We start from the raw sequence: 112,677 nt of genomic DNA on the forward strand, positions 1-112,677 counted from the left end.
CTTCGCCCACTTCTCGTAGACGCCGCGGGTGGCGTCGACGAAGGCCTGACGCTCGGCATCCGACAGACGGGTGATGGTCACGCCCAGGCCCTCGATCTCTTTCAGGGTCGAATCGTCCTGGGCGGTGATGCCCTTGCGGGCGACCTGAATGCCATAGGCGCCGGCATCCTGGGCGGCCTTGCGCAGCAGGTCCTGATCCTCAGGGGTGAAGGTGTCCCAGACCCGCTTGCTGACGCCGAAGATCAGCGGATCGGCGACATAGCCCCAGAGGGTGACGTGCTTCTGGCCGACATTCTGCAGCTTGGCGACGGTGAAGATGCTGAGCGGGTTCTCCTGGCCGTCGACCGCGCCGGTCGCCAGCGCCGGCTGGGCATCCGCCCAGCTCATCTGGGTGGGGTTGGCACCCAGGGCGGTGAAGGTATCCAGATAGAGCGGCGAACCGACCACGCGGATCTTCAGGCCGTTCAGATCCGCCGGGGTCTTGATGTCACGCTTGGAGTTGGTGAGCTCGCGGAAGCCGTTTTCGGCCCAGCCGAGCGGCACCACGCCCCGCTTTTCGATGATGTCGAACAGCTCCTTGCCGACCGGGCCCTGGGTCAGGGCGTCGATCGCGGCATGATCCGGCATCAGGAACGGCATCGAGAAGATGTTCAGTTCCTTGACCTGCGGCGACCAGTTGATGGTCGAGCCGACGGCCATGTCGATGATGCCCTGGCGCATCGCCGAGAATTCCTTGGTCTGGTCGCCCGAGACCAGCTGCGCGCCGGGATAGACCTTCATGTTGATCCGCCCGTCCGAGCGCTCGCGGACCAGCTCGACCCACTTCTCGGCGGCCAGGCCCCACGGGAACGGCGCCGGCACGACGGTCGAGACCTTGTATTCTTCCTTGTAGTCGGCCGCCTGGGCACCGCTCAGGGCCGTGGCCAGCAGCGCCGCGGCCGCGACCGCGCCGGCAGTCGCCTTGAAGACACGCATCATCATCGCTTCGTTTCCTCCCTAGGATCTTTTCGGTCGCGGGTGCGGATCCCGGCCGCACCCGCCACGGTCTCCATTCTCGGCGTTCTTTGCGCCTTTGGGAAAGCCGCAACGTGTGACGCGCGTCGCGTTTTCCGATCGGTGGTCCCTGTCGATCCCGGCCCGGGTTCAGCGCCCCAGGGCCACCTTGACCGCCTTGCAGACATCGCCGGCGGTAATCTTGAGTTCGGATTCCATCGGCGGCGCATAGGGCACCGGTGCGCGCGGCGCGCCCAGGCGCCGGACCGGCCCCTCCAGACGGTGATGCAGTTCCTCGGCGATGGTCGCCGCGATCTCGGCACCGAAGCCGCCGGCCTGCACCGCCTCGTGCACCACCAGGGCGCGGCGGGTGCGGGACACGCTTTCCAGCACCAGCTCCCGATCCCAGGGCCAGAGGGTGCGCAGGTCGATCACCTCGACATTGATCCCCTCCACCCCCAGCGCCGCGGCGGCATCCAGTGCCGTCCAGACCGTCGCCGACCAGGTCACCAGGGTGATGTCGGTGCCGGCCCGGCGCACGATCCCCCGGCCGAATTCGGCCGGCGCATCGCTTTCCGCCGCGGGGCCGCTCAACGCCCAGAGGTTCTTGTGCTCCATATGCACGACCGGATCGTCGGAGCGGATCGCCGCCTTGAGCAGGGCATAGTTGTCGGCCGGCGTCGCCGGCACGGTGACCACCAGGCCGGGGATATGGGCGTACCAGGCTTCCAGCGACTGCGAGTGCTGGGCGGCGGATGACCGCCACATGCCGATCGGCTCGCGCACCACCAGCGGCACGCGGGTCTGGCCGCCGAACATGTAGCGGGCCTTGGCCGCCTGATTGACCAGCTCGTCGACGGCGCAGAGCGCGAAATCGGAAAAGCGCATCTCGACCACCGGCCGGGTGCCGCTCATCGCAGCACCGACGGCAGCGCCCATGATGGTCGATTCCGAAATCGGGGTGTCGACGATGCGGTTCGCGCCGAAACGGGCCTGCAGACCGTCATACTGCTTGAACACGCCGCCGCGGCCCAGATCCTCGCCCAGCGCCCAGACCAGCGGGTCGCGGTCCATTTCCTCGGCAAGCGCCAGCCGGCCGGCTTCGAGATAGGTGATGTCGGCCATGGGTCTCAGCCTTCCCGGGTCCAGAAGCGCGCCGGCGCACCGGCATCCTGCACATCCTCGAGCGCCAGCGCCGCGGGTGCCCAGGGGGCCGCCTCGGCCGCATCCAGCGCTGCGGTCATCTCGTCGGTCGCCGCCTGTTCCAGCGCGTCGAGTTCGGCCGCGGGCACGCCTGCGGCTTCCAGCAGGGCGCGGTTGCGCCGCATCGGATCGCCGGACCAGCGGCCTTCGGCCTCGCCCGCCGGGCGATAACCCGCCGGATCGGAAGCGGTATGGCCCAGCAGCCGGTAGGTGCGGGCATGGATCAGGATCGGGCCCTCGCCGGCCCGCAGCCGGGCGACGGCATCGCGGGTCGCCTCGTCCACCGCCACCAGATCGTTGCCGTCGATCTCGATCGCGGTCACGTCCATGGAGCGGGCGCGGGCGGCGGCGCCTTCGCCGGCCGTCAGGGTCGAGGTGCGGGTGGTCGCCGACCAGCCATTGTCCTCGCACACGAACAGCACCGGCAGGTTGAAGACCTTGGCCCAGTTCAGACCTTCCATGAAGGGGCCGCGATTGATCGCGCCGTCGCCGAACAGGCAGACCACGACCTGATCACCGCCCTTCAGCCGGATCGCCTGGGCGGCGCCCACCGCGATCGGGATATTGGCGGAGACGACACCATTCGCCCCCAGCATGCCGACCGAGAAATCGGCGATGTGCATCGACCCGCCGCGGCCGTCGGAAGTGCCGCCGGCCTTGCCCAGCAGCTCCAGCATCATGGCGCGGGCATCGGCACCCTTGGCCAGGGTATGGCCATGGCCGCGATGGGTGGACAGCAGCAGGTCGTCGCGGCGCAGCTGCGCACAGACGCCCGCGGCCACCGCCTCCTGGCCGATCGACAGATGCACCGCCCCCAGCACCAGGCCGCGGTTCTGCCCGGTCTCGGCCGCGCGCTCGAAGGCGCGGATGCGGGCCATCAGCCCGTGGAGCGCCTTGAGGCGCGGAATGTCGTGATTGCTCGCGGTCGCCGCTGGGGCGCCGTGCTGCCCGCCGGTCATGAGCCGACCTTTCCTCCCTGTCCCGCCGTCGGTTGCGTCTTGCCCGGCCTCGGATGGCCCGGGCTCGCATTCTTGGATCGTGGCACCTTGTCCGGTACCTCGCCGACGCAACGACGATAACGGCGGTGATCGAGAGCTGTCAAATCCAGGTCCAATATTTGGACCCGGCCATGTCGTTTCTTTCAAGGCCGTCCGAAAGGCACGCCATACCGATTGCCCTGTTAGCACAAGAGGTCAGATCGCCTGTTCCATATAATGGATCTCCTGTCACATGGATGCCGGCTGCATCCGGCCGCGCCGGGTCCGTATCATGGTGCCGCGACCTCGACGGATGCACGACCGCCGGGCATGATGGCCGCAGCGAAGATCACGAAGCCGGGCGCGCCGCGACACCGGCCGGACGACAGGGAGAAACGTGCATGGCCGACACGACCACACCGCCTTCTGCCGCCACCAGGCCGATCGTGGCCGACAGCGTCACCCGCCTGGGGCCCGAGGCGGAAGGGGCGGTGCTGGTGGCCGCCAGCCATGGCGGCGTCTATGCCGCCTATCTGGCGGCGGTGTCGAAGGTCAGGGGGGTGATCCTGAACGATGCCGGGCTCGGCCTGGATCGCGCCGGAATCGGCGGGCTGGATCTGGCCCAGAAGATCGGCCTTGCCGCCGCCACCGTTTCCCACGACAGCGCCCGGATCGGCGACGGCCGCGACATGATGGCGCGCGGCCGCATCTCTTACGCCAATGTCGCCGCGATCGCAGCCGGGGTCGAGCCCGGCCAGAGCTGTGCCGAGGCGGCCGAACGCCTGGCCGCCGCCACCCCGCCCTTCGACCGGCCGGCCCCCTATGCCGAGGCACGCCGGGAACTGGCCCCGCGCGGGCCGCTGGGACCGCGGATCGTGCTGATCGACAGCGCCGCCCTGGTGAAGGCCGAAGACGCCGGCCAGGTGGTCATCACCGGCAGTCATGGCGGGCTGATCGGCGGCGACACCTGGAACGCGCTCAAGACCGACGCTTTCGCGGCCGGCTACAACGATGCCGGCATCGGCATCGACGAGGCCGGCACCACCCGTCTGCCCGCGCTCGACGCCCGGGCCATCGCCGGCTTCGTGGTCAGTTGCAACACCGCCCGGATCGGCGAGGCCGCCTCTACCTACGAAGACGGCCTCGTCAGCCGGGTCAACCGCCGCGCCCATGCGCTGGGCCTGCGCGAGGGCCAGTCGGCGCGGGAAGCGGTGGAGATCCTGATGGACGCCATGGAAGGCCGGATCGAAACGGCCTGATCACCCGGCCCGGATCTGTCGCAGGAATCCGGCCATCTCCCCCTTCAGCCGATTGGTCTGTCCGTCCACCTCGCGTGCACCGTCGAGCAACGCCGCGGCACTGGTGCCGGTTTCGGTGGCGTCGCGCCCCACACCGCGCGCATTGGTCGAGGCGTCGCCTGCCGCCCGGGCGGCTTCGACCACCGTGCGGGTGATGTCCGCCGTGGCCGCCGCCTGCTCTTCGGCCGCCGCGGCCACGGCCGCCGACATGCTCTGAATATCGCGGATGACACGGCCGATGCGATGCATCGCCTCGACCATCTCCGTCGCGGCCGACTGTATGGCGCCGATCTGCCCGCCGATTTCGCCGGTCGCCCTGGCGGTCTGATTGGCGAGCGACTTGACCTCGCCGGCCACCACCGCGAAGCCCTTGCCCGCCTCGCCGGCCCGCGCCGCTTCGATCGTCGCATTCAGGGCAAGCAGATTGGTCCGTGCCGCGATGTCCGAGATCAGGGCGATCACGTCGTCGATGCGTGCCGACGCCTCGACCAGGGCGCGGACACGCGCCTCGGTGGCATCGGCTTCGCTAACGGCCTGTGCGGCGGTCACCGCAGCCCGCCCGACCTGCCCTGCAACCTCGCGGATCGAGGCCGACAATTCCTCGGCCGCCGCCGCCGCCGTTTCCACATGGCTGGCCGCACGCTCTGCCCCCGCCGATGCGGCGCCGGCCTGGGCATCGGTGCGGCGGGCCGCATCGGCGACATTGCCTGCAACCACCGTCATGCGCGAGGCCGCGCCGGCCACGACCTCCATCGCCCCGCCGACACTCGTTTCGAACCGTGCGGCCAGCTCGGCCAGCTGGGCCCGCCGTTCCTGCTCGGCCTGATGGCGGCGGCTCTCCTGCTCGCCACGCAGCCGCGCGGCCTCGGCGCTGCCGTTGCGCAGCACCAGAACCGCCCGGGCCAGGGCACCGATTTCGTCATGGCGGGCCGTCGCCGGAACCTCGGCGTCCAGCGCGCCGCCGGCAATGGCGGCAACCGTGCCGGTCAGCCGGTTGAAGGGCCGGATCACCCGATAGGCCACCAGCAGCATGCCGGCAAGCGTCGAGACCAGCGCCAGAACGATCAGGGCCAGAGACGACACTTCGGCATCCGCCTGGGCATCATGCGCATGGCGGTAGACGGTGGCAGCCGAACTGACCTGAACGCCGATCAGACGATCGATCGAGGCCGTCACCGGATCGATCGCCGCATACAGGGTGTCGCGTACGAAACGATCGAGACCGTCGGTGTCGCTTGCGGCCACGATCGCCGCCAGACGGCCGACTTCCACATCGGCGGCGCGCATCAGCCGGTCGGCCGCACCGGCCAGCTCCGCCTCCTCTCCGCCGGACAACCCCGCACGGTATTCCGCCCAGCGGGCAGCGATCTGCCCACGCGCGGCATCGATCGACGCCGCGGTCGTCGCGCGATCGGCATTGCCGTTCCGGAGCTTGTGCGCTGCATCGACGATGGACACCGCATAGGCATCCGAAATCGCCTTCAGCGCCTGCAACGGTATCACCCTGTCGATATAGACCCGCTCGAGCGCGGCATCCGCCCGAACCAGGGCACGCTGCCCGTTCATCGCCACCAGGACCGCAACCACACCCAACAGGCCAAGCACGGCAAACAGCGTGCCCCTGACCGTCAACACCCTCCGCATGCACTCTCTCCATCCGAGTGGCGGCACCGTATCGCCCTCTCCCTCCCATCAAGAGCGATCGCCCGATGGCAGAATGATGACTCAGACGGCGCGTCCACCGGAACAACCGTTAAGGGAGAGGCGCATATTGCGGGAAAGGGGGCCGGGTCAGACGGCGGCGCGGGCCTCGAAGGCCTGTTTATAGGGCTCGCGCAGTTCGCGCTTCAGCACCTTGCCGATCGGGCTGCGCGGCAGCTCGTCGCGCAGTTCCACCGCCGACAGCCGCTGTGCCTTGCCCAGCCGCTCATTGGCCCAGGCGCGGATCTCCTCGGCGGTCGCCTGCTGCCCCGGCTTCAGAACCACCAGTCCGAGCGGGGTTTCGCCCCACTCCCGGCTGGGCACGCCGATCACCGCGGCATCGGCGACGGCCGGATGGGCGAAGAGCACCGCCTCCAGATCGACCGCATAGATGTTGAAGCCGCCCGAGATGATCATGTCCTTGCGCCGGTCGAGCAGGCGGACGAAGCCGTCCTCGTCGATCGCGCCCATATCGCCCGAGCGGAAGAACACCCGGCCCTCGGCGTCATGCCAGAGCATTTCCTCGGTCTTCTCGTCCAGGTTGTGGTAGCCGCTCATCATCGCGGGACCACGGCCGACCAGTTCGCCGATCTGCCCCGGGGGCAGTTGCCGCCCCTCTTCGTCGATCACCAGGATCTCGGCGCCGGCCGAGGGGCGGCCCACGGTATCGAGCTTGTCGGGATAGGCGATGACGTCGAGCAGGCACGAGATGCCACCCTCGGTCAGGCCGTAGATCTCGATCATGCCGCCGGGCCAGCGCCGGGCGATCTCGCGCTTCACCTCGGCCCTGAGCGGCGCGCTGGTCGACAGCTTCATCTGGAAGGACGACAGGTCGCGGCGGTCGAAATCCGGATGGTCGAGGATGCGGGTATACTGCACCGGCACCAGCATGGCATGGGTCGCCCGCTTCGCCTCGGCCAGTTCCAGGAAGCGGCCGGCATCGAATTTGGCCATCAGCACCGCAAGCCCGCCGAACAGCACCGTCGGCAGCAGGGCGGCCAGCGTGGTGTTGGAATAGATCGGGGTCGAGACGATCGACACGGTGTCGGGGCCGAAGCCCATGGTCTGGATGCGCCGGGTCTGCGCACCGCGCATCTGATGGCTGTGGACGATGCCCTTGGGCACCCCGGTGGTGCCCGAGCTGTAGATGATGTTGAAGAGGTCGAGCGCCTCGATCACCACCGGGGCAGGCGTGGCGGGGGCAGAGGCCAGCCAGTCGGCAAAGCCGGTCCACTCGCCGCCGGGCCACTCGCCGCCGGTCGCCATGTCGAAGCCGATCAGCCGGGCATCGCCCAGCCGATCCAGCGCCGGTTCGATCAGCGGCAGCGAATAGGCATCCACCGCCAGCAGGCGGGCGCCGGAATCCTGTACCATCGCCGCCAGCTGTTCGGCACTCGCCAGCGTCGAGAGCGGCACCGCGCAGGCGCCGGCCCGCAAGGTCGCCATATAGAGCGCCAGCACGTCGACCGCATTGCGGGCCAGCATCGCGACCTTGTCGCCGCGACCGATCCCGTCCTGCTGAAGGGCGGCGGCGATGGCATCGATCCGGGCATTGAAGCCCTGCCAGTCGAGGGAGGTGGTCTCGTCCTCGACGGCCGGTGCGCCGGGCCGTTCGGCGGCATGGGCGCGGATCGCGTCGCTGATGTTCTGGAAAGCGTCGGCGTTGTCGCGGATATGGTCGGTCAAAGTCTGGCGGCGCATGGTCTGGCGGTCCTCCGGTGCCGCGTTCTGCGCGGCGTCATGGTTGCGACCATCGAACGCCCCCGCATCGCAGCGGTCAAGACGGCGGCCCCGGCGTCCGCGCTGCGGAATTAATCGGGCCAGGAGGCGACCCGGTCGAACAGCCGATCCTCGTCCACCGTCTCTTCCGAGACCACCCGGCCATGGGCGCCGACCCCGGCGCGGCGGACGGATCCCGGATCGCCCGAGACCAGCGGATGCCACCAGGGCAGATCGCGGCCTTCCGCCACCAGCCGGTAGGCGCAGGTGGCCGGCATCCAGTCGAGCGCGCCCAGATTGTCGGGCGTCAGCACCACGCAATCGGGCACGATGGCCTTGCGGTTGGGATAGTCGCGGCAGCGGCAGCTGTCGCAGTCGAGCAGACGGCAGGCGACATCGGTCGAGAGCACCGCACCGGTGTCCTCGTCCTCCATCTTGACCAGGCAGCACTTGCCGCAGCCGTCGCAGAGGGCATCCCATTCCTCGCCGCTCAACCGGTCGAGCGGCTTCGCCTTCCAGAACGGGATGCCGCTGCCGGCCGCACCTGCCGACATCAGCCCACCACCAGCGGTTCGAGAGCGGCCCTGAGCGCCGGCGGCAGCGGCACCGGCCGGCGGGTCTTGCGGTCGACATAGACATGCACGAACCGGCCCTCGGCGGCCGCCAGATCGGCATCGCCGTCGAACAGCGCGATCTCGTAGGCGACCGAGCTGTTGCCGAGCCGGCCGACGCGCAGGCCGGCGGTCACCGGCTCGGGGAAGGCGAGCGAGGCCATGTAACGGCAGGCGCTTTCGACGACCAGGCCGATGACGTTGCCGCCATGGATGTCGAGCGCGTCGCGGCGGATCAAGTACTCGTTCACCACAGTGTCGAAATAGCTGTAATAGACCACGTTGTTCACATGGCCATAGACGTCGTTGTCCATCCACCGGGTGGTGATCGGCAGGAAATGGCGATAGTCGGCGCGGGTGCCGCGGGCCGGCGTGGTCATGCGGTCTCTCCGTCCTGGAGCGGGTCTTGGATGTCGCCATGGCGGGCGAGCACGGCCGCGACCCGGGGCACGGCCCGAGCCCTGCCGGCGATGGCGCCCAGATGCGGGGTTACCCCGGCAAAGCGGGCACGCCCGCCGGTCCAGGCGCTCATCACGACCAGATAAAGATCGATGGCAGAGAAGCGGCTGCCCAGGAACCAGGGCCCGGCGGGGTCGGCCGCGGCTTCGAGCATCCGCCACAGCCCGTCGCGCCGCACCTGCATGCCGGCGCGGAAACCGGCGAGCGGTTCGCCTGCCAGGCCGGCATCGTCGGCATGTTCGGGCACGGTGACCGCCGGATAGATTTCAGCCACCAGGAAGACCAGCCAGCGCAGGAAGACGGGCCGGAGCGGATCGCCCGCCGCCGGCACCAGTTCCGCCCCGCGCGGGCCGGCCAGATCGGCCAGATGCAGCAGGATGGCGGCAGTTTCGGTCATCACCAGATCGCGCCCATCCGGCGCGGCGCCGGGGATCACCAGCACCGGCACCTTGCCGGTGGGGTTGAGCGCCAGCAGCCGGTCGCGGCCGGGCCCGGGCTCCCGATAGGGCAGATCCTCAAGGACATGGGGCAGCCCCAGCAGAGCGAGCGCCATCTCGACGATCGCCGAGCCACAGCCCGGCGATCCGATCAGGGTAAGCGGGGCTGCATCATCGGTCATGTCAGAGCGCTGCCTCATAGATCGCGCGGGCATCGTCGAGCGTCACCTCGCGCGGGTTGTTGACCAGCAGCCGGGTCTGCTTCATCGCATCCTCGGCCAGAAGCGGCAGGTGATTATGGCCGACGCCGACCTGGGCCAGCCGGGTTTCCAGCCCAAGCTCTTCGGTCAGCCCCGCCAGCGCATCGGCGAACCGGGCCGAGACCGCCTTGTCACCGCCTGCCCGATCGAGATCGGGGAAAACGATCGGCGCCAGCTCGCCATAGGCCCGTGCCGCCGTCTCGCTCTCCAGATTGAAGCGCAGGACATGCGGCAGCACCAGCGAGTTCGACAGCCCGTGCGGCACGTGGAAATGGCCGCCAAGCGGATAGGCGAGCGCGTGGACCGCGGCGACCGGGGCATTGGCGAAGGCCTGGCCGGCAAGCAGCGCGCCCAGCATCATGTCGGCACGGGCGGCACGGTCGCGACCATCGGTGCAGGCGCGGCGGATGGCGCCGCCCAGCAGGCGCAGCGCCTCGCGCGCCAGCACGTCCGACAGCGGGTTCTTCTTGTGCGCGCTGGTATAGGCCTCGATCGCGTGGACCATGGCGTCGACACCGGTCGCCGCGGTCACGTTCTTCGGCAGGCCGAGCGTGAGATCGGCATCCAGCAGCGCCACATCGGGCAGCAGCAGGGGCGAGACCACGCCCTTCTTCTCGGCCGCCCCGGTGGTGACGATCGAGATCGGCGTCACTTCGGAACCGGTGCCGGCCGTGGTCGGGATCTGGACCAGCGGCAGGCGGCGGCCCTTGGCATTGCCGACGCCATAGATCGTGTCCAGGGCGACAGGGGTTGCGACCAGGAAGGCCACCAGCTTGGCCACGTCCATCGAGCTGCCGCCGCCCAGGCCGACCACGCCGTCGACACCGGCATCGCGGGCCTCGGCCGCGGCGGTCTCGACCACCTCGGCCGGCGGGTCGGCGACCACGCGGTCGAAGATCACCGGCTCCAGCCCTGCGGCGGTCAGGCTTTCGAGCGCGGCATCGGTCAGACCGAACTTCCGCACCCCGGGGTCGGTGACCACCAGCACCCGCGTCGCCCCGAGATCGCGCATGATCTGGCCGAGCCTGGTGCAGGCCCCCGGCTCGCTGACGATGCTGCGGGTTGTCTCGAAGACGAAGGACGGTACGGACTGCGGCGACATGGCGGGCGACCTCCCAGGGGTAGCCGGCATCGGGGCCGGCGGTTCGTTCGTTGATTAAGGCGCCGGCAGGCCTCGCCGGTCCGGCGGTCAGGATGAGAGCCCCGGCCCCCCGGGTCAAGTCGCTGCCGCACGTGCCACCATGGCATGCATATCCTGCGCGTGGGATCACTCTGCGGTGTATGTCGGTCCACATGGCGTTCGAACGGTGTCTGGTACTTGACGCATCGGCCGGCCGCGCATCACCATGGCATGTATGGACCGGTCGCGAGCTGTCCGTGGCGGGAGATGCCTTTTCCAGAGGCCTGCCCGCCCGCCGCTACCGAAGAGGCAGTGCACCGGCGCCCGGTGCCGGGCCGGTCCCGTGCCAGTGGTCGCGAGGGAGAGGTAAGGTGGCGGTTTCCGCCGCCCGTCCTGTCGTTTCCCGGACGGCCGCAAGCTCCCAGGGAGGACGGGTCGACGATGGCGACCAGCGATACCGGAACCGCAGAGGCCCGGTCGGAGACCAGCGCCACCACTGCCGCGACCGCCGCGCCGAAGGTGACGCTCGACGACAAGTACACGCTGCCCCAGGGCCGCATCTATGTGACCGGCACCCAGGCCCTGGTCCGCGCCCTGCTGCTGCAGGCGGAACGCGACCGTGCGGCCGGGCTGAACACCGGCGGCTTCGTCTCGGGCTATCGCGGATCGCCGCTGGGCGGCGTCGATCAGGCGCTCTGGCAGGCCCGCAAGCATGTCGACAAGGCCGGGATCGTCTTCAATCCGGGTGTGAACGAAGACCTGGCCGCGACCTCGATCTGGGGCACCCAGCAGCTTCATATCGGCGGCGGCACCTCCGACAAGGACGGCGTCTTCGGCCTCTGGTACGGCAAGGGCCCGGGCGTCGACCGGTCGGGCGATGCCATCAAGCACGCCAATCTTGCCGGCACCGCCCCGGTCGGCGGCGTGGTCGCGGTGTTCGGCGACGACCATACCGCCAAATCCTCCACCGTCGCCCATCAGTCCGAACCCGGACTGATCGCAGCCCATGTGCCGGTGCTGAACCCGGCGACCATCGGTGAACTGGTCGACTATATCCTGGCCGGCTTCGCCCTCTCGCGCGCCTCGGGCTGCTGGGTGGGGGTGAAGGCGCTGGCCGACACGGTCGAAGGCTCGGCCTCGATCGAGATCGATCCGGCGCGCCATGCCTTCCGCCTGCCCGACGACGTGACCCCGCCGCCCGGCGGCTATCACATCCGCTGGCCCGACCCACCGGTCGACCAGGAAGCCCGGCAGTTCCGGCACAAGCTGCCCATGGTCCAGGCCTGGGTGCGGGCCAATGGGCTCGACCGCGTCACCCACGACGCTCCCCGGCGCCGCTTCGGCATCGTTGCGGTCGGCAAGGCCTGGGGCGACGTGCTGGAGGCGCTCGACCTGCTGGGCGTCGACGAGGCCCGCCTCGCCGCCCATGGCATCGCCATCTACAAACCCGCCCTGGTCTGGCCGCTGGAGCCGGTCAACGCCGTGCGCTTCGCACGCGGCCTCGACGAGGTGCTGGTGGTCGAAGAGAAGAAGGCGATCGTCGAAGAACAGCTCGCCCGCCTGCTCTACGGCCTGCCGGATGCCGAACGTCCGCGGCTTTCGGGCAAGACCGATGCCGAAGGCCGGCCGCTTTTCCCGCAGGACGGGGCGCTCGATCCGCTCGACATCGCCCGCGCCATCGCCGTGCGCTTCGGCCTCGACGATGCCTCCAGGGCGCTCGCCTCGGCCTGCGGCGGTGCCGCCGCGGGGGCGGCGGCCTCTGCCGGCAACGAGCCGCCGCTGCCCGGCCGCTCGCCCTGGTTCTGCTCGGGCTGCCCCCATAACAGTTCGACGAAACTGCCCGAGGGCAGCCGCGCGCTGGCCGGCATCGGCTGCCACGGCATGGCGATCTACATGCCCAATCGCCGCACCACGCTCTGGAGCCATATGGGCGCCGAAGGGGCGGCCTGGATCGGCCAGGCGCCGTTCTCGAAGGACGGCCATATCTTCCAGAATCTGGGGGACGGCACCTATTTCCATTCGGGCCTGCTCGCCATCCGCGCGGCGATCGCGGCCAAGGTGAACATTACCTACAAGATCCTCTACAACGATGCGGTCGCCATGACCGGCGGCCAGCCGGTCGACGGCCAGCTGCTGCCCTGGCAGATCACCCGCCAGGTCTCGGCCGAAGGGGCCGCCCGGGTGGTGGTGGTGACCGACGAGCCCGACAAATACCCCGCCGCCACGCCCTGGGCCGAGGGCGTGACCATCCGCCCGCGCGACGAGCTGGACCAGGTCCAGCGCGAACTGCGCGAGACGCCGGGCGTGACCGTGCTGCTCTACGACCAGACCTGCGCCGCCGAAAAGCGCCGGCGCCGCAAGCGCGGCACCATGGCCGATCCGGATCTGCGCGCCTTCATCAATCCCCGGGTCTGCGAGGGCTGCGGCGATTGCGGCACCACCTCCAACTGCGTGTCGGTGAAGCCGCTGGAGACCGCCTTCGGCCGCAAGCGCCAGATCGATCAGTCGAGCTGCAACAAGGATTTCTCCTGCGTCGAAGGCTTCTGCCCCAGCTTCGTGACCGTGACCGGTGCCAGGCCGGCGAAGCGCGCGGCCGCGCCCAAGCCCAAGGCGGCGGGGACCGACGGCCCGGCACCGGATGAGGGCCTGCCCCTGCCCAAGGTGCCGCCGGCCGCAAGCGGCCGGGCCAACATCCTGGTCACCGGCATCGGCGGGACCGGCATCGTCACCATCGGTGCGCTGATCGGCATGGCCGCCCATATCGAAGGCCGGGCGGTTTCGGTGCTCGACCAGACCGGTCTTGCTCAGAAGAACGGTGCCGTCACCTCGCATGTCCGGGTGGCGCCGGTCACCACCCCGCCCCCGGGTGGGCGGGTGCCGCCGGCCTCGCTCGATGCGCTGATCGCCGCCGACATGGTGGTGGCCGCCGGCGCGGAAGCCCGCGCCACCTATGCCGCCGGCCGCACCCGCGGCGTTGCCAACACCCATGTCGTGCCACTCGCCTCTTTCGCGATCCAGCCCGACATGAAGCTGGGCGATGGGGCGACCGCGATGGCAGTGGAGGCCTCGATCGGCCGGGATGCGCTGGAGCGGATCGATGCCACCCGCATCGCCCGGGCGCTGTTCGGCGACAGCCTTTATGCCAACCCCTTCCTGCTCGGCCTCGCCTGGCAGAAGGGGCTGGTGCCGGTGGGGCTGGAGGCGCTGCGCGAGGCGATCCGGCTGAACGGCCAGGCGGTGGCGATGAACCTGCAGGCCTTCGCCTGGGGCCGCAAGGCCGCCGTCGACCGCGCCGCGGTGCTGCGGGCCGCCGGGCTCGACCAGCCGGCCACCGAAACCGCCCTGCCGCGTGTGGCCGAAGGCCCGGATCCGGAGACGGCGCCTCTGCCCGAACTCGTGGCCTTCTATGCCGACGAGCTGGTGCGCTATCAGGACAGCGCCTATGCCGCCCGCTACCGGTCGGTGGTGGAACGGGTAGAGGCGGCGGAACGCGCGCTTCTGCCGGGCGGCGGCGATCTCCGCCTTGCCCGCGCCGTCGCCCGCGCGCTCTATAAGCTCATGGCCTACAAGGACGAATACGAGGTCGCCCGGCTCTATACCGACGGCAGCTTCGCCAGGGCGCTCAAGGCCGAACTCGACGGCGGCCGCAGGATCACCCTGCATCTGGCGCCGCCGATCCTGTCGAAACCCGATCCGGTCACCGGCAAGCCGCGCAAGACCAGCTTCGGTCCGTGGATGTTCAGCGCCATGCGCCTGCTCGCCCGGATGAAGCGCCTGCGGGGCACAGCCCTCGATCCCTTCGGCCGCACGGCAGAGCGCCGGGCCGAACGGGCGCTGATCGAGGCCTATATCAGCCGGATCGACGGGCTGCTGCCGCGGCTGACGACGGCCAATCGCGACCTGATCCGCGACATCGCCGCCGTGCCCGAGAAGATCCGCGGCTATGGCCATATCAAGGAAAGCGCCATGCGCACGGCCGAGGTCGAGGAGAAGCGCCTCCTCGCCCGCCTCGATGCCGGGCCGGAGGCGAGCCGCGCCGCCGCGGAGTGACCGCCTTCAATCTCCGGGATCATCCTCGCCGCCGGCTTGGGCGGGGATGATCCCGGTTGCCGTTTCGCCCCTTCGCAACCTTCGCAATTCTTCCGCCGTCATCTTCGCAAACGTCGCAAGACGGCCGCCCGCGTCAGCCGCGGGCGAGGAGATCGCGCGCCGCCTCTTCTACCCCGGCTTCCGACGCCACCACCCGGGCCGGGACACCGAAGGCCTTCTCGGCCATCAGCGCCTGAGCCTCCATCACCAGCCGCCGGCTGCGGCTCTCCTCGACGACGATCATGCCCTTGCAGATCAGGCCCAGCACCTCGCGGCTGCGCTTGAGCCAGAGCGCCCGGCGCCTGCGGTCCTCGTGCGTCTCTTCCGGCTGCGGGCCTGAGAAGATCACGACGAAAGGCGTGCCGCGGTCGAGCAGGGCCTGCATTTCTTCTTCCCAGGCGACGGCATAGCCGGGCCGCACGGCATCGGGCCGGGCGCGGACCAGCGGGAAGGCGGACAGGTCGTGAACGATGAACCGGAGATCGGCGCCGGGAATAGCGGACATGACGGAAGGGTCTCCTCTGACGGATCGGGGCACGGATGCGCCCTGACGCTCACGCTAGACGCCCGGGCGCTTGCAGCGGTAACCGCATCCGGACAATAAATATTGAGAAGCTGCCATATCGCAGGGGAGATGCGCCGCGCATGGATCTGTTCGACCGCCCCGACGGGCCGCCGGTCATCGCGCTGGCGAGCGGTACCGGGCTGGAGAACGACTTCCCGCTCGGCAGCCAGGAAGTGGACTGGCATGCCCACCGCCGCGGCCAGCTGATCTGTATCGAGACCGGACTGATGCACAGCCGCACGCCCCATGGTTCATGGCTGCTGCCGCCCCACCGGGCGGGATGGATGCCGCCCGGCATACCCCATTGGGGGGCGATGACCGGCGTCACCTCGGGCTGGACCGCGCTGGTCGCACCCGAAGCCTGTGCCGGGCTGCCGGCCGGACCGCAGGTGCTGGCGGTGAGCGAGGTGATGCGGGCGCTGGTCCGCCGTGCCGCCGGCTGGTGGCAGGCCAACCGGCTGGATGCCCGTCAGGAACGGCTGACCGCCGTGCTGCTGGACGAGATTGCCGCCGCCCCGGCCGAACCGCTGCACCTGCCCATGCCGACGGAGCGGCGGCTGGCCCGGATCGCGACCGCCCTTGCGGCCGATCCGGCCAATGACCGGACCCTGGAGGATTGGGCAGGCGCGGCGGGGCTGTCGCCGCGCACGGCCCGCCGGGCCTTCATCGCCCAGACCGGCATGACCTTCGGAGAATGGCGCCGGCAGGCGCGGCTGGTGCGGGCGCTGGAGATGCTCGCGGCCGGCGAGCCGGTGGCGATCGTCTCGGACGCGCTGGGCTATGCGGGGCCGAGCAATTTCATCGCCATGTTCCGGCGGCGCTTCGGCACCTCGCCCGCCCGCTATTTCGCCACCACGAAATCGAAGCCATAGCCGCCATCGGCCCCCTGGGCCATCACCAGCTCGGGCCGGAAGATCCGGTCGCGATCATTGCCGGGCTCGTCCGCGAAATAGAGCTGGGTGGTCAGAACCGGCCCGCCCGGAGCCTGGACCCGGATGTGGATATGGCGGGTGCGGCCGGGATAGAGGCCGGGCCTGAGCGTCGTCAGGCGGTAGCGCCCGGCATCGTCGGCGAAGTGGTGGCCGCGCATGCGGAAGCCCCGATTGTCGTAGGCCCCTGTCGGATCGGCATGCCAGATGTCGAGCAGCGCGCCCGCAACCGGCCGGCAGTCGGTATCGAGCACCCGCCCGCTGACCTGCATCACCTCGCCATCAGGCGCATCGGCCGTGAAATCCGCCTTCTGCGGTGATCCCGGGCTGAAATAGGGGCCGGCGGTCTGCCGGGGCGTGGGATCTCCTGCCCCGCAGGCCGGCGTCGCGGCACGCGTCATGCCCGGCCGGACGAGGCCCGCAAAGGGCAGCAGCACGGCCGCACCGGCCGAGAGATGCAGCAGGCGCCGCCGCGACGGCTGTCGATCCCGGATATCGGCCATGACCTTCCCCCTCCGCCCATCGGTGGTCTGAGACAGGACATATCGGGTCTCTGGCGCCGGCAGATCAGGGGGTGGCGGGCGCCCCCGTGGGCTTTGCCACGCCGGAACCGTCGAGCAGCGCCCGGTCGCGGGTACAGGCGCCGATCACCGCATCCATGACCGCCCGCACCCGGGGGGAGCGGCGCAGATCGGCATGGACCAGCAGCCAGATGTCGCGGCCGGCCTCGCCTTCGGTGTCTTCCACCACCCTGACCAGCCGGGGATCGGGATCGGCAAGGAAATGCGGCAGGGCGGCGAGCGCCAGCCCGGTCGCCGCATATTCGGCCAGCGCCGCCAGATCATTGGCCCGCAGCCGGATCGGCCGGCCGGCCGCCTGGCGGATCAGCCAGCGCTGCTGCGCCACCCCGGCCAGACGGTCGTCATAGCCGGCGAATTCCCAGCGCGCCGGCGGACGGGCGGCATGTTCGGGCGTGCCGTAGAGGGCGAAGCCCATCCGGCCCAGGCGCCGGCTGATCAACTCGCCATCACCGGTGCGCTCCAGCCGGACCGCCAGATCCGCATCCCGGCGCAGCAGGCTGACCGCGCCGATATCGCCGGCCAGTTCCAGTTCAAGCTCAGGATGGGCAAGGGCCAAGGGCGCCAGCCGCGGCGCCAGAAAATGCGCACCGAAGACCGGCGGTACCGCCACCCGCACCGTGCCGGCGAGCCCGCCCGCCGCCGCACCGGCACGGCCGAGGGCGATCACCCCCTCTTCCACCCGTTCGGCGGCCGGCAGCAGGCGTTCGCCATCGGCGGTCGGCACCCAGCCGCGCGGCAGCCGGTCGAAGAGCCTGAGGCCGAGCGCGGTTTCCAGCGCGTCCACCCGCCGGGCAACCGTGGTGTGGTCGACCTTGAGCACCCGCGCCGCACCCAGCAGCGACCCGCTGCGCTGAAGCGCCAGGAAGTAGCGCAGATCGTCCCAGTTCATCGCCCGCTCATGCCCAAATCTGTGGATAATTCCACAGGGATTGCGCAAAGCTGCCAGCTGTTTGGGTGGATGTCCACAGATCTATCCTCAGCCCCAGGGCCGCAGCACCCCGCCGCGGCCGGGGCTGAAGGAGATCCGATCCATGTCCGCTGTCGCCACCGCCCGCGCCGTCCGCCTTTATGCGGCCGGGGGGACCGAAGGTTTCCGTGTCGAGGAGCTGCCGGTGCCGGCCCCGGGGCCGGGCGAGATCCTGATCCGCCAGACGGTCGCCGGGCTGAACTTCCTCGACATCTACCACCGCCGCGGGCTCTATCCGCTGCCGGCCCTGCCGACGGTGATCGGCGCCGAGGCCGCCGGCGTGGTCGAGGCGGTGGGGCCGGATGTCACGGGGCTGGCACCGGGCGACCGGATCGCCTGGGCCGGCGCCCCTTATGGCGGCTATGCCACCCATCGCCTGCTGCCGGCCTGGCGGGCCCTGAAGCTGCCGGATGCCGTGGGTGACGACATGGCCGCCGCCTCTCTGCTGCGGGCGCTGACGGTCGAGATGCTGTTCACGCGGGTGCGGGTGATGCAGCCGGGCGAGACCGTGGTGGTGCACGCCGCCGCCGGGGGGATCGGCCGGATGGCGATCGCCCATGGCCGGCGGCTGGGGCTGCGGATGATCGGGATTGCCGGCGGGGCCGAAAAGGCGGCGCTCGCCCGCGCGGCCGGGGCCGATCTGGTGATCGACCGCAGGGCGGAAGATCCGGTGGCCGCGGTGCAGGCGGCAACCGATGGCGGCGCCCATCTGGTGATCGACGGCATCGGCGGCGACATGCTGGCCCGGAGCTTCGGCATGGCTCGCCGTTTCGGCATGGTCGCGAGCCTGGGCGAGGCCGCAGGGCGGATCCCGGTGGTCTCCGTCTATGATCTGGGCCCGGCGCGATCCATCGCCCTCGCCCGGCCGAGCGTGATCGGCTTCATCTCCGATGCGGAAACCTATCGCAGCGCCGGTGCCGCGGTGATCACGCGCATGGCGGAGGGGCTGATCGTGCCGACCGGCGGCCGCCTGCCGCTCGACCGGATCGCCGAGGCGCATGACCGGCTGGAATCCGGCGTCGGCACCGGCGCCCTGCTGCTCGATACCGGCGCCTGATCTTCAGCCGAAACGACCGACGGCCCGCCAAGGGGGGCATCCCCGGCGGGCCGTCATGGGCCCGGAACCTCAATGGCTCAGGACCTGATCGGTATGGGCGGTCGGCGATCAGTGCGACATCAGCACCGGCACGGTCATATGGCCCATGATGTGGCGGGTCACGCCGCCCAGCACCAGCTCGCGCAGGCGGCTGTGGCCATAGGCGCCCATCACCAGCAGGTCGATATCGTTCTCGGCCACATGGTTCAGCACCGCATCGCCGATGCCGACATCGCTGGTCGACATCTTTTCGACCGCCACCTCGACCTTGACGCCGTGGCGGGCCAGATAGCGGGCCATGTCGTGGCCGGGCGCCTCGCCATGGCGGCCGGGCTTGGGATTGATCACCAGCAGCTTGACGGTGTCGGCGGTCTTCAGCATCGGCAGGGCGTCGACCAGCGCGCGGGTGGCCTCGCGGCCGCCGTCATAGGCGGCGAGCACCTTGCTGCCGACCTTGCCGGCCTTGGGCAGGCCGATATAGGGGACGACCAGCACCGGCCGGCCGGCGCCGAACATGGTTTCCTCGATCAGCAGGTCGCCGGCATCGTCGGTGCCGGGCTCGGGCTGGCCCAGAATGGTCAGATCGGCATAGCGGGCATGCAGGGCGACGCGGTCGATGTAATCGGTGGCGATCACGCTCTCGGAGCGCATCTCGACGGTCATGTGCCGCCGCTTCAGCATCGTGTCGATTTCGGCCAGGCGCTGCTTCGCCTGCTTCTTACGCTCTTCCGCCGCCGCTTCCAGCACGCTGGAGGGGACATGCTCCATCATGTAGCCGGGCATCACCACGTCCACCGACAGATAGACGGCGGTCAGATGGGCGTCGAACCGCTCCTGCAGCATGCGCGCGACATCGAGACGGGCTTCGGTCGACGGACGATCGTCGACATGGACGAGCAGGCTCTTGTAGGACATGACCGGACCTCCTTGGGGGGACTGCGCGAAAGCTCCACCGGCGACCGCCGGTGCGGCAGCGGGCGGGGCTGGCATCCCGTCCGATGGCCATCACTCTAAACCCTGGATGCATCCGAACCTTGATCCGGATCAAGCCTTCGCAAAACCGTCGGGAAAAAGTGCCGCCAGCGGTGCCGAGGCCTTGAGCGCGACTTCGTCGATCTCGGCCTCGGGGTCCGACAGATGGGTGATGGCACCGCCCGCCCCGACGGTGGCGCCCTGGCCGTCGACCACGGCGGTGCGGATCACCATCGAGAGGCGCAGAGATCCGTCCAGGCCGATGCGTCCGATCGCGCCCGAATAGACCCCGCGCGCCTCGCCCTCCAGCCGGTGGATGATCTCGAGCGTGCGACGTTTCGGCGCACCGGTCATCGACCCGCCCGGAAAGCAGGCCCGCAGCAGCCCCGCCGTCCGGCGCCCCGGCGGCTCGGATGCCAGCCGGGCCGTAACCGTGCTCACCAGTTGATGCACGGTGGCGAAGCTCTCGATCCCGAACAGCACCGGCACCGCCACCCCGTCGGGACGCGCAACCCGGCCCAGATCGTTGCGCATCAGATCGACGATCATCAGGTTTTCGGCGCGTTCCTTCTCGCTCGCCGCCAGACCCGCGGCAAGTTTCGCATCCTCGACGGGATCGGCGGCCCGCCGGACGGTGCCCTTGATCGGCCGGGCGGTCGCGATGCCGGCCACCGGGTCCAGATCGAGGAAAAGCTCGGGCGAGCCCGACAGCACCGCCATGTCGCCGAAGCCCAGCCAGGCCATCAGCGGCGCCCGTGCCGCACGCCGCAGCCGGCGATAGCTCTGCCAGGGATCGATCGCCCCGCGCACCCGGAAGCGGGTGGTCAGGCAGATCTCGAAAGACTGGCCGATGCGGATCAGCCGCTGGGCGGCACGGATGCGGCGGCGATAGGCGGCGCGATCATGGGCTGCCGCCACCGGCAGGGCGGCGGGGGTCATGTCGGGCGGCGGCAGAGGGCCGGCCGATGCCAGACGACCGGCCCAGGCCTCCGCCCAGGCATCGGCCGCAGCGGATGCCCCGGCATCCCCTGCCGGCACCAGCATCACCGCCTCGATCGCATAACGGCCGTCGGCGCCGGCCCGGGCCACCAGCAGCCGGTCGGCCAGGATCAGGCGCAGATCATCCCGGCCGGAGGGGTGGTGGGCCACGCCGGTGGACAGCTCCGCCAGTTCGTAGCCCAGATAGCCGTAAAAGCCGGGACCGGGCAGCCGGCAGCCGGCGCCGTCGGCAAGCGGTGCCAACGGGCCGATCCGGTCGATCGCCGCCCCCAGCAGATCGAAGGCATCGCCGGTCACCTGCCCCAGCCACTGCCCGCCGCCATCCGCGACGGTCATCCGGCGGTCGGCGACGCGATAGGACAGACGCCGTGCCAGCGGGCCCTGGTCGGGGATCAGCACCGGCTGCGCCGCCGGATCGCCATCGGCGGGATCCAGCCAGACCGACCAGCCGCTCAGCCGGCGGACAAGGTCGGCCGCCGCCTCGATATCGACGCCCTCGGCGAGCGGCCGGCGCAGCACCCTCCATCCCTCCGCCCCGGCGTCGGGCAGCAGGCCGGGCGGCCAGGGATCGTCCACCGGCGGCACCGCAAGCCGCTGCTCAGGGGCCGCCGCCGCCACGGTCCCGGGGCCGGCCAGCCGGGCGAAATTCGCCAGCAGTCGCGCGCCATCGGGCGTCAGGATCGATTCCGGATGGAATTGCAGGCCGTAGACCGGCGCCGAGACATGGCCGAGCGCCATCACCGCGCCGTCATCGCCGGCGCGGGCCAGAACCTCGAGCCTGTCGGGCAGCGGTTCGGCGGCGATCAGGGAATGGTAGCGCACGGCTTCGAAAGGCGAGGCCACGCCCTGGAACAGCGGATGGCCCTGATGATGCACGGGGCTGGTCCGGCCATGGCGCGGCTCCCCCGCCTGCACCACCCGCCCGCCCGCCGCGGCTGCGATGCCCTGATGGCCAAGGCAGATGCCGAGCACCGGCAGCCGGACGCCGGGGCTGAGCGCCAGTTGCAGCACCTCGGCCCCCAGCCGGAAATCCGCCGGCGTGTCGGGCCGCCCGGGGCCGGGCGAAATCAGCACGGCATCGAAGCCGTCCGCCGCAAGCTCCGCCCAGCGCGCGGCATCATGCGGCACCACCAGCGGCAGCTGCCCGGTGACCTGCCACCACAGCCGGGCCAGATTGCCGGTGAAGCTGTCATGGTTGTCGATGAGCAAGGCCCGCATCGGTTCCTGCCAGTCCCCCACTGTTCCGTGCTGTCAGCATATAGCCGGAGCGATCGGCCCTGGCGACGGGGAGTTGGCCGATCACGACGCTTGCCTGCCAAATGACCCGTTGGTAAGTTCCCATCCCAAGAGACGATCCCAACGCCGGAGCTGCCCGACCATGCGCGACGTCTATATCATCGGTGCCTTCTCGACCGCCTTCGGCAAGAAGCCCGAGACCGGCTTCAAGGCACTGACCCGCGAGGCCTATACCGGCCTCCTGGCCGATGCCGGGCTGGAGACGGGGGCCGGGATCGAAACCGGCTGGTTCAGCAATTGCGGCATGGGCAGCTGGGGCCAGCGCAATATCCGCGGTCAGGTCTGCTTCACGCCGCTGGTGCGCGACGGCCTGTTCCCCGAGCGGGTGCCCATGGTCAACGTCGAAGGCGGCTGCGCTTCGGCGATGATGGCCCTGTCGGGCGCGTTCAAGGATGTCGCCTCGGGCGAGGTCGAGCTGTCGATGGCGATGGGCGTCGAGAAGACCTTCGTGCCCGGCGATGCCGAACGCACCAAAGAGATCTTCGAGGGCGGCATCGACCAGATGGACCCGGACGAATGGCGGCAGTATTACGCCGCCGCCGGCGAGACCGCCAACAAGCCCTTCGAATACGGCCCCGACCGGACGGTGTTCATGGACACCTATGCCATGCAGGCCTGCTATCACATGGCGAAATGGGGCACGACCCAGCGCCAGATCGCCATCGCCGCCTCGAAGAATCACTGGCATGGCAGCCTGAACCCCAAGGCGCAGTACCGGTTCGAGGTCTCGCCCGACGAGGTGCTGGCCGACCGGCCGGTGAGCTTCCCCCTCACCCGGTCGATGTGCGCCCCCATCGGCGACGGCGCCGCCGGCGTGCTGGTCTGCTCGAAGGATTATCTCGACGGCCAGCCGGCCCATGTCCGCGCGCGCGCGATCCGCATCGCCGGCCTCGCCATGTCGGGCGGCAAGTATCGCGATCTCGACGAGCCGGGCCTGAGTTCGGTGGCGGCAAAGAAGGCCTATGCCCGCGCCGGGCTCAGCCCCGCCGACATCGATCTGGTCGAACTGCACGACGCCACCTCGTTCTGCGAACTCTATCAGCTGGAGATGCTGGGCTTCTGCGAGCCCGGCACCAGCGGCCGCTTCATCGAGGCGGGCGAGACCCGGCTGGGCGGCCGTCTGCCGGTCAATACCTCGGGCGGGCTGGTCTCCAAGGGCCATCCGGTGGGGGCGACCGGCCTGTCGATGGTCTCGGAACTGGCCGCCCAGCTCCGCCACGAGGCGGGCGACCGCCAGGTGGCGGATGCGAAGATCGCCCTCGCCGAGAATGGCGGCGGGGTGGTCGGCTTCGACGAGGCCGCCTGCGCAGTCGCCATCCTGGCCCGCGCCGACGCCTGACCGGTACCACAAGGGCCCGGCGCCACACGATCTTTCGGCGCCACACGGTCTTTCCGGCCGCGCTCGCACGTCCCTGGCAGCAGCGGCTCTCTTGCGGGGCGGCCCCTTATCCCCCGGGGCCGTCCCGCATTTTTCTCTCGCCGTCTGGACGACACCGCACGGGCATGACAGCCTCGGGCACACCCGCCCGGAGGATATGATCATGACCGCCCCCAGCCTCGTCATCCGCCCGGCCAGCGAAGCCGATCTGCCCGCAATCGTCGCCCTGCTCGCCGACGATGTGCTGGGCCGGACCCGCGAGGATCCGCGCCTGCCGCTCGATCCGGCCTATCTCTCGGCCTTCCGGGCGATCGCCGCCGATCCGAACCAGATCCAGCTGGTGGCGGACGCGGCGGGCCAGATCCTCGGCACGCTCCAGCTCACCATCATTCCCGGCCTCTCGCGCAAGGGCCGCATCCGCGGCCAGATCGAGGGCGTGCGCGTCGCCGGCACCGCCCGCGGCCAGGGCCTGGGCGAAACCCTTATCCGCCATGCCATCGGCCTTGCCGCCGATCGCGGCTGCAGCCTGGTTCAGCTGACCACCGACCTCACCCGCAAGGACGCCCACCGCTTCTACGAAAGGCTGGGCTTCACCGGCAGTCATCTGGGGATGAAGCTGGAGATTTGATCACGCCTCAGGCAGATGCAGATATCGTCCTGGCGGTCTGCCGATGCCGATCAAGGACCTCCCCCGGAACCTGCAACGGGATAAGCGGGGCCGGCCTCAGACGGAGCCCTTGCCCACGAATATCGACCGGCAGCTTCCAGCAACTGCCGACGATAATGCCGCCAAGCTGCTCCGCGATCCCAGGCCAGTGGTACACCAGCAATGCCGCCTGCTGATGTGTCCTCAAGTTGCCCCATCCCTTGTCGGGAAAGATTGAGATCAAGCCACTGTCGATGAAGGCAGCCGCTTCATGCGGTTTGCGTGCAATGCTGATGTCTCCCGACACGACAAAGCGCCCGCCAGCGTTGCGCCAGGTTGTTGCCCAGAGAACGTCCGGCGTTGCCGATGCAACGACATCTTTGAGGTGAACGAATTCAAAACCGCTCTGGCCATAGAGTGCCGTCAGGGCGGCGGCCAGCTTCGGCGACAGATTAAAATCGAGCGCCACCTTCATCTCGGTCTGATCAACCTGCATCACGTGGTTGATCGAGGTAGTCCTCGAACGCCACCGCCGTGGTGACGTCCTCAATGTCGATGTCGAACCAACTGGCAACGATATCCGTCCGGCCGTCCTCCGCCCGCCAGAGGTCGCGGATGGTGCCGGTCGGCACCCGCCCCGCGACGATCGGCTGGCCACAGGCGATCACGGGGTCGATCAGAACCTCCGGGAACGCGTCGCGACGAGGATACCAGCGATTGGCAAGCTCGGTTTTCGGGTCGAAGCAGAGGCTGCGGTCGATCTGGCGCTCGATGATCTCCACGATCTCGTACTGCCCCGTGATCAGATCCCAGAGCCGATGATCCCTCTCGGCTTGGGCCGCCGGCCGAAGCGCTTCTTCCACGAACACGTTCCGTCCGTCATGCGTGGTCAGAATGCGGCGGCTCGCGAAAGGTTTCGGCTCCCCGAACAGTCGCCGTGCGGCAATGATGGCACGGCGGATCGCGCGGGCCGACACCTGCCGTGCGCGCAGGTATTCGACGAAGCGGACCTCGATCAGATCAAGGAAACTGAGTTCGCTCGTCCCACCCCCTGATGCGAATTCCCCCATCAGGAGCGGCCCGGCATCGCGTCCCGTATAGCCCTTCAGCCAGGCCGCAATCCGCCGTCGATTGCCCACCTCGATCAGGCGAGCAGCCTCGTTCACCGTGTAAAAGCCGGCGGCCAGTGGCTCATGCTGCGTCATCAGGCCCATCGGTGACGGCGTCCTCCCTCCCATGTCATCACACAACATTTTGTCGCGGCAGAACGTTATGTCGAGATGGTTTCGGAATGACAGCGTCGAATGCCCCTTTGGCGTGTGCTGACCGCTTGATCCCCTTTCAAGAGGATCAAGCGGTCAGCAGGCCCAGGCTGCGGTCACGGCGCCACAAGCCGCATCTCGATCCGCTCCTTGCCCTTGCCGACATTCACCCGCTTGAGCGTGATCGCGCCCACTTCGCCGGTGCGCCGGAGATGGGTGCCGCCGCAGGGGACCCGGGCGACGCCCTCGACCTCCCAATAGCGGCGGCCGGCCGCCTGATCCGAGAAGGCAGAGATGATCGGGAGGTCGGCGGCGACGAGTTCCGCCACATCGGCCAGGAAGGCCGGCAGCAGCGGCGTCACGGGGCTGGGCCAGAGGAAGTCGATCCGCGCCTTGTCTTCGGCGATATGCGCGCCGATCTTGGCCGCCCCCGGCATGTGCCGGTCGGCAAGCTCCAGCACCAGCTCGGCGGCGAAGTGCAGCCGCATCAGCCGGTAGCGGCGGGTCATATCGATCTCGGCCGTGACCGGGGCCCCCGGTTCAAGACCGTGATCGGGGGCGAGGCGGTAGCGGATCCCGGGGCCATCGGCAACCGCTTCGAGCACCTCGTGGCCACCGATCCGACCGCGATCGCTCTCCTGACCGCCCGAGAAGGCGAAAAAGATCGTCCGGTCGAGGCTGATCCAGTCGTCGTCGACCGCCGCAACCCTGCTGTCCAGCCGGTCGAGATAGGGATCTTCCCAGAAAAATCGCACGGTCATCAGACCCCTCCGCTATGGCGATACGACAGGCCGCAACGGCCGGCGACCACTATGCCGCCCGACCATCATGCCGTGCCGGCTTCGGGCGCCTTGACCGGCGCCTCAGCGGCAGCAAGGGCCGCCTCATCGATCCGTCCGTCGGCATCTCTGGCCATGCGGTCGACCAGGGCGCGGGTGTCGGGATCGGTCAGCGTGTCGACGAAGAGCGTGCGCTCGGCCGCAAGCCCCTGTTCCAACGTGCCGTCGAGGGCGGTGCGGACCAGCCGCTTGGCATGGGCAATCCCCAGCCGCGGCAGGGCGGCAAGGTCTGCGGCGAGGGCGACCGCGGCACCGGCGACATTGCCGCCTTCGGGCACCAGCGCCGAGAGCAGCCCCAGCCGATCGGCCTCGGCCGGAGAGACGATGCGGCCGCGGAGCACGAAATCCAGCGCCCGGGCCTCGCCCAGCAGCCGGGTCAGGCGCTGGGTGCCGCCACCGCCCGGCAGCAGCCCGGCGCGCACTTCCGGCAGGCCGAACTTCCACGGCCCGTCGAGCGCCACCCGCAGGTCGCAGGCCAGCGCCAGTTCGAAGCCGCCGCCCATCGCCCAGCCGTTGAGTGCGGCGATCCAGGGCCTGGCGCTCGCCTGGATCCGGTCGAGACAGGCATTGAACGGGGCGGGTTTCACCGGCCGGGAGAGATCGTTGAACCGCCGGCCGGAAGCCGCGACCTTCCCGGCCGTCGCCCCAAGCTCGATCAGGCTGTAATGGCGCACGAACATGCCGGGCACGGCGCCGGTCAACACCACGGCCCGCACGCCCGGATCGGCATCGAGCGCCGTGACCGCACCGGCGAGCGCATCGGCGGCGGCGGCATCCATCAGCCCCTCGGGGCCCGGATCGATGCGCACCAATGCCACGCCCGGTGCCGGGCGGTCGATCTCAATCAGGGGCGTCTCGGGGGTTTCGGCGGCGTCGGCTTCACGGGTCATCGGGCGGGCGTCTCCTGGGGGTCGGCTTTTGATTGAGCCCCCAGCTTACCTCAGGCCGCCGCCGATTTGACCGGCCGGAAGTGCACCGGCAGCGAGGTGATGCCGCGCATGATCAGCGAATCATGCCAGTCGGGCGCGGTGGTGCCGAGGGTGAGGTCGGGTATTCGGCGGGCGATCTCGCGATAGGCGATCTCGGCTTCCAGCCGGGCGAGCGGCGCGCCCAGGCAGAAATGGATACCCTGGCCGAAGGTCAGATGGCGGTTGGGGCTGCGGTCGATGATGAAGTCGTCCGGCGCCTCGAAGACCCGCGGGTCGCGATTGGCGGCGTTCAGCATCGCGAAGACCCGGTCGCCCTCTTTCAGTTCCCGGCCCTCGATCTCGTGCGTCACCCGCACCACCCGGGCGATGCCGCCCGAGGGGCCGTCATAGCGCAGGCATTCCTCCACCGCCGTCGCCAGCAGCCCGGGCGAGGGATCGGCCACCAGCCGCGCCCAGGCACCGGCATGCATCCGCATCGAATAGATGCCGTTGGAGATGAGGTTGGTGGTGGTCTCGTGGCCCGCGAACAGGAACAGCATGGCGGCGGCGATCAACTCATCCTCGGTCAGCCGTTCCTCGGGCGTGCCGGCGGCGATCAGGGCGCTCAACACGTCCTCGCCCGGCCGGCGGCGGCGATCGGCGATCACCTCGCGGAAATAGGACGACATCTCAAGGGCCCCGCGACGGGCGCGCTCGTACTTGTCGGGCACGTCGCGGGCGCTGCCCAGGAACAGCGCCAGATCGTCGGACCAGTCCTTGAACCGGTCCAGCTGGTGGTGCGGCACCCCCAGCATGTCCATGATCACCGTCGCCGGCAGGGGATAGGCGAAATCCCGCACCAGATCCATCCGGCCCCGCGGCAGCAGATCGTCGAGCAGCCGGCCGACGATCCGCTCGACATTGGGCCGCAGCCGCTCCACGGCCCTGGGCGTGAAGGCCTCGTTCATCAGCCGCCGCAGCCTTGTGTGCTCGGGCGGGTCGCGGAACACCATCCACAGGTTCAGATAGCGGATCAGCTCTCCGACCACACTGCGCCGCGCCTCGGGCAGACTGTCATAGAACGGCGTCAGCCGGTCGGGAGACATCCGCCTGTTCAGGGCCACCTTGCGGACATCGGCATAACGGGTGATGACCCAGGCGCGCAGATGCGGGTTCCACTGCACCGGATCCTCGTCCTGCAGGCGACGAAAGGCCGGGAACGGATCATTGCGGATCTGCGGATCGCGGGGGTCGTAGTCGACGGTCATCTTGTCGCGGCCTCGGTCCCGGGTGAGATTGGGGATTGAGCGAACGAATGTTTGGTGGCATTGGTCCGAGGCTATCAGGTCGACCATCACCAAACAATCGTTTGTTAAATGCCGGACCAGCGGCTGCGCGGATCCGCCGGCTTGCCGCCGGGAGCGGGGCTGCCTATACAGGATGGCGGCAATTCAATCGGCGTTTGGTTCGGAGGCGCGGCCGGAGGATGAAGGCGGCTTCAGTGCAGGGGCGAGACACGGGCATGGCGATCGAGACCGAAGGCAGCGAGGCGCAACGCCAGAACAACCGCCGGGACAAGCTGCTGGAAGCGGCCGCCCAGCTGTTTTCGAGCCAGGGCTACGAGGCGACCTCGATGCGCGACATCGCCGGGGCGGTCGGCATGCTGCCCGGTTCGGTCTATTATCACTTTCCGTCGAAAGAGGATCTGTTCGTCGCCGTCCACGACGAAGGCGTGCGCCAGATCACGGACTCGGTCCGCGAGGCGGTCAAGGGTGTGACCGACCCGTGGGAGCGGCTGGAGGCCGCTGCCGCGGGCCATATGGACGCCCTGCTGGCCGATAACGGCTTCGCCTCGGTGGTGACGCCGGAATACTCCACCAAGCTCGGCCAGGCGACCGAACGGCTGATCGCCCAGCGCGATGCCTATGAGCGGATGTTCGCCACCTTCGTCGATGCCCTGCCGCTGCCCGCAGGGGCCGATCGGCGGATGTTCCGGCTGGGCCTGCTCGGCATGCTCAACTGGGCGCGGACCTGGTATCGCCCGGGCCGCAAGACCCCGGCCGAGATCGGTCGCGAGATGGTCAGGCTGCTCAGGCAGGGGCCGATGGGCTGACGGGCACGTCGAGAAAGCGGACCGGCTGCCCGCACGGCGCCCCGATGACCTCGCCCTCCCGCATCACCACCTGTCCGCGCAGTACCGTCGCCACCGGCCAGCCGGTCACCGTCAGCCCGTCATAGGGCGTCCAACCGGCCAGGCTGGCAATGTCGGCATCGGCGATCCGGCGGCGGGCCCCAAGGTCGACCAGCACCAGATCGGCATCGAACCCGACCGCGATCCGGCCCTTGCCGGCGATCCCGAAGATCCGCGCCGGCCCGGCCGCGGCCAGATCGACCAGCCGTTCCAGGCTCAACCGCCCGGCCGCGACATGATCCAGCATCACCGGCAGCAGGGTCTGCACCCCGGTCATGCCGCTGGGAGAGGACGGATAGGGCCTCGCCTTCTCGGCCCGGCTGTGGGGGGCGTGGTCGCTGCCCAGCACGTCGACCACGCCCTCGCGCACGGCACGCCAGAGCGCCTCGCGGTGAGCGGCCTCGCGCACCGGCGGGTTCATCTGGGCCAGACTGCCCAGCCGCTCATAACAATCCGGCGCATCGAGCGTCAGATGGTGGGGCGTGACCTCGACGCTGACCCTGGGCTTGTGCCCGGCCAGAAAGGCCATCTCTTCGGCGGTCGAGACATGCAGCACATGCAGCAGCCGCCCGGCCTCTGCCGCCAGGCCGACGATGCGACGGGTGGCGATCAGCGCGCTTTCGGGGTCGCGCCAGACCGGGTGCAGGCGCACATCACCCGCAGCCTCTGCGATCGCGCGCCGCGCGCGCAGCCGTGCCTCGTCCTCGGCATGCACCGCCATCCGGCGCCGGCCACTGGCCAGGATCCGGCGCAGCACAGCCTCGTCATCGGCGAGCAGGTCGCCGAAGGAACTGCCCATGAACACCTTCACCCCGGCACAGCCCGGCAACAGCTCCAGCCGGGCCAGATCTCCGGCATTGGCGGCGGCACCGCCGATATAGAAGGCGTGATCGCACCAGGCATCGCGGGCCGCGATCGCAAGCTTGGCCTCCAGATCCGCCGCGGTGAGCGTGGGCGGACTGGTATTCGGCATCTCGAAGACGGTGGTCACCCCGCCCAGCACGGCGCCGCGGGTGCCGGCGCCGATCGTCTCCTTGTGGGTGAGCCCCGGTTCGCGGAAATGCACCTGGCTGTCGATCACCCCCGGCAGCACATGCAGGCCCGCCGCCTCGACCACCGTCGCCGCTGCGCAGGCCTGGCCCAGGTCGCCGATGGCCACGATCCGGCCGCCCCGGCAGGCGATATCGGCCCGCATGCGCCCGCCGGGGGTGACGACCACGCCTCCCCGCACCAGAAGATCGGCCGCCCCCGTCACGCCGGCACCGCCGCGGGCATCAGCTCCCGCAGAAGCGCGTCCTGCGCCGCCGCCCCGGTCGCCAGATCCGACGCCCGGCCGTGTTCCGCCAGCAGCGCCATGGCCCCGGCCAGCGGCAGCCGTCCCGGATCCTCGCCGTCGCGGGCGGTGATCGCGACCTGCCCGGCCGCCATTTCGGCATCGCCCACCACCAGCAGGAAGGGGATGCGCTGCAGGCGTTGATCACGGATCCGCCAGCCCAGGCGCTGGTTGCGCAGATCCGCCTCGGCCCGGATCCCGGCACCGGCCAGGGCCTGCGCTACGCCCCTCGCATAGGCGGCGTGGCGATCCGACACCGGCAGCACCACCGCCTGCACCGGGGCGAGCCAGACCGGCAGACGGCCGGCATGATGTTCGACCAGAATGCCGATGAACCTTTCCAGCGAGCCGAACAGCGCCCGGTGCAGCATGACCGGACGGCGCCGGACGCCGTCTGTGTCGACATAGTCGATGTCGAAACGTTCCGGCAGGTTCATGTCGACCTGCAGCGTGCCGCATTGCCAGTCGCGGCCGATCGCATCATGCAGCACGAATTCAAGCTTCGGCCCGTAAAACGCCCCCTCCCCCGGATTGGTCCGCCAGCCAAGGCCCAGACCTTCGAGGGCGCGCGCGAGCGCACCTTCCAGCAGATCCCAGTCGGCATCCGATCCCATCCGGCTCTCGGGCCGGGTCGACAGCTTGATGGTGACGTCCTCGAAGCCAAAGGCACGGTAGACGTCGAGCACCAGGGCGATGACGGCACGGCATTCGTCATCGACCTGCGCCGGGGTGCAATAGATATGGGCATCGTCCTGAGTGAAGTGGCGCACCCGCATCAGCCCGTGCAGCGCGCCCGACGGCTCGTAGCGATGCACCTTGCCGAACTCGCCCATGCGCAGCGGCAGGTCGCGATGGCTCTTCAGGGCGTGGCGATAGAGCAGCACACTGCCGGGACAGTTCATCGGTTTCAGCGCAAAGGCGCGGCCGTCGCCGGTTTCGGTGGTGTACATATGCCGGCGATAGTTCTGCCAGTGACCCGACGTCTCCCAGAGGCCGCGGTCCATGACATCGGGCGTGTTGACCTCGACATAGCCGGCGGCCGCCTGACGGCGACGCATGAAGGCCAGCAGCTCCCGAAACAGCACCCAGCCGCGGGGATGCCAGAACACCGCCCCCGGCGCTTCGTCCTGGAAATGGTAGAGGTCGAGGTCCCGGCCGAGCCGGCGGTGATCGCGCGCCTCGGCCTCGGCAAGGCGGGAGAGATGGGCGTCGAGCGCCGCGCGGTCCGCCCAGGCGGTGCCGTAGATCCGCTGAAGCTGCGGATTGCGGGCATCGCCGCGCCAGTAGGCGCCCGAGATCCGGGTCAGCCGGAAGGCTTTCAGGAAGCGGGTGTTCGGGACATGCGGGCCGCGGCACATGTCGACATAGTCGTCGTGAAAATAGAGGCCGAGCGCAGCCTCGTCGGGCATGTCCGCGATCAGCCTGAGCTTGTAGTCCTCGCCGCGGGCCGTGAAGATCCGGATCGCCTCGTCCCGCGGCAGCACGCGTTTCACCACCGGGCGCTCGCGGGCGATCAGCTCCGCCATGCGCGCCTCGATCGCCGCCAGATCCTCGGGCGTGAAGCTCCGTTCCGCGGCGATGTCGTAATAGAACCCGTCCTCGATCACCGGCCCGATCACCATCCGCGCCGTCGGATGAAGCTGCTTGACCGCCTGTCCCAGCAGATGGGCGCAGGAATGGCGGATGATCTCCACCCCTTCGGGATCGGCGGGGGTGATGATCCTGACCGCCGCATCATGCCCGATCAGATCCGAGGCATCGACCAGGCGGCCGTCGATCGTGCCGGCAAGGGTTCTCTGGGCCAGGCCCGGACCGATGGCGGCGGCCAGCTCCATCACCGTGACCGGGTGCGGAAAACTGCGGCGTGCGCCGTCGGGCAGGGTGACGGTGATGGGCGTGGTCTGGGTCATCGGGTCTCAGAACTCGTTCTGGATAATCTTGTAGCCGCGGACCAGCGCGTTGTTGGTGCGCGCCACGTCCTCGGAGAACTCGCTGGCATCGGCGGAGACCCGCGGCAGCCGGGCAAGATCTGTCGCAGGACCGATGCGTTGGGTGGAGGTGACGTAGAAGCCCGCCGGCAGATGGCAGCCATCGACCACGGCGTTGTGCCGGACCACGCAGCGATCCTCGACCGTGCAGTTGAACAGCACGCTGTTGAAGCCGATGAACACCCCATTGCCCACCCGGCAGGGGCCGTGGACGATGGCCCGGTGGGCGATCGACGTCCGCTCGCCGATGGTGACCGCGGCGCCGGATTTGGAGTGGATCACCACCCCGTCCTGGATGTTGGAATGCGCGCCGATCACGATCGGCTCGATATGGCCGTCGGCATCCATTTCGTCGGCACGAATCACGGCATAGGGGCCGATGAAGACATCCGCCTCGACGATCACCAGCCCGCACAGGATGGCCGTCGGGTCGACGAAGGCATCGGGGTGGACACGCGGCAGATCGCCGCGCGGGTTCCTGCGGATCACGCGTGCATCATCCTCAAAGACTGGCCGGGTGGTCGGGCCACCCCGGAAACGGGTTGTCGAGCGCGGTCCAGGCGGCAGGCCCCGCCGCCATCTCGGCATCGGTCAGCAGGCAGGCATCGAAACCGGCGCGCAGACGTGCCTCGTCCATCGCAATGCCGATCAGCACCAGCTCCTGACGGGCATCACCGGTTTGCGGATCCCAGCTCTTCAGGATGGTCTCGACATGGGCGGGATCCTCGGGCCAGTCCTCGGGCGGCAGGGCGGCCCACCAATGGCCGGCGACGCCATGGCGGGCCACGGCGCCCGCCTGCGACCATGTTCCCGCAAGCACCGGATGGCTCGCCAGCCAGAAGAAGCCCTTGGAGCGGACGACACCCGGCCATTCGCGGCCGATCCAGGCGAAGAACCGCCCCGGATGGAAGGGCCGCCGGGCGCGATAGACGAAGCTGCCGATGCCGTAGGCCTCGGTCTCCGGGACATGCGTGCCGCGCAGTTCGCGCAGCCAGCCCGGCGCCTCGGCCGCGGCGGCGAAATCGAACAGGCCGGTGGCCAGCACCCGGTCGAGCGGCACCCGGCCGAAGGCCGCGATCTCGATTCGCGCGCGGGGGTTCAGACTGCGCAGGATGCCGGTCAGCCGGCCCAGATCCGCCGGCGTGATCAGATCGGTCTTGTTGAGCACGATCACGTCGCAGAACTCGACCTGCTCGATCAGCAGATCGACCACCTTGCGGCGGTCCTCGGGACCCATGGATTCGCCCCGATCCTGAAGATCATCGCGTGAAGCGTAGTCGCGGAGGAAGTTGCAGGCATCGACCACGGTCACCATGGTATCGAGCCGGGCGAGATCGCCCAGGCTGCGGCCCTCTTCATCGGCGAAGGTGAAAGTTTCCGCCACCGGCATGGGTTCCGAGATGCCGGTGGATTCGATCACCAGCTGATCGAACCGTCCCGCCCGCGCCAGCCGCCCGACCTCGATCAGCAGATCCTCGCGCAGTGTGCAGCAGATGCAGCCATTGCTCATCTCCACCAGCTTTGCATCGGTGCGCGTCAGCCCGGCGGCACCGGCACGGACCAGGGCCGCATCGATGTTCACCTCGGACATGTCGTTGACGATCACCGCCACCCGCCGCCCCTCGCGATTGCCGAGGATATGGTTGAGCAGCGTGGTCTTGCCGGCGCCGAGAAAGCCCGAGAGCACGGTGACCGGCAGGCGTGTGTCCGTGGGGGGATGGGAGACTGACGGGGTGGGCATGGAACTGGTCCCTGTATCGGAAGACCAATTATGTTATGTTATACTATAACATTTTAAAACCCTGTTTCTGCCCGCATGTGTCCTAGTCCCATCCCGCCTCCGCCGTCATCGCAACCGGCCCGCCGTCACGCGCGGTCCAGAGCTTCAACCCGTCCTCGGTCTCGGAAGCATGCAGGCGCACCGGGTCGGCGTCGAACAGCGGCGACAGGCTGCGAAAGCTGAACCGGTCGGGGGCGCGGCCGTCGAGGCCGGCTGCATAGTTGAACAGCAGGGTCGCCTGCAGCGGCCCGTGGATCACGAGGCCGGGATAGCCCTCGACAACGGTCGCATAATCCCTGTCGTAATGGATGCGGTGACCGTTGAAGGTGAGCGCCGAATAGCGGAAGAGCAGCGCCGGGCCGATCTCTGCCGGACGGTGATGACGGCCGGCGGGCGCAGGATTGAGGGGGGCCGGTTTCGGTGCGGGCACAGGCCTCCCTGCGGCGGGGTCGGGGGCCGCGCGATAGACGATGTCCTGGCGCTCGGTCGCCACCACCCGGCCGGCGGCCGAGATCAGATGTTCGACCGTCACGAAACACAGGCTGCCGCTCCGCCCCTCGCGGAGCGCGACATCGGCGATGCGCGACAGACGTTCCATCACCTGGCCCACCCGCAGATCGCCGGTGAAGCGGACCGCGCCGCCCGCCCACATCCGCCGGGGCAGCGGCACCGGCGGCAGAAAGCCGCCGCGGGCGGGATGGCCGTCGGGGCCGAGGGCGGCCGTGGCCACGGCCGGCTGCCCCAGACACCAGTGGATCAGCCGGGGGGCCGCCTCTCCCGGCTGCGGGATCGGGCCGCCGATGTCGAAGGTGGCGCGGAAGCGCCGGACCAGATCGGGGGTCACCGCTTCGGTCGTGGTCTCCTGGCGGCCGATCCAGCCGCGCAGATGATCGAGGTCGATGCCGGTCGTCATGTCGCCTCCGGATCGAGAGGGAGATGCTCACCCAGCGCCGGCACCGGCCCGTAGCGCCGGGGCGGACCATCGAAGACCGGGGCCGGGGCCGGCATGGCGACCGGCCCCGAGGGCGTGTCGACGGTGATCCTGCGGAGATGGGGGTGGGCGGCAAGGCCGGCCATGTCGTTGAGGTCGGCGAAGGCGATCCCCACGCGCTGCAGAAGCGCCCGGATCGACGGGCCGTCATCGGCGCCGATCGCCGCCGCCACCACCGCATCGGCCTCGGCGCGATGCGCCACCCGGCCGCGATTGCCGGCAAAGCGCGGATCGCTCGCAAGCCCGGGCCGCCCCGCAATCTCGCGCACGAAGGCCGCCCATTCCCGGTCGCTCTGGATCGCGACCAGCAGGATGGCGCCGTCGCGGGTGCGGAAGGTGCCATAGGGCGCGATCGAGGGATGGGACAGCCCCACCCGCCGCGGCGGCCGCCCGCCTTCCTGATGCAGCAGCGGCACGGTCAGCCAGTCGGCGGCGACGTCGAACATCGAGACCGCGATCGCCGCCCCCCGGCCGCTGATCCCCCGCGCGATAAGCGCCTCAAGGATGGCGGCATGAGCGGTGGCCCCGGTCGCGATGTCGACGATGGAGGTGCCGACCCGCGCCGGCGCGTCCGGCCCGCCAGTGATGGAACACAATCCGGCTTCCGCCTGGACCAGCATGTCATAGGCCTTGCGGTCGGCGAGCGGCCCGGTCTCGCCATAGCCGCTGATCGAACAGATGATCAGCCGCGGGAAATCGCGCCGCAGATCCGCGACCGCACAGCCCATCCGGGCCAGCGCGCCCGGCTTCAGGTTCTGGACCAGCACATCGGCCCGGGCCAGAAGCTCGCGGAAGGCCGCCCGCCCCGCAGCCTGGGCGAGGTCGAGCACCAGGCTCTCCTTGCCCCGGTTCAGCCAGACGAAATAGCTGCTTTCACCATGGGCGACGTCGTCATAGCCACGGGCGAAATCACCCTCGGGACGCTCGATCTTGATCACCCGTGCCCCCGCATCGGCCAGGCGCACGGTGCAGAACGGGGCCGAAACCGCCTGTTCCAGGGCGATCACGGTCAGGCCTTCAAGCGGCCGTGCCAGCGGATCCATCAGGCCCCCCCTCCCCCCGTCAGAACGACCGCGGCAGGCCGAGCACATGCTCAGCCACATAGGCGAGGATCAGGTTGGTGGAAATCGGCGCCACCTGATAGAGCCGGGTTTCGCGGAACTTGCGCTCGACATCGTATTCGGCGGCAAAGCCGAAGCCGCCATGGAACTGGATGCAGGCATTGGCCGCCTCCCACGAGGCCTTGGCCGCCAGGTATTTCGCCATGTTCGCCTGGGCCCCGCAGGGCTGCCCGGCATCGTAGAGGCGGCAGGCTTCCCAGCGCATCAGATTGGCGGCCTCGACCTCGATGAAGCTTTCGGCGATCGGGAACTGCACGCCCTGGTTCTGGCCGATCGGCCGGCCGAAAACCTGCCGCTCCGAGGCATAGGCCGAAACCTTGTCGATGAACCAGTAGCCGTCGCCGATGCATTCGGCCGCAATCAGCACCCGTTCGGCATTCAGCCCGGTCAGGATGTAGCGGAAGCCCTGGCCCTCCTCGCCGATCAGGTTTTCGGCCGGGATCTCCAGCTCGTCGAAGAACAGCTCGTTGGTCTCGTGATTGACCATGTTGGCGATCGGCCGGACGGTGAGCCCGCGGCCGATCGCGTCGCGCAGATCGACGATGAAGATCGACAGCCCCTCGGATTTCTTCGCCACCTGATCAAGCGGCGTGGTCCGGGCCAGCAGGATCATCAGGTCGGAATGCTGAATGCGCGAGATCCAGACTTTCTGGCCGTTGATCACCCAGCGGTCGCCGCGCCGGACCGCGGTGGTCCGGATGCGGGTGGTGTCGGTGCCGGCCCCGGGCTCGGTGACGCCCATCGACTGCAGCCTGAGCTCGCCCGCCGCGATCGCCGGCAGATAGCGCCGGCGCTGATCTTCGGATCCATGCCGGACCAGGGTGGTCATGTTGTACATCTGGCCGTGGCAGGCCCCGGAATTGCCCCCCGAGCGGTTGATCTCTTCCATGATGACCGAGGCCTCGGCCAGGCCCAGCCCGGCGCCGCCATACTCTTCCGGGATCAGGGCCGCCATCCAGCCGGCGCGGGTCAGGGCCTCGACGAAGGCCTCGGGATAGGCGCGATCGGCATCCACCCTGCGGTGATATTCAGGCGGAAAACCGGCGCAGAGCGCCCGCACCGCCGCCCGGATGTCGGGATGGGCCTCGTCACCGACGGTCTGCATCCTCCGGAACCTCCCTGGACTTTTTCGTTATCCAGGCAGTCTACCCCGCAGCGGGCCGCGCGCGCAGGCCATCGATGATCGTCCGGACCATTTCCTCCGCCAGGCGGTCGCGCGCCCCCTCTCCGGCATCGGCTTCGGGGCGATACCAGAAGATCGACCATTGCAGCGCGCCCAGCATCATCTTGACCGCGATCGAGGGGGCGACCGGCCCCAGCAGCCCCGCCTCGGCCGCGCGCAGGGTCTGGGCCTTGAACAGGGCTTCGAAACGGTCGCGACTGGCGATCAGATCGTCCAGGGTGCGGCGCTGATCGGGGGTGGTCGCCCCGAAGCGATGGATCTGTACGCCCTGGGCAACCACGGTTTCGAAGGCATGGTGATCCATCATCGCCCGGGCATGGGCCAGCAGCATGGCGCGGAGCACCGCCAGCGCATCGCCGGCAGATGCCATGGCCGGCTCCACCGCCGCGAACAGCCGCCGCATGCCCTCGCGGTGGACGTCGAAGAACAGATCGGTCTTGGTGGCGTGGTAGTGGTAGATGAAACCCTTGGTGCAGCCCATCGACCGGGCGACGTCGTCGATGCTGGTGGCGTGATAGCCGGTGCGCATGAAGCAGTTGGCCGCCGCCTCCAGCAGTTCCATGCGACGGCTCGCCGCCTCGGCTTCGTCGATCCTGCGTCCGCGTCGTGCCACGCCGTCCTCCGCGCTCTTCCTCGCCGGGCATCCTAGGGCAAGCCGCCCCTGCGGACCAGAGCAGGGACCAGGGGCGGGCAGCGCTTGCCGAAATACATCCTACTTGGCAGTATGTTAATTAAATCGAGCCGGATCAACCGGTTCACGCCCAAGGGAAGGAAGGCTTGCCCATGACGCGCGTCCTGATCACCGGCGCCGGTGGTTTTCTTGGCCGGCGCCTGGCCGCGGCGATCGCCGCCGGCGCCCCGATTGCCGGGCCGGACGGCCGCACGGGGCCCGCCAGCCGGCTGGAGCTGGTGGATCTGAAGGCGCCTGAAGCGCCGGCAGGCGCGGTAATGCCGGTGACCTGCCTGGCGGCCGACCTCGCCGATCCGGCAGGGGCGGCGGCCCTGGGGGCACGGGGGGCCGAAGTGATCTTCCATCTGGCCGCCAGCCTGACGCTGGATGCCGAACGCGCGCCCGATGCCGCCTGGGCGGTGAATGTCGAAGCGCTGCGCCGGATGGCCGAGGCGGCGGAGGGCCGGCCGCGCCTGATCTTCACCAGCTCGATCGCGGTCTTCGGCGGCAGCCTGCCTGCCGAAACCGGCGACGACCTCCGGCCGCTGCCCGCCACCGGCTATGGCACCCACAAGGCGATTGCGGAACTGATGCTGGCCGATCTGTCGCGCCGCGGCCGCATCGACGGCCGCTCCCTGCGTCTGCCGATCGTGGTCACCCGCCCCGGCGCACCGACGCCCGCGGTTTCCGACCGGATCGCGGCGCTGATCCGCGAGCCTCTGGCCGGCCGCGACGCCGTCTCTCCGCTGCCGCCCGAGACCCCCGTGCCGCTCGCCTCGGCAGGGGCGGTGGTGGCGGGACTGCTGCGCCTGCAGGCGGTGGCGGAAGTCGATCTGCCGCCGGGCCGGGTGCTCAACCTGCCGGCCTTCACCACCACCATCGGTGCGCTTGCCGACCGGGTCAGGGCGGCAGGCGCCCGCGGCCGGGTCAGCTTTGCGCCGGAACCGGATCTCGTCCGCATCGTCGGCAGCTGGCCGCAACGCTTCGTCTCGGGCCGCGCGGGCCCGCTGGGCATCCGCGCGGATGCCGGCCTGGATGCCATCATTGCGGATCATCTGGCCCATGACGGGGGGAAGGTATGAGCAGGGGGAAGGCATGAGCGGGGCGACCATGCCGGCCCCTGAACGGCGGGGCGAGGAGGACGGCACCGGCTGTCCCGACATCTGCATCATCGGCGCCGGCTCGTCGGGCGTTGCGGTCGCCAAGGCGCTGAAGGAGCGCGGCATCGCCTTCGCCTGCTACGAAACCGGCTCCGATATCGGCGGAATGTGGCGCTATCGCAACGACAACGGCATGTCCTCGGCCTATGCGGCGCTGCATATCGACACCAGCCGGGACAATCTGGGCTATCCGGATTTCCCGATCCCGAAACACCTGCCCGATTTTCTCTCCCACGCCCAGTTCCTGGCCCATCTGGAGGCCTATGCCGACCATTTCGGCATCCGCCCCCTGATCACCTTCCGCACCTCGGTCACCCGGGTGATGCCGATGGAAGACGGGCGATGGCAGGTCTCGCTGTCCGACGGCCGCAGGATCGCCTATCGCCATGTCGTCGTCGCCAACGGCCATCTCTGGGATCCGCGCCTGCCGGAGTTCCCGGGAGAATTCGACGGCACGACGCTGCATGCCCATCACTACGGCACCAGCGATCCCTTCGAAGGGCGGCGCGTGCTGGTGGTGGGCCTCGGCAATTCGGCGGTCGACATCGCGGTCGACCTGTGCCGGCGGGCCGCCCATGTCGCGATCTCCACCCGCCGCGGCGCCTGGATCATGCCCAAATACCTGATGGGTGTGCCGGTCGACCGCTGGTCGGCGCTCCTCTCGCGCCGTCTGCATCTGCCGACCCGGCTGACCCGCATGATCATGGCCCGACTGATCCGGTTGGGGGTCGGCGATCAGCGGCGCTTCGGCCTGCCGCGTCCGGCCCATCCGATGTGGCGGGAACACGCGACGCTCAGCCAGGATCTGCTGCCGGCGATCGGCCATGGGCGGATCACGGTGCGCCCCGACATCGCCCGGCTGGACGGCGACGGCGTGGTCTTCACCGACGGTGACCGGGATCCCTTCGACGCGATCATCTACGCCACCGGCTACCGGACCAGTTTCCCCTTCCTCGATCCCGATCTCGCCCGGCAGGCCCTCGGCGACGAGAGCCGGCCGGCGCTCTATCGCCGCATCCTCTCCCCCGCCTGCCCCGGCCTCGCCTTCGCCGGGCTGGTGCAGCCGATCGGGCCGACAATTCCACTGGTCGAGATCCAGGCCCGCTGGCTCGCCAGCCTGCTGTCCGGTGCGATGGCCCCGGCAGGGCCCGAGGATCAGCGCCGCGAAATCGCCCGTCATCACGCCGTTCAGCGCCGTACCTGGCTCGACAGCCCGCGCTACGCGCTGGAGGTGGACTATAAAACCTATGCCCGACAGCTGAGGCGCGACATGGCCCGGGGGCAGGCCGGGATCTGACCCGGCTGTCGCCGGATTCCGTTCCGCCTGGCGATCCCCCGGGCAAAAAACCGGCACTACGGTCCGGAATGGCTGCCGAATTCAACCTGGGCGTGATAAATTCTCGACCCGCGGGCTGTCCGGTGCCCGGTGGTCCGGGAGCGGCAGGCCGATCCGGCCCGCCAGGATCGTATTGTGGTTGCCGAGCCGGATGGACTAGCCACAAGATCGCCCCCATCTGGGGAACGGGCGGCGCCTGGCGCCGGTCCGCATCCATTGTCGACCTGATACGGAAACCGGAGTCCGATGACCGCGACCTCGACCACTTTCGATCCCGCCGCCTATGGCATCGCGCCGGGTGCCGCCGGCGACATCGTCGCAACCCAGCCCGGCGGGCGGCACGAGACCGATATCGCCGTGATCGGGGCCGGCCCCGTCGGCCTGTTCTCGGTGTTCGAGGCCGGCATGCTGAAGCTGAAGACGCATGTCGTCGACGCCCTGCCGCATGTCGGCGGCCAGTGCAGCGCGATGTATCCGGAAAAGCCGATCTACGACATCCCCGGCTGGCCGAAGATCGAGGCGCAGGCCCTGATCGACCAGCTGGCCGCCCAGGCCGCCCCCTTCGACCCGGCCTGGCATCTGGGCCAGCAGGTCACGGACCTTTCCCGCGACGAGGCGTCGGGCGACTGGATCGTGGGCACCGACAAGGGCACGCAGATCCAGGCCAAGGCGGTGCTGATCGCCGCCGGCGTCGGCGCCTTCGGCCCCAACCGGCCGCCGCTCGCCGGCATCGAGGCCTATGAGGAGCACTCGGTCTTCTATCGTGTCGCCCGCAAGGAAGCCTTCCGCGGCAAGCGGGTGGTGATCGCGGGCGGTGGCGACAGCGCACTGGACTGGGCGATCGAACTTGCCGATATCGCCGCTGCGATCATGGTCATCCACCGCCGCCCGAAATTCCGCGGCGCGCCGGAAAGCGTGGCCAAGCTCCATGCCCTGGCGGCCCAGGGCAAGATCGAACTGGTCGTACCCTACCAGCTCCACGGCCTGGAGGGTGATCCGGAAACCGGCCGGCTGGATGCCGTAACGGTCGCCGATCTGGACGGCAATGTCCGCCGGCTGGAGGCCGACGTGCTGCTGCCCTTCTTCGGCCTGTCGATGAATCTGGGCCCGATCCTGACCTGGGGCCTGGCCCTGGACCAGAACCACATCACGGTCGAGCAGGCGACCATGTCGACCAGCCTGCCCGGCATCTTCGCCATCGGCGACATCGCCCGCTACCCGCACAAGCTGAAGCTGATCCTCTCGGGCTTCGCCGAGGCCGCCTCGGCCACCCATGCCGCCCGCGAGATCTGCCGCCCGGGCGAGGTGATGCATTTCGAATATTCCACCACCAAGGGCGTGCCGGGGGCATGACCGCCACCGCCCTCGTCATCCTGCTCCACGGGGTCGGCAGCAATGGCGCCGATCTGGAGCCACTCGGGCATTTCTGGCAGGGGGCGCTGCCGGGGGCGGTGTTCGTGTCGCCGGATGCGCCGCACCGTTTCGACCAGGCGCCGACCGGCTTTCAATGGTTCTCGATCGGGTCGATCACGGCCGCCGACCGGGCCGCCAGGATTGCCGCGGCGCGGGCGGATTTCGATGCGCTCGTCGACCGGATCGTGACCGGGCAGGGCTTTCGCGACCGGCTGGACCGGGTGGCGCTGGTCGGGTTCTCGCAGGGCTCGATGATGCTGCTGGACGGCATCGCCCGCGGCCGCTGGCCGGTGGCGGCGGGCGTCGCCTTTTCGGGGCGGCTCGGCACGGCCGATCCGCTGACGCCGGCGCATCTGACGCCGTTGCTGCTGATCCACGGCCTGGCCGATCCGGTGGTGCCGGCGGAAGAGAGCCGGCTGGCCGCCGAACGGCTGGCCGCGGCCGGGGTGGATGTCGAGGCGCGGTTCGAGCCCGGGCTCGGCCACACCATCTCCCAGGCCGGCGCCATGGAAGCGGGGCGGTTCCTGGCCGACAGGCTGGGCTTCGGATCCGCCTGACGGGATCAGGCGATCAGCGGCGCGGTCACCGCGCCCAGCGCCCGGACCAGATCGGCCGGTGCGAGCTTCGCCTGAAGCCCGCGCTGGCCGCCATTCACGAAGACATAAGGCTCGGCCATCGCCGCCGCCTCGACCGCGGTCGGTACCCGCTTCTTCTGACCGAAGGGGCTGATGCCGCCGACATGATAGCCGGTGATGCGCTCGGCATCGGTCGGGCGCATCATCACCGCCGCCTTGCCCCCGAAGGCCTGGGCGAGCTTTTTCATGCTCACCTCGTGATCCGACGGCACCACCACGCAGACCGCGCGGCCGTCGACCTCGGCCATCAGCGTTTTCAGCACCCGCCGCGGCGGCTCCCCGATCGCCTCGGCCGCCTGCAGGCCGATACGCTCGGCATCGGGATCATAGTCGTAGGTCAGCGTCTCGAAGGCGATGCCGGCCCGGGCGAGGGCCTGGGTGGCGCGGGTGGATGCCGTGGGTTTCCCGGATTTCGCCATGACGGGGCCGCCTTCCTGCACGAATGTGACGGCGGAGATATAGCACGGCCGGGCCGAAGCGGTCACAGATGCAGCGCCTGGATTTCGCGGCGCAGCCAGCAGATCCGGGGATCGCGGTCGCGGCGCGGATGCCAGGCCAGATGGATGGTGAACCCCGGCACGGTCACCGGCGGCTCGAAGATGTCTAGATCGCGGGCGCAGGCCATGGCCAGACGCTCGGGCGCCATCGCGATCAGATCGCTGCGGGCCAGCAGCGGCGGCAGTTGCAGGAAACTCGACACCGAGGCCGCGATCCGTCGGGTTCGCCCCAGAGCCGCCAGCGCCTCGTCGGTCACCCCGCGGAGCGCGCCGCCCACGGGGGAGACCAGGACATGCGGCAGGCGGCAGAATTCATCCAGGTCGAAGGGGCCGGTGCCGCGCGGATGGCCGCGCCGCTGCACCACGACGAAGCGTTCGTCGAACAGCCGGCTGCGGATCGCCCCCTGGGGCAGCAGCGGCTCCGAAGCGATCATCAGATCGGCGCGCCCCTCTTCCAGATCCTGACGGCTGCGCTGCGGATCGTGGGCCATCATGATCACCCGGGTATCGGGCACCATCCGGGTATCGGGCACCACCCGAGCATCGGAGGCCGGCCCGTCGCCGCGGCCTTCGAAGGCCGCAACCAGCCGGCCGGTCACCGCGGCGTGAATATAGTCGGTAGCGATCACCCGCACCGTCACCGGCCCGGCCATGGGATCGAAGGGCAGTTCCGCGGCAACCAGAGATTGAAGCTCGTCGAGCAGGCGATTGAGCGGCTGGCGCAGCGCCTCGGCGCGGCTGGTCGGCACCAATGTGCGGCCGGATCGGACCAGCAGCGGGTCGTCGAACAGGTCGCGCAGCCGGGCGAGCTGGGCCGAGAGTGCCGGCTGGCTGATCCCCAGCCGGCGGGCGGCGCGGGTGACGCTGCGTTCCGCCAGCAGCACATCCAGCGACAGCAGCAGGCCCAGATCATGCCGCGGCAGATCCATGCAGGTTATCCTTCCTATACGAAACATCGATTTGAATTATGCCAGGGCCGAAGGCAGCTTCAACGGCCGGAGCCATCCGATCTCCGCTCCCGGCATTCCATCGCAACCGCCCCGCCCCCCGCCTTCCCGGGCGCACAGGACCTCCGCATGCCCCCTCACACCCGCGCCACCCGCCGTCTTCCTGCCCTGCTGGCCCTGGCCGGCGGCTATTTCACCGTGGGTGTCGCCTCCATGTCGGTGATCGGTTTCGCCCAGCCGCTCACCGCCGACCTCAGCCTTCCCCCCTCGGCCGTGGGCGGGCTGGTCACGGCCTTCGCCATCACCTATGCGCTGGCCGCACCCGCCATGCAGATCCTGTTCGGCGATCGCGACCGGCGGCGGATGGTGATGACGGGGCTTGCGGGCGTGTGTCTGGGTGCCGTGCTCTGTGCTCTGGCGCAAAGCTACGGAATGCTGGTCGCCGGCCGCACGGTGATGGCGCTGGGGGCGGGTCTGGTCGGCCCGACCGTCTCGGCCACCGGTGCCATTCTGGTCGACGAGGATCGCCGGGCCTCGGCACTGGCCACCGTCTTCGGCGGCATGACCGCGGCGGTGGTGATCGGCGTGCCGATCTGCAGCATGGCCGGGATCGCGATCGGCTGGCGCGGCGTCACCTGGGGGATCGCGGCGATTGCGGTGCTGGTCGCCCTGGCGGTGCGCGCGACCGTGCCCGGGGGGCTGCGCGGCTCCCGCTCGGGTGCAAGAGTGCTGCTGCGCATGATGGTCGACCGGCGGATCGGCATGGCGCTGGTGGTGCCGCTGATGCAGATGTCCGGCATCTTCGTCACCTACGCCCTGCTCGCCCCCTGGATGACTGCCGTCGCCGAGGCCGGCGGCCGCGTCCTGCCCGAAACCGCGGTCCCCACCGCCATGTTCATCTACGGCGCCGGCGGGCTGATCGGCAATGCGCTGGGTGCCGTGCTGGAACGCCGCTTCGGCGCCGTCGGCACGCTGCGCATCACCCTCACCGCCCTGGGCCTGGGCTTCGCCGCGGCACTGGTGGTGCCGGGCGGGCTGGTTCCGCTCTATCTGCTGATGTCGGTCTGGGCGATCACCGCCATGTCGTTCATGGCCCCGCAGCAGAAGCGCCTGGTCGATCTGGCCGGCGATCGCGCCGGCCTCGCCCTCGCGCTCAATGCGTCCGCGCTCTATGCCGGCATGTCGCTGGGCTCGGGCGTGGGTGTGGCGGTGCATGGCGGGGCGGGGCCGCTGCTGCTGCCCGCCGCCTCGCTCGCCTTCGTGGTGGTCGCCATGCTCGCGCTCGAGATATCGCAGCGGCCGGCGCGGGCGTGACCGCGGCCAGGCAACCGACCGCCGATCAGATCACCCGCCCCTCCGCCGCCCAATAGGGCGCGCGCAGCTCGCGCTTCAGCACCTTGCCGAGCGCGTTGCGCGGAAATTCCGTGCGGAACTCCACCCCGACCAGGCGCTGGGTCTTGGCCAGCCGGTCATTCGCCCAGGCCTTAAGATCGGCCTCCGTGACCCGGGCGTCGTCGCGCGGGATCACCAGCGCCAGCGCCGCCTCGCCCCATTTTTCATGCGGCACGCCGATCACCGTCACGTCGAGCACGTCGGGATGGCCGCCCAGCACGGTCTCGACATCGGTCGGGAAGACGTTGAAGCCGCCCGAGACGATCATGTCCTTCTTGCGGTCGAGGATGTAGAGGAAGCCCGCCTCGTCCAGCCTGCCGATATCGCCGGTGCGGATAAAGCTGCGGCCGCGCTCGTCCCGCCAGATCGCGGCGGCGGTCGCCTCGGGCCGGCCGTGATAGCCGGCCATCATGCCGGCGCCATAACCGGCGATCTCGCCCGCCTCGCCTGCCGGCAACTCGCGCCCCTCGTCGTCGATGATCCGGACCTCGAAACCCAGCACCGGCGTGCCGACCGAGCTCAGCCGGGTCGCATGGAATTCGGGCTTCAGCATGGTCGCGAAGCCTTCGGTCAGGCCGTAAAGCTCGTAAAGCCCCGGCCCCATCCGCGCCAGCACCGCCTGCTTGGTGTCGGGCCTGAGGGGGGATCCGGCCGAGAGCATGGTCTTCAGGCTGGAGAGGTCTGCGCGATCCAGCGCCGGGCAGGCGAGGGTCAGGATATACTGGGTCGGCACCATGAAGGTGTGGGTGATCCGCTCCCGCGCCACCGTCTCAAGGAAAGCCGCCGGGTCGAATTGCGGCAGGATATGGAGCGTGCCGCCGGTGAACAGCACCGGCAGCACCATCAGCCAGGTGCCGTTGGAATAGAGTGCGGTGGTGGTCAGCGCCCGCGAGGTCTGGTCGAACCGCATCTCGATCGCGTTCGAGAACGACCAGTGCTGCCGCGCCCGGTGGGTCTGCACGATGCCCTTGGGCAGGCCCGTGGTGCCCGAGCTGTAGATGATGTTGAACGGGTCATCCAGGGCATAGCGCACGGGCGGCTGGGTCACCGGCGCCTCCCCCAGAAACGCGTCGTAAGCGGTCCAGCCCGGCTGTTCGGGGCCCAGCACCACGAAGCGGTCCGGCGCCACCCGGTCGAGCCTCTCCCTGACCGGCGCGATCCGGTCGATCAGCCCGGGGGCGACAATCAGGGTGGTCGCCCCGGAATCGGTGATCAGATGGGCCAGCTGGTCGGGCGTCAGCATGGCCGACAGCGGCACCAGACAGGCCCGCGCCTTGACCACGCCGAACATCACCGGGATGGTCATGACCTCGTTGCCGAGCAGCACGGCGACCTTGTCGTCGCGACCGAGCCCGCGGGCATGGAGGGCATTGGCCAGCCGGTTCATCGCCTGGTCAAAATCGCGCCAGCTGAGCCGGTCTGCACCACAGACGATGGCGTCCTTCCGGGGGAAATGGCGGGCATGAACCGCCCAGATCTCGGGCAGATAGACATGGATGTCGTCGGGCCGGTCCAGGGCACCCTCGCTCTCCCCGGATCCCGTCCGGTCAGAGAGGGCCGGCTGCGTCACCACGGTCATCTCCTGCGTGTCCTCCGTCTGGCTCTTCCCGCCGGGCTGACCCGGGCGGGCGGCAATTAAACAAACCATTGTTTGGTTCATTCCATCGACTCTGGCCTGCATCTTCCCGCCTGTCCAGGCCGAAAGCAGCCCGGCCTTAAAACTACCAAACACTTGTTTTTCTAATGCCGGAAGCTCTGCTAAGCTCACCCGCAAACGAGCCCGGCCACGAGCCGGACCAGAGGGAGGGAGACGACGATGGAACGGGTGAAGCGGGGTGTGCTCGGCACGGCGCTGGCGGCCGGCCTGATCTGCGGCACGGCCGGCATGGCGGCAGCGGCAGAGATCAGCGGCGAGGTGGTGCGGATCGGGGTGATGAACGATCAGTCGGGCGCCTATGCCGATACCTCGGGCCCCGGCTCGGCCGCGGCTGCCCGGCTGGCGATCGAGGATTTCGGCGGCACGGTGCTCGGCAAGCCGATCGAGGTCGTCTCGGCCGACCATCAGAACAAGCCGGATATCGGCGCCGGCACCGCGCGGCGCTGGTATGATCAGGACGGCGTCGACGGCATCTTCGACATCGCCAATTCGGCGGTCTCGCTGGCCGTGCAGGAACTGGCCAAAAGCGACGGGCGGCTGGTTGTCCATGTCGGCTCGGCCAATGACCGGATCTATGGCCAGGATTGTGCCGCAACCGGCTTCCTCTGGCTCTACGACACCTTCTCGATCGCCCAGGCGATCGGCAAGGCCGTGGTCGCCCAGGGCGGAGACAGCTGGTACTACATCTCGGCCGATTACGCTTTCGCCAAGGCGATGGAAGGGGCACTGACCCCGGTGGTGGAAGCGGCCGGGGGCAAGGTTCTGGGGGCCGTGCGCCACCCCATCGGCACCACCGACTATTCCTCGTATGTGCTGCAGGCCCAGGCCTCGGGTGCCAAAATCGTGGCGCTCGCCAATGCCGGCGTCGATACCATCAACACCATCAAACAGGCCTCGGAATTCGGCCTCACCCAGGGCGGGCAGAAGCTGGCGGCGACGGTGTTCTATCTGCACACCGTCCACGGGCTGGGGCTGGAGGTCGCCCAGGGGCTGCAGGTGGTGACCGGCTTCTACTGGGACATGGATGACGCCACCCGCGCCTTCGCGAAACGTTTCGAGGCCGCAACCGGCGGCAACATGCCGTCCCAGATCCATGCCGGCACCTATTCGGCGGTGCTGCATTATCTGAAGGCGGTGGAGGCCGCCGGCACCGACGAGCCGCGGGCAGTGGCGGCGAAGATGCGCGAGATCCGGGTGAATGATTTCTTCACCAGGGATGCCGAGGTCCGCAGGGACGGCCGGCTGATGCGCGACTACCACCTGGTGGAGGTGAAGAGCCCCGCCGCGTCGACGGGTCCCTGGGACTATTACAAAGTGCTCGACCGGGTGCCGGCGGCCGATGTCATCCGGCCGATGGATCCGGCGCTCTGCCCGATCCTGAACTGAGACATCCGCGGCCGGCCCGACCCGGCCGGCCGCGACAATCTCGGGCTCAACCGCCGAAGCGGCCGCGGTGAACGAAGGCGTCGCGGGGCTGGCGCTCCCGCGCCGAAATTTCCCGGCCGCGCAGATCTTCGGGCAGCTCGGCGGCATCGCCGATCGGGCCGATCGCAATCATCGCCACCGGCTGCACGTCTTCCGGCAGGCCCAGCGTGCCGGTGGCCACCCCGGCATCGAAACCGGCCATCTGGTGCAGCCACAGCCCCTCGGCGGTGGCCTGCACCGTCATCATGCCGACGGCCAGGCCCAGATCATAGAGTGCCGTGCCGATCGGCTTGCCGTCGGGACGAAGCGTGCGGGCCGCGGCCAGCACCAGCACCGGTGCCCGGGGTGCCCAGCGCCGGTTGCCCGGCAGCAGGCAGTTGGCCAGACGTTCGAAGCCCTCCGGATCCTCGGACCGGCTGGCGGCCACGAACAGCCAGGGCTGCTGATTATTGGCCGAGGGTGCCCAGCGCGCCGCTTCGAAGACCGGCGCCAGATCGTCGAGGGACAGATCGACATCGGCAAAGGCTCGCGGGCTCCAGCGTGCCGAAAGCAGCGGCAGGATCTCCGGCTCCGCCGCGGCGCGCTTGATCGCCGCCAGATCGGGCGCCCAGTCTTCGGGCGCATGCCCGTTCCAGCCATAGGGGGCCAGATCCTCGCCGGTCAGGGCTTCGCTCATGCTCCGTCTCCGCTGATTTTATTCCGCGTGGCAGTCATATATTCCGCAAGGCGGACATGGCCGATTTTTCGGCCACACCGCCCTGTCGCCTCCTTATATTCGACGGCAGGAGACGCTCCACAAGACCCGCGACAAGGCCCGAACACCGATGAGCCATATGGAAACCTCGCCCAAAGCCGCCGCCGCCTTCGACTGGTCCGACCCGCTGCTGTTCGACGACCAGCTGACCGAAGACGAGCGGATGATCCGCGATTCAGCCCGTGACTTCGCCCGCGACCGGCTGCTGACCCGGGTGATCGACGGCACCCGGCGTGAGCATTTCGACCGCGAGATCATGAACGAGATGGGTGCGCTGGGCCTGCTGGGCCCCACCCTGCCCGAGGAATACGGCTGCCCGGGCGTCTCGCATGTCGCCTATGGCCTGATCTCCCGCGAGGTGGAGCGGGTCGACAGCGGCTACCGCTCGGCGATGAGCGTGCAGTCGTCGCTGGTCATGCACCCGATCTACGCCTATGGCTCGGAAGAGCAGCGCCGGAAATACCTGCCGAAACTCGCCACCGGCGAGATGATCGGCTGCTTCGGCCTGACCGAACCCGATCACGGCTCGGATCCGGGCGGCATGAAGACCCGGGCCACCAGGGTGGATGGCGGCTGGCGGCTGAACGGCGCCAAGATGTGGATCACCAATTCGCCGATCGCCGATATCGCGGTGGTCTGGGCCAAGACCGATGACGACGTGATCCGCGGCTTCGTGGTCGAGCGGGGCATGGACGGGTTCTCGACGCCCAAGATCCAGGGCAAGATGTCGCTCCGCGCCTCGATCACCGGCGAAATCGTGCTCGACGACGTCTTCGTGCCCGAGGAAAACCTGCTGCCGAACGTGAAGGGGCTGAAGGGCCCGTTCGGCTGCCTGAACAAGGCCCGCTACGGCATCGCCTGGGGGGCGATGGGCGCGGCCGAGTTCTGCTGGCATCAGGCCCGGCAGTATGTGATCGACCGCAAGCAGTTCGGCCGGCCGCTGGCCGCCAACCAGCTGATCCAGAAGAAGCTGGCCGACATGCAGACCGAGATCACGCTGGGCCTGCAGGGCGTGCTGCGCCTGGGCCGGCTGATGGACGAGGGCCGGGCGGCGCCCGAGGCGATCTCGCTGTTCAAGCGCAACAATGTCGGCAAGGCGCTCGACATCGCCCGCCTTGCCCGCGACATGCATGGCGGCAACGGCATCTCGGACGAATTCCACGTCATCCGGCACCTCGTGAACCTGGAAACCGTGAACACCTACGAGGGCACCCACGACATCCATGCCCTGATCCTGGGCCGCGCCCAGACCGGCATTCAGGCCTTCTTCTGATCGGCCTTCTTCCGATCAGGCGGCCCGATCGTCGATCTGCCGGTCCGGCAGGTCGACGATCACCATCGTACCGCCCAGGCGGCCGGTTTCGACCCGGATCCGGCCGCCCATCAGCGTGACCAGCCGGCGGACGATGGCAAGGCCCAGCCCTGCCCCGCCATGGTTGCGCGACAGAACCCCGCCGCCGGTCTCGAAGGGCCGGCCGATGTCGCGGGCCAGCGCATCGGGCATGCCGGGACCGTCATCCTCCACCCGGATCACCACCCCGGCCGTGCCCGGCATCGCCTCGATGCAGACCTGCCCCCGGGGCCGCGCGAACTTGATCGCGTTCGACGCCAGATTGGCGATGATCCGCACCATCACCGTGGCATCGCCGGCAAGCGCCGCATCGGGGGCGATCGCCACCTTGACCGTGACATCGGGCCGGCCCTCGGCCGCTGCCGCCCGATCCAACCCCTGGCGCACGATCTGGCCCAGATCCACCGCCTCGGACGCCAGCAGCGACGGATCGTCGAGGCGGGTGAGATCCAGGATGTCGTCGACGATGGCGAGCAGCCGCCGCCCGGCCTGATGGATGGCGGTGACATAGTCGCGCTGGCGCTGCGGCAAGGGCCCGTGCAGCCCTTCGATCAGCAGTTCGGCAAAGCCGATCACGGCGTTGAGCGGCGTGCGCAGCTCGTGATTCATATGGGCGAGGAAGGCGGATTTGGCCGCACTCGCGGTCTCGGCGGCGGCGAGCGCCCGGGTCAGACGGCGCTCCGCCTCGACCAGCGGGGTGACATCGGCGAACTGGGTGATGCAATGGGCGGGATTGCCGTCGGCATCGCGGATCACGGCGCCGGCCACCCGGAACCAGACGACATGGCCTTCGGCATGAATATAGCGGCGCATGCCGTCGAGCGGCCGGCCGTCGACCCGGGCGGCGGCCAGCCAGCGTTCCGCGGCCGCCAGGTCGTCGGGATGGATCAGGCTGCGGAAATCCGCCCCGGCCAGGGCTGCCGCCTCGCGGCCCAGGCTGCGCGCCAGCGCCAGATTGACCCGCAGCATCCGCCCGTCGAGCCCGACCACGGCCTGACCGACGCCGGTGCTTTCGAAAGACAGCCTCAGGCTTTCTTCCGCCAGCCGCCGGTCCGACAGGTCACGGATCGTGCCGATATAAAGCCGGACATCGTCGCTGCGGGTCAGCATGCTGACGACCAGATCGATCGGCACCGGCGTGCCGTCGCGGCGGCGGCCGGTCAATTGCCGGCCCCGGCCGATGATCCGCTGGCGAATGTCGGGATCGGCCGTGCGCAGATGGCGGTCATGGCCCGCCGCCTCTTCGGGCCGCATCAGCAGATTGACGCTTTGCCCGACCAGCTCGGCCGGGCTGTAGCCGAAAATCAGTTCGGTGGCACGGTTGGCGAACTGCACGATGCCGTGATCATCGATCACCACGATCGCATCATGCGTGGCATCCACGATATCCGCGAACAGCGCCGGATCGTGGGAGATGGCAGGTCCGGTCTGCATGGCAGGGGCAGGTTTCCGCAAAGCAGCAAGTCGGAGATGCCGCAATCTACGGAGGCGCGGGCCTTGCGTCTATGCACCGGAAACGGGGACCACCTGCCCGATCCATGCAAGCCCGAACCCGGCCCTTCTGTGCGCTTCGTCACATTCCGGGGCTGAGATTGAGCCAGATCGAGGCATTGAGCGCGGTGGCAAAGGCACCCCAGGCGAGATAGGGCAGCATAAGCAGCCCCGCCACACGATCATGACGGCCGAAGGCGATCGCGGTCGCAGTGACGGCCACCAGCAGCACCACGATGTCGACCAGCGCCAGGCCGACCTGATGCAGGCCGAAGAACAGGACCGACCAGGCGAGGTTGAGCGCCAGCTGCACGAGATGCAGGCCAAGGGCCCCCCGTGCCCCGGCAATGCCGGCCTTGCGCCAGACCCGCCAGGCCGCCACCGCCATCAGGATATAGAGCGTGGTCCAGACCGGCGCGAAAACCCAGTCGGGCGGGGTGAAACCGGGCTTGGGCAGGGTGCGGTACCAGCCGTCGATTTCGGGCGTGGTGACCGCACCGCCAAGCCCCGAGACCACGGCAGAGACCACGAGGAACCCCAGCAGGGCCAGCAGCGACCGCCCTGAGAAGACGGGGGGACGGGCGGTGCGGCGAAGACCGGCAGAAGGGGTGGGGCCGGCAGAAGGGGTGGGGCCGGCAGAAGGGGTGGGGCCGGCAGAAGGGGAGGTCATGGGTAAGCATCCTGATGGTTCCGAGGGGGAGACGCCGGCCGGGCGATCAAGGGGAGAGCCGCGCCCGCACCGCGGCGGTTCCGTCCGGCAGCACTTCGACCACGACGATCTCTCCCGATGCCGGGAAGATGCCGGTGACGGCGGTGATGTTGACCTGGTGGCTGACCATGATCAGCGGCGGATCGCCGGCCTTGCGCTCGGCGATCCGGGCCAGGATGTCGCGCCGTGCCGCATCTTCGCGGCTGCGGTCGCGGAAAAAACTGTCGAGCGGCGGAAACGGATCCACCTCGCCCAGATCCAGTTCGCGGGCGGTGTCGGTCGCCCGGCACCAGCGGCTGGTGAGCACGAGGGCATCGGCCAGCCCCGCTGCCCGAAGCAGACGACCGGTCTCGCGCGCCTCGGCACGCCCCGCCTCGGACAGGTTGCGCTGGGTGGTGCAATCGTCCAGGCGGAAATGGTCGGGGTCGCCGGTGCCCGGGGCCGTGGCATGGCGCATCAGCGCGGCATGGCGGGGGAGATCCAGAAGCTCGACCACGCGGCCCTTCTCTTCCGCCTGGGCCGGACGCAGAACGGCCGCGACCAGGATCAGGGCCAGGGAATACAGACGGAAGACGCCAGGCGCATGCATGGGGAAGCCTCCGGCAAGGGGTACGACGCCTGTCGTTTTACGCATGCCGGCCGGCCATGGATCAGGCGACCTGCCCCACCCGCTGCCGGTCCGGCAGATCGACGACGACAGTGGTGCCGCTGCCGCTACTGGTATCGACCGAGATCATGCCACCCATCAGCATCACCAGCCGGCGCACGATGGCGAGGCCCAGCCCGGCGCCGCCGTGGTTGCGCGACAGAACCCCGCCGCCGGTCTCGAACGGCCGGCCGACATCCGCGGCGAGCCCGGCCGGCATGCCGGGCCCTTCGTCCCGAACCCGGATGATCACCCCATGACCGGCATCGCCGTCATAGCGACTGGCTTCGATGGCGACCCGCCCGCCGGGGCTTGAGAACTTGATCGCATTGGAGGCGAGATTGGCGATGATCCGGACCGTCGCCGCGGAATCGCCCGACAGGGTCACGCCCTGATCGATGGTGACGGTGACCACCACATCCGCCCGCCCCTCGGCCACGGCCGCCCGTTCCAGGCCCTTGCGCACCACCCCGCTCACATCGACGTCCTGGGTCTCCAGCATCGACGGATCGTCCAGCCGGGTGAGGTCGAGGATGTCGTCCACGATCGCGAGCAGCCGGCAGCCCGCCTGATGGATGGCATCCACATAGTCGCGCTGCCGGGGCGGCAGCGCCCCGTGCAGGCCCGCGATCAGCAGTTCGGCAAAGCCGATCACCGCATTCAGTGGCGTGCGCAGCTCGTGGTTCATATGGGCGAGGAAGGCCGTCTTGGCCGCACTCGCGGTCTCGGCCGCGGCCAGTGCCATGGTCAGCCGGTGCTCGGCTTCGACCAGGGGCGTCACGTCGGCGAATTGAACGATGCAATGCGCGTGGTGGCCCTTGCCGTCGCGGATGACGGCACCCGCGACCCGGAACCAGACCTTGCGGCCATCGACGTGACGACACAGCCGCATGCCGTCCCGCAATCGCCCGCCCGCGCGGATGGCCGCAAGCCATTCATGCGCGGCGTCGACATCATCGGGATGCAGGATCGCGCGGATATCGCCGCCGATCAGCCGCCCCTGTTCATAGCCAAGACTTCTGGCCAGTGCTCCGTTCACCCGAAGCAGGCGCCCGTCGGGAGACATCATCGCCTGTCCGACGCCGCTGCTCTCGAAACCGAGACGCAGGCTTTCCTCGGCAAGTTTCCGGTCCGAGAGGTCGCGGATTGTGCCGATATAGAACCGGGTCCCGCCCGGCCGCGGCAGCATGCTGACCACCAGATCGATCGGCACCAGAGACCCGTCGCGCCGACGGCCGAGCAGCTGGCGGCCGCGGCCGACGATCCGGCGGCGCAGATCGCTGTCGGCAGCGGCCAGATAGCCGTCATGGGCCTCGGCTTCCTCTGACCGCATCAGCAGGCTGACATTCCTGCCGACCAGCTCGTCCGGCGTATAGCCGAAGATCAACTCCGTCGCCCGGTTGACAAGCCTGATGGTCCCGCGCTCGTCGATGACCACGATCGCATCATGGGTGGCATCGACAATATCGGCAAACAGGCCCGGATCTTCTGGCAGTGTCGGGTCCGTCTTCATGCGCAGGCATGTCCCACCGTGGTGGCGAAAACGCCGGACGCATTCAGACTAGGCTAATCATCTGCACTTGTCGACCATGAGGCGACTAAATAGCTGGAGTATGCATCCCCTGCTGGTATCGGCTTTCAGATGCCCGCAGAGATGCGGATCCAGGTCGCCCAGGCCATCAACAGACCGAAGACCATGATCATGCCCGGCGCCAGAAAGCCCAGGCCACGATCCAGCAGACGGGCGGTGCGCGACCCGCCGCCGGCAGCCAGGGCCACGAGAGACCGCCGGACCCCGACCACGCCCAGACCGATCAGCACGACGGTGATGGCCGAGCCCAGGCTCATCGCCACGACGCCCGTGACCCCCAGCAGGAAGGCGCCCTGGCTCATCGAAAACAGCAGCAGCAGGATCGCCCCGGAACAGGGACGGATGCCGGCCGCGACGATCATGCCCCAGAAGGCATCGGGGTGGCGCCGGGCCGGTGGGGCGTGGTGGCCGTGATCGTGGTGATCATGATGATGATCGTGGCCGCAGGCATGGCACCCGGAAGACTGGTCGTGCCCATGGTCGTGATGGCCATGGTCGTGGTGCCCGTGATCGTGGTGCCCGTGATCATGGCCGCAGGCGGCGCGACCGCGCAGCAGGTTCACGATCATCCAGCCGCCCATCGTCGCGATCAGGGCATAGCTCGCCAGTTCCAGCGCCAGCGGATCGGTCATCCGTCCCAACCCCTGCCGCCCCAGAATCAGGGCAAGGCCGCCGATCACCAGAATGGCCACCGCCCCCTGCATCAGGCTGATGGCGACGCCCATCACCATGCTGGTTCGTGCATCGGCTGGCCGGCCGGCCAGATAGCCCGCCACCGCCACCTTGCCATGACCGGGGCCGGCCGCGTGCAGCAGACCATAGACGAAGGCGAGGCCGATCACGGTCAGGGCGGGCAGGATGGTGCCCTCGCGCACCGCCTCGCCCAGCCGGCCCGAGATCAGCGCATTGAGTTCGCCCTGCCAGGTGATGATCTGCATCAGCACCGGGCCCAGAATGCCGGCCCCGACCGCCGCCTCGGTCACCGGTGCCGGCGGCGGGGTCGCCCCGCCGCCGCGCCCCAGATAGCTGGAGGCCAGGGCCAGAGTCGGCAGGAAGGCCGGCAGCAGGGTCGCGACACAGGCGAGCACCGCCGCCCGGATCCTCTGCATCCGGTCAGCGCGCAGGGCAGACGACATCGATCACCTCGGGGTTCACATAGCCGAAATAGATGGGATTGAGCGTGTCCTCACGCGCGACCGGGCGGCAGAGGTCGAGCGGCGGCGCGTTGAGGTGCAGCGACCCGGCCGGCAGGTCGAAGGCGATGTAGTATTCCGGATCATAGACCCCGAGGGTGATGCGGTGCTTTCGCGGGTCGACCGGCTCTTTCAGGCGGGCGCGGAACGTCATGGTCACGACCTTGTCGCCGATCGCGGCGGCCATGCCGTCGACCCCGGCCAGATCGACGAAAGAGGCATCGACCTGGACATGGGTGAAATAGCCGTATTCCGACATGTTCTTCAGCAGTTCGGCCGTCAGGGCCGCCTGTTCGGCAGCATCGTAGCGGCCGTCGGCATTCCTGTCGAAATCCTGGATCAGAACTGCGCTCAGCATCGGGTCGAAGGTCCAGCTCAGCTGGATCGCCGTCACCTTGTCGTCGACCGTCTCGGGCGTCGCCTCGGCCGTGACCCAGACATGCGGGTGTGCGCGGGCCGCAGACGGCCGAAGCAGGGGCACAAGCGCGGCCGCGACCGCAGCGATGAAAAGAGCGGTGCGGAAACGCGTCCGGATCATGGGCGGTCCGAGCCTCGGTTTCGGGATGGGCAGACCGACGGTACCGCCGCTGCCCGCCTGCTTGCAACCGGCCACGGCATGCCGGGCGGCACGAGCGTGTCACATGGACATCGTCTTTCCGGATGACGAGAGGCCGACATGCAAATTTTATGAAATTCTGCGCCTCCCTCCGTCCGAAAGCATTGGTTAATATGCAGGCCGCATGCTTGACCCGTGGATCGCCCGACGGACGATCCGGGGGAGGACCGCCCGACAGAATGGCGGCCGCAGGCAACAGCTTCCGGGCCGGAAGCGGGCCATACAGGAACGGAACGAGCCGCGTGACGGATGGGATGATGACGCTCCACGAGGATGCCGCCTCCAGCGGCGGGCATCCGCCTCGTCCTGAACGGACGTCGGACGTTCTGAAGCGGCTGATCCGGGACTGGCCCGGTGAGCGTATCAGCCTGCACGATCTGACCACGGTGATGGGCGATCGCGCCTTCGCCGCCCTCATCCTGCTCTTCGCCCTGCCCAACTGTCTGCCGCTGGGCATTCCCGGCCTCTCGGCCGTGCTGGGCGCGCCGATCGTTCCCTTCGCCATCGGCCTGATGCTCGGCCAGCGCAGCCCCTGGCTGCCCGCCTTCCTGGCCCGCCGGTCGTTCCGCAAGACCGACTTCATGATGGTCTTCAACAAGGCCCTGCCCTGGCTCGAAAAGGTGGAGCGCCTGCTGAAGCCGCGTTGCGCCTGGGTGATCGAGGGCAAGGCCGAACGGCTGCTCGGCGTGATCCTGGTGATCCTGTCGATCGTGCTGGTGCTGCCCATCCCTTTCGGCAACAACCCACCGGCCATCGCAATCTCGGTGATCGCCCTCGGCCTCATCGAGCGTGACGGGCTGACGGTGCTGATCGGCTATATGCTGGGCCTGATCAGCTGCGCCGTCGCCGCCGCCGTCGTGGTCGCCCTGTTCAAGGCACTGGTCTACGCCCTGGTGCACTTCCTGACCTGAGCCGCAGGGCTCAGCGCCGGCGCAGCGTGAGCGCCGCCGCGATCGCCCCCAGGAACAGCGCCACGGCGCCCGCGATGAACAGCGGCCGGTGCTCGCCGGACACCGCATACCATTCCGTCATCGCAAAGCCCGACAGGCTCTGCGCCACCGCGAAGCTCACGGTCATCGCCGCCCAGGCCTGGCGCTGGCGATGCGGGCTCGCGATCTCGGTGATCCGCCCGGCGACCATCGTTCCCATGCCCGGCGTCAGCAACCCGACCACCGCGGCACTCGCCGCCAATGCCCAGGGGGCGGTGGTGAAGGCGGCAAGGCCGATGGCGGTGCCCTTGATGACCAGCCCTCCCACCAGGGTGCGCCCGAAGCCGATCCGCTCGGCGACCAGCCCGACGGTGATCGGCCCGAAGGCGGCACCCAGGCCGAACAGGCTCCAGGACGCGCCGGCGGCCGCAAGGCCGAGACCCAGGGTACGGGCGACGTAATCCGCCCAGAACAGGGTATGGGGCACGAAGCCGAAGGCATCCAGGGCATAGGCAAGGCCGATCAGGGCCAGGGCCGCACCGGTGGCGGCCGGCGGCACGCCCAGATGGCCGCCCCCGACCGCCGGCCCCGTGGCCTCGCGCGGCCAGCCGTTCCAGCCGACAACGCCCAGCACCAGGGCGAAGACGGTGAGCATGGCCCAGGCCTCGACCACGCCGAAACCGGCCGCGATCGGCACCAGCTGGCCCGAGACCACCACACCCAGTCCCACACCCGTGAAGACCAGCCCGGCCACCCGGCCGCGCCGCCGGATCGGTGTCGCCGACAGCGCCGCCGGCACCGCGACGATCATCAGGATGGCACCGGTGATGCCGCCGGTCGCGCGCCAGACCGCCAGCCAGCCATAGCCCAGATGCACGGCCGAGGCCGCGAAAGAAATCACGGTCAGGGCGATCGCGATCCGGATCAGCATGGCGACCGGCACCCGGCGGGCCAGCGGTGCCGCCGCCAGGGCCCCGGCCAGATAACCGCCCAGATTGACCGCCCCCAGGCTGGCCGCCGCCGCGCCGTCATACCAGCCGCCCTCGACCAGGGCCGGGATCATCGGTGTATAGGCGAAGCGGGCAAGCCCCAGGCCGATCAGCACCGAGGCGAAGGCCGCCGCGGCCGCCCGCCAGGGGATCCGGTCCTCGTCCGGCGTTGCAGGGTCGCGCGCGCTCATGATCCGGCCTCCCACACCCAGGCGCGCCGGTGCACTGCCGCGCGCGCGTTTCATTGGGCGGATTATGACCGGCGCCGGGGGGCCGCTGTCGAGCCCGCGATGCGGCCCGGCCCGCATGGCTGCCATGCGGGGGCACCGCCGATCATGTTGCAACGCACCGTCATTGGGCGTAGCCTGTCCGAAAGGCGGGCGATGTCCGTCATGTGATTGTGAGCAGGGCAGCTCCCGTCGGCATTTCGTGCCGGCCGGGGGCTTTTTTTATGTGCAGGGCCATGGGCAAGAGATCGATACCGGATAGCTGGCGCGTGGGCGTGCTGTTCTCCGACACCGGCGTCACCGCCGCGGTGGAACGCACCCAGCGCCATGGCACGCTGCTCGCGATCGAAGAGATCAATGCCGCGGGCGGCATTGCGGGCCGGCAGATCGAGCCGGTGGTCCTGGACCCGGCCTCGACGCCCCGGCTCTATCGCGATCAGGCGGAACATCTGCTGGATGTGGAGCGGGTGCCGGTGATCTTCGGCTGCTACATGTCCAGCACCCGCAAGGCCGTGCTGCCGGTGGTCGAGGCACGCAAGGCGCTGCTGTTCTACCCCACCCTCTACGAGGGCTTCGAATATTCCCGCAGCTGCATCTATACCGGCGCCTGCCCCAACCAGAACTCGGTCCAGCTGGTGAATTATCTGACCGCCCATTACGGCAAGCGGCTGTTCATCGTGGGCTCGAACTACGTCTACCCTTACGAATCCAACCGGATCATCGCCGATCTCTATCTGCAATCCGGCGGCACCGTGCTGCACGAGATGTATGTGCCGCTGGCGGTGGACGAAATCGACATGGACGAGGTCATCGCCCAGATCCGGCGCACGCGGCCGGACGTGATCTATTCGACCGTCGTCGGCGACGGCATCGCCCGGTTCTACGAAGCCTATCGTGCCGCCGGTTTCGACCCGGCCACCATGCCCATCGCCAGCCAGTCGACCAGCGAGGCCGAAATCGCCCAGATGAGCCCGGGCATCGCCGAGGGCCATATCGGCGTCTCGCCCTATTTCGCCGCGATCGACACCCCGGCCAACCACAGGTTCGTGGCGGCCTTCCGGCGCCGCTTCGGCGCCGATGCGGTGATTGCGGCGGCGGCCGAAGCGGCGTATTTCCAGGTCCATCTCTATGCAGCCGCCCTCGCCCGGGCCGAAAGCGACCGGGCGCAGGATCTGCTGCCCCAGCTCTACGAGGTCGAGGTGGACGCCCCGCAGGGCCGGATCCGGATCGAGCGCGACAACAACCACACCCATCTCTGGCCCAAGGTCGGCCGGGTGACGGCGGCGGGTCAGTTCGATCTGGTCTATGACCCGAAGACCCGGGTCAGACCCGATCCGTACATGCTGGAATATCGTCTCGACGCCCCGGCGGCCGATGGCCTGCCGGTGGCAGGCCTCTGACCCTCCTTCACGGGAGCGCCCCCACGTGTCGGTCGCCCTGCTGCGTGATCTTCTCGGCCTCAAGGTTCTGGTGGTCCATCCGCCGGACGAGGAGGGCGCCTTCCTGGTCGATCATCTCCGCCGCATCGGCTGCATGGTCACCACGCTCTGGCCGGTGCCGGCGGAATTGCCGGCCAATGCCGAAGTGGTGCTGCTGACCATCGCGGTCGAGTACCGGGCCGGGATCGAGCGCCTGCTGAAATCCCTGGGGCCGGTGCCGCCGACGATCATCGCCATCGTCGGCTACGAGGATCCGGGCACGCTCCAGATCGTGCTGGAGAGCGGTGCCTTCGCGGTGCTGGAAAAGCCGCTCAAACCCTTCGGCCTGCTCACCAACCTCGCCATCGCCCGCAGCCTGTGGCTGGAACGCCAGCGGCTGCTGAAGGAGGCGCGCAAGCTGCGCCGCAAGATGGTCGGCGAACAGACGCTCGCCCGCGCCAAGGCGATCCTGATGGCATCGAAGAGCCTGAGCGAGAACGAGGCGCACCAGTTCATCCGTCGCCAGGCCATGGCGCGCCGGGTGCCGATGGAAGAGATCGCGGCCGCGATCGTGAAGACCGAGGACCTCTTGACCCTGCCCCGCAAAGCTGATTAACATTCGCGCATGCTCAAGATCTGAGCAGCAGTCGGCGTCCTCTGAAATCGGGTCACCCGGTATAAATTCAGGCCACGCCGTGCTGCCGCCGGAAGAACGGGGATGTTCGACCGGCACGTGGCAAGGATGCCTCGCAACCCCGCCTTCCGGGGTCTGCGAGGTTTTTTTATGCCCATGCCGACAGGGCTGTCGGCACTCACCCTCGACCAGAAAACGAGGCAGAACCCACTGCGTTCTACTTGAGCGCAGAACGGGAGAAAGATGCCTCATGCTCTGTCCGACAGGCGTGAAATCCCTCCACCGACGGCCTTCCTCCCCCCGGATGCCGACCGGACACCCCGGTCTTCCGGCCCCCTTCCACGACCGCCCGCCTTCCACGACTGCTTCGAAGACTGCGCCGACCTGCGCCACGCGCGCCAAACATCACGGGCGAAAACGCCCGAGGCTTCACCTCATCGTCATCGGGAGACCGACCCCATGAGCATCACCCGACGCTCGCTGCTGAAATCCTCCGCTGCCGCCTCACTTGCCGCCGTGGCCGCCCCCTCGCTGATCGGCCGGGCGCTTGCCGCCGACACGATCAAGGTCGGCGCGCTCTATTCCCAGACCGGTGGTCTCTCGATCGTCGAGAAGATGCTGGCCGATGCCGTGATGATGGCGGTCTCGGAAGTCAACGCCCAGGGCGGCGTGCTCGGCCGTCAGGTCGAGGTGATCGTCGAGGACGGCGCCTCGGACCCCAAGACCTTCAGCGAGAAGGCCTCGAAGCTGCTGGTCCGCGACCGCGTGAACGCGGTCTTCGGCTGCCACACCTCGGCCAGCCGCAAGGCGGTGCTGCCGCTGTTCGAGCGCCGTGACGGCATGCTGTTCTACCAGACCCATTACGAGGGCTTCGAGTGCTCGAAGAATGTGGTCTATACCGGCGCGGTCCCCAACCAGCAGCTGGGCAACTACATTCCCTGGATCGTCAAGACGCTGGGCAAGAAGAAGTTCTTCATCGTCGGCTCGAACTACGTCTACCCGCGTGAGATGGCCAAGGTCAGCAAGAAGCTGATCGAAGAGGCCGGCGCCGAATGGGTGGCGGACGAGTATCTGGAACTCGGCCATTCCGAATGGGCGACCATGGTCCGCAAGATCAAGGAATCCGGAGCGGATGTGGTGCTCTCGAACGTGGTCGGCGACTCGATCGTCGCCTTCTATCGCGAATACAAGAACCAGGGCATGTCCCAGGCCGATGTGCCGATCTGCGCGACCGTGACCTCCGAGATCGAGATCGCGGCCATGGGCGCCGAATACGCTGCCGGCAGCTACACCTCCTTCCCCTATTTCATGTCGCTCGACACTCCCGCCAACAAGGCCTTCATCGAGCGCTACCGCGCCTTCGTGAAGGATCCGGCGGCGCTGACCTACCACTCGCTTGAAGCCGCCTATTTCCAGGTCTTCCTGTGGAAGCAGGCGGCCGAGAAGGCGGGGTCGGTCAAGGCCGACGACATCCGCGCCGCGATCGGCGGCCAGAGCTACGACGCGCCGGGCGGCAAGGTCACCATCGACGGCGACAATCTGCACGCCTATCTGACCCCGCGCATCGGCCAGTGGCAGGCCGACGGCCAGAGCAAGGTGGTCAACGCCTATCCCGAGCCGATCCGCCCGCTGCCCTATGCCGCCTATGGCGAGACCGCGGACAACCTGTTCTGCACCGCCAAGGGCCTCGACAGCGCCAAGCTGAAGGGCTGACGCCCAATTCCGGCCGCCGCGAAGGTTCCGGCCTTCCCCTCTGTCTTACGGGGTCTTTGCGGCGGCCGACAACGGGTGGAGTCCGTCCCACATGCTCGACATCCTCTTCATCGGCCTCAGCCTGGGCTCGATCCTGCTGCTGGTCGCACTCGGCCTCGCCATCACCTACGGCGCCATGGGGGTCATCAACATGGCCCATGGCGAGTTGGTGATGATCGGCGCCTATACCGCCGTGCTCTCCGGCATCTGGCTGGATCTGGGCCTGTTCGCGGCCCTGCCGCTCGGCTTCCTCTCGGCGGCGGCCATCGGCTGGGCGATCGAGCGGGTGGTGGTGCGCCGGCTTTATGGCCGGCTGCTCGACACCCTGCTCGCCACCTGGGGCATTGCGATCCTGCTGCAGCAGGCGGTGCGCCTGGAATTCGGCCTCAGCTTCTTCGGCATCCACATCCAGGGGCTGGGCCCCGGCCTGCAGAACGTCGCCGTTCCCCATATCCTGCAGACCACGATCACCATCGCCGGCAGCTCGATCAACGCCTACCGGGTGTTCATCGTGGCGGTCACCCTGGTGCTGACCCTGCTCACCTGGGCGATCATGTACCGCACCCGCATCGGCATGCAGGTCCGGGCGATCATCCGCAACCCGCGCATGGCCGCCGCCTCGGGCATCGACGTCGCCCGGGTCAATGCATTGACCTTCGCCTTCGGCTCGGGCCTCGCCGGGGTCGCGGGCGTGATGATGTCGGGCTTCAAGACCGTCTTTCCCGACATGGGCAGCTCCATGGTGGTCGACGGCTTCCTGGTCGTGGTGGCGGGCGGTGTCGGCAGCCTGCTGGGCTCGGTGCTCTCGGCCGGCATGCTGGGCGAGATCAACGCGGTCGCGGCCGCGGTCACCAACGACATTCTGGCACGTGCCATCGTCTTCGGGGTGGTGATCCTGATCATCATCGTGAAGCCGGCCGGCCTCTTTTCGTTCAAGGGGCGCTGAGCCATGCGGATGCGTCTCTCGACCACCACCACCCTCCTCGCCTATCTGGCCTTCGCCGGCCTGGTTCTGGTGGCCCCGGCCTTCCTGGACGATTTCTGGCTGAACCGCATGGCGAAGTATCTGGTCTTCGGCATGCTGGGTGTGGCCATCTCGCTCTCCTGGGGCTATGCCGGCATCCTCAATCTCGGCCAGGGCCTGTTCTTCGGCTTCGGCGCCTACATGCTCGCCATGTCGCTGAAGCTCGCAAGCCCGACCAGCCTTGCCCAGGGCTCGGACACGCCGGTGCCCGACTTCATGCTCTGGAATGCCGAGCCGGGCGCACCCACGGATCTCTGCTGCATCACCGGTTCGTCCTTCCTGTGGAAGCCCTTCATCTCTCAGGGCTTCGGCATCTTCATGGGGCTGGCCCTGCCGGTGACGGTCGCCTTCCTGCTGGGAATGGTGGTGTTCCGCAAGCGCATCGCCGGGGTGTTCGTCTCGATCATCACGCTTGCGCTGGTGCTGCTGGTCCGGCTGCTGGTCATCGATGCCCAGCCCTTCACCAACGGCTTCAACGGCCTGACCGATCTCGGCTGGCTGACCATCGGCGGCTTCGAATTCGATCCCTATTCGCAGGCCACCTATTATCTGGTCGCGATCACCCTGCTGGTGGTGCTCGCCGCCACCCGGCTGCTGGTCGAAACCCGCGCCGGCCTGGTGCTGCAGGCGATCCGCGACGACGCCACCCGCGCCCGCTATCTGGGCTTCGACGTGCCGGCCTATCAGATCTTCTTCTTTGCGGTCTCGGCCGGGATCGCCGGGCTTGCCGGCATGCTCTACGTCGTGGTGGCGGAGTTCGCCTCGCCCACCTTCATGGACCTCGCCTTCTCGATCACCATGGTGGTCTGGGCGGCGGTCGGCGGCCGCTCCAGCCTGCTCGGCGCCTGCATCGGCGCCATCCTCATCAACATGATCGAGGCCGGCGCCAGCGAGACCGAAGCCCTGGTCGAGGCCTGGAAAGCGGTGATCGGGCTGATCTTCGTCCTGGTGGTGCTGTTCATGCCGCGCGGCCTGGGCGGCCTCGCCCATGACCTGATCGACCGGGTGAGCGGTGCGACCCGCAAGGCGGAGGGCCGGAAATGACCGCCGGAACCAGACACGGCATCGCCCTGACCCTCGACGGGCTCGGCGTCTCCTTCGGCGGCTTCAGGGCCGTTGACGAGGTGAACCTCACGGTGGCCGACGGCGAACTCAGGGTGCTGCTCGGCGCCAATGGTGCCGGCAAGACCACGCTGATGGACCTGATCTCGGGCCGCACCCGGGCGAGCCGGGGCCGCGTGCATCTGCACGATACCGAGATCACCAACTGGCCCGAACACCGCATCGCCCGCGCCGGGCTGGGGCGCAAGTTTCAGATCCCGAGCGTGTTCCGCGAGCTGACCGTGCGCCGCAATCTGGAGGTCGCCGCCTTCCGCGCCCCCAGCGTCCGCGCCAATCTGGGCTTCGGCCTGGATGCCGCGGGCCGCAGGCGCGTGGACGAGGTGCTGGAGCTGACCGGCCTTGCACAAGAGGCCGAGATTGTCGCGGGCTTCCTCAGCCACGGCCAGACCCAGTGGCTGGAGCTGGGCCTGCTGGTGGTGCGCAGCCCGCGGGTGATCCTGCTCGACGAGCCGACCGCGGGCATGACCCAGGCCGAGACGCTCAAGACCGCGCGGATCATCAACGACCTCAAGGGCAGCCACACCCTGCTGGTGGTCGAGCACGACATGGCCTTCGTCCGCGAGATCGCGACCCGGATCACCGTGCTGCATCTGGGCCGGGTTCTGGCCGAGGGCACGGTCGCCGAGATCGAGACCAATGCCGATGTGCGCGCCGCCTATCTCGGCACGAAGGGGATCGGCTGATGCTGCAGATGTCCGCGATCGACAGCTATTACGGCCGCAGCCATGTGCTGCAGGGCGTGGCGCTGGAAGCGCCCGCCGGCCGGATCACCGCGGTGCTGGGCCGCAACGGCACCGGCAAGACCACGCTCATGAAGACCATCATGGGCCTCACCGACCGCATGTCGGGCAGCATCCGGCTCGACGGCACCGAGATCGGCCACGAGCCGACCTTCCGCCGGGCAAGGGCCGGGATCGGCTATGTGCCCCAGGGCCGCGAGATCATTCCCGACTTCACCATCCACGAAAACATCCTGATGGGCGCCTTCGCCCGCACCGACGGCCGCATCGAGGTGCCGGCGCTGGTGCCCGAGCTGTTTCCCTATCTGCCCGAGAATTACGACCGCCGTGGCGGCGTGCTCTCGGGCGGACAGCAGCAGCAGCTCGCCATCGCCCGCGCACTGGCCGCCAACCCCAAGCTGCTGCTGCTCGACGAGCCGAGCGAGGGCATCCAGCCCTCGATCGTGGAAGAGATCCACGCGGTGATCGCGCGGCTCAACCGCGAGCACGGGCTGACCGTGATCCTGGTCGAGCAGAACATCGACTTCGTCCGCGCGGTCGCCCACGGCTTCGTGATGCTCGAAAAGGGCCGCATCGCCGCAGGCGGCCCGATCGAGACGCTGACCGACGAGCTGGTCCACCGCCACATGGCGGTGTGACCGGCCGGCCCGGCCATTCCCCCGCCTCAGAATTTCCGGTTACAGAGAGTTCCGCATCATGACCGAGACGTCCTACAAGGTCGCCGCCGTCCAGTTCGAGCCGACGCTCTACGAGAAGGAGCGCAACATCACCCGCCTCCTCGCCCTGGTGGAGACGGCCGCACAGGGCGGCGCGAAGCTGATCGTGACGCCCGAGATGGGGACGACCGGCTATTGCTGGTACGACCGCGCCGAAGTCGCCCCCTTCGTCGAGCCGGTGCCCGGCCCCACCACCGACCGCTTTGCGGTGCTGGCCCATGCCTATGACTGCTACATCGTCATCGGCATGCCCGAGGTCGACCCTGAAACGAACCTCTATCACAACACCGCCGTGCTGATCGGCCCCGACGGCGTGATCGGCCGCCACCGCAAGAGCCATTCCTATATCGCCGAGCCCAAATGGGCGGTGGCCGGCGACGAGCATGCGGTGTTCGAAACCCCGATCGGCCGCATCGCCATGCTGGTCTGCATGGACATCCATTTCATCGAGACCGCCCGCCTCGATGCTCTGGGCGGGGCGGATGTGATCTGCCATATCAGCAACTGGCTGGCCGAGCGCTGCCCGGCGCCCTATTGGATCACCCGCGCCTTCGAGAACGGCTGCTATGTGATCGAGGCCAATCGCTGGGGGCTGGAGCGGACGGTCGAATTCTCGGGCGGCAGCTGCATCCTGGGGCCCGACGGCAGCATGGAAGCGGTGCTCGACTGCGGCGACGGCGTCGTCTACGGCACGGTCGACCTGGCCCGCGCCCGGGCGCGCAAGGTTCTGGGCGAGCCGGTCTTCACCCAGCGCCGGCCCGCGCTTTATGCCGAGCTGATGACGAATACCTTCCTCTGGAACCCGCTCGACTTCTTCCGCCTCTATGGTTACCGCGCCCTGCCCCAGGGCGGTGTGTTCGAGGTGGCAGCCGCCCAGTTCACGCCCGGCGACGATGCGGCCGCCAATCTGGAGCGGGCCGCCTGGCATGCGGCCGAGGCGTCGGCGAAGGGGGCCGTGCTGCTGGTCCTGCCGGAATATGCGCTGACCGGCACCGCGCCCGCCAATGCCGTCGGGCTCGACGGGCCGGAGGTCGCGCGGCTGGTCAACATCGCCATCCGCCACCGCCTCCACATCGTTGCCGGCCTGATCGAGGCCGAGGGCGATGCCCGGTATTCGACCGCGGTTCTGGTCGGCCCCGAGGGCATCGTCGGCCGCTACCGCAAGATCCACCTCACCACCGCCGAGGCCGGCTGGGCGACGGCCGGTGACGACTGGGCGGTGTTCGACCTGCCCTTCGGGCGGCTCGGCCTGCTGATCGGCCATGACCTCGCCTTCCCCGAGGCCGGCCGCGTCCTGGCGCTGCGCGGGGTCGACGTGATCGCGGCACCGGCCGCCATCGCAGGGCGGATCTCCTTCGGCCATCCGGGCAGCAAAGTGGCGCAGAACCCGCCGATCCCGACCGGCGCCGATCCGCATCACTGGCTGCTGTTCCGGGTGCGGGCCGGCGAGAACAATGTCTGGCTGGTCGCCGCCAACCACATCGACGAGGCGAGGGGCTATGCCGGCAAGAGCGGCATCTTCGGCCCCGACAGCTTCGCCTTCCCCCGCCGCGAAGCCTTCATTCCCGAAGGCGAAGGCCTGGTGACCGCCACCATCGACACCGGCACGCTGCCGGGCTCGCCCTATCCGACCAATGTCGTGCGCCGCAAGGATCTGGTCGCCATGCGCCAGGTCCATCACTACCTGCCGCTGGTCCGGCAGGACTGAAGATCGGGCCGCCGCCGGGCCTCTCCGGCGGCGGCATTCTTGCCTTACGAGCCGGGATAGACGCCCGCGAGGCAGATGCAGAAGTTCAGGGCGAGCAGAGGGGAGCGGTTCTCATGCGGCTGGCCACCGCCGGTCGCGCCGATCGCCGCTGTATCCATGGTCACGGCAGCCGTCTGATCATAGGGCGCGAAGACATCGCCCGAGACCGGCGTGGCGATGACCGAGACATTGGCCGTGGGCGTGGTCTGGATCGTGGCCGTGGTCGAGGTATCGACCTGAAGGCCGTGCGTATGCGCCGGCAGCTGCGCCGTGGTCAGCGTGACCGAGACGGTGCCGGTCATGCTGCCGAGCGTCCGGTTGGTGAGGCCCGTCCCCTGCCCCGCCCCCATCGGCGCGGTCCCCTGCAGATTGGGAAGATAGAACAACGTCCCGTCCGCCGGGCCGTAATAGCTCTTGATCACCGAGAACAGGGCCTTGTTCTGATCGATCAGCAGCCTGCCGCCATTGCAGAAGGCCCAGTCCTGCGGGGCATAGTCGAAGCTGTAGACCCGGATTTCTCCGGTGAAAGCATCTGCCATGGTGGTGCCTGCTTCAGGATGTCGCCGCGGTGGCGATGCTGCCGGTGATGGCGATGATGTAGTTGATCGCGGTGGACGGCATCACGTTCGGATGCGCCTCACCACCGCCCACCGTGCCGATCGCCTGGGATGACAGGGCGCCCGTGCTGCCGGACTGGAGTGCAGCGTCGGTATAAAGGCCGGTAAAGCCCGATTGTACCGGCGCCTCCGCCAGCATCCGGCCGGCCGGCGCCGTCTCGTCAGCCGTGCTTGCGGCGATCTGCACAGTATGACTGTGCGGCGGGATCTGCTGCGTGGTCAGGGTCACCGTCTCTTCCCCGAAGGTCTGGCCCAGACGGTAGTAACTGTCCACACCCGGCCCCTGGCCGATATGGACGGGGATCCGGCCCCGCAGATCCGGAAGATTGAAGGTCTTGATGCCGTCGCCACCGTATTTCGTGGTCAGCACGGTATAGAGTGCAGGATATTCGGTCATCGACATGGCCTGGCCGTTGCAGAAGGCCCAGCCGGATGGCGCGACGTCGCCGGCGAAGAGCCGGATCTCGCCGAGATACTGGTACATGAGGCTCTCCCGATCGGCGTCAGCTGCGCTGCGGCCAGTTGCCGGTGGTCGCGATGCAGTAGAAGAGCGCAAGGCCCGGCTGGCGGTTCTCATGCGTACCGGCGTCACCGACCGAGGTGACGGCCCCGGCGGCAAGGGGAATGGTATCGCCGCCACCCGCGGCATAGACCGCAGGCTGCGCCGATGCGAAGACCTCCCCCGACGGCGAGACCGAAGAGGCCGCGGTCGAGACTGCGACCAGCGGATGGTCATGCGCCGGAATTTCAGAGGCGGCGAGCAGGACGCCCTCGACGCCGGCCGTCTGGGCGATCTTGTAGCTCACCCCCTGAACCGGCTGGCTGGTGACGCAGACGGGCGTGCGGCCGCGCAGATCCGGCAGCGCGAAATATGTCCGGCCGTCGCCGCCATAGCGATCACCCAGAAGCGCAAAGAGATCCTGGTGCTGCTGGATCGACATCAGCTGGCCCTCGCAGGGGGCCCAGCCGGTTGGCGGTATGCCGCCGGCGAAAATGCGGATCTCTCCGATGAACGGGTCCATCCCCGTTCCTCCTTCATGCATGTCCCGGGCAGGCGGTACCGGCCCGGCAGGTTGGCATAGCCCGGGCATCGGACAGAGATGGACGGCCGGGTTGATGGATCCCGGCCATCATCGCCTGATCATGCTTTCAAGTCACTACATATGTGCAGAAGAACGCGATCAATTCTGCGCCAAAATGCACCACATCAAGAATTGATATCAGAGCCGGGCCGTCATCTGCCGATCCCGTCAGATCCGGCGACCACCAGCGAGGCATTGATGCCGCCAAAGCCGAAGCTGTTGACCAGCACCGGCCGGCCGGGATCGATGTCCCGCGGTGCGCCTGCCACCACGTCGATGCAGGCGGTGTCCTCCGATGCGGCCCGGAACCCCGCGACCGGCGGCAGGCGCCGGCGTGACAGGGCGCCCAGCGCCGCCACCGTGCTGACCGGCCCGTTGGCGGCGAAGACATAACCGGTGGCGCCCTTGACCGAGGTGACCGGCGGGCGGTGGCTGCCGGTCAGCTCCGCGATCGCCGCCGCCTCGATCGCATCGCCGGTGATCATGCCCGAGGCCTGGGCCATCACCGCGCCCAGATCGGCCGGATCGACGCCGGCATCTTTCAGCGCCAGACGCATGCAGGCCAGGCCTTCGCGGTCGGGGATGCGGGTCAGGTCCGGCGCGCCGGAATTGGTGGCATAGCCCAGAATGCGGCCCAGCACTGCCCGGCCGTCACAGGCATCGGCCCGGTGCAGCAGCAGCATGGCGGCGGCCTCGCCACAGATCATGCCGTCACGTGCGCCATCGAAGGGACGCGCGGCCGGCACCTCGCCACCTACTGCCCCCTGGCCCGCGGCCCCGCGCGAAAGCGCATGCATTGCCTCGAACCCCGACCAGGTGATGGGGGTGGTGACGGCTTCCGATCCGCCGGCCAGCGCCCAGTCGATCCGCCCGGCCCGCAGTTCGGCGAGCGCATGACCGATCGCCTGGGTGCCGCTGGCGCAGGCACCGGCCAGCGTCACCTGCGGCCCCTCGAAGCCGAGCCGGAGCGCGGTCATGCTCGCCGCCATGTTCGGGATCAGCGAGGGGATCAGGAAAGGCGTGGTCTTGCGGGGGCCCGCGCGTTCCTGCTTCAGCACCCCCTGTTCGATATGGGGCAGGCCGCCCATGGCGACCCCCATGGCGATCAGCCCGCGGCCTTCGGGCAGGCGCGGCCGGCCGGTCGCGGCCGGATCCGCACCCAGTGCCGTCATCGAGGCATGAACGGCGAGCCGGACGAACAGGCTCATCCGCTCCAGCTCGTGCGAGAGATGATCGCGGGCGAAGCGCAGGGACGGTTCCGGCACTTCGGCCGCGATCCGGCAGGTGAAGCGGGCAGGGTCGAACCGGGTGACGGGTGCCGCCGCCACCCGCCCCGCGGCCAGGGCGTCGTCGAGAACCTCCCGCCCCAGGCCGAAGGCGGTGACGCAGCCGATGCCGGTCACCGCGGCGGCCCGGCCGTCGGCGGCAGCACGGGTGTCCGCCGCAGCATCGGCCGGATCGCCGGACGGCAGGGGATCGTCTCCGGCGGCCGTCCGCCGCCAGGGCCAGCGCATCGGCTTCATGGGTGCCGCAGCCTCCGTCAGGCCGCCGCGGCGCGCTGTTCACGGATATGGTCGACGAGCCCGCCCAGGGTGTCGATCTGATCCATCACCGCCTCGTCGAATTCGACCCCGAAACAATCCTCCAGATAGAGGATCATCTCGAACATCTTGAGAGAGTTGAGCCCGTCGATCGAGGTGGCGAGCTTGGAGTCGGGCGTGAGATGGCTCACATCGGCCTCCAGATACTCGCCGATGCGGGTCACCACATCGTTGAAGAGCGTATCGGTCATGGGGGATCTCCTCCTTCCGGCCGCCGGCTCCGCCGGTCGGCAGTTTTCGGGCGGGCCCGCAGGCGGCGGCTCAACGCCGCTGCAGCACCGCCAGCGACACCACCGCCTTGGACACCCGCACCGGCGTGTCGTCCCTGACGGCGAAGACTTCGGATTCGCAGACCACCAGACGGCGCCCCGCCTGCAGCACCGTTGCCCGGCAGCGGAGCTCCGTGCCCAGCGCCGCCTTCAGCAGGCTGGTGGTGAAGCTGGTGGTCAGCACGAATTCATCGGCGGCGATGGTCGTGAAGGCCGCCGCCCCCGCGGTATGGTCGGCGATGGTCATCTGCACGCCGGCATGGATCACACCGTCATGCTGCATGTGCCGCGGATGGATGGTCACACGGCTTTCGACCAGCCCCGGCTCGACCGTCACCGGCTCGATGCCGAGATCGGTGATGAAACCGGCCTGACCGAAGATGGCACGGGCGGCTTCGGCGAAAGCGGGGTTGCGGGGTTCGAACATCGGCGTCTCTCTCCGGCTTGGGAAAGGGCTCGTCTGCGGAGCCCTGGATGGGTCAGGGTGCGATCGCAGGCAGCAACCGCTCCGCCAGCTTGGAGAGCGACGGGCTCTGGGTCAATTCTATCGCAGGTGTCTTCACGCCCAGATCATCCTCGATCAGGCAGCTGAGTTCGACGGCCATGAGCGAATCGAGCCCGAGTTCGGCCAGCGGCTGGCCGGTATCGAGCGTCTCGGCGCTGGTGCCGAGCACGGTGGCGAGCCGTGCCGCGAGCGCCGCCTCGACCATGGCCTGGCGGTCCTCGGCCGCCGCCTCGCGGATCCGGGCAAGGACCTGGTCGCCCTCTCCACCGCCACCGCCGGCACCACCGGCGCCTTCGGTCAGCGGCAGGTCGGCATAGCGCGGGTTGCGGGCAAGCTCGGGCATGTAGCGGGCCCAGACCGCCCAGTCGATGTCGATCACGCCCGAGGCGACCGCCCCGGCCCCGAGCAGCGCCTCCAGAGAGGCCAGCGCATCGGGGGCCTGGACGGGGGTGAGGCCGTGGCGTTCGAAATGCCGGGCGATCTCGTCATGGGCCGCGACATAGCCCACGCCCCCGATCGCCCCCCAGTCGACCGCCAGCGCCGGCAGACCCTGCGCCCGGCGCCGTTCCGCCAGCGCCACCAGATACTGGTTGGCGGCGACGTAATTGGCCTGGCCGGGATTGCCGACCATCGCCGCAAAGGACGAGAACATCACGAACATCTCGACCGGATCGTCGCGGGTCGCGAGATGCAGGTTGAGCGCGCCCTCGATCTTGGGGGCCGTCACCCGGTGGAGACGATCGCGATCGAGCTTCAGGACGAAATCGTCGTCCAGCACCATGGCCGCATGCAGCACGCCCTTGAGCGGCGGCAGATCGGCCCGGATCCGACCAAGCATGGCCTCCACCGCCGCCCGGTCGGTGACGTCACAGCGTTCCACCCGCACCCGGGTGCCACCGGCGCGCAGCCGGTCGACCGCGGCCTGGGCCTCGGGCGTGGCGGCGCCGGACCGGCCGGCCAGCACCACCGTCCCCGCACCTTTGGCCACCAGCCATTCGGCAACGGCGAGGCCGAAGCCGCCCAGACCGCCGGTCATCAGATAGGTGCCGTCGGATTTGAGCGGCAGCGGCTTCGGCAGCGGCCGGGCGATGCGCGCGGCCTCGTCTTCCATGGCGAGCACGATCTTGCCGATATGGCGCGCCTGGGCCATGTGGCGGAAGGCCTGTTCGGCCCTGGACACCGGCCAGACCCGCCGCGGCAGCGGCTGAAGCCCGCCTTCGGCGAAGGCATCGGCCACCTCGGTCATCAGCCGTGCGGCAAGTTTCGGCCGCTCGCGGAACACCCGGTCGAGGTCGATGGCGAAATAGGAGAGGTTGTTGCGGAACGGCCGGAGACCGATGCGGGAATTGCCGTAGATGTCGGTCTTGCCGATCTCCAGGAAGCGGCCATAAGCCCTGAGCAGGCCGAGCGATTTCGGGATGGCCTCACCCGCCAGCGAGTTCAGCACCATGTCGACGCCTTCGCCATCGGTCGCCGCCATGATCTGGTCGGCGAAGTCGAGGCTGCGGCTGTCATAGACATGGGTGACGCCCAGGCTGCGGACGAAATCGCGTTTCTCGGGCGAGCCGGCCGTGGCATGGATCTCCAGCCCCGCCCGCTGTGCGACCTGGATCGCGGTCAGGCCGACACCGCCGGCGGCGGCATGGATCAGGATCCGCTCTCCGGCCTCGGCGCGGGCCAGATGATGCAGCGCATACCAGACCGTGACGAAGGTGATCGGGATGGTCGCGCCCCCTTCCAGCGGCACCCCGTCGGGCAGCTTCGCCACGAAGCCGCGGCCGACCACGGTGCGGCTGGCGAAGCCGGGCGCGATCGCCATCACCCGGTCGCCGGGCGCCAGATCATCCACCCCCGGCCCCACCCGCCGGATGGTGCCGGCGACCTCGTCGCCCAGCACCAGGGGCTCGTCGCCCTCGGTCGGGTAGATGCCCATCACCTTCATCACGTCGCGGAAGTTGAGCCCGGTGAAGGCGACATCGATCTCGACCTCCCCCGGCCCCGGCTCGCGCAGCCGCGCCTCGGTCAGCATCAGATTGTCGAGCGCGCCGGTCTTGAGGGCATCGAGCCGGAAGGCGGTTCCGGCCGCCGCCGGCCTGGGGTCGAGCGCCCGGCGGCGAAGCCCGTCGAGCGTCTCGGCCCGGATGCGGCCGACATGGGTCCGCGCGCCGCGGAGCGCGATTTCCGTCTCGTCGCCGGCCCCCTCGGCACAGATCCGGGCCAGTGCCTCGATCTCGTCGGTCCCGTCGGTCGAGACGGCGGCCGGCAGGTCGACCATCACCGTGCCCAGTTCCGGATGTTCGTTGGTCAGCACCCGGGCAAAGCCCCAGGCCGGCGCCTGTGCGGCCTCGGGCGCCGGATCGTCGGGCCGCACCCGCCGGGCACCGGCGGTCGCCAGCACCAGCCGTGGCGGATTGCCGAAGCTCGGATCGGTCACCGTCTGGACCAGTTCCATCAGCACCGCGGCCCCCGTCGCCTCCACGGCCGTCATATCGGCCGCTTCGGTCGGCCCGGCATCGAGCGACCAGAGATGCAGAATGCCGCCCACCTCGGGCAGATCCATCAGCGCCCGGTCCACCAGGCTACGGACATCGGCCACCTCGCCGGCCGTCACGGTCCTCACCGGATGGCCCCGTGCCTCAAGCGCTGCGGCAACCGCCGCACCGACACCGCGACCATCGGCCAGAACCAGCCAGCCGGGCTTCGCGCGGGTGATGGTGCTGAGCCCGAGCAGGGCATCCAGCTCGTCGGCCCCGGCCGCCGGCGCCTCGCCGGTGGTCACCGCGGTCTCGGTGGTCGACCGCCGGGCCAGGATGACGCTGTGAACGGTCGCCCCGCCATCCTCGCGGTCGTCGAGCGCCGCCACCGCCGGGCAGCCGGCGCGCATGAGCGCGGCTTCCCAGGCCGGCAGGGTCATGCAGGCATGATCGGGACGGGTCCCGGCATCGTCGAAGGCCCACCAGCCCTTGAGCATGCCGAAAACCAGATCGAACCAGGGCGGCGGCGCGGTCAGCTCGACCAGCGCCATCAACCCGCCCGGGCGGAGCAGACCGGCGGCATGGGCGATTGCGGTGTCGATCGCCCGGGTCGCGTGAAGCGCGTCGGTCGCCACCACCAGGTCAAAGCTCGCCGGCGCGAAGCCCTGGGCCGCCGGCTCCTTCTCGATGTCGAGCAGGCGGTAGCGGACGAAATCGAAGGCGCGGAACTTCTGCTCGGCCTTGGTGGTGAAGGCGGTGGAGATGTCGGTGAAGACATAGTCGGTGCGGCTGGCCGGCAGCACCGGCAGCAGATGGGCGGCGGTGGCGCCGGTGCCGGCACCGATCTCGAGGATCCGCAGCGGCCGGTCGGCGGGCAGCCGGTCGACCAGGGCGCGGACCGCCTGTTCCAGAATACGGTTATAGGTGCCGAAGCTCGGGCTGTCGCGATAGACCCGTTCGGCATCGACCTGCGATCCGTCGGGGAAGATCAGATCCAGCGGATCCTGCGCCCCGGTCAGCACCCGGGCCAGCGCTTCGCCGCAGCGGCGGATCAGCACCATCTCGGGCGCGAGCCCGGCATGACGGCGGTCGATCTCGGCGCCCAGCACCTCGGGCTCGGGCAACGGACCGGTGGCCGTCTCGGCCCTGACCACCTGGGCCAGCCGTGCCAGCAGCCGGTGATGGACGGGATCGACCCGCGCCGGATCGGGCGCATCGGCATCGATGCCCAGCTCGGCGAAGGCGCGGGCGGCATAGGCGGCGGTCAGCCGGTCGAGCAGCGGCTGCGCCTCGGCATAATAGCCGGCGCGGTCGAGCTTGCGGATCAGCGGCAGCACCATCGGCCGGGTTTCGTCGACCAGATCGGCCGGATCGGGCAGATCCGCCGCCACCACGCCCGCCGCCTGCGCCACCCAATGCTCGGCGAACAGCCGGCGATCGATGTCGCGGCCGGCACCGCGGCCGCCCTCGGCCTGATCCAGCGCCATGCACGAGAAGCCCTGCACCTCGGCCAGCACCCGGCCTGCGGCATCGGTCAGACGGATATCGGCATCCAGCTGCTTGGAATTCAGCGTCAGCAGCCGGGCATGGGCGTGAAGTTCGGCACCATCGTCGATCCGCCCCGACAGCCTGAGCCGTTCCACCGCCACCGGCAGATAGGCACCGGCGGCCGCGCTGCGGCTGTCGATCGCGCCAAGCACCGCCTGGAAACAGGCATCCAGCAGCGAAGGATGGAAGAGATAGCCGCCCGCGGCATCCGGCGCGCCGTCGCCCGCCCGTGCCGCGGCCGGCAGGGTCAGCCGGGCCAGCGCCTCGGCCGGCCCGCGCGACAGCGCCGCGATGCCCTGGAAGGCCGGGCCGTAATTCAGCCCGCGGGCCGCGAAGGCGCCATAGCCACGATCGGCCACCGCTTCGGTGCAGCGCCCGGCCGCAGCCTCCAGATCCACCGCCTGGGCCGGCAGCGCGCCCTGGGGCTTCAACGTCATCGAGGCATGCAGCGTCCACGGCGCCTCGTCCTCGCCGAGCGGCCGGGAGAGCACCCGGGCGCCACCGCTGGCGGGATCGAGCGCCACCTGCAGCTTCACCGCCCGATCGGCCCCCAGGATCAGGGCCTTCAGGAAGCGCACATCCTCGACCGCCGCCGGCACGGCGCCCATGGCCGCGGTCCAGGCGGCCAGCGCCGCCTCGATGAAACCGGCGCCGGGGAACAGAACCGAGCCGCCGACGGCATGGTCTGCCAGATAGGGCAGCCGCTCCAGATCGATGCGGATCTCGTAGAGCGGCAGGCCGGCGGCGATCCGCCGGCCGATGAAGGGATGGGCGGGCAGGCCGGCGCGGCCGTCCAGGCTCTCCGCCGCCTCCTGCCAGTAGCGCTTGTCCTGCCAGGGATAGGCCGGCAGCCGCACCGGCCGCAGCCGGTCGACGCCCGAGACCGCCTGCCAGTCGACCCGGTGGCCGGCGGCATAGAGCTGGCCCAGATTGCCGAGCAGAACCGCACGCTCTTCCGTCTGGCGGCGGAGCGAATGCGCCGTCATCACCCGCTCGCCCAGCTCGCCCGCCGTGTCGTCGATCGAGGACGAGATGACCGGATGCGGCCCGACCTCCAGGAAGGTCCGATGGCCGTCGCGGATCAGGCTGCGGATCGCGTCGGCGAAGCGCACCGGCTGGCGGACATTGCGCCACCAATAGGCGGCGTCATAGGGCAGATCCTCCGCCAGATCGCCGGTGACGGTGGAATAGAGCGGCAGGTCCGCCGCAGCCGGCCGGATCGCGGCGAGCGAGGCTTCCAGATCCTCGCGCAGCGGATCCATGTGGTGGCTGTGGAAGGGCACGGCCACGGTCAGGAAGCGGTTGAACCGCCCCTCTGCGGCAAGGCCTGCCGCGATCGCCTCCAGCGGTTCGGCATCGCCCGCGAGCGTCAGGATGCCGGGGCCGTTCATGGCCGCGATCGACACCCGGTCGGCCACGGGCGCGATCCGCTCCAGCGCCTCGGCCTCGGTCAGGGCCGCCGCCAGCATGCGGCCCTTGCCGCTGGCCCGCTGCTGCACGCGTGAGCGGTGATAGATCACGGTGCAGGCGGTGGCGAGGTCCAGTTGGCCGGCGACATGGGCGGCGGCCGCCTCGCCGGTCGAATGGCCGACGATGGCCGCGGGGCGGATGCCCCAATGGCTCCAGAGCCGGGCGAGGCCGACCTGAAGGGCGAAGTTCGACGGCTGCGAGATATAGGTCTCGGCCATCAGGCTCTGCGCCTCGTCGCGGCACATCTCGTCCATCAGCGACCAGGGCGCGCCGGCCGCGCGCAGATGGGCATCGCATTCCTCGATCGCGGCCCGGAACAGGGGTTCGCGCTCGATCAGCTGGCGGCCCATCGCCCACCATTGCGGGCCCATGCCCGAGAAGACATAGACCGGGTTGCCGGGTGCGGAACGGGCCCGGCCGCGGCCGGCGATGATGCCGGGGCCGGCCGTGCCGGCGGCGGCATCGCGCAGCCGTTCCGCCGCCTCGGCATGGTCGGCCGCCACGACCGCCAGCCGGTGGTCGTGCTGGCTGCGCCGGGTGCCCGCCCAGGCGGCGACTTCGGCCAGCGGCCGGTGCGCAGCCGCCTGGTCGCCATCGGTCAGCGCCTCCGCCAGACGGCGGGCGGCCTCGGCCAGCGCCTCGGCGCTGCGGGCCGAGACCGGGATCAGGACGGGTGCGCCGGTCCTGTCGGCATCGGGGGCGATGCCAGGCGCCCCTTCGTCCGACAGGGCCGGGCGCACGGCTTCGGCGGGTGCCGCTTCCAGCACCGCATGGGCGTTGGTGCCGCCGAATCCAAAGGAATTGACGCCCGCGCGGGGCGGATGGCCGTTATCCGGCCAGGGCCGGTCGCTGCTCGCGACCTCGAGCTTCAGCCCGTCGAAATCGATCTCGGGGTTGGGGCTCTCGAAATTCAGGTTCGATGGCACATGCCGGTGATGAAGGGCGAGCGTCGCCTTGATCAGTCCGGCAATACCCGCCGCCGCCTCCAGATGGCCGATATTGGTCTTGACCGACCCGACCAGGCAGCGATCGCCATCCGGCCGGCCCTGTGACAGCACGCGGCCGAGCGCGCGGGCCTCGATCGGGTCGCCGACCGGCGTGCCGGTGCCATGGGCTTCCATGTATTGCAGCGTGCCGGGCACGATGCCGGCCCGGGCATAGGCGGTCTCCAGCATGCGCGCCTGGGCATCCTCGCCCGGCACGGTCATGCCGTTGGTATGGCCGTCCTGGTTGACGACCGTGGCCTTGATCACGCCATAGACCGGATCGCCGTCGGCAAGGGCGGCCGAAAGCGGCTTCAGCACGACGATGCCGGCGCCCTCGCCCCGGGTATAGCCGTTGGCGCGGGCATCGAAGGTCTTGCAGCGGCCATCCGGCGCCAGCATCGAGGCGCGGCTGAAGCCGATGGTCGGCTCCGGCTTCAGGATCGCATTGACCCCGCCCACGATCGCCGCCCGGCTTTCGCCTGATCGCAGTGACTGACAGGCGAGGTGGAGGGCCACCAGAGACGAGGAACAGGCGGTGTCGACCGCAACGCTCGGCCCCTTGAGGTTCAAAAGGTACGAGATGCGGTTGGCGGCGATCGAAAGCGCAAGGCCGGTATTGGTGTGGCCGGAAATCAGCTCGCGATTGGCCATGCCGTGCTGGATTTCGGCATAGTCATAGGCCGCGATGCCGATGAACACGCCGACATCCGTGCCGTCGATGTCTTCAAGCTTCAGCCCGGCATCGTCGATGGCGTCGACGGCCGATTCGAGCAGCAGGCGCTGCTGGGGGTCCATCAGCTGCGCCTCGCGCGGCGAGATGCCGAAGAAGCCCGGGTCGAAGCGGTCGATGCCGTCCAGGAAACCGCCCATCCGTGTGCCGACGGTGCCGGGACGGGAGGCCGGATCAGGATGGTGGAACAGGGCCGCATTCCAGCGGTCGGAGGGCACCTCGCGGATGGCATCCACCCGGTTGCGGAGCAGCGACCAGAAGGCCGCCGGGCTGGAGGCGCCGCCCGGCAGACGGCAGCCGATGCCGATGATGGCGACCGGTTCGGCCACGGAGGAAACCACGGCGGCGGCCTCTGCGGCGGCCATATCCTTGGGCGCATTCATCCGGTGATCCTCCCTGGGGCGGGTGTCGTCTTGTTTTTTGAGGCCGCGGCCTGACGGTCCGCCAGGCGCGCGGCCACGATCTCGCGGCAGCGGAAGCGCTGAACCTTGCCGCTGGGGGTGCGCGGCACCAGGCCGGCGGCGATCCAATGCGTGCCGATGCCGGTCAGGCCGAAAGCCTCCGCCAGAGCATCGCGGATGCGCTGGGCGATGGCGGGGCGCGCCTCTTCGGGGCCGAGGCGGGTGTCGAGCAGCAGATGCAGGGTTTCGGTACCGATGGTCTCGTCGGTAAGACCCACGGCAATGACCGCGGGCGTGATCGCGGCATCGGCCGCGGCTTCGGCCACATCTTCGATCTGGGCGGGGGTGAAATTGCGTCCGCCCAGGATCAGCAGATCCTTGGCCCGGCCGGTGACATGCAGCCGGCCATCGGCCAGATAGCCCAGATCGCCGGTGCGCAGCCAGCCGTCGGGCCGGGTCAGCCGGGCGCTTTCGGCCGGATCCTGCCAATAGCCACCGACGGTCGCGGGGCTGGCGACCTCGATCTCGCCGACCCGGCGTTCGGGCAGTTCGGTGCCGTCGGGCGCGGTGATGCGGATCGCGGCCCCCGGCACGGCCGGCCCCAGGGTGACGGCATGAAGCCGGCGCCCGGCCTCGTCTCCGGCCGGTGCGGCCACCCCTTCGGCCGCCAGCCGGTCGGCATCGACCGGGTCGGTCACGCAGCCACCCACCGGCGGGATCGCCACCGCCAGCGTCGCCTCGGCCAGGCCATAGACCGGGCGCAGGGTCTCGGGCGCGAAACCGTGGCTGCCGAAGGCGGCGCTGAAATCCTGCAGGGTGCGGGCATGAACCGGTTCCGCCCCGCACAGCGCCACCCGCCAGGCCGAGAGGTCCAGCCCGCGCGGCGGGCGCAGCCGGGCCAGGCGCGCGCACATCTGAAAGGCGCTGTTGGGCGCCGGCGACAGCGTACCCTTGTGCCGCGACATCCAGGCCGGCCAGTTCATCGGGTTGCGGACGAATTCGCCGGTATCGGCCAGCACCATCGGCACGCCCCAGCGGAGCGCATAATTGAGCCCGACCAGCCCCATATCGTGGGAGAGCGGCAGCCACGAGACCAGAACATCGCCGCCCACACCCTCGGGCCCCGGGCAGATCGCCGCCGCGATCTGGGCGAGATTGGCCGAGAGCCGGTCGTGATGCACCACCGCGAGCTTGGGTGCGCCGGTCGATCCCGATGTCTGCTGAAGATGCGAAATGCCGCGGGGATCGGCGGTCATCGCCGGCAGGGCTGCGCGCAACCCCGCCGCCAGCAACCGGTCGGCCGCGGCAACCGCCAGACCGGGGGCCTGCGTGTCCAGGCCGTCGAGCGCCCCGGCCGGTTCCGCCTCGGCAATCAGCAGCCGGGCCCCCGCCCTGCGGGCAATATCGGCCAGATGGGCGCGGGCGGGATCCGGCACCGGCACGGCGGGCGGCGCCACCACCACCGGCAGGGCACCGATCGCACCGGCGCCCAGATGCAGCGCCAGGAACAGCCGCGAGGCCGGCAGCGCCAGCACGATACGATCACCGGCCGCGATGCCGGCCGCCGCCAGAGCCCGGGCGCCGGCGGCGGCGAGCGTCGCAAGATCGCCCCGGGTCAGCACCGCCTCGGCACCACCGCGTTCGATCACGCGCAGGGCGAAGCCATGGGGCGCGGTCTCGGCCCCACGGGCCACCGCCTCCCAGGTGGTGGCCGCGGGCAACGCGTCATGGAAGCTGCGGAAATGCGGGTCCGCAGGAGAGGTCGCCATGGTCATCTCGGGCACGCCTCCGCGGCTCAGCGGGCATAGGCCTTGGCGAAGGCCGGCTCGGCCCCGCGGGCCGACCGGGCCAGCCAGTCACGGGTGGCACCGTGCCGGGCCTCGAAATCTCCCAGCAGCAGATCCTCTTTCAGCGTGCCCTCGCGGGTGTAGTAGGGCACCTCCAGTTTCTCCAGGAAGCCGATATGGCGTTCCATGCCGCCGCGGCTCTGCGCGACGCTGCGCTGATAGGATTTCAGCCGCATCCGCCGCTGCGGCCGGGTCTCGACCTCGAAGGCGCGTTCGAAGAACACGTCGTAGCTGTCCAGGATCGACCGCTGCAGGTCGGACGGCCGCATATGGCGCGGGAAGATGCCGACGAAGGAATAGTGCTGATAGGTCGGGACCTCCATGATGATCCGGTGATCCTCGATGTCCTGGCGCGCGCCGAACAGCAGGTTCTGGAAGGGATATTCGGCCAGGCACACGAAGGTCGGATGCACGATCCGGGCGTCCGCGCACCAGCGGGCGGTGCGGCGGATGGCGCCCTGATCCTGGGCTTCCAGACCGAAGATGATCGCCGAATGGATGTAGACGTCGTTCTCGGCGAAGCGCCAGAGACGCTCGGTCTGCTCGCTGGCATCGACCTTCTTGTTGAAGGCGCGCAGCACGCCCGGATCTTCGGATTCCACGCCCAGGCAATATTCGTCGAAGCCCGAGGCCTTCATCTCCAGCACCAGATCCATGTCGTCGGCATGGTTAATCCGGCTCATCGAGATGAATTTATAGGGCCGGTCGCGCACCGCCTGGGCCACCTGCTGGCAGAAATCGCGCCGGGTGGTGAAGTTGAGATCGGTGACATAGAACCGGGTGCAGCCGGTCTGGGCATGGATGCCGTCCAGCTCGGCCACGATATCGGGCACGGTCTTGGTCCGGAACCGCCGGCCCAGCAGGCGGATGGCATAGCAGAACGAGCAGTCGAAGGGGCAGCCGCGCGACATCGACACCGTCGCCCAGTGCAGCCGCGGCGCCCGCGCCAGCAGTTCCGGGCGGATGGCGGTGGAGACCTTCTCGAACCGCTTCACGTCGGAAATGGCGAGCCGGCCGTCGTCGCCGATCCAGGCGATGTTCGGAATGTCGTCAATCGGGCCACCGACGCCGCCCACGGCGCGACGGGCGATCAGTTCCAGCGTCGGCAGCTCGCCCTCGCCGATCACCGCCACATCGGCATATTTCAGCGCCTCGTGCGGGGCGAAAGCCGCATGCGGCCCGCCCATGATCATGAGCGAGTCCTTGCGCCGCCGCCGGGCGATCGTCTCAAGGGTCGGGATGTTGGACCAGAAATGGGTGGCGAGCGCCGAGACCAGAATGACGTCGTAGCTCTCCAGCGGAAAATCGGCCGGGTTCTCCCCCCAGAACATCTGGCACATGTCCAGCTGCGCCTCGGGGAGCTGATCGGCGACGAAGGAGGCGACGTAATAGATGCCGTCATTGTAGGTGGTGGCGAGCGTCGACACATCCGGATAGTCGGGATGGAAGCCGAGCTGAATGGCCAGGATCTTGAGCGCGCTCATCGGACGGTCCCTCGGACAGGCCCCCCGTCGCCGCCCGCCCTTGCGGCGGGCGGGCGGCAGACGGATGGTACCGGGCGTTTCGGCAGCAGACGGAACAGGTGATCCGGGCGCCGGTCAGCGCTCGGGGGCCGCGAAGGCGCCGGCGGCCATGCCACCGCCCAGCCGCGACGGCCGGCTGCCGATCGGCAGCTGTCCGCGCTTGGCCGCCATTTCGCGGCGCAGCTTTTCCTTCATGTCCTGCTTGATCTTCTGCGCCACGACGCCGGGGTCGTTCACCTTGCGCTGGGCCCAGGCCATCAGGTCGCGGGCCTCTGACGGCGACATCTTCGGGTGCTTCCAGACCAGGTTGTAGAGGTCGAATTTCGACAGGTCCGGCTCGTTCACCAGATGCTCCATCTGCTTCCACAGCTTGGTGCCGTGGAAGGGCGTGAGCAGGGTCAGCTGGCAGGCGAACAGCCCCTCATCGGCCAGCTGGGTGATGTCGTATTCCATGTCTTCGATGCTGTCGTCCTGGAAGCCGACCATGAAGGTGCCGAGGGCACGGCGGCCGTTCTTGATCAGCTCACGGACGGTCGCGCGGACGTTGTAGACGTCGTCGCGCTTCTGGACGTCGGCGATGTTCTTGTCGCGATAGCTTTCGATGCCGATGATCGCACCATCCATGCAGCGATCGGTGAGTTCCGAAATCCGGCCGCGCAGCAGATCGGCACGGGTCAGGCAGATCCAGCCGAGGCCACGCTTGGCCAGCCCGTCGACCACCCGTTCGGCGATGTCGTTCTTCAGGAAGAATGACTCGTCGTAGATGATGACATGGGCGACACTGTTCTCCTTATAGGTGTCGAGCGCGTACTCCATGTCCTCCATGAAGATCGCGTCTTCCTTCGGATTGAACACCGGCGTCGAACAGAAGGTGCAGCCGATGTTGCAGCCGCGCTTGCTGTAGAGATAGCCGACCTTCGAACTCACGCCGCGGAAGCTCGACTCGCCCATCATCGGCGGATGGGTGACGTGCTCCAGCGGCCGCCCGTAGACGTATTGATGCAGCACGTATTCGCCCGGTCCCTTGATCAGCCGGTCGAAATGCGGCTGGATTCCGGGCGTGATCGCGCCGTAATTGCCGCCCCAGACCTCTTTCACCCCGTATTCACGGGCGAGTTTCGCCATCTGGATCGCGACCGGCACAGACCAGGTGTAGAAGCTGATGCCCACCATGTCCCACTGCTCTGAGCCGAGCGCCTTTTCGTATTCGGCCCAGGTGGGATATTCCAGAACCTCGACATCCGGCACATTGGCCTTCAGGAAGTTCAGACCTGTGGGGGGGCAGGTCACCGACAGGCGGTCGGCGAGGTCGTTGGCGCAGGTCCAGGCCATGTAAGTATCGGTGCGATCGTACCAGTTGCCGCCGATACCGTTCATCTCCACCAGCGCCTCCTTGGGCGCCGTGGTGAGAAGTACCCGTTTCATGGAACATCCTCCCTGGCGGATCTCCGGGCGGGGGCCGGTCGAACCATCTCGGGCGCCTCATGCGTCAGAGCACGGTTCGGGGGGATACATCCAGCCCCCTTCACGGGGCTGCTGGACTCTGGCACCTCGCTACCATCCGTCTCGTTCTGCAGCACTTCTTATCCATATACGATAGTCGAACGACCACCCTAACGCATCATGATTCTATAATAATCGCGGAACGGTTTAGTAACACCGTTACGACATCTGAGTGTATGCAGTCATACTCCGCATGGCGGACGCGGGTTGCCGCAGCATGTCCCGTCCCGCGGCGCCGGGCTAAGCTCTGGCAGGCGCATCGCTGAAAATCATCATGACCAGCCGGCCAGCTGCGCCGGCCCGGCTGGTGGAGGAACCCCATGTCTGAACTGCTTGAACGCATTGAAAGCGGCGTCGCCTGGCTGACGCTCAACCGGCCGGAACGGCGCAATGCCATGTCGCGGCCGATGCTGGCCGCGCTGGTCTCGGCCCTCACCCGGCTTGCCGCCGACGATGATGTGCGGGTGGTGGTGCTGACGGGTGCCGGCGGCGCCTTCTGCGCCGGGGGCGACGTCAAGCGCATGGCGGAAACCGCCGAGGCCGAAGCCGCGAAGTCGAGCGAGCGCCGGGCCACGGAACTGCGCCAGGTGATGGAAGCCTCGCGCTGGCTGCACGAGATGGGCAAGCCGACCATCGCCGCCCTGCCCGGGCCCGCGGCCGGTGCCGGCCTGTCGCTGGCATTGGCCTGCGACATGCGCATCGCCGCCCGCACCGCCGTGATGACCACCGCCTTCGCCAAGGTGGCCCTGTCGGGCGATTTCGGTGGCAGCTGGTTCCTGACCCAATTGGTCGGTCCCGCCAAGGCGCGGGAGCTTTACTTCACCGCCGAGCTGCTCGACATGACCGCGGCCGAGAAGCTGGGCCTGGTCAACCGCGTGGTCGATGCCGAGGCCCTGGAGGCCGAGACCCGCATGATCGCCGAGACGCTTGCCCGCGGGCCGGCGCTGACCTATGCCGCCATCAAGCGCAATATGAACCTGGCACAGGCCGGCACGCTGTCGGAGGTGATGGATCTGGAAGCGATCCAGCACACCCGCTGTTCGGAAAGCGCCGACCACCGCGAGGCGGCACAGGCCTTCGTCGAGAAGCGGGCGCCCCGGTTCATCGGCCGCTGACGTCAGGCCGGGCGCGTGCCGTCGATCACCAGACGCGCCGCCGCATCCAGATCCGGCGCCCAGAAATCGGGTGCCGGATCGCACGACCCTGCCGCTGCCTCGTCGCCGATCAGCACGGCCATGGCGCCCACCGCACGGGCAAGGCCCATATCCGACGGCTTATCGCCGAAGACCACCGCCCGGACCGGATCGAACCCCAACCGTGCCGCCGCACGCCGCACCATGCCCGGCGACGGCTTGCGGCAGTCGCAGCCCTCGTCGGGCCCGTGGGGGCAGATCTCGATCGCATCGAAGCGGATGCCGTGCGGCGCCAGAAGATGACACATCCGCTCGTGGATCGCCTCCAGCGCCTCGGGCCGGATCAGACCGCGGGCGATGCCCGACTGGTTGGTCACCACCACCAGGCCGAAACCGGCGGTGACAAGCCGCTTCAGACCCGCCAGTGCCCCGGGCAGCAACTCGAACCCGGCCGGATCGGCCAGATAGCCGGTGTCGAGATTGATGGTGCCGTCGCGATCGAGCAGGGCATAACGGCGGGGTTGGGTTTCCGGCATCTGAAGGCGTCTCCGGTGACGTGATCGGAAGGTGTTGCCGCAAGCGGCAGGGCGCGCGTATGGTGAGGCGGTCTGCGTCCTTCCGCAAGGGGCGCGGGCGATACGTTCTCGGGGCGGGGTGGAAGTCCCCACCGGCGGTAGGCAAGCGGGCCCAGGCCCGGTTGTGAGCCCGCGAGCGCCCGCCAGAGGTTCAGGGCCGATGGGCCCGGCACCGATGGCGGGGTCAGCAGATCCGGTGCGATGCCGGAGCCGACGGTTACAGTCCGGATGGAAGAGAACGGAGAGGCGCGTCCCCGGCGGGACGGGCGGCGGCGCAGTTGTGTGCCCTGACCGCCCGTATGGCCAAGGGGCGTTTCCCCGTGCGCCCTGATTCTGGCAAACCGGTATCCCGATGAGGACCGCCATGAATCAGATCAGTCAGACGACCCCCACCACGATCCACCAGGACGGCGAGGTCACACCGCGTTTCGCCGTGTTGCGTGCGCGCTGGCATGCCGAGCTGGTCGACCGCGCCGTCGACGGCTTTGCGGCACGCATGGCCGAACGTGGCATTCCCGCCGACGCCATCGACGTGATCGACCTGCCCGGCGCCTTCGAAATCCCGCTGGAGGCCAAGCGCATCGCGGAAGCCGGCCGGCATGTGGCCGTCATCGCGGTGGGCTTCGTGGTCGACGGCGGCATCTACCGCCACGACTTCGTCGCCCGTGCGGTGATCGAGGGGCTGATGCGCGTCCAGCTCGACACCGGCATGCCGGTGTTCTCGGTGGTGCTGACACCGCATCACTTCCACGAGCATGATGTCCATCAGGCCTTCTTCACCGGCCATATGACCACCAAAGGGCACGAGGCCGCCGAGGCCTGCCTTGCCACCCCGGCCGTGCGCGACCGGCTGGGCGACCATGCCACCAGGCCAGACGCCACCAGGGCCGACGCCGCCTGACCTGCCGGCCCGCCCCGGAGACGGGGCGGGCCCCATCGAGCCATTGCGGAGATCCCATGCGCCACATGCCACACCTCCTGCGCCAGATCGTGCTGGCCGCAGGTGTCGCCACCACCCTCTTCGCCCTGCCGGCCGAAGGTCAGGCCGCCGATCCGGTCTGCTGGGTGGATGTGGACCGCACCAACGCGCTCGCCACACGCGGCGCCGCGCAGGATGGCGATTTCGCCGCGGCGGTCCGCAAGCTTCTGGCGCGGACCTGCAAGGCCGGCAATCCCCTGCGCGGTTATGTTCCCTATGCCGCCAATGCCCCGGCCGGGGCCGCCAAGGCCGACCGGACCTATGCCGCCTATCCCGACTGGACGGCGGCGGGCAATATCGCGGCCGCAGCCTGCGACATCGACGCGACCATCGCCTTCACCCCCGAAGTGCCGGGCTTCGTCTGCCGCTTCGTCGGTGAGTAGGGGGCAGGAGGAAGAGCAGGGTTCAGACCGGGCGGCCCGGCAGGCGCCAGCCGGCCACGACCGCCACGAGCAGGGCCGCCAGCGCCAGACCGAAAGGCAGCACCGCCCCCACGGCGTACAGCCCGCCCACGGCCGATCCAGCGGCATAGCCTGCGGTCTGGGCTGAATTCAGCAGGCCGGCACGGGTGCCGCGCAGGCGGGGATCGGCGGTGACGCGAGCGAAGAGCATCGCCACCACCACCGCCATCCCGGCGCCGGTCAGCATCGCGGACGCGACGAAGGCCCACCACGCCCCGCCCCACCAGCCGAGCGCGATCGACAGCGGCAGCAGCATCAGGCTTGCCGCCCAGGCGCGTGCCGCCAGCGCCGGACGGGCGCCGATCCGCGGCAGGACGAGGGTCTGGACCCCCAGCATCACCACGGCCGCCGCCGCCATGACGATCGCCACCAGCTGCGAGGCCGCGGGCGCCGCCATGTCGAGCCGGGCCATGGCATGCAGGCCGAACACGAACTGCATCATGCCCATGGCGAAGGTGCCGATGCCGACCACCAGGAAAGGCCGCATCATGCCCTCGGCCGCCCGGGGCGGGTGCCCGGCTGCAGCGGCCGCACCGCCGCGCCCGGCCGCCGCGGCGGCGCCGCCCAGCCCCACCACGACCAGCACGGCCGAGGCGGCACCGATCGCCGACAGCCCCCAGAGCGGCGCCACCGGCCCGACCATCAGCAGGGCCAGCGCCACCGCCGGCCCGGCCAGGCGGCCGACGCTCAACCCCGCCGCCAGGGCGCCGGCTGCCGCCAGGCGCCGCTCGGGCCCCGCCAGATCCACCGCCCAGGCCTGCCCGACCGGATAAATGGCCGAGCCCGCCACGCCGAAGATCAGCCGCGAGACGATCATCACCCCAAGGCCGGTCCCATGGCTGATGCGCCCTGCGGCCAGAAGATCGGCGGCGCCCGCGAACAGGGCATGGGCCAGGGCGGCACCGACCAGCCCCGCCAGCAGCACCGGTCTGCGGCCGAACCGGTCGCTCAGCCGCCCCCAGAGCGGTGCTCCGACCATGAAAGGCAGCACGCCCAGGGCCACCAGAAGGCCGAGTGTGGCGGCATCGATGCCGGTGGCGGCGATCAGCCCGGGCACGATGGCGACCTGGATGGCCTGCCCTGCCCCGATCACCGCCACCGCAGCCCCCAGCAGCCGCAGGGCATGGCGTGGAACGGCACCGGCAGGCGGTGCAGCGACAGCGGGCGTGGAACCGGCGGAGGATGACCCCGGCATGGACGATACCTTCATCACCTGGGGATGACATTCAACCCATGATGAAAGGAATGCTGAACGCTTTGCGCCTGCCGTGCAATGCCCCTCATGCACGGCGCGTGTTCCCTGTTGATGGATGCAAAGTGTCCGATCCTGGAAAACAACTGGCGTGCTGCACCGCAACAGGCTAGCGTGCCGGTCACGCGCCTCCACCCAAGAAGAGGCGCCGGCCATGATCGCCAGAGGAGACCGCCGCTACCATGTCCTCGCCCTCCCTCGCCGCTGCATCGAACCCCGCCGTCGACATCGTCCGGGATCGCGCCGATCTGCGCGGCCGGGTGCTGCGGTGGCGCGCCCAGGGTGCACGCATAGCCCTGGTGCCGACCATGGGCGCCCTGCATGACGGCCATCTGAGCCTGATCGACATCGCGCGCGCCCGGGCCGACCGGGTGGTGGTCAGCATCTTCGTCAACCCCACGCAGTTCGCGCCCGGAGAGGATTTCGACCGCTACCCGCGCGACGAGGCCGGCGATCTGGCCCGGCTGGCGGAACGGGGTGTCGATCTTGCCTGGATGCCGGCGGTCGGCGACATGTACCGCCCCGATGCCGCCACCACCGTGCATGTCGACCGGCTGACCCAGGGGCTGTGCGGCCCCTGGCGCCCCGGCCATTTCGACGGCATGGCGACGGTGGTCGCCAAGCTGCTGATCGGCTGCGGGCCGGATGTGGCCGTGTTCGGCGAGAAGGACTGGCAGCAATTGCAGGTGATCCGGCGGATGGTGACGGATCTCGACATCCCGGTGGAGATCGTGGGCGCCCCCACCAGCCGCGAGCCATCGGGCCTCGCCCGGTCGTCGCGCAATGTCTATCTCGACGCCCGCGAGCGCCCGGCCGCCGAGGCACTGAACGGCGTGCTGCACGAAACCGCCGCGGCCATCCTGGCCGCCGCCGCCGATGACGGTGATGCGGTCGCAGGCGCCCTCACCCGCGGCCGCGCACGGCTCACCGATCTCGGCTATGGCCGGGTCGAATATCTGGATCTGGTCGATGCCGAAACCCTGGCGCCGCTGGACCGGGCGCCGGTGCCGGGCCGGCCGGCCCGGCTGCTGGTCGCGGCGCGGCTGGGCAGCACCCGGCTGATCGACAACATTCCAGTCGAGACCCGGACAACGGCGTGACCGATCCGTGTCCCGGCTTGGCCGGCCTGTCGGGCGCCCCACCTGACAGGTCATGCGCCCCGCACGCCTGATCCTGACCGTCCTGATCCTCGGCCTCGCCGGTGCCGGCCTCGCTCTGGCTGCCGGGCTGGTGCGGCTGCCGGATCGCTGGAACCCTTTCGCCCCGCCGGTCATCGCCGACGCCCCGAACCTGCTGACCGGCTGGAAGATCGCCCGGCTGAAGGACGCGCCCGACCAGTGCCTGACGGTGCTTGAGACCGGGTCGCTGGCCTTCACGCCGGTGCCCGACCGGCAGACGGCCGAAAGCTGCGGCTTCCGGAACGCCGTCCGGGTCGATGGTGCCGAAGATCTGCGCTTCTCGTCGGGCTTTACCGCCAGCTGTCCGCTGATGGTCGCCTGGTCGATCTTCGAGCGCCACATTCTGCAACCCGCCGCCCGTCGCCATTTCGCAAGCCCGGTTGCGCGGGTCGAACATCTGGGCACCTATGCCTGCCGCCCGGTGCGCGGCGGCAGCACCCCCAGCCAGCATGCCACCGCCAATGCGATCGACATCGCCGGCCTGGTGCTCGCCGACGGAACCCGCATCACCCTGGCGCGCGACTGGTCGGGCGACGACGCCCGCAAGCGCGCCTTCCTGCGCGAGCTGCGTGACGGCGCCTGCGAGGTGTTTCGCGGCGTGCTCGGCCCCGACTACAACGCGGCCCATCGCGACCATTTCCATCTGGACATGGGGCGCTGGAGCATCTGTCGCTGACCGGCGCTCAGCTGTCGCCGTCGCCCTCGCCGGTTGCCGCCATCACCCGCGCCAGAAGCGGCCGGTCTTCGGCCCGGGCCAGCGCCATCATGATGGTCGAGAAATCATCGGCATGGCGCGGCCCCGCCGCGCGGATCGCGGCCGAAATCACCGCTTCCTGACAGGCAAAGGCGGCCCGCTCCATCCGGATGCCGGCCTCGGTGAGATAGAGCCGCCGCCGCCGCCGGTCGCCGCGATCGGTTTCCTGGCGCAACAGCCCGTCATCGAGCAGCCGGTTCAGCACCCGGGCCACGCCCTGCGCCGTGATCCCCAGGATGTCGAGCAGCTCCCCGACCGTGATCCCCGGCAGCCGGGCCGCGAAATACATCACCCGGTAATGGGCGCGGCCAAGCCCGTGCTCGCGCAGGAAGCTGTCGGCATCGCCGGTGAAGCCGCGATGGGCGAAGAAGAACAGCTGCGCGACCCGATGGGCGGCGGCGGTCGCATCCGCCAGATCGCCGAGCGGCGCGCGCTTCGGCAGCTCCGGGATGGACGGGTCTCGCGGGGTGTCTGACATCGGGGCTCCGGCTGGCGGCTTTGAAACATCCTGCGTCCCGCCGGGGGCCGGGGTCAAGCGAGCCATGTTTCAAACCAAATAGCACAATAATATTGTGTTACTATGATCAGCTGATAGTCTCTCATCCAGAACCGACTGATGCGGCAGGCAAGACCGCAGAGGTCACCGACCCCGGGAGGATCCCAAGGATGATCGCGCTCAAGACCCCGCTGACCCGCCTGATGGCCGCGGCGCTGCTCGCCGGTACCGCCGGCCTCGCCCTCGCCGCCCCGGCCATGGCCGGTGCCGATGGTGCCGTGAAGATCGGCATCCTCAATGACCGCTCCGGCCCCTATTCCGACGCCACCGGCGAAGGTGCGGTGGTCGCGGCCCGCATGGCGGTGGAAGATTTCGGCGGCAAGGCGCTGGGCAAGCCGGTCGAGGTCGTCTCGGCCGACCACCAGAACAAGGCCGATATCGGCTCGTCGACGGTGAACCGCTGGCTGGACGTCGAAGGTGTGGACGCCATCTTCGACGTGCCGAATTCGGGCGTGCTGCTGGCGCTGCAGGAAATCGTCCGCAACAAGGACGGCATCCTGGTCTCCTCGGGCGGCGGCGTGTCGAAGTTCACCGGCGAGGCCTGCTCTCCCTACGGCTTCCAGTGGAGCTACGACACCTATTCGGTCGCCAATGCGCTGGGCCGCGCCACGGTCGCGGAAGGTGGTGACAACTGGTTCCTGGTCCAGGTCGACTATGCTTTCGGCGAGGCCCTGGCCAGCGATCTGACCAAGGCGATCACCGAGGCCGGCGGTAAGATCGCGGGTTCGGTCAAGCATCCGCTGAACACGCCGGACTTCTCGTCCTACCTGCTGCAGGCCCAGGGCTCGGGTGCCAACACGGTGGCGCTGATCAATGCCGGCGGCGACACGGTCAACGCGCTCAAGCAGGCGAAGGAATTCGGCCTCGCCGACTCGGGCCAGAAGATGGTCGCGATGCTGTTCTTCAACACCGACGTGCTGGCGATCGGCGCCGACGACCTCAAGGGCCTGACCGCGATCAACGGCTATGAGGCGAGCCTGAATGCCGAAACCCAGGCCTTCGGCGAGCGCTTCGCCAAGCTGCACGGCACCTGGCCGACCTCTCTGCAGATCGGCGTCTATTCGGCGGTGAACCACTATCTGAAGGCGGTCGAGGCCGCCGGCACCGATGCCCGCGATCAGGTCGCGGCCAAGATGCGCGAGATGCCGGTCGAGGATCTGTTCGTGAAGGACGGCAAGGTCCGCGCCGACGGGCTGATGATCCACGACATGCTGCTGACCGAGGTGAAGCCGTCGTCGGAGTCGAAGACCCGCGGCGACGTGTTCAAGGTGGTGCGCGCGATTCCGGGCGACGAGGCCTTCCGCCCGCTCGACAAGGGCGGCTGCCCTCTGGTCAAGTGATCCCGGTCCTGCAGCAGGAACCAGGCCCACAATAAGAAACCGGGAAGGAACCGCCCCCCATGCGCATCATCGATTTTTTCGATCGGGGGGCGGCCATCGCTCCCGATCGTGAGGCTCTGGTCTCGGCCGGGCACAGCCTCACCTATACCGAAGCCCGCACCCTCACCTGCCGCATCGCCGCCGCCCTGGTCGCCCGGGCGGGCGGCGATCCGGCAGCGGTCGGCACCGTCGCGGTCTGGAGCCCAAATCACGCGCTCGCCTTCGCCTGCCTGCTCGGCGGCGTCAGGGCCGGCGGGGTCTGGGCGCCGATCAATGCCCGTGGCCATGCCGACGACAATATCGACTTTCTCGACACCGCCGACTGCCGGACGCTGTTCATCCATTCAAGCTTCGCCGGCTATCTGCCGCGGATCCGCGAGACGGTAACGACGCTCGAAGACGTGATCTGCATCGACGGCCCGCTCGACGGCGCCCTCTCGCTCGACGATCTGCTGGCCCGGGCGGAGGGGCTGCCGGTCCCGGATCTGCGTCCCGATCCGAACCGCCTGGCCGCCCTTTTCCCCACCGGCGGCACCACCGGCCGCTCCAAGGCCGTCCGGCTGACCGAGGGGGTGTGGACGGCGCTGATTGCAATCACCCACGCCGCCATGCCGCCGGTCGACCGTCCGGTCTATCTGGTCGCCGCCCCGATGACCCATGCCGCCGGCGCCATGGCCTTCCCGGCGCTTGCCGCCGGCGCCCGGGTGGTGATCATCGAGCGCGCCGATCCGCTGGAGGTGATGGAGGCGATCGATCGCGAGAAGGTCACCGACCTCTTCCTGCCGCCGACCGTGATCTACGGCATGCTCGGCCATCCGCGGCTGCGCGACTTCGACTACGGCTCGCTCCGCCATTTCATCTATGCCGCCTCGCCCATGGCACCCGACAAGCTGGCCGAGGCGATCAGGGTTTTCGGCCCGGTGATGGCCCAGACCTATGGCCAGGCCGAAGCGCCGATGCTCTGCACCTTCCTGTCGCCCGCCGAGCATGCGGCGGCGGCAGCCGATCCCGCCCTCGTCCACCGCCTCGCCTCCTGCGGCCGCCCGACCCTGCTGACCCGGGTCGAGATCATGGATGACGACGGCAGCGTCCTGCCCCGGGGCGAGCGGGGTGAGATCGTGGTCCGCGGCGACCTGGTGATGGCCGGCTATCACAAGCGTCCCGAGGCGACGGCAGAGGTCAGCCAGTTCGGCTGGCACCATACCGGCGATGTCGGCTGGATGGATGCGGACGGTTTCGTCTACATCGTCGACCGCAAGAAGGACATGATCATCACCGGCGGCTTCAACGTCTATTCGGCCGAGGTTGAAAACGTGATCCAGGGCCATGCCGCCGTGCAGAACTGCGTGGTGATCGGCGTCCCCGACCCGAAATGGGGCGAGGCGGTGACCGCGGTGGTCGAGCCCGTTCCCGGCGCCGACGTGACGGCGGAAGAGCTGATCGCCCTTTGCCGGTCGAAGCTCGGCCCGGTCAAGACGCCCAAATCGGTGCTGTTCGAAGAGGCCCTGCCGCGCAGCCCGGTTGGCAAGATCCTGAAACGGGCGGTCCGCGACCGCTTCTGGAGCGGGCGCGACCGGCTGGTCTGATCCCCTCACCGGCGGCGCCGGCCGGTCTCTTCCGCACGGGGCAGCGTCACCCGGGCAGCGAGACCGCCCAGTTCCTCGCTCGCGGTCAGTGCGAGCGTGCCGCCATAGATCTCGACCACATCCGAGACGATGGACAGGCCGAGCCCCGATCCGGGCACCCGCTCGTCCAGCCGCCGGCCGCGCTGCAGGGCCGCCCGGGCCTGATCGGGGGTCAGGCCCGGGCCGTCATCCTCGATCAGGATCAGGAGCATGTCGCCGCCGGCTGCCGCACCGCTCACCCGGACGCGGCCGGCGGCCCATTTGCAGGCATTCTCCATCAGATTGCCCAGGATCTCTTCCAGATCCTGACGCTCGCCGCGGAAGTCGAGCTCGCCACGAGGCTCGAGATCCGGGGCCAGATCGACGGCGATGGAAAGCGGCGGGTCGCGGCGGGCGAACATCCGCTCCAGACTGCGGGCAATGTCGGCGGCAACCGGCGCGACCGGCGTCCGGGCCCCGATCACCGCGGCATTGGCGGCGGCAGAGGCGCGGGTCAAATGACGCTCGACGATCAGCCGCATGGCGTCGATCTGCCGGCGGGCAACCTCGCGCCGGTCCTCGGGCAGATCGGCGATGTCGGCCGCGAGCAGGGTCAGCGGGGTCTTGAGCCCGTGGGCGAGATTGCCGGCCTGGGCGCGGGCCCGGCGTACCACCTCGGCATCATGGTCGAGCACGCCGTTCATCGCCCGGACCAGCGGCAGCACCTCGCGCGGGCGCTGTTCATCGAGCCGGGCCGCCCGGCCGGCGCGGATCGCATCCAGATCGCCCGAGAGCCGCCGGAGTGGCGCCAGCCCCCAGCGCAGCTGAACCAGCGTCAGCAGCGTCGCCACCAGCACCAGCCCGCCCAGCATCAGGATCAGCAAGCGGTCGAAACGCCGGGTCTCCAGCCCGATTTCGGCCGCATCGGCCGCCACCGCCACCACCAGCGGACCGTCATGATCGGGGAGCGTGATGGTGCGGGCGACCAGACGCAGCGGCACGCCTTCGGTCGGCCCGTCGACGATCTGACGGACGGCGGCCGGGCCGGAGCCCGGGGTGCCGAAGACATCCAGCGTCTGATCCCAGAGCGAGCGCGAGGCGAGCACGACCTCGTCGGTCATGCCTTCCTGGCCGACCTCTTCCACCTGCCAGTACCAGCCCGAAAAGATCTGGTCGAAGCGCGGGTCGCCGAGTCCGCGATCGAGGCCGATGGCGCCGTTGCGCCCCACCCTGAGTGCGGCGACCAGCGCCCGGTGCAAGGCTTCGAGCCGCTGATCGAACGCCGCCTCGACCGAGCGATGGAAGGCATGGGAGAGCGCGAACCCGCCGGCGGTGACGGCGATCAGGGTGGAAACCAGGGCCGCCGCGGCCAGGCGGAGCGCGATCGACCCCGCACGGCGGGGCGGGGGTGCGGAGGCGGGATCCTCGCTCAACTGGCGCCCGCCTCCAGCACCCAGCCGCGGCCGCGCACGGTGCGGATCAGCGGCCGGTCGAGCTTGCGGCGGATGCGGGCGAGCAGCACGTCGACGACGTTGGAATCCGGATCGGCATCGCGTTCATAGACATGCTCGACGATTTCGCTCCGGCCGACCACCCGGCCCTGATTGTGCATCAGATAGGCCAGCAGCCGGTATTCCTGGGCGGTGAGATCGAGCCCGGCGCCGTCGATCCGGAAACGGCCGGCGCGGGTGTCGAGCACCAGCGATCCGCAGCGCAGATCCGCCGCCGCATGGCCCGAAGCCCGGCGGATCAGGGCATGAAGGCGCAGCACCACCTCGCCCATTTCGAAAGGCTTGGTCATATAGTCGTCGGCACCGGCATGGAAGCCGGCCTGTTTTTCCGACCAGCGGCCGCGCGCCGTCAGGATCAGCACCGGCATGTCCAGCCCGTCCTCGCGCCAGCGCTGCAGCACGCTGACCCCGTTCATGCCCGGCAGGCCCAGATCCAGCACCACCGCATCATAGGTTTCGGTCTGGCCCAGATATTCGGCGAGCGTCCCATCGGCGGCGATGTCGACCGTGAACCCCGCCTCGACCAGCACCTTCTTCAGCCGGTCGGCAAGCTCGGCATCGTCTTCGGCGAGCAGAATTCTCATCGGATCCTCGCAGCCTCGATCCCCCGGCCGGCGACTTCCAGAAAGGCGCCATCCGAGGCCCGGAAGCGGAATTTCAGCACGGTTCCGGCCTCGGTCAACAGGTCGACGACATAGATCATGTCGTCGTCGTCATCGTCGTCGCGTTCGAGTTCCGCCTCGATCACCCGGCCGCGATAGCGCTCGCCGATCCAGGCGACGATGCGAGAGAGCGGCACCACCCGGCCTTCGCGCACGGCTTCGCGCAGCGCCCGGCGATCCCCGGGCGGATCGGCAAGGCCCGGCTGCGGGGCGAAAACGGTCAGCGCCACCGGCACGGCAAGGGCCAGGGCGGTCGAGATGCGGCACAGGTGGCGGTGGAGACGGATTACGCGCATGCGCGTGATCCTGCCCGATCTTCCATGAACGGTACATGAACGGATCGTTCAGTTTCCGGCGAGGGCCGGGCTGCCATGATGGCTTCATCGAGACGCGCCGGACACGGCGTGTGGAGACGCAGAGGAGTGACGACATGACCGCCAGGACGACGCGACGCCGCCCGATCGCCGCAGCCACCTTCGGGGCCGCGGCACTGGGGCTGATCGCGGCCACCCTGCCCGCCGCACCGGCCCGGGCGCTCGACACGCCGATCGGCCAGCTGGATCTCTATCGCGAGATCACCATCGCGGGCACCGTCACCGGTGTCTGGGGCAACGACTTCGTGCTCGAGGATCCGAGCGGCAAGGTGCTGGTCCATGCCGGCCCCCACTGGTACCACGATGTCGGCGTGAAGGAAGGCGACCGGCTGACGGTCACCGGCCGCATCGCCGGCCCGAATTTCGACGCCACCACCATCACCTGGGATGACGGCCGCAGCTTCACCGTCCGCCCCGCCGACGGCCCGCCGCCCTGGGGCGGGAAGGAGCGGGAGCGGGGCGATCGCGACCGGGGCCCGCGCCACGACCGGCCCCATGACGGCCCCGGCCCGCGCCCGGCCGCCGAGCTGGATCTGCGGGTGCTGGGCGAACGGCTGGCGGCGGGCGGCTATACCCGGATCACCGATGTCGATCTCGACCGTCGCCACATTTCGGCCGAGGCCGTCTCTCGCGACGGGCTGCAGGTGGAACTGCATATCGATCCGCGCAGCTACGAGGTCATCCGCGAGCGTCGTGACGACGGTGACCGCCGCCCCGACATCGCGCTGGATCTGCCGGCCCTTGCCCGGATGCTCAGCGACCGGGGCTACGCGACCATCACCGATGTCAGCATCGATGACGGGCTGATCGAGGTCGATGCCGTCGCCCGTGGCAATGAGCGCGTCGAGCTTGAGATCGACCCCCAAACCCTGAACATCCTGCGCGAGCGCCGCGACGACTGATCCGGCGCCCGCAGGCCCCTGCCCCCAGCCAGCCCCTGCCTAAGGAGGCAATCCCATGTCGGACCCACACCCTGCCCGTCCGGCATCCCGCCGGCGCCGCCCGGCTGCCGTCGCGATCACCATCGCGGCGGCGGCCCTGCTGCTCGGCGCCTGCGTCCCCCATGAAAGACGCAGCTGGGGATATGGCGACCCGCCGCCGCGGGTCTATCATGCACCCCGCTATGGCTATGCCCCGCCGCCACCGCCGCGGGTGATCTATGTGCCCCGGCCGCCGGTGCGGGTGGTGACGCCGCCGCCGCATCACGGGCCACGGCCAGGGGAGTATCATCACCGCCCCCGGGACCGGGACGACCGCGGCCGCGGCCGCGGCGATGGTCGCTGGGATGACGACCGGCCCCACCACCGGGATCGTGACCGGGACAGGGATCGCGACGGCTGGGGCCGGGGCCGGTCCTGACCGGCCTCAGCCGGCCGTGCCGCCGGCAACCAGGGGGCACCCACCCTGGTCGAGCGGCCGGAAGGCCTGATCGCCCGGCACCGTGCGGATCAGCTTCAGATAGTCCCAGGGACGGGTGGATTCGCCCGGCGCCTTCACCTCCAGCACATAAAGATCATGGACCATGCGGCCGTCGGGCCGGATATGACCGTTCTTCGCGAACATGTCGTTCACGGGCGTCGCGCGCATCTGCGCGTTCACCGCATCGGTCGCATCGGTGCCGGCATCCGTCACCGCCTGAAGATAGTGGCGGACCGCCGAATAGGTGCCGGCCTGGCCCATGGTCGGCATGGCGCCGTGGCGGGCGAAGAACCGCTCCGACCAGGCGCGGGTCTCGTCGTTCAGATCCCAATAAAAGGCCTGGGTCATGATCAGGCCCTGGGCGGTCTCCAGCCCGATCGCATGGATGTCGGTGATGTGGAGATAGAGCCCGGCGAGCCTGAGGCCCGATGCAGCCAGGCCGAATTCCGCCGCCTGCTTGATTGCGTTCACCGAATCGGCACCTGCATTGGCAAGGCCGATCATCCGCGCCCCCGACCCCTGCGCCTGAAGCAGGAAGGACGAGAAATCCGAGGTTCCCTGCGGATGGCGCACACCGCCCAGCACCTTGCCGCCGGCAGCCTCGACGGCAGCTTTCGTGTCGCGCTCCAGCGCGTGGCCGAAGGCGTAATCGGCGGTGAGGAAATACCACGGACCCTGATCCGCCAGCGGCAGGCCGGTACCGACCGCAAGGCCGTAGGTGTCATAGGTCCAGTGGATGCCGGTGGGCGCGCAGGCCTTGCCGGTGAAATCCGACGAGCCGCCCGTGGAGGCCAGCACCAGCCGGTTCTTCTGCCGGCCGATCTCCTGCACCGCCAGCAGAACCGACGAGGTCGGGATGTCGGCGATGACATCGACCTGTTCCTCGTCGATCCAGCGATTGACCAGGGTCACGCCGATATCGGGCTTGTTCTGATGATCGCCCGAGACGATCACGATCGGCTTACCCAGGATCGTGCCGCCGAACTCTTCGGCCGCCATTTCAGCGGCAATCACCGAGCCGCGGCCGGCCATGTCGGCATAGATGCCGGACATGTCGTTCAGCACACCGATCTTGATCACCCCGTCGGAGATCGCGTCATCCCCGGCGGCCATCGCCGGCACCGCCGCCACCAGCGCGGCCGCCACCGCCGCACGCACGCCGAAATTCGCCATGAACATATACCCCCGCATGCGTCCGGACCCGCTCCGGAATTCCGCAGGGCGGTTCATACGATTTCACGTCAGGAGACGTCAAATCAATATTTATTTAACGATTATATAATGTAAATACAGAAACAGCTTCATCGTCGGCGGTGCCGGCAGGCCTTCACCCGCGGGCGGTATCCTCCCCACGCTCCGATGCCGGCAGTGCCGAAATGCTGTCGGGTCCAAGCCGGCTGCCGCAGATGGGGCAGTCCATCAGCGCCAGCGCCTGTTCGATGCGCTCGGGCGTGGCGCCCTGGCGGACCATCTCGGCGCGCACCTCCGCACGGAAGGCCAGATGCCGGCGCTGTTCGGCCAGCGCGTTCTCCAGCACCGCCCCCGCCGTGCCGGTCGCCGGCTCTACCGTGAAGGCGGCTGCCGGCCGGCCGGCGGCCAGCATGGCCGCGCCCGCCGCACCGGCGCCGAGCCCTGAGAGAAAACGCCGCCGCCCCGTGGACGGCTTGTCCGAACGATCGGTCATTCTCCGGTCTCCTGATCCGGATGGGGGCGGCTCGCGATCACCCGCGCCGCCTGGTCGAGATAGGCCTGTTCGCGCGCCCGAAGATCGGGCAGCCCGACCAGCTGGTTGAAGCCGTCGAAATCGAGCATGCGATCCGCAAAAGCCGTGGTGATGCCGTCGCGGCGCAAGGTCGCGAACAGCTCGCGCGCAGCCCTGGCGACCGCATAGGTCAGGGCCACCGGATGGGTGACCACGGCATAGCCGATCTCCTGAAGCTCGGCCGCGGTCAGCATCGGGGTCAACCCGCCCTCGATGTTGTTGGCCAGCAGCGGCGCCTGCACCGCCACACAGATCCGGCGCATCTGCTCCACCGTGCGCGGCGCTTCGACGAAGACCATGTCGGCGCCCAGCTCGCGATAAAGACAGGCGCGGTCGATCGCCGCCTCGATCCCGTCCACGGCAAGCGCATCCGTCCTGGCCATGATCACCAGATCCGGATCGCGCCGCGCATCCAGCGCCGCCTGCAGCTTGGCGACCATGTCCTCGACCGGCACCACCGCCTTGCCCGCCATGTGGCCGCAGCGCTTGGGGAAGACCTGATCCTCGATGAACAGCCCGGCGACGCCGGCCTGTTCATAGGCCCGCACCGCCCGCCGGGTGTTGGTGACATTGCCGAAACCGGTGTCGGCATCGGCAAAGACCGGCACATCGACCGCATCGCAGATCCGGGCATAGTGGTCGGCCAGTTCACGCATGGACAGCTGCGAGGTGTCGGGCTCGCCGATCAGCGCCGCCGTCGAGGCATAGCCGCCGCAGGTGACCGCCTCGAAACCGGCCTCGGCGGCGATGCGCGCGGTCAGCGCATCCTGCACACCGGGCATTTCCAGAATCTCCGGGGCCTCGACGAGGGCCCGGAAGCGTGAGGTGCGACGCATATGGGTACCGCCAGTCGGTTCTGTTTCGATGCTCCTTCAACGGTATAGCGCAGGAGCGCCGGCCCTGCCAGCAATCAGCTTTCGGCGGTCCGCCCTCTGCCGTCAGATCCGGCGGAAGCGCAAGGCGTCGCGGCCAAGCTGATCGATCGAGGTGCAGCCCATCAGCTTCATGTCGCGCTCGATCTCGATCCGCATCAACTCCAGCGCCCGTTCCACCCCGGGCTGACCGGCGGCGGCCAGCGGGAAAAGATAGTAGCGGCCCAGCCCCACAGCCTTGGCTCCCAATGCCAGGGCCTTCAGCACATGGGTGCCGCGCTGGACGCCGCCATCCATCATCACGTCGATCCGGTCGCCCACGGCATCGACGATCTCGGCCAGCTGGTCGAAGCCGGTGCGCGAGCCGTCGAGCTGACGGCCGCCATGGTTGGAGAGCACGATGCCGGTGCAGCCGATCTCCACCGCCCGCTTCGCATCCTCGACCGACATGATGCCCTTCAGGCAGAACTGCCCGCCCCAGTCCCGAACCATGGCGGCGACATCGTCCCAGGTCATCGAGGGGTCGAGCATCTCGGTGAAATAGCGGCTGATCGACATGGTGCCGCCACCCATGTCGACATGGGCATCCAGCTGGGGCAGGCGGAAGCGTTCATGGGTGAAATGTTCGATCGCCCAGCGCGGCTTGATCGCAAACTGCGTGATCCCGGCCAGGTTCAGCCGGAAAGGAATGGCGAAGCCGGTGCGCTTGTCGCGTTCGCGATTGCCGCCGGTGATGCTGTCGACCGTCAGCATCATCACCTGAACGCCGGCATCGCGGGCCCGCTCCATCATCGCCCGGTTCAGGCCGCGATCCTTGTGGAAATAGAACTGATAGACCTGCGGGCCGTTTGAGATCCGCCGCGCCTCTTCCAGGCTGACGGTGCCGAGCGACGAGACGCCGAACATGGTGCCGAACTTCCCCGCCGCGGCGGCCACCGCCCGCTCCCCCTGGTGGTGGAACAGCCGCTGCAAAGCGGTGGGCGAGCAGTAGACCGGCATCGCCAGCTTCTGGCCCATCACCGTCACCGACATGTCGACCGCACCCACGCCGCGCAGCACCCGCGGCACCAGGTCGCAGTCGTCGAAGGCGGCGGTGTTGCGGCGCAGCGTCACCTCGTCATCGGCGGCGCCGTCGATATAGTCGAAGATCGGCCCCGGCAGGCGACGGCGGGCCATGCGGCGGAAATCGTGGAAATTATGGCAGTCGGCAAGGCGCATCACGCTCTCCGGGGGATGACGGCCGGGCCTGCCGGTCGTATAAGAGAACCAGAACCGACATCTTGGTAAACTCATTTTACCAAGAACGCAATGACAAGAGCCATGCGCAACAGGACGGACGTGATGGAACAGGACGAGGGCAAGCCGGCCGCCGACGGCGCGGCGGCGCGAACCGCCCGGCAGATCGAGACGCTGATCCTGGAGGGGGCGCTCAGCCCCGGCGATCCGCTGTTGCCGGAGCGGGAACTGGCCGAGCGGCTGGGCGTCTCTCGCCCGACGCTGCGTCAGGCCCTGAAACTGCTGGAAAGCCGCGGCCTGATCCTGGCCGATCAGGGGCGACGGCTGGTGGCGCCGCTGGGCCGCGGGCTGACCGATCCGCTGATCGCGCTGATGGCCGATCACGGCGAGGTGGTCGACGACTATCTGGAATTCCGCGCCACGGCGGAACGCATGGCCGCGGGCCTGGCGGCACGGCGGGCGAACGACGTGGATCGCGCCCGGATCGGCGAGGCCATGGCCGCCATCGACCGGGCCCATGAGGCCGGATCGGAACCGGCCGAGGCCGCGGCCGACGTCGCCCTGCATCTGGCGCTTTACGAGGCGTCGCACAATCTGGTGCTGATGCAGGTCATGCGCGCCCTGACCGGCCTGCTGCGCCGGGGCGTGATGGACAATCGCGAAACGATGTTCCGCCGGCCCGAAACCCGCGAGGCGCTGCGCGCCCAGCATCGTGCGATCCACGACGCCGTGCTGGCGGGCGATGCGGCCGCGGCCGAAACCGCGGCAGAGGCCCATATCCGCTATGTTCATCAGGCGCTGGGCGAGATCGCGGCGGCAGAGGCCCGGCTCGCCACATCGCTGCGCCGGCTGGATGGCGGCGGGATCGCCCGGCGCGGCTGACGCCACGCCGGGCGATCATGCGTCAGGCCGCGGCCGTGTCGCCGATATCGTCGATGCGCTGCTGCAGCGACAGCCGGTCGAGAGCCGCGATCGACAGATTGGCGAAGATGCCGATCCGGGTGTTGAGCATGCGGAAGGCCTCGGCCACCGCCAGGGCACGCTCGGCATCGCTGCCCTCGACGGCCGAGGGGTCGGGCACGCCCCAATGGGCGGTCATCGGCTGGCCGGGCCAGGCCGGGCAGGTCTCCCGCGCCTGATCGCAGACCGTGAACACGAAGTCGAAGCGCGGCGCGTCGGGGCCACGAAACTCGTCCCAGCTCTTCGAGCGCAGCCCCTCGGTCGGGATGCGCGACCGTTCGAGCAGGGCCAGCGCCAGCGGATCGGGCGCGCCGGCCGGGTGGCTGCCGGCGCTGTAGGCCCGGAAACGCCCCTTGCCCAGATGGTTGAGCAGGGCTTCGGCCATAATGCTGCGCACGGCATTGCCGGTGCACAGGAACAGCACGTTGTGGATGCGGTCAGGAGTGGGTGCCGTGTCGCTCATCAGAAACCTCGGATCCGCTGGAGCGCGCGGGCCGCAAGGGCCCGCCGGTCCGCCGATCCTGCCGCCGGGGCCCGGACCGCTCCGTGACCGTCCGGTGACCGCTGGATGAAACTGCAGCGACGTGCCGGTCAGTGGTCGACCGCAGCGAGCGTCACGAACCAATGCGGCGTGCCCTTGACAGGGATCGGCCGTCCCGCGGCATCGGCCGGGAACAGGCTCATCGCCACCCGATCCCGGACATTGCCGCCGATCGCCGCGATCGTGCCCGGCCCGACCCTGACCACCAGATCGCAATGCATGCCCCGCGGCCGCGTATCCCAGCCACGGGCGCGGGCATCCAGCACCTCCCGCGCGCGCTGGTGCCAGTCGTCGAGTTCCGGCCCACCCTCCGACCGGCCGCGATCGGCGCAGAGCAGATCGCCCGGCCGGATCGAGGTCTCGTGCGGATCGGCCGGCACGAAACGAGCAGTCAGGTCGCCCTGGGCGCCGAGGGCGCGGAAGATCACATGGTCGACATAGTCCAGATGCCGCGAGGCCGGCGGCAGATCGGCCGGGGAGATGCCGGCCATGCAGGCGACATAGGAGATGAAGGCCGCCGACCAGGGGGACAGCTCCGGCACGTCGGAGGCGCCCATCTTCAGGCCGTGATCATCCGCCGCCGCCCGCCAGTAGAGCTGAAGCCGGCCGCGCACCCGGCTGTCGGTCTCGTCCAGGCCCGGCGGGTTCAGCGACGGGGCGCCGCCACGGAAATCGACCACCGGGCTGCCGAAGGCCCGCCATTCGCCCTCGGCCACATTGACCATCGCCGCAACCATGCCGCCCGGCGGCGGCTCCGCCGCGCAGACCAGAGGTGCCGCCCGTGGCGCATCGGGCCCCGGAATGCTGCCGCCCCCGCAGGCCGCGAGGACCAGGCTCGCGATCAGCCCGGGCAGGATCCGCAGCCGCCATCCCATGGCCGGCCTCAGGCCCGCATGTCGATCGGGAAGGGACGGCGGCCGTTATACGAGATCATCTCGCGGATCTCGTCGATTTCCTGATTGGTGACCGCCAGGCAGCCGAGCGTCCAGCTGCGGTCGCCGCGGGCATGAATGCTTTCCCACGGGCCGTCGCCGGTGCCGTGCAGGCCGATCGCGCCGCCGAGCTTCAGCCGCCCGCCGACCGCGGCGGCACGCGCCTTGTCCTCGGCATTCGGATAGCTGATCGGGATGAACCAGCGGAAGCCGTCGAGGGATTCGCGTCCCGGCGGCATCATGTGATAGCGGCCCTCGGGGGTCAGGGCGTCGCCCTCTTCCCGCTTCGGGCCCGGGCCGCCGCGGCCGATGGCGACCGAATAGCGCTTCACCTCGCGGTCGCCGTCGAAGAAGACCAGGCTGCGCTCCATCTTGCTCAGCACCGCCCGGGTCGGGAACAGCGGCATGCCCGGCACCGCCTCCTGCGGGGGCAGGGTTTCGGGCATCGGCGCCGGCTCGATCACCGTCATCTGGCGGGGTGCGCGCGCCTCACAGCCCGCAAGCAGGCCTGTTCCGGCCACGAGCCCGGCCACGCCGAAACGCAGGAAGCGCCGCCGTCCCGGCGTCGCCGGCCCCTGTGGCACAGAGTGCTTCTGATCCTTCAGATCCGTCATCGGGTTTTCCGTCTGTCCCCTTGGCCCCACAATGGTTTACGTTGCCACGCGGCAGGGGGCAAGGCCCCAATCGCATGCCGCCGCCCCACGCCTCTTCCGCAGCCGTCGCGAGCCCGCACATGACCACCTCCCCACCTCTCCGCCAGCGCGCAGCCGTCACCGACAGCCCCGTCGATCCCGCCACCCTGGAACGGCTGATCGTCGCCTTCTACGATCGTGCCCGCCACGACGAAATGCTGGCGCCGGTCTTCGCCCGGGTCGCAGATGATGCCTGGCCCGACCACATCGCCCGGGTGGTGGGGTTCTGGCGCTCGGTGCTGTTCCATGACGGCAGCTACAGGGGCAATCCGATGCGCACCCATGCGGCGATGCCCGAGCTGACGCCGGATCATTTCCATCGCTGGCTGGCGATCTGGCGCGAGACCGCGATCCGCACCTGCCCGCCGGTGGCGGCGATGCTGATGATCGACAAAGCCGAGCGCATGGCCGCGGCGCTGGCCGGCGGCCATCCGACCGCAGGGGCGGCGCGCGACCCCCAGGACACAGCGGGCCGGACATAAGGATCAAATCGTCGCAGGATCAACGGATTCGGGGTTGGATTGCGCGACATTTCGGCGCATCCTTTGCCCGGCTCTAGCCGCACCCCGGCCCGGACACTTCGTCCCGGCCCGCGTGCCGATACGGAGATCGCCGATATGTCCGCCCTGATCGCCGCCGCTTCGCCCGCTCGCACCGCCACCGCCACCACCGTGACCGCGACCACCATCGCGACCATCACCCTTGGTGCCGCCGTGACCGTGATGACCGTGCAGGCCGCCCGCAATCAGGGTCGCGACCGCAATTGGTTTGGCGGCTGGCAGGCCGACCATGCCGATGGAGGCTCCATCTCGCGCCGTCAGTTCGACCTCGACGGTCGCCGCGGCAAAGATGACAAGCGACCGGGTGGTACCGTGATGCATCCGCAGCACGCTGCCACCCCGACCGCCCGGCATGGCGCCGTCACGCCGCCGGCCTCCGCCCGTTCCGGAGTACCCCGCGCCGCCTGAGTGCGGCGGGTTCCGGCCCAAGCTCCCCTTATCCGTCAGTTCAGACCGCCTTCGACCCGGCATCCGCCTGAGGCCGTTGGTTCAGCCATCCCGTTTCCCTTGATGGAGAGACGGATTGCCGGACCGGCCGCGGATGGTGCGGACAGGCTGGCCGGCCCATCATGGTGATCCCATGATGCGGACCGCACGCCCCTGACCGCCCCGCGCTGCCCCAGAGGCCCAGCGGATGCCGCCCGGTCGACGCCAGATCCGGAGCGTCCTGCCATGTCACGCCGTCGCCTTCCCCCCCTGGGTGCCCTGCACGCCTTCGAGGCTGCCGCCCGCCATCAGAGTTTCGCCCGCGCCGCCGAGGAACTGCACCTCACCGACGGCGCCATCAGCCACCGGATCCGCGATCTGGAAGACCGGCTGGGCATGCGGCTGTTCCGCCGGCTGCACCGCAAGGTGGTGCTGACCGAACACGGGCGGCGGCTCTATGCCACCTCGCGCGAAATGTTCGACCTGCTGGCCCGCGGGCTGGTGGAGCTGGACGGCCTGCCGGCCGAGCCGGTCCGCATTGCGGCACCCGCGGTGATCGCCACCCGCTGGCTGCTGCCGCGCATGGACGAGCTCGAGGCCGCCGTGCCCGGGATCGAGCCGCATCTGATGGTGGAAGGCGCCCCCGATGGCGATGCCCCGCCGCCCGACCTGATCCTGAGGATCGGGGCCCGGCCACGCGGCAGCGAGCGGGTCGACCGGCTGGCCGGCGACATGCTGGTGCCGGTCGCCGCCCCGGTCTATCTGGCCCGGGCCGGCCGGCCGGCGGCCCCCGAAGCCCTGCTGCGCTACCGGCTGCTGCGCGGCCCCGAAGATGCCTGGGACCTGTGGTTCCGCAGTGCCGGCATCTCCCGCGCCGAGCCGCCGCGCGGCCCGGTTCTGGGGGATCACGACCATCTGATCGGCGCCGCCATCGCCGGCCATGGCGTGGCACTGGCGCCGAACCGCATGGTCGCGACCGACATCGCCGCCGGCCGTCTGGCCCGGCTGTTCGCCACCGCCGTGCCCTGGACCGACGCCTACTGGCTGATCCACGGGGAAAGTGCGGCCGACCGGCCCGAGATCGAGCGCGTCGCCGCCTGGCTGGAACAGGCGATGACGGCCGATGACGGGTTGCCCGGCCGGTCCACACTGCCGGGCACCGACTTGCGCCGCATACCCGAGCGGCCTACCGTCGACTGAACGGAACCGCGCACGGAAACGACGCCCCAGGGAGGACAGGATGGCAGGCGATCATCATGACCATGCCCATGATCACGATCATGATCACGGACATGACGGGCAGGGGTACGCGCATGCGGCCCCACCTTCGCCCATGGCGGCGCGGGTGAAGGCGATCGAGACGCTGGCGGTGGCCAAGGGGCTGGTCGATCCGGCGGCGCTCGACCTGATCGTCGACACCTATGAAAGCAAGGTCGGGCCGCGCAACGGCGCCCGCGTGGTCGCCCGCGCCTGGACCGATCCGGCCTACAAGGCCCGGCTGCTGAGCGATGCCACCGCCGCCATCGCCGAGTTCGGCTTCACCGGCCGCCAGGGCGAGGACATGGTGGTGCTGGAGAACACCGACCGGGTGCACAACATGGTCGTGTGCACGCTGTGCTCCTGCTACCCCTGGACGGTGCTGGGCCTGCCGCCGGTCTGGTACAAATCCGCCCCCTATCGCTCGCGGGCCGTGCTGGACCCGCGCGGAGTGCTCGCCGAATTCGGCTGCACGATCGGCGACGAGGTCGAGGTCAGGGTCTGGGACAGCACCGCCGAACTGCGCTATCTGGTCCTGCCGCAGCGCCCCGCCGGCACCGAGGGCTGGGACGAGGATCGGCTGGCGGAGATCGTCACCCGGGATGCGATGATCGGCGTCACGCGCATCGCCGATCAGACGGCGGAGCCGCGGCCATGAACGGGGCACAGGATCTGGGCGGCATGATGGGCTTCGGCCCGATCGGGATCGAGGTGAACGAGCCGGTCTTTCATGCCCCCTGGGAAGCGCGCGCGCTGGCGGTCACGCTGGCGGTGGGTTTCCTGGGCCGCTGGTCGATCGACGAGGCACGCCATGCCCGCGAAAGCCTGCCGCCGCCGGTCTATCTGACCAGCAGCTACTATGAAATCTGGCTGCGCGGGCTTGAAAGGTTGATGGTCCGCCATGGCCTCGCCACCGACGCTGAATTTGAAACGGGGGTGCCCGATCCGGCGGCCCCGGCCCTGCCGGCCGATCTGAAATCCGCCCCCGATGCCACCCAGGCCGCCGCCATCCTGGCGCGCGGTGCCAGCGCCCGCCGGGAGGGCAGCGGCCGCCCCGCCCGCTTCAAGGCCGGCGACCGGGTAAAGGTCCGCGATATCAACACGCTGGCCCATACCAGGGCGCCGCGCTATGTGCGCGGCCGCGTGGGCACGATCGAGCGCCTGCACGGCGATTTCGTGCTGCCGGATGCCGCCGCCGCCCGCCGCGGCGAGGATCCCCAGCCCTGCTATGCCGTGCGCTTCGCCGCCCGCGATCTCTGGGGCGAGACCGCCCATCCCAATGACTGCGTCCACGCCGATCTGTGGGACGACTATCTGGAGCCGGCATGATGGCGACGGAGCATCAACCCCCCTCAACACCCCGCCCCATCACCGTGGTGCCGGCCGGTGCTGCCCGCCCCGCGGCCACCGGCACGCCGGATGCCGGCGCCCACGGCATCACCTGCACGCCGCCCACAGCCCGGCCGATGCCGCCCCTGCTGCTGGGCCAGCCGGCCGATGCCGGGGGACCGGTCTTCCGCGAACCCTGGGAAGCCCAGGCTTTCGCCCTGGTCGTGTCCCTGCACGAGGCCGGCCTGTTCAGCTGGAACGAATGGGCGGCGACCCTGTCGGCGCGCATCGTGACCGCCCAGCTGGGCGGCGATCCGGATCTCGGCACCACTTATTACCATCACTGGCTGGCGGCGCTGGAAGACATCACCCGCGCCAAGGGCTTGGCCTGATCCGGCCCACCATCAACCCCCACCATCAACCCATAGAGTTGATGGTGGGGTTGACCCCGCCCGGCCCCGTCTTCAGCCTCCCTCCAGCCGGTAGCCGACGCCGGGTTCGTTGACGATCAGCTTCGGATCGGCGGGGTCGTCGCCCAGCTTCTGGCGCAGATGGCCGACATAGATCCGCAGATAATGGGTGTCGGCCTCGTGCGCCGGCCCCCAGACCTCGCGCAGCAGCTGGGCATGGGTCATCATCCGGCCGCGATTGCGGGCCAGGATGCGCAGCAGGTCGTATTCCCGCCGGCTGAGCTTCACCGGCTGACCGTCGAGCGTCACTTCATGGCGGGGCTGATCGATGGTGATCCGGGTGCCGATGCGGATCAGTGCCTCGTCATCAGGCGCGGCCGGGATCTGCCCCGGCTGGGCCGGTGCGGTGCCGCGCGCCCGCAGCGTCGCCCGGATGCGGGCGGTGAGTTCGGCGATGCCGAAGGGCTTGGTGACGTAATCATCCGCCCCCCGATCCAGCGCCGCCACCTTGCCGGCCTCGTCGGCCCGCACCGACAGAACCAGAATCGGTACACCCGACCAGTCGCGGATCCGGCCGATCACCTCGGTGCCGTCGATATCGGGCAGGCCCAGATCCAGCACGATCATCGCCGGCGCCAGGGTCGCCGCGGCCCGGACCGCCTCCTCCCCCGTCGCCGCCTCGATCACCTCGAAGCCGGCGGCGCCGAGCGCGATCTTGAGAAAGCGGCGGATCTGGGGTTCGTCGTCGACCACCAGAATGCGGGCCGTGTTCATGTCGACGGGCATCGTCTCTCCGATGAGGGGGCGTCACTCGGCATCTTCGGGCGGCGGGGCCGGCGGCTCCGCGACGGTCAGGCGGATCACGATTCGGGTGCCCTGGCCACCGGCACCGGCCTCGGCACGGATCGTGCCGCCATGAGCCTCGACGAAGCCGCGACAGATCGCAAGCCCGAGCCCGGTGCCGGCCGGCTGGCTGTCGCCCGCCTTCACCCGGTGGAACATGTCGAACACGGCCTCCCGATCCGCTTCGGGGATGCCCGGCCCGTCATCCTCCACCCGGACGTCGATGCTGCGGCCGCGATCGGCAAGGGCGGCGGCGATGGTGATCCGGCCATCCGGCCCGCCATGCTTGACCGCGTTGTCGACCAGATTGACCAGCACCTGTTCCATCAGCACCGCATCGACATGAAGCAGCGGCAGGCCTTCGGGCACCACCACGTCCAGCTGCCGCCCGCCCAGCTGCCTGGCCAGCCGGCCGCGCACCCGCCCGGCCAGTTCCGCCAGATCCACCCAGTCGCGACGCAGTGCCAGCGCGCCATGGCCGAGCCGGGTCATGTCGAGCAGGTTCTGGACATAGGCATCCAGCCGCCTCGCCTCGTCGTGGATGGTGTCGGCCAACTCGCCGCGGGCGCCGGGATCCAGCGCCTCCCCCAGGCTCTTCAGGCTGGAGGCGGCGCCGATGATCGAAACCAGCGGCGTGCGCAGATCATGGCTGATGGATGAGAGCAGGGCCGCCCGCAGGGCATCCGCCTCGCCCTTCAGCCGTTCCCGCTCGATATCCGCCGCGAGCAGGGTACGGTCGACGGCAAGCGCCGCCTGATCGACCACCGCCTCCAGCAGCCGGCGCTGTTCGGGGCCCAGCTGTTTCGGCCGGCCGTCGCGCCCGCCGAACGAGACGCCGACCAGCCCCACGGGCCCCCGCGCGGCCTTCATCGGCACGAACAGCCAGTCGGATGCCGGCAGCGTGTCGGAAGACCAGCCCGCCGGCCGCTCGTGCCGCCAGGCCCATTCCGCCGCCGCCCGGTTGGCGGGGGTCAGCCGGTCCTCAGGGGGAAAGCCGGCGCCGATCCTGAGCCCGCCATCGGGTTCCGGCAGCAGCAGCACCGCATCGCATTGCAGCGTGCGGGCGACATGGGAGACCACCGCCCAGGCGACATCGTCGACATCGGCCGCCCCGGCGGCCTTGCGGGCGAAATCATACAGATTGCCGACCCGCCGCGCCGCCTGCCGCTCCGCCTGCACCCGCTCCCGCAGCCGGCCGGCGAGATTGCCGGTCAGCGCCGCCGCGATCAGGAAGAAGACGATGGTCAGGATGTCCTCGGTCCGCGACACCTGAAACGTGTGGTGGGGCACGGTGAAGAAGAAATTGTAGGCGAAGAAGCTGAGCACGCTGGCCGCGATCGAGGGCCAGAGCCCGCCGCGCACCGCCACCACCAGCACCGCGATCAGGAAGACCAGCGACACATTGGGCAAAGGCAGGATCATCTCGACCAGGGTCGAGACCAAGGCGGCGGCGGCGACCGACACGCCGATCAGCGCCAGTTCCCGCGGCCCGAAATGCGGCCCCGGGGCCTCCGCCTGCAGACGGCCGGGTTCGGCTGCGGCGGCGGTCGTCCCGGTCTCGGCGGCGATGACGGTCAATTCGAAGCCGGTCGCCCGGCTGACCAGCGCCTCGGCCAGCCCGCCGCCTGCCCCCAGGCGCCGCCACCAGGGCCGACGGGGCGCGCGGCCGATCACGATCCGGCTGACATTGCGCTCCCGCGCCAGCGCCACCAGCTCGTCGGCCAGCCGGCGGGCATGGACCGGCCGCGGCAGCACGGTCACCTCCGCCCCCAGCCGCTCGGCCAGCCTCAG

100 protein-coding genes, 2 pseudogenes and 1 riboswitch (2 of these 103 running past the window's edge) are annotated in these 112,677 nt (G+C 69.3%); of the genes and pseudogenes, 39 read left to right on the forward strand and 63 right to left on the reverse strand.

Annotation, left to right across the window (positions count from 1 at the left end; translation table 11 throughout):
* From WI697_RS12325 to WI697_RS12335, 3 genes are all read right to left on the reverse strand, one after another.
* Positions 1-981: the 5' portion of a DctP family TRAP transporter solute-binding subunit gene (locus tag WI697_RS12325; RefSeq protein ID WP_345958658.1), read on the reverse strand. 60 nt of this gene lie to the left of the window's left edge; the window shows 981 of its 1,041 coding nt (coding positions 1-981); its start codon is at positions 979-981; the stop codon falls past the left edge of the window.
* Between the two features lie 162 nt (positions 982-1,143).
* Complete coding sequence (locus WI697_RS12330; RefSeq protein ID WP_345958659.1) at positions 1,144-2,118, reverse strand: alpha-ketoacid dehydrogenase subunit beta; 975 nt, start codon at positions 2,116-2,118, stop codon at positions 1,144-1,146.
* Between the two features lie 5 nt (positions 2,119-2,123).
* The gene (locus WI697_RS12335) at positions 2,124-3,155 is read right to left on the reverse strand and encodes a thiamine pyrophosphate-dependent dehydrogenase E1 component subunit alpha (RefSeq protein ID WP_197465283.1); all 1,032 of its coding nucleotides are present in this window, start codon (positions 3,153-3,155) and stop codon (positions 2,124-2,126) included.
* Positions 3,156-3,574: 419 nt separating this feature from the next.
* Between WI697_RS12335 and WI697_RS12340 the strand changes: the two genes are divergently transcribed.
* Complete coding sequence (locus tag WI697_RS12340; RefSeq protein ID WP_345958660.1) at positions 3,575-4,432, forward strand: hypothetical protein; 858 nt, start codon at positions 3,575-3,577, stop codon at positions 4,430-4,432.
* Here WI697_RS12340 and WI697_RS12345 read toward each other — a convergent pair whose 3' ends face one another.
* The 6 genes and pseudogenes from WI697_RS12345 to WI697_RS12370 form a co-directional block, all read right to left on the reverse strand.
* On the reverse strand, positions 4,433-6,115 hold the full coding sequence (locus WI697_RS12345; RefSeq protein WP_345958661.1) for a methyl-accepting chemotaxis protein: 1,683 nt from the start codon (positions 6,113-6,115) through the stop codon (positions 4,433-4,435).
* A 147-nt stretch (positions 6,116-6,262) separates the two neighbouring features.
* Complete coding sequence (locus WI697_RS12350; RefSeq protein ID WP_345958748.1) at positions 6,263-7,873, reverse strand: class I adenylate-forming enzyme family protein; 1,611 nt, start codon at positions 7,871-7,873, stop codon at positions 6,263-6,265.
* Positions 7,874-7,954: 81 nt separating this feature from the next.
* Positions 7,955-8,445, reverse strand: a pseudogene (locus tag WI697_RS12355) (YcgN family cysteine cluster protein); the annotation flags it as partial.
* Complete coding sequence (locus tag WI697_RS12360; protein WP_062768772.1) at positions 8,445-8,882, reverse strand: acyl-CoA thioesterase; 438 nt, start codon at positions 8,880-8,882, stop codon at positions 8,445-8,447. The pseudogene WI697_RS12355 and the gene WI697_RS12360, both read right to left, overlap by 1 nt.
* On the reverse strand, positions 8,879-9,580 hold the full coding sequence (locus tag WI697_RS12365) for a glutathione S-transferase family protein (RefSeq protein ID WP_345958662.1): 702 nt from the start codon (positions 9,578-9,580) through the stop codon (positions 8,879-8,881). The genes WI697_RS12360 and WI697_RS12365 overlap by 4 nt, the downstream gene beginning before the upstream one ends.
* 1 nt (position 9,581) lies before the next feature.
* On the reverse strand, positions 9,582-10,760 hold the full coding sequence (locus WI697_RS12370) for an iron-containing alcohol dehydrogenase (RefSeq protein ID WP_014744066.1): 1,179 nt from the start codon (positions 10,758-10,760) through the stop codon (positions 9,582-9,584).
* 459 nt (positions 10,761-11,219) lie between these two features.
* Between WI697_RS12370 and WI697_RS12375 the strand changes: the two genes are divergently transcribed.
* Complete coding sequence (locus WI697_RS12375; protein WP_345958663.1) at positions 11,220-14,828, forward strand: indolepyruvate ferredoxin oxidoreductase family protein; 3,609 nt, start codon at positions 11,220-11,222, stop codon at positions 14,826-14,828.
* Positions 14,829-14,961: 133 nt separating this feature from the next.
* Here WI697_RS12375 and WI697_RS12380 read toward each other — a convergent pair whose 3' ends face one another.
* Entirely contained in the window at positions 14,962-15,372 is a 411-nt protein-coding gene (locus WI697_RS12380; RefSeq protein WP_062768777.1) for a hypothetical protein, read from the reverse strand.
* A 140-nt stretch (positions 15,373-15,512) separates the two neighbouring features.
* Between WI697_RS12380 and WI697_RS12385 the strand changes: the two genes are divergently transcribed.
* A complete protein-coding gene (locus tag WI697_RS12385; RefSeq protein ID WP_345958664.1) occupies positions 15,513-16,304 on the forward strand; it encodes an AraC family transcriptional regulator in 792 nt (263 codons plus the stop codon).
* On the opposite strand, the gene WI697_RS12390 is transcribed toward WI697_RS12385, so the two are convergent.
* Both WI697_RS12390 and WI697_RS12395 read right to left on the reverse strand, forming a co-directional pair.
* Complete coding sequence (locus tag WI697_RS12390; RefSeq protein ID WP_062768783.1) at positions 16,274-16,864, reverse strand: dioxygenase family protein; 591 nt, start codon at positions 16,862-16,864, stop codon at positions 16,274-16,276. The genes WI697_RS12385 and WI697_RS12390 overlap by 31 nt on opposite strands.
* A 64-nt stretch (positions 16,865-16,928) precedes the next feature.
* Positions 16,929-17,831 carry a LysR family transcriptional regulator gene (locus WI697_RS12395; RefSeq protein ID WP_345958665.1) on the reverse strand — a complete coding sequence of 301 codons (903 nt, stop codon included), beginning with the start codon at positions 17,829-17,831 and terminating at the stop codon, positions 16,929-16,931.
* A 142-nt stretch (positions 17,832-17,973) separates the two neighbouring features.
* On the opposite strand from WI697_RS12395, the gene WI697_RS12400 reads away from it, so the two are divergent.
* On the forward strand, positions 17,974-18,966 hold the full coding sequence (locus tag WI697_RS12400) for a quinone oxidoreductase family protein (RefSeq protein ID WP_345958666.1): 993 nt from the start codon (positions 17,974-17,976) through the stop codon (positions 18,964-18,966).
* Positions 18,967-19,074: 108 nt separating this feature from the next.
* Here WI697_RS12400 and WI697_RS12405 read toward each other — a convergent pair whose 3' ends face one another.
* Together WI697_RS12405 and WI697_RS12410 are read right to left on the reverse strand one after the other, a co-directional pair.
* Positions 19,075-19,920 (reverse strand): universal stress protein, encoded by an 846-nt coding sequence (locus tag WI697_RS12405; protein ID WP_345958667.1) that lies wholly within the window; start codon positions 19,918-19,920, stop codon positions 19,075-19,077.
* Positions 19,921-20,049: 129 nt separating this feature from the next.
* Positions 20,050-22,194 (reverse strand): chorismate-binding protein, encoded by a 2,145-nt coding sequence (locus WI697_RS12410; RefSeq protein ID WP_345958668.1) that lies wholly within the window; start codon positions 22,192-22,194, stop codon positions 20,050-20,052.
* Between the two features lie 160 nt (positions 22,195-22,354).
* Here WI697_RS12410 and WI697_RS12415 point away from each other — a divergent pair, with 160 nt between their 5' ends.
* Both WI697_RS12415 and WI697_RS12420 read left to right on the forward strand, forming a co-directional pair.
* Entirely contained in the window at positions 22,355-23,611 is a 1,257-nt protein-coding gene (locus tag WI697_RS12415; RefSeq protein ID WP_062768798.1) for a thiolase family protein, read from the forward strand.
* Between the two features lie 202 nt (positions 23,612-23,813).
* Positions 23,814-24,278 carry a GNAT family N-acetyltransferase gene (locus tag WI697_RS12420; RefSeq protein WP_345958669.1) on the forward strand — a complete coding sequence of 155 codons (465 nt, stop codon included), beginning with the start codon at positions 23,814-23,816 and terminating at the stop codon, positions 24,276-24,278.
* A 7-nt stretch (positions 24,279-24,285) separates the two neighbouring features.
* Here the strand turns inward: WI697_RS12420 and WI697_RS12425 are convergent, their stop codons facing one another.
* The 5 genes from WI697_RS12425 to WI697_RS12445 form a co-directional block, all read right to left on the reverse strand.
* Positions 24,286-24,792 (reverse strand): PIN-like domain-containing protein, encoded by a 507-nt coding sequence (locus WI697_RS12425; protein ID WP_345958670.1) that lies wholly within the window; start codon positions 24,790-24,792, stop codon positions 24,286-24,288.
* The gene (locus WI697_RS12430; protein ID WP_345958671.1) at positions 24,782-25,510 is read right to left on the reverse strand and encodes a DUF433 domain-containing protein; all 729 of its coding nucleotides are present in this window, start codon (positions 25,508-25,510) and stop codon (positions 24,782-24,784) included. The genes WI697_RS12425 and WI697_RS12430 overlap by 11 nt, the downstream gene beginning before the upstream one ends.
* A 164-nt stretch (positions 25,511-25,674) precedes the next feature.
* On the reverse strand, positions 25,675-26,319 hold the full coding sequence (locus WI697_RS12435; RefSeq protein WP_345958672.1) for an alanyl-tRNA editing protein: 645 nt from the start codon (positions 26,317-26,319) through the stop codon (positions 25,675-25,677).
* A gap of 65 nt (positions 26,320-26,384) precedes the next feature.
* A complete protein-coding gene (locus tag WI697_RS12440; RefSeq protein WP_345958673.1) occupies positions 26,385-27,287 on the reverse strand; it encodes an enoyl-CoA hydratase/isomerase family protein in 903 nt (300 codons plus the stop codon).
* Between the two features lie 50 nt (positions 27,288-27,337).
* Complete coding sequence (locus tag WI697_RS12445; protein WP_345958674.1) at positions 27,338-28,573, reverse strand: cytochrome P450; 1,236 nt, start codon at positions 28,571-28,573, stop codon at positions 27,338-27,340.
* Positions 28,574-28,827: 254 nt separating this feature from the next.
* On the opposite strand from WI697_RS12445, the gene WI697_RS12450 reads away from it, so the two are divergent.
* Entirely contained in the window at positions 28,828-29,418 is a 591-nt protein-coding gene (locus tag WI697_RS12450) for a TetR/AcrR family transcriptional regulator (RefSeq protein WP_062768809.1), read from the forward strand.
* Here WI697_RS12450 and WI697_RS12455 read toward each other — a convergent pair.
* From WI697_RS12455 to WI697_RS12490, 8 genes are all read right to left on the reverse strand, one after another.
* The gene (locus WI697_RS12455) at positions 29,396-30,751 is read right to left on the reverse strand and encodes a dihydroorotase (protein WP_345958675.1); all 1,356 of its coding nucleotides are present in this window, start codon (positions 30,749-30,751) and stop codon (positions 29,396-29,398) included. The two genes, WI697_RS12450 and WI697_RS12455, sit on opposite strands and share 23 nt — an antisense overlap.
* A complete protein-coding gene (thrS, locus tag WI697_RS12460; RefSeq protein WP_345958676.1) occupies positions 30,748-32,739 on the reverse strand; it encodes a threonine--tRNA ligase in 1,992 nt (663 codons plus the stop codon). The genes WI697_RS12455 and thrS overlap by 4 nt, the downstream gene beginning before the upstream one ends.
* Positions 32,740-32,745: 6 nt before the next feature.
* A complete protein-coding gene (locus WI697_RS12465; RefSeq protein WP_062768818.1) occupies positions 32,746-33,306 on the reverse strand; it encodes a gamma carbonic anhydrase family protein in 561 nt (186 codons plus the stop codon).
* Between the two features lie 13 nt (positions 33,307-33,319).
* The gene (zigA, locus tag WI697_RS12470) at positions 33,320-34,558 is read right to left on the reverse strand and encodes a zinc metallochaperone GTPase ZigA (protein WP_345958677.1); all 1,239 of its coding nucleotides are present in this window, start codon (positions 34,556-34,558) and stop codon (positions 33,320-33,322) included.
* A gap of 82 nt (positions 34,559-34,640) precedes the next feature.
* Entirely contained in the window at positions 34,641-35,510 is an 870-nt protein-coding gene (locus WI697_RS12475) for an FAS1-like dehydratase domain-containing protein (RefSeq protein WP_345958678.1), read from the reverse strand.
* Positions 35,507-36,631, reverse strand: coding sequence for a CaiB/BaiF CoA transferase family protein (locus WI697_RS12480; RefSeq protein WP_345958679.1), 1,125 nt, complete (start codon positions 36,629-36,631; stop codon positions 35,507-35,509). Before WI697_RS12480 ends, WI697_RS12475 begins: the two co-directional genes overlap by 4 nt.
* 19 nt (positions 36,632-36,650) lie before the next feature.
* Positions 36,651-37,814, reverse strand: coding sequence for an acyl-CoA dehydrogenase family protein (locus WI697_RS12485; protein ID WP_062768830.1), 1,164 nt, complete (start codon positions 37,812-37,814; stop codon positions 36,651-36,653).
* A 40-nt stretch (positions 37,815-37,854) separates the two neighbouring features.
* Entirely contained in the window at positions 37,855-38,505 is a 651-nt protein-coding gene (locus WI697_RS12490; protein WP_345958680.1) for a TetR/AcrR family transcriptional regulator, read from the reverse strand.
* Between the two features lie 170 nt (positions 38,506-38,675).
* On the opposite strand from WI697_RS12490, the gene WI697_RS12495 reads away from it, so the two are divergent.
* The 4 genes from WI697_RS12495 to WI697_RS12510 all read left to right on the forward strand — a co-directional run bounded on the left by WI697_RS12495 (position 38,676) and on the right by WI697_RS12510 (position 43,028).
* Complete coding sequence (locus WI697_RS12495; protein ID WP_345958681.1) at positions 38,676-39,644, forward strand: NAD-dependent epimerase/dehydratase family protein; 969 nt, start codon at positions 38,676-38,678, stop codon at positions 39,642-39,644.
* A 13-nt stretch (positions 39,645-39,657) separates the two neighbouring features.
* The gene (locus WI697_RS12500; RefSeq protein WP_345958682.1) at positions 39,658-41,019 is read left to right on the forward strand and encodes a flavin-containing monooxygenase; all 1,362 of its coding nucleotides are present in this window, start codon (positions 39,658-39,660) and stop codon (positions 41,017-41,019) included.
* 285 nt (positions 41,020-41,304) lie between these two features.
* Positions 41,305-42,411, forward strand: a complete 1,107-nt coding sequence (locus WI697_RS12505) for an NAD(P)/FAD-dependent oxidoreductase (protein WP_345958683.1) — start codon at positions 41,305-41,307, stop codon at positions 42,409-42,411.
* Positions 42,408-43,028, forward strand: a complete 621-nt coding sequence (locus tag WI697_RS12510) for an alpha/beta hydrolase (protein WP_345958684.1) — start codon at positions 42,408-42,410, stop codon at positions 43,026-43,028. The genes WI697_RS12505 and WI697_RS12510 overlap by 4 nt, the downstream gene beginning before the upstream one ends.
* Positions 43,029-43,033: 5 nt before the next feature.
* Here the strand turns inward: WI697_RS12510 and ybaK are convergent, their stop codons facing one another.
* Positions 43,034-43,525: a Cys-tRNA(Pro) deacylase gene (gene ybaK / locus WI697_RS12515; RefSeq protein WP_345958685.1), complete on the reverse strand. Its 492-nt coding sequence runs from the start codon at positions 43,523-43,525 to the stop codon at positions 43,034-43,036.
* 62 nt (positions 43,526-43,587) lie between these two features.
* Positions 43,588-44,532, reverse strand: a complete 945-nt coding sequence (locus WI697_RS12520) for a LysR family transcriptional regulator (RefSeq protein WP_345958686.1) — start codon at positions 44,530-44,532, stop codon at positions 43,588-43,590.
* Positions 44,533-44,679: 147 nt separating this feature from the next.
* Here WI697_RS12520 and WI697_RS12525 point away from each other — a divergent pair, with 147 nt between their 5' ends.
* A complete protein-coding gene (locus tag WI697_RS12525; RefSeq protein WP_345958687.1) occupies positions 44,680-45,864 on the forward strand; it encodes an MFS transporter in 1,185 nt (394 codons plus the stop codon).
* A gap of 25 nt (positions 45,865-45,889) precedes the next feature.
* On the opposite strand, the gene WI697_RS12530 is transcribed toward WI697_RS12525, so the two are convergent.
* Positions 45,890-47,521 carry a class I adenylate-forming enzyme family protein gene (locus WI697_RS12530; protein WP_345958688.1) on the reverse strand — a complete coding sequence of 544 codons (1,632 nt, stop codon included), beginning with the start codon at positions 47,519-47,521 and terminating at the stop codon, positions 45,890-45,892.
* 237 nt (positions 47,522-47,758) lie between these two features.
* Here WI697_RS12530 and WI697_RS12535 point away from each other — a divergent pair, with 237 nt between their 5' ends.
* Positions 47,759-48,985 carry an ABC transporter substrate-binding protein gene (locus WI697_RS12535; protein ID WP_345958689.1) on the forward strand — a complete coding sequence of 409 codons (1,227 nt, stop codon included), beginning with the start codon at positions 47,759-47,761 and terminating at the stop codon, positions 48,983-48,985.
* A 46-nt stretch (positions 48,986-49,031) separates the two neighbouring features.
* Here the strand turns inward: WI697_RS12535 and WI697_RS12540 are convergent, their stop codons facing one another.
* Positions 49,032-49,700, reverse strand: coding sequence for a nitroreductase family protein (locus WI697_RS12540; RefSeq protein WP_345958690.1), 669 nt, complete (start codon positions 49,698-49,700; stop codon positions 49,032-49,034).
* 157 nt (positions 49,701-49,857) lie between these two features.
* Here WI697_RS12540 and WI697_RS12545 point away from each other — a divergent pair, with 157 nt between their 5' ends.
* Positions 49,858-51,051, forward strand: coding sequence for an acyl-CoA dehydrogenase (locus WI697_RS12545; RefSeq protein ID WP_345958749.1), 1,194 nt, complete (start codon positions 49,858-49,860; stop codon positions 51,049-51,051).
* 15 nt (positions 51,052-51,066) lie between these two features.
* On the opposite strand, the gene WI697_RS12550 is transcribed toward WI697_RS12545, so the two are convergent.
* From WI697_RS12550 to WI697_RS12575, 6 genes are all read right to left on the reverse strand, one after another.
* The gene (locus WI697_RS12550) at positions 51,067-52,563 is read right to left on the reverse strand and encodes a sensor histidine kinase (RefSeq protein ID WP_345958691.1); all 1,497 of its coding nucleotides are present in this window, start codon (positions 52,561-52,563) and stop codon (positions 51,067-51,069) included.
* A 139-nt stretch (positions 52,564-52,702) separates the two neighbouring features.
* Positions 52,703-53,173 (reverse strand): TspO/MBR family protein, encoded by a 471-nt coding sequence (locus WI697_RS12555; RefSeq protein ID WP_345958750.1) that lies wholly within the window; start codon positions 53,171-53,173, stop codon positions 52,703-52,705.
* Between the two features lie 163 nt (positions 53,174-53,336).
* A complete protein-coding gene (locus WI697_RS12560; protein ID WP_345958692.1) occupies positions 53,337-53,918 on the reverse strand; it encodes a histidine phosphatase family protein in 582 nt (193 codons plus the stop codon).
* Between the two features lie 61 nt (positions 53,919-53,979).
* Positions 53,980-55,488, reverse strand: a complete 1,509-nt coding sequence (locus WI697_RS12565; RefSeq protein ID WP_345958693.1) for a PAS domain S-box protein — start codon at positions 55,486-55,488, stop codon at positions 53,980-53,982.
* Positions 55,489-55,613: 125 nt separating this feature from the next.
* A complete protein-coding gene (locus WI697_RS12570; protein ID WP_345958694.1) occupies positions 55,614-56,702 on the reverse strand; it encodes a nickel/cobalt transporter in 1,089 nt (362 codons plus the stop codon).
* Entirely contained in the window at positions 56,680-57,297 is a 618-nt protein-coding gene (locus WI697_RS12575; RefSeq protein ID WP_062768874.1) for a DUF1007 family protein, read from the reverse strand. The genes WI697_RS12570 and WI697_RS12575 overlap by 23 nt, the downstream gene beginning before the upstream one ends.
* A gap of 320 nt (positions 57,298-57,617) precedes the next feature.
* On the opposite strand from WI697_RS12575, the gene WI697_RS12580 reads away from it, so the two are divergent.
* Entirely contained in the window at positions 57,618-58,286 is a 669-nt protein-coding gene (locus tag WI697_RS12580) for an exopolysaccharide biosynthesis protein (protein WP_345958695.1), read from the forward strand.
* A gap of 10 nt (positions 58,287-58,296) precedes the next feature.
* Here the strand turns inward: WI697_RS12580 and WI697_RS12585 are convergent, their stop codons facing one another.
* A complete protein-coding gene (locus WI697_RS12585; RefSeq protein WP_345958696.1) occupies positions 58,297-59,484 on the reverse strand; it encodes a YbfB/YjiJ family MFS transporter in 1,188 nt (395 codons plus the stop codon).
* 272 nt (positions 59,485-59,756) lie between these two features.
* On the opposite strand from WI697_RS12585, the gene WI697_RS12590 reads away from it, so the two are divergent.
* The 8 genes from WI697_RS12590 (at position 59,757) to WI697_RS12625 (ending at position 68,634) form a co-directional block, all read left to right on the forward strand.
* Positions 59,757-60,920: a transporter substrate-binding domain-containing protein gene (locus WI697_RS12590; protein ID WP_345958697.1), complete on the forward strand. Its 1,164-nt coding sequence runs from the start codon at positions 59,757-59,759 to the stop codon at positions 60,918-60,920.
* Positions 60,921-60,945: 25 nt separating this feature from the next.
* Complete coding sequence (locus WI697_RS12595) at positions 60,946-61,554, forward strand: ANTAR domain-containing response regulator (protein WP_014744019.1); 609 nt, start codon at positions 60,946-60,948, stop codon at positions 61,552-61,554.
* Positions 61,555-62,031: 477 nt separating this feature from the next.
* Positions 62,032-63,285 carry a transporter substrate-binding domain-containing protein gene (locus WI697_RS12600; protein WP_345958698.1) on the forward strand — a complete coding sequence of 418 codons (1,254 nt, stop codon included), beginning with the start codon at positions 62,032-62,034 and terminating at the stop codon, positions 63,283-63,285.
* A gap of 91 nt (positions 63,286-63,376) precedes the next feature.
* Entirely contained in the window at positions 63,377-64,270 is an 894-nt protein-coding gene (urtB, locus tag WI697_RS12605) for an urea ABC transporter permease subunit UrtB (protein WP_014744017.1), read from the forward strand.
* A 9-nt stretch (positions 64,271-64,279) separates the two neighbouring features.
* Positions 64,280-65,392: an urea ABC transporter permease subunit UrtC gene (urtC, locus tag WI697_RS12610; protein ID WP_014744016.1), complete on the forward strand. Its 1,113-nt coding sequence runs from the start codon at positions 64,280-64,282 to the stop codon at positions 65,390-65,392.
* Positions 65,389-66,153: an urea ABC transporter ATP-binding protein UrtD gene (gene urtD / locus WI697_RS12615; protein WP_345958699.1), complete on the forward strand. Its 765-nt coding sequence runs from the start codon at positions 65,389-65,391 to the stop codon at positions 66,151-66,153. The genes urtC and urtD overlap by 4 nt, the downstream gene beginning before the upstream one ends.
* Positions 66,153-66,848 (forward strand): urea ABC transporter ATP-binding subunit UrtE, encoded by a 696-nt coding sequence (gene urtE / locus WI697_RS12620; protein ID WP_296714110.1) that lies wholly within the window; start codon positions 66,153-66,155, stop codon positions 66,846-66,848. Before urtD ends, urtE begins: the two co-directional genes overlap by 1 nt.
* Positions 66,849-66,906: 58 nt before the next feature.
* Positions 66,907-68,634: a nitrilase-related carbon-nitrogen hydrolase gene (locus WI697_RS12625; protein WP_345958700.1), complete on the forward strand. Its 1,728-nt coding sequence runs from the start codon at positions 66,907-66,909 to the stop codon at positions 68,632-68,634.
* A gap of 44 nt (positions 68,635-68,678) precedes the next feature.
* Here the strand turns inward: WI697_RS12625 and WI697_RS12630 are convergent, their stop codons facing one another.
* The 10 genes from WI697_RS12630 to WI697_RS12675 form a co-directional block, all read right to left on the reverse strand.
* Complete coding sequence (locus WI697_RS12630) at positions 68,679-69,212, reverse strand: phage tail protein (protein WP_345958701.1); 534 nt, start codon at positions 69,210-69,212, stop codon at positions 68,679-68,681.
* Positions 69,213-69,225: 13 nt separating this feature from the next.
* Complete coding sequence (locus tag WI697_RS12635) at positions 69,226-69,774, reverse strand: phage tail protein (protein WP_345958702.1); 549 nt, start codon at positions 69,772-69,774, stop codon at positions 69,226-69,228.
* Positions 69,775-69,793: 19 nt separating this feature from the next.
* Positions 69,794-70,312 (reverse strand): phage tail protein, encoded by a 519-nt coding sequence (locus WI697_RS12640; RefSeq protein ID WP_345958703.1) that lies wholly within the window; start codon positions 70,310-70,312, stop codon positions 69,794-69,796.
* A gap of 212 nt (positions 70,313-70,524) precedes the next feature.
* Complete coding sequence (locus WI697_RS12645) at positions 70,525-71,895, reverse strand: beta-ketoacyl-[acyl-carrier-protein] synthase family protein (RefSeq protein ID WP_345958704.1); 1,371 nt, start codon at positions 71,893-71,895, stop codon at positions 70,525-70,527.
* Between the two features lie 17 nt (positions 71,896-71,912).
* The gene (locus tag WI697_RS12650; protein WP_345958705.1) at positions 71,913-72,164 is read right to left on the reverse strand and encodes an acyl carrier protein; all 252 of its coding nucleotides are present in this window, start codon (positions 72,162-72,164) and stop codon (positions 71,913-71,915) included.
* 70 nt (positions 72,165-72,234) lie between these two features.
* On the reverse strand, positions 72,235-72,669 hold the full coding sequence (locus tag WI697_RS12655) for a PaaI family thioesterase (protein ID WP_062768915.1): 435 nt from the start codon (positions 72,667-72,669) through the stop codon (positions 72,235-72,237).
* A 52-nt stretch (positions 72,670-72,721) separates the two neighbouring features.
* Positions 72,722-80,338: an SDR family NAD(P)-dependent oxidoreductase gene (locus tag WI697_RS12660; RefSeq protein ID WP_345958706.1), complete on the reverse strand. Its 7,617-nt coding sequence runs from the start codon at positions 80,336-80,338 to the stop codon at positions 72,722-72,724.
* Positions 80,335-82,131: an AMP-binding protein gene (locus WI697_RS12665; protein ID WP_296714093.1), complete on the reverse strand. Its 1,797-nt coding sequence runs from the start codon at positions 82,129-82,131 to the stop codon at positions 80,335-80,337. Before WI697_RS12665 ends, WI697_RS12660 begins: the two co-directional genes overlap by 4 nt.
* A 20-nt stretch (positions 82,132-82,151) precedes the next feature.
* A complete protein-coding gene (locus WI697_RS12670; protein ID WP_345958707.1) occupies positions 82,152-83,687 on the reverse strand; it encodes a B12-binding domain-containing radical SAM protein in 1,536 nt (511 codons plus the stop codon).
* 114 nt (positions 83,688-83,801) lie between these two features.
* Positions 83,802-85,151, reverse strand: a complete 1,350-nt coding sequence (locus WI697_RS12675; RefSeq protein WP_062770095.1) for a B12-binding domain-containing radical SAM protein — start codon at positions 85,149-85,151, stop codon at positions 83,802-83,804.
* A gap of 398 nt (positions 85,152-85,549) precedes the next feature.
* Here WI697_RS12675 and WI697_RS12680 point away from each other — a divergent pair, with 398 nt between their 5' ends.
* Positions 85,550-86,344: an enoyl-CoA hydratase-related protein gene (locus WI697_RS12680; protein WP_345958708.1), complete on the forward strand. Its 795-nt coding sequence runs from the start codon at positions 85,550-85,552 to the stop codon at positions 86,342-86,344.
* Between the two features lie 2 nt (positions 86,345-86,346).
* Here WI697_RS12680 and WI697_RS12685 read toward each other — a convergent pair whose 3' ends face one another.
* On the reverse strand, positions 86,347-86,898 hold the full coding sequence (locus WI697_RS12685) for a D-glycero-alpha-D-manno-heptose-1,7-bisphosphate 7-phosphatase (protein WP_345958709.1): 552 nt from the start codon (positions 86,896-86,898) through the stop codon (positions 86,347-86,349).
* A gap of 100 nt (positions 86,899-86,998) precedes the next feature.
* Positions 86,999-87,181: riboswitch (FMN riboswitch) on the forward strand.
* A 120-nt stretch (positions 87,182-87,301) separates the two neighbouring features.
* Between WI697_RS12685 and WI697_RS12690 the strand changes: the two genes are divergently transcribed.
* Both WI697_RS12690 and WI697_RS12695 read left to right on the forward strand, forming a co-directional pair.
* The gene (locus WI697_RS12690; RefSeq protein WP_345958710.1) at positions 87,302-87,838 is read left to right on the forward strand and encodes a 6,7-dimethyl-8-ribityllumazine synthase; all 537 of its coding nucleotides are present in this window, start codon (positions 87,302-87,304) and stop codon (positions 87,836-87,838) included.
* Positions 87,839-87,903: 65 nt separating this feature from the next.
* Positions 87,904-88,299 carry a hypothetical protein gene (locus tag WI697_RS12695; RefSeq protein ID WP_156503379.1) on the forward strand — a complete coding sequence of 132 codons (396 nt, stop codon included), beginning with the start codon at positions 87,904-87,906 and terminating at the stop codon, positions 88,297-88,299.
* A 22-nt stretch (positions 88,300-88,321) separates the two neighbouring features.
* On the opposite strand, the gene WI697_RS12700 is transcribed toward WI697_RS12695, so the two are convergent.
* Positions 88,322-89,572, reverse strand: a complete 1,251-nt coding sequence (locus WI697_RS12700; RefSeq protein ID WP_345958711.1) for an MFS transporter — start codon at positions 89,570-89,572, stop codon at positions 88,322-88,324.
* Between the two features lie 239 nt (positions 89,573-89,811).
* On the opposite strand from WI697_RS12700, the gene panC reads away from it, so the two are divergent.
* A complete protein-coding gene (gene panC / locus WI697_RS12705) occupies positions 89,812-90,729 on the forward strand; it encodes a pantoate--beta-alanine ligase (RefSeq protein ID WP_062761567.1) in 918 nt (305 codons plus the stop codon).
* A gap of 52 nt (positions 90,730-90,781) precedes the next feature.
* The gene (locus WI697_RS12710) at positions 90,782-91,483 is read left to right on the forward strand and encodes an extensin-like domain-containing protein (RefSeq protein WP_298651008.1); all 702 of its coding nucleotides are present in this window, start codon (positions 90,782-90,784) and stop codon (positions 91,481-91,483) included.
* Between the two features lie 7 nt (positions 91,484-91,490).
* On the opposite strand, the gene WI697_RS12715 is transcribed toward WI697_RS12710, so the two are convergent.
* Positions 91,491-92,039: a MarR family winged helix-turn-helix transcriptional regulator gene (locus WI697_RS12715; RefSeq protein WP_062761569.1), complete on the reverse strand. Its 549-nt coding sequence runs from the start codon at positions 92,037-92,039 to the stop codon at positions 91,491-91,493.
* Positions 92,040-92,227: 188 nt separating this feature from the next.
* Between WI697_RS12715 and WI697_RS12720 the strand changes: the two genes are divergently transcribed.
* Both WI697_RS12720 and WI697_RS12725 read left to right on the forward strand, forming a co-directional pair.
* Entirely contained in the window at positions 92,228-93,457 is a 1,230-nt protein-coding gene (locus tag WI697_RS12720) for an ABC transporter substrate-binding protein (protein ID WP_062761570.1), read from the forward strand.
* Positions 93,458-93,516: 59 nt separating this feature from the next.
* A complete protein-coding gene (locus WI697_RS12725; RefSeq protein WP_345958712.1) occupies positions 93,517-95,082 on the forward strand; it encodes an AMP-binding protein in 1,566 nt (521 codons plus the stop codon).
* 5 nt (positions 95,083-95,087) lie between these two features.
* Here WI697_RS12725 and WI697_RS12730 read toward each other — a convergent pair whose 3' ends face one another.
* Genes WI697_RS12730 through WI697_RS12740 form a run of 3 tightly spaced genes read right to left on the reverse strand, consistent with a single transcriptional unit; the run spans position 95,088 to position 97,569 of the window.
* The gene (locus WI697_RS12730) at positions 95,088-96,533 is read right to left on the reverse strand and encodes a sensor histidine kinase (protein WP_345958713.1); all 1,446 of its coding nucleotides are present in this window, start codon (positions 96,531-96,533) and stop codon (positions 95,088-95,090) included.
* Positions 96,530-97,195: a response regulator transcription factor gene (locus WI697_RS12735; RefSeq protein WP_014743988.1), complete on the reverse strand. Its 666-nt coding sequence runs from the start codon at positions 97,193-97,195 to the stop codon at positions 96,530-96,532. Before WI697_RS12735 ends, WI697_RS12730 begins: the two co-directional genes overlap by 4 nt.
* Complete coding sequence (locus WI697_RS12740; RefSeq protein WP_345958714.1) at positions 97,192-97,569, reverse strand: PepSY domain-containing protein; 378 nt, start codon at positions 97,567-97,569, stop codon at positions 97,192-97,194. Before WI697_RS12740 ends, WI697_RS12735 begins: the two co-directional genes overlap by 4 nt.
* A 134-nt stretch (positions 97,570-97,703) precedes the next feature.
* Here WI697_RS12740 and WI697_RS12745 point away from each other — a divergent pair, with 134 nt between their 5' ends.
* Positions 97,704-98,549, forward strand: coding sequence for a PepSY domain-containing protein (locus WI697_RS12745; protein ID WP_345958715.1), 846 nt, complete (start codon positions 97,704-97,706; stop codon positions 98,547-98,549).
* A gap of 55 nt (positions 98,550-98,604) precedes the next feature.
* Positions 98,605-99,006 (forward strand): hypothetical protein, encoded by a 402-nt coding sequence (locus WI697_RS12750; protein ID WP_345958716.1) that lies wholly within the window; start codon positions 98,605-98,607, stop codon positions 99,004-99,006.
* Between the two features lie 6 nt (positions 99,007-99,012).
* On the opposite strand, the gene WI697_RS12755 is transcribed toward WI697_RS12750, so the two are convergent.
* The 4 genes from WI697_RS12755 to WI697_RS12770 form a co-directional block, all read right to left on the reverse strand.
* A complete protein-coding gene (locus WI697_RS12755; RefSeq protein ID WP_345958717.1) occupies positions 99,013-100,257 on the reverse strand; it encodes an ABC transporter substrate-binding protein in 1,245 nt (414 codons plus the stop codon).
* Between the two features lie 136 nt (positions 100,258-100,393).
* On the reverse strand, positions 100,394-100,750 hold the full coding sequence (locus WI697_RS12760) for a hypothetical protein (protein ID WP_062761580.1): 357 nt from the start codon (positions 100,748-100,750) through the stop codon (positions 100,394-100,396).
* Positions 100,747-101,664 (reverse strand): isocitrate lyase/PEP mutase family protein, encoded by a 918-nt coding sequence (locus WI697_RS12765; protein ID WP_345958718.1) that lies wholly within the window; start codon positions 101,662-101,664, stop codon positions 100,747-100,749. The genes WI697_RS12760 and WI697_RS12765 overlap by 4 nt, the downstream gene beginning before the upstream one ends.
* A gap of 102 nt (positions 101,665-101,766) precedes the next feature.
* Positions 101,767-102,918, reverse strand: coding sequence for an alpha-hydroxy acid oxidase (locus WI697_RS12770; protein ID WP_345958719.1), 1,152 nt, complete (start codon positions 102,916-102,918; stop codon positions 101,767-101,769).
* Positions 102,919-103,041: 123 nt separating this feature from the next.
* Between WI697_RS12770 and WI697_RS12775 the strand changes: the two genes are divergently transcribed.
* A complete protein-coding gene (locus WI697_RS12775; protein ID WP_345958751.1) occupies positions 103,042-103,818 on the forward strand; it encodes an FCD domain-containing protein in 777 nt (258 codons plus the stop codon).
* A gap of 22 nt (positions 103,819-103,840) precedes the next feature.
* On the opposite strand, the gene WI697_RS12780 is transcribed toward WI697_RS12775, so the two are convergent.
* The 3 genes from WI697_RS12780 to WI697_RS12790 all read right to left on the reverse strand — a co-directional run bounded on the left by WI697_RS12780 (position 103,841) and on the right by WI697_RS12790 (position 105,983).
* Positions 103,841-104,359, reverse strand: coding sequence for an arsenate reductase ArsC (locus WI697_RS12780; protein WP_062761584.1), 519 nt, complete (start codon positions 104,357-104,359; stop codon positions 103,841-103,843).
* A gap of 128 nt (positions 104,360-104,487) precedes the next feature.
* Positions 104,488-105,312, reverse strand: a complete 825-nt coding sequence (locus tag WI697_RS12785; protein ID WP_062761585.1) for a DUF2272 domain-containing protein — start codon at positions 105,310-105,312, stop codon at positions 104,488-104,490.
* 8 nt (positions 105,313-105,320) lie between these two features.
* A complete protein-coding gene (locus tag WI697_RS12790; RefSeq protein WP_345958720.1) occupies positions 105,321-105,983 on the reverse strand; it encodes a L,D-transpeptidase family protein in 663 nt (220 codons plus the stop codon).
* 119 nt (positions 105,984-106,102) lie between these two features.
* Between WI697_RS12790 and WI697_RS12795 the strand changes: the two genes are divergently transcribed.
* The 6 genes and pseudogenes from WI697_RS12795 to WI697_RS12820 all read left to right on the forward strand — a co-directional run.
* Positions 106,103-106,543 (forward strand): group III truncated hemoglobin, encoded by a 441-nt coding sequence (locus WI697_RS12795; RefSeq protein ID WP_345958721.1) that lies wholly within the window; start codon positions 106,103-106,105, stop codon positions 106,541-106,543.
* A gap of 135 nt (positions 106,544-106,678) precedes the next feature.
* The gene (locus WI697_RS12800; RefSeq protein ID WP_062761588.1) at positions 106,679-107,029 is read left to right on the forward strand and encodes a hypothetical protein; all 351 of its coding nucleotides are present in this window, start codon (positions 106,679-106,681) and stop codon (positions 107,027-107,029) included.
* A gap of 264 nt (positions 107,030-107,293) precedes the next feature.
* Positions 107,294-108,247 (forward strand): LysR substrate-binding domain-containing protein, encoded by a 954-nt coding sequence (locus WI697_RS12805; RefSeq protein WP_062761589.1) that lies wholly within the window; start codon positions 107,294-107,296, stop codon positions 108,245-108,247.
* A 40-nt stretch (positions 108,248-108,287) separates the two neighbouring features.
* A complete protein-coding gene (nthA, locus tag WI697_RS12810) occupies positions 108,288-108,962 on the forward strand; it encodes a nitrile hydratase subunit alpha (RefSeq protein WP_345958722.1) in 675 nt (224 codons plus the stop codon).
* Positions 108,959-109,633: a nitrile hydratase subunit beta gene (nthB, locus tag WI697_RS12815; protein WP_296714049.1), complete on the forward strand. Its 675-nt coding sequence runs from the start codon at positions 108,959-108,961 to the stop codon at positions 109,631-109,633. Before nthA ends, nthB begins: the two co-directional genes overlap by 4 nt.
* A 137-nt stretch (positions 109,634-109,770) precedes the next feature.
* Positions 109,771-110,019: pseudogene (locus WI697_RS12820) on the forward strand (nitrile hydratase accessory protein); the annotation flags it as partial.
* Between the two features lie 78 nt (positions 110,020-110,097).
* Here WI697_RS12820 and WI697_RS12825 read toward each other — a convergent pair.
* Together WI697_RS12825 and WI697_RS12830 are read right to left on the reverse strand one after the other, a co-directional pair.
* Positions 110,098-110,829, reverse strand: a complete 732-nt coding sequence (locus WI697_RS12825) for a response regulator transcription factor (protein WP_345958723.1) — start codon at positions 110,827-110,829, stop codon at positions 110,098-110,100.
* 21 nt (positions 110,830-110,850) lie between these two features.
* On the reverse strand, positions 110,851-112,677 hold the 3' portion of the coding sequence (locus WI697_RS12830; protein ID WP_345958724.1) for a sensor histidine kinase KdpD. The gene runs 921 nt beyond the window's last position; 1,827 of the gene's 2,748 nt are visible here — the last part of the coding sequence; its start codon lies off the right edge, out of view; its stop codon occupies positions 110,851-110,853.

This window comes from Tistrella mobilis (genome assembly GCF_039634785.1).
Lineage (GTDB): Bacteria > Pseudomonadota > Alphaproteobacteria > Tistrellales > Tistrellaceae > Tistrella > Tistrella mobilis.

What these genes read in the sequence shown, in the direction of transcription:
- WI697_RS12420 (WP_345958669.1), top strand. Translation starts at nt 23,814, where the DNA reads ATGACCGCCCCCAGCCTCGTCATCCGCCCGGCCAGCGAAGCCGATCTG.
- WI697_RS12740 (WP_345958714.1), bottom strand. Translation starts at nt 97,569, where the DNA reads ATGCGCGTAATCCGTCTCCACCGCCACCTGTGCCGCATCTCGACCGCC.
- WI697_RS12360 (WP_062768772.1), bottom strand. Translation starts at nt 8,882, where the DNA reads ATGACCACGCCGGCCCGCGGCACCCGCGCCGACTATCGCCATTTCCTG.
- WI697_RS12785 (WP_062761585.1), bottom strand. Translation starts at nt 105,312, where the DNA reads ATGGGATGGCGGCTGCGGATCCTGCCCGGGCTGATCGCGAGCCTGGTC.
- WI697_RS12750 (WP_345958716.1), top strand. Translation starts at nt 98,605, where the DNA reads ATGTCGGACCCACACCCTGCCCGTCCGGCATCCCGCCGGCGCCGCCCG.
- WI697_RS12365 (WP_345958662.1), bottom strand. Translation starts at nt 9,580, where the DNA reads ATGACCGATGATGCAGCCCCGCTTACCCTGATCGGATCGCCGGGCTGT.
- WI697_RS12685 (WP_345958709.1), bottom strand. Translation starts at nt 86,898, where the DNA reads ATGCCGGAAACCCAACCCCGCCGTTATGCCCTGCTCGATCGCGACGGC.
- WI697_RS12335 (WP_197465283.1), bottom strand. Translation starts at nt 3,155, where the DNA reads ATGACCGGCGGGCAGCACGGCGCCCCAGCGGCGACCGCGAGCAATCAC.
- WI697_RS12445 (WP_345958674.1), bottom strand. Translation starts at nt 28,573, where the DNA reads ATGACCGTCGACTACGACCCCCGCGATCCGCAGATCCGCAATGATCCG.
- WI697_RS12795 (WP_345958721.1), top strand. Translation starts at nt 106,103, where the DNA reads ATGACCACCTCCCCACCTCTCCGCCAGCGCGCAGCCGTCACCGACAGC.
- WI697_RS12400 (WP_345958666.1), top strand. Translation starts at nt 17,974, where the DNA reads ATGTCCGCTGTCGCCACCGCCCGCGCCGTCCGCCTTTATGCGGCCGGG.
- WI697_RS12680 (WP_345958708.1), top strand. Translation starts at nt 85,550, where the DNA reads ATGTCTGAACTGCTTGAACGCATTGAAAGCGGCGTCGCCTGGCTGACG.
- nthA (WP_345958722.1), top strand. Translation starts at nt 108,288, where the DNA reads ATGGCAGGCGATCATCATGACCATGCCCATGATCACGATCATGATCAC.
- WI697_RS12340 (WP_345958660.1), top strand. Translation starts at nt 3,575, where the DNA reads ATGGCCGACACGACCACACCGCCTTCTGCCGCCACCAGGCCGATCGTG.
- WI697_RS12575 (WP_062768874.1), bottom strand. Translation starts at nt 57,297, where the DNA reads ATGATCCGGACGCGTTTCCGCACCGCTCTTTTCATCGCTGCGGTCGCG.
- WI697_RS12380 (WP_062768777.1), bottom strand. Translation starts at nt 15,372, where the DNA reads ATGTCCGCTATTCCCGGCGCCGATCTCCGGTTCATCGTTCACGACCTG.
- WI697_RS12780 (WP_062761584.1), bottom strand. Translation starts at nt 104,359, where the DNA reads ATGAGCGACACGGCACCCACTCCTGACCGCATCCACAACGTGCTGTTC.
- WI697_RS12430 (WP_345958671.1), bottom strand. Translation starts at nt 25,510, where the DNA reads ATGGGCCTGATGACGCAGCATGAGCCACTGGCCGCCGGCTTTTACACG.
- WI697_RS12755 (WP_345958717.1), bottom strand. Translation starts at nt 100,257, where the DNA reads ATGCGGGGGTATATGTTCATGGCGAATTTCGGCGTGCGTGCGGCGGTG.
- WI697_RS12720 (WP_062761570.1), top strand. Translation starts at nt 92,228, where the DNA reads ATGATCGCGCTCAAGACCCCGCTGACCCGCCTGATGGCCGCGGCGCTG.
- WI697_RS12710 (WP_298651008.1), top strand. Translation starts at nt 90,782, where the DNA reads ATGCGCCCCGCACGCCTGATCCTGACCGTCCTGATCCTCGGCCTCGCC.
- WI697_RS12495 (WP_345958681.1), top strand. Translation starts at nt 38,676, where the DNA reads ATGACGCGCGTCCTGATCACCGGCGCCGGTGGTTTTCTTGGCCGGCGC.
- WI697_RS12645 (WP_345958704.1), bottom strand. Translation starts at nt 71,895, where the DNA reads ATGAAGCCGATGCGCTGGCCCTGGCGGCGGACGGCCGCCGGAGACGAT.
- WI697_RS12415 (WP_062768798.1), top strand. Translation starts at nt 22,355, where the DNA reads ATGCGCGACGTCTATATCATCGGTGCCTTCTCGACCGCCTTCGGCAAG.
- WI697_RS12590 (WP_345958697.1), top strand. Translation starts at nt 59,757, where the DNA reads ATGGGCAAGAGATCGATACCGGATAGCTGGCGCGTGGGCGTGCTGTTC.
- urtD (WP_345958699.1), top strand. Translation starts at nt 65,389, where the DNA reads ATGACCGCCGGAACCAGACACGGCATCGCCCTGACCCTCGACGGGCTC.
- WI697_RS12630 (WP_345958701.1), bottom strand. Translation starts at nt 69,212, where the DNA reads ATGGCAGATGCTTTCACCGGAGAAATCCGGGTCTACAGCTTCGACTAT.
- WI697_RS12425 (WP_345958670.1), bottom strand. Translation starts at nt 24,792, where the DNA reads ATGCAGGTTGATCAGACCGAGATGAAGGTGGCGCTCGATTTTAATCTG.
- WI697_RS12440 (WP_345958673.1), bottom strand. Translation starts at nt 27,287, where the DNA reads ATGACCCGTGAAGCCGACGCCGCCGAAACCCCCGAGACGCCCCTGATT.
- WI697_RS12570 (WP_345958694.1), bottom strand. Translation starts at nt 56,702, where the DNA reads ATGTCGTCTGCCCTGCGCGCTGACCGGATGCAGAGGATCCGGGCGGCG.
- WI697_RS12370 (WP_014744066.1), bottom strand. Translation starts at nt 10,760, where the DNA reads ATGTCGCCGCAGTCCGTACCGTCCTTCGTCTTCGAGACAACCCGCAGC.
- WI697_RS12375 (WP_345958663.1), top strand. Translation starts at nt 11,220, where the DNA reads ATGGCGACCAGCGATACCGGAACCGCAGAGGCCCGGTCGGAGACCAGC.
- WI697_RS12505 (WP_345958683.1), top strand. Translation starts at nt 41,305, where the DNA reads ATGACCGCGACCTCGACCACTTTCGATCCCGCCGCCTATGGCATCGCG.
- WI697_RS12585 (WP_345958696.1), bottom strand. Translation starts at nt 59,484, where the DNA reads ATGAGCGCGCGCGACCCTGCAACGCCGGACGAGGACCGGATCCCCTGG.
- WI697_RS12330 (WP_345958659.1), bottom strand. Translation starts at nt 2,118, where the DNA reads ATGGCCGACATCACCTATCTCGAAGCCGGCCGGCTGGCGCTTGCCGAG.
- WI697_RS12435 (WP_345958672.1), bottom strand. Translation starts at nt 26,319, where the DNA reads ATGACCGTGCGATTTTTCTGGGAAGATCCCTATCTCGACCGGCTGGAC.
- urtC (WP_014744016.1), top strand. Translation starts at nt 64,280, where the DNA reads ATGCGTCTCTCGACCACCACCACCCTCCTCGCCTATCTGGCCTTCGCC.
- WI697_RS12500 (WP_345958682.1), top strand. Translation starts at nt 39,658, where the DNA reads ATGAGCGGGGCGACCATGCCGGCCCCTGAACGGCGGGGCGAGGAGGAC.
- WI697_RS12775 (WP_345958751.1), top strand. Translation starts at nt 103,042, where the DNA reads ATGGAACAGGACGAGGGCAAGCCGGCCGCCGACGGCGCGGCGGCGCGA.
- WI697_RS12395 (WP_345958665.1), bottom strand. Translation starts at nt 17,831, where the DNA reads ATGAACTGGGACGATCTGCGCTACTTCCTGGCGCTTCAGCGCAGCGGG.
- WI697_RS12665 (WP_296714093.1), bottom strand. Translation starts at nt 82,131, where the DNA reads ATGACCATGGCGACCTCTCCTGCGGACCCGCATTTCCGCAGCTTCCAT.
- zigA (WP_345958677.1), bottom strand. Translation starts at nt 34,558, where the DNA reads ATGCCCACCCCGTCAGTCTCCCATCCCCCCACGGACACACGCCTGCCG.
- WI697_RS12530 (WP_345958688.1), bottom strand. Translation starts at nt 47,521, where the DNA reads ATGACCGTGGTGACGCAGCCGGCCCTCTCTGACCGGACGGGATCCGGG.
- WI697_RS12635 (WP_345958702.1), bottom strand. Translation starts at nt 69,774, where the DNA reads ATGTACCAGTATCTCGGCGAGATCCGGCTCTTCGCCGGCGACGTCGCG.
- WI697_RS12560 (WP_345958692.1), bottom strand. Translation starts at nt 53,918, where the DNA reads ATGCATGCGCCTGGCGTCTTCCGTCTGTATTCCCTGGCCCTGATCCTG.
- WI697_RS12800 (WP_062761588.1), top strand. Translation starts at nt 106,679, where the DNA reads ATGTCCGCCCTGATCGCCGCCGCTTCGCCCGCTCGCACCGCCACCGCC.
- WI697_RS12790 (WP_345958720.1), bottom strand. Translation starts at nt 105,983, where the DNA reads ATGACGGATCTGAAGGATCAGAAGCACTCTGTGCCACAGGGGCCGGCG.
- WI697_RS12625 (WP_345958700.1), top strand. Translation starts at nt 66,907, where the DNA reads ATGACCGAGACGTCCTACAAGGTCGCCGCCGTCCAGTTCGAGCCGACG.
- WI697_RS12670 (WP_345958707.1), bottom strand. Translation starts at nt 83,687, where the DNA reads ATGAGCGCGCTCAAGATCCTGGCCATTCAGCTCGGCTTCCATCCCGAC.
- WI697_RS12535 (WP_345958689.1), top strand. Translation starts at nt 47,759, where the DNA reads ATGGAACGGGTGAAGCGGGGTGTGCTCGGCACGGCGCTGGCGGCCGGC.
- WI697_RS12765 (WP_345958718.1), bottom strand. Translation starts at nt 101,664, where the DNA reads ATGCGTCGCACCTCACGCTTCCGGGCCCTCGTCGAGGCCCCGGAGATT.
- WI697_RS12770 (WP_345958719.1), bottom strand. Translation starts at nt 102,918, where the DNA reads ATGCGCCTTGCCGACTGCCATAATTTCCACGATTTCCGCCGCATGGCC.
- WI697_RS12760 (WP_062761580.1), bottom strand. Translation starts at nt 100,750, where the DNA reads ATGACCGATCGTTCGGACAAGCCGTCCACGGGGCGGCGGCGTTTTCTC.
- WI697_RS12715 (WP_062761569.1), bottom strand. Translation starts at nt 92,039, where the DNA reads ATGTCAGACACCCCGCGAGACCCGTCCATCCCGGAGCTGCCGAAGCGC.
- WI697_RS12805 (WP_062761589.1), top strand. Translation starts at nt 107,294, where the DNA reads ATGTCACGCCGTCGCCTTCCCCCCCTGGGTGCCCTGCACGCCTTCGAG.
- WI697_RS12600 (WP_345958698.1), top strand. Translation starts at nt 62,032, where the DNA reads ATGAGCATCACCCGACGCTCGCTGCTGAAATCCTCCGCTGCCGCCTCA.
- WI697_RS12690 (WP_345958710.1), top strand. Translation starts at nt 87,302, where the DNA reads ATGAATCAGATCAGTCAGACGACCCCCACCACGATCCACCAGGACGGC.
- WI697_RS12520 (WP_345958686.1), bottom strand. Translation starts at nt 44,532, where the DNA reads ATGGATCTGCCGCGGCATGATCTGGGCCTGCTGCTGTCGCTGGATGTG.
- panC (WP_062761567.1), top strand. Translation starts at nt 89,812, where the DNA reads ATGTCCTCGCCCTCCCTCGCCGCTGCATCGAACCCCGCCGTCGACATC.
- ybaK (WP_345958685.1), bottom strand. Translation starts at nt 43,525, where the DNA reads ATGGCGAAATCCGGGAAACCCACGGCATCCACCCGCGCCACCCAGGCC.
- thrS (WP_345958676.1), bottom strand. Translation starts at nt 32,739, where the DNA reads ATGACCCAGACCACGCCCATCACCGTCACCCTGCCCGACGGCGCACGC.
- WI697_RS12650 (WP_345958705.1), bottom strand. Translation starts at nt 72,164, where the DNA reads ATGACCGATACGCTCTTCAACGATGTGGTGACCCGCATCGGCGAGTAT.
- WI697_RS12545 (WP_345958749.1), top strand. Translation starts at nt 49,858, where the DNA reads ATGGAAACCTCGCCCAAAGCCGCCGCCGCCTTCGACTGGTCCGACCCG.
- WI697_RS12675 (WP_062770095.1), bottom strand. Translation starts at nt 85,151, where the DNA reads ATGAAACGGGTACTTCTCACCACGGCGCCCAAGGAGGCGCTGGTGGAG.
- WI697_RS12565 (WP_345958693.1), bottom strand. Translation starts at nt 55,488, where the DNA reads ATGAAGACGGACCCGACACTGCCAGAAGATCCGGGCCTGTTTGCCGAT.
- WI697_RS12485 (WP_062768830.1), bottom strand. Translation starts at nt 37,814, where the DNA reads ATGCAGACCGTCGGTGACGAGGCCCATCCCGACATCCGGGCGGCGGTG.
- WI697_RS12550 (WP_345958691.1), bottom strand. Translation starts at nt 52,563, where the DNA reads ATGCAGACCGGACCTGCCATCTCCCACGATCCGGCGCTGTTCGCGGAT.
- WI697_RS12745 (WP_345958715.1), top strand. Translation starts at nt 97,704, where the DNA reads ATGACCGCCAGGACGACGCGACGCCGCCCGATCGCCGCAGCCACCTTC.
- WI697_RS12655 (WP_062768915.1), bottom strand. Translation starts at nt 72,669, where the DNA reads ATGTTCGAACCCCGCAACCCCGCTTTCGCCGAAGCCGCCCGTGCCATC.
- WI697_RS12725 (WP_345958712.1), top strand. Translation starts at nt 93,517, where the DNA reads ATGCGCATCATCGATTTTTTCGATCGGGGGGCGGCCATCGCTCCCGAT.
- WI697_RS12735 (WP_014743988.1), bottom strand. Translation starts at nt 97,195, where the DNA reads ATGAGAATTCTGCTCGCCGAAGACGATGCCGAGCTTGCCGACCGGCTG.
- WI697_RS12480 (WP_345958679.1), bottom strand. Translation starts at nt 36,631, where the DNA reads ATGGATCCGCTGGCACGGCCGCTTGAAGGCCTGACCGTGATCGCCCTG.
- WI697_RS12540 (WP_345958690.1), bottom strand. Translation starts at nt 49,700, where the DNA reads ATGAGCGAAGCCCTGACCGGCGAGGATCTGGCCCCCTATGGCTGGAAC.
- WI697_RS12405 (WP_345958667.1), bottom strand. Translation starts at nt 19,920, where the DNA reads ATGTCCTACAAGAGCCTGCTCGTCCATGTCGACGATCGTCCGTCGACC.
- WI697_RS12640 (WP_345958703.1), bottom strand. Translation starts at nt 70,312, where the DNA reads ATGGACCCGTTCATCGGAGAGATCCGCATTTTCGCCGGCGGCATACCG.
- WI697_RS12695 (WP_156503379.1), top strand. Translation starts at nt 87,904, where the DNA reads ATGCCACACCTCCTGCGCCAGATCGTGCTGGCCGCAGGTGTCGCCACC.
- WI697_RS12660 (WP_345958706.1), bottom strand. Translation starts at nt 80,338, where the DNA reads ATGAATGCGCCCAAGGATATGGCCGCCGCAGAGGCCGCCGCCGTGGTT.
- WI697_RS12525 (WP_345958687.1), top strand. Translation starts at nt 44,680, where the DNA reads ATGCCCCCTCACACCCGCGCCACCCGCCGTCTTCCTGCCCTGCTGGCC.
- WI697_RS12410 (WP_345958668.1), bottom strand. Translation starts at nt 22,194, where the DNA reads ATGCGGGCCTTGCTCATCGACAACCATGACAGCTTCACCGGCAATCTG.
- WI697_RS12510 (WP_345958684.1), top strand. Translation starts at nt 42,408, where the DNA reads ATGACCGCCACCGCCCTCGTCATCCTGCTCCACGGGGTCGGCAGCAAT.
- WI697_RS12450 (WP_062768809.1), top strand. Translation starts at nt 28,828, where the DNA reads ATGGCGATCGAGACCGAAGGCAGCGAGGCGCAACGCCAGAACAACCGC.
- nthB (WP_296714049.1), top strand. Translation starts at nt 108,959, where the DNA reads ATGAACGGGGCACAGGATCTGGGCGGCATGATGGGCTTCGGCCCGATC.
- WI697_RS12385 (WP_345958664.1), top strand. Translation starts at nt 15,513, where the DNA reads ATGGATCTGTTCGACCGCCCCGACGGGCCGCCGGTCATCGCGCTGGCG.
- WI697_RS12350 (WP_345958748.1), bottom strand. Translation starts at nt 7,873, where the DNA reads ATGCGCCGCCAGACTTTGACCGACCATATCCGCGACAACGCCGACGCT.
- urtB (WP_014744017.1), top strand. Translation starts at nt 63,377, where the DNA reads ATGCTCGACATCCTCTTCATCGGCCTCAGCCTGGGCTCGATCCTGCTG.
- urtE (WP_296714110.1), top strand. Translation starts at nt 66,153, where the DNA reads ATGCTGCAGATGTCCGCGATCGACAGCTATTACGGCCGCAGCCATGTG.
- WI697_RS12475 (WP_345958678.1), bottom strand. Translation starts at nt 35,510, where the DNA reads ATGACGACCGGCATCGACCTCGATCATCTGCGCGGCTGGATCGGCCGC.
- WI697_RS12390 (WP_062768783.1), bottom strand. Translation starts at nt 16,864, where the DNA reads ATGGCCGATATCCGGGATCGACAGCCGTCGCGGCGGCGCCTGCTGCAT.
- WI697_RS12700 (WP_345958711.1), bottom strand. Translation starts at nt 89,572, where the DNA reads ATGCCGGGGTCATCCTCCGCCGGTTCCACGCCCGCTGTCGCTGCACCG.
- WI697_RS12825 (WP_345958723.1), bottom strand. Translation starts at nt 110,829, where the DNA reads ATGCCCGTCGACATGAACACGGCCCGCATTCTGGTGGTCGACGACGAA.
- WI697_RS12345 (WP_345958661.1), bottom strand. Translation starts at nt 6,115, where the DNA reads ATGCGGAGGGTGTTGACGGTCAGGGGCACGCTGTTTGCCGTGCTTGGC.